A 111,286-nucleotide genomic window follows, 5' to 3' on the forward strand; every position below is an offset into this window, starting at 1 on the left:
CCCCAAACGCTCTCTGACATGAAAATTGGATGACCACGGCGGGGTACGTGGGGTGATCAGTGCTATCCGGCCTGTTGTAGGGGTTGGAGGGTAACTTGGTAGCCGAGTGATTCGAGTTGTCCGATGGCGCGGGCTTTGGCTTTGTCTGGCGCCTGCCGGGTGAAGTAGTCGGCGCCGGGGTCGTTGTAGAGTTCGCCGGTGGTGAGCATGTGCCAGGCTGCGGTAAGCATGGCGTGTTCGACGGCGACGAGGGCTTTCATCGGTCCGCGCCGAGCGGCGAGGCGTCCGTACTTCGCGGAGAAATAGGTGTTCTTTGAGCGTGACGCCGAGAGCGCGGCTATGCCCAGGGCGCCTTTAAGGTACCGGTTGCCGGGCCGTGTTTTGGTGGATTTGATCCGTCCGGCGGATTCGTTGGATCCCGGGGAGGTACCGGCCCAGGATGCCAGGTGCCCCGCGGTGGCGAACATGCTCATGTCGGCGCCGGTTTCAGCGATGAAGACTTCCGCGATGGTGGTGCTGAACCCCGGGATGCTCACGAGGAGCTCCCGGGCGAAACGAAAGGGCTCCATCGCCGCCTCGATCCTGGTGCTGAGGTCGTTGATGTCGGCGGTGTGGGCGTCAATCCGGTGCAGATAGAGTGCGGTCATGTAGCGGTGGTGCTCGGTGAACCGGCCGGTGAGTGCTTGGGTGAGTTCAGGGATTTTGGACCGCAGCCTGCGCTGGGCCATCTCCGCCAGGGCCGCCGGGTCGGTCTGCCCGTCGATGAGTGCTTGGAGGATCAGGCGTCCGGAGACCCCGGTGATGTTCGAAGCTACGGAGGACAGTTTGATGCAGGCGTCCTCGAGGAGTTTCTCCAGGCGCTGGATCTCCCGGGTCCGTTCCTGGGTGATGATGGTCCGGGCCCGGGTCAGATCCCGCAGTTCACGGATCGGTGGCGGGGGCACGAAGGAGGCCCGGACCAGCCCGTGGGCGCCCAGATCGGCCAGCCACGCAGCGTCGGAAACGTCGGTTTTGCGGCCCGGGACGTTCCTGGCGTCATGGGCATTGACCAGGATGATGTTCAGCCCGTCATCTTCAAGCAGGTAGTAAAAGGGGCGCCAGTAATCACCGGTGGCCTCCATGACCACGAGATCCACGTGCTCGTCCAGCAGGTGTTCCTTCAGCCCCAGGATCTGCCCGGTCATCGAACCCCAGGTCGTGACGGTGGATGTGGTGGACCGGCCGCCGCGGCCCTGGATACGGACACAGACCTTCGCGTCCTTCTTTGAAATATCGACACCCGCACAGCGCGGGTGAATGACCTCCATGACAGATCACCCCTTCCCGATCGGTTCCAGAAGATTGCGTCTGTGTCCCGGGGAAGGCGGATAAACAACAAATCTGACATTCGTGCTCAACGGCAACATTCCACGGTCCCGCGGATAAAAAGCTGTGCCCTCCACCACCAAACTCACTTACAGGCTCACCGACACCAAAGAGAGACCGGGGTCGACCGGAACACACTCTCCAGTCTGCTCCGGCAACCCAAACCCCGCAACGATCACCGCTGCACCACATTTTCGGCCCCCACGGCAGAGCGAAGCGCCCCTGAGAAACTCAAATTTCCCCGATGTCTTTCCCGACGGGACGCTGTGGGCACCGCTGCGAGGCAGTTCCGGACAGCGGGTAGCTTCCTGGGACACATTGCACAACGTTAGGCCTGGGGACCTTGTCCTGCACTACTCCCGTCCCGCGATCCGCGGCATCAGCCGGGCGGCCACGCTGCCAGAGCCGGCATTTCCACCGCCCCGCGGATACAAAGAGCCTGCGGACACGGACGGGATACTGGTCCTCACTGACCCTGTATGTGAAGTGCACATCCCGTGGAACGACGTCGTCGACATATTGCCCCGGGGAAAAGGCCCTCTGACCGCAATAGGCACACTGAACAGAGGCTACTTCTATCACTTGGACAGTGAAGGTGCCCTGCAGTTGTTGCGCCGGGCAGGGCTGGAGATCACCGATGCCCCTGATAGGGGCGGGCACGAGGAAGTGTCGGCCGACCAATACTTGGGCGGTCCGACCGACACGTGGGCGTTAGGGGCAGCACGGACAGAACAGCGTTTCCTGCGGAACCAGCAGCTGCAGCTGCGGGGCAGTTTCTGCTCGCTCTGCGGACATTCCTTCCCGGAACAGCTCCTAGTCGCCGCCCACATCAAACCCCGCTCGGCCTGCTCTGAGAAGGAGCGTATGGACACCCGCAACGTGTCTATGCTCGCGTGCCTGTTCGGCTGTGATGCTCTGTTCGAGCTTGGCTACGTCGTCGTCGGTGAGTCCGGCGTCATCGAAGCGGGCAAGCCTGGAGCCGGGCAGGTTAAGGACCGGATCGAGGGCCTCGTGGGCCGAAAATGCCTGGCTCATGACGAGCCGTCCCGCGGGTATTTCGCGTGGCACCGGCAGGCCCATTTTGGCAAGTTGATTAGGCAGTCGCCAACGACGCCTTGATCACGCTGGTGCGGGAGGGCAAGGAGAACTTGAAGCCATTCATCACCGGCAGGATCGCGCCAAAAGGAACCAGGCAGGGCGGGGATTCGACACCTCATCAACCACAGCTACACGGCGTGCTGGTACACCCGTAGGGTGACGAGTGCACCGGCTCAGTTCCGGACGGCGGAACAGCGAAGCCCCCAGCTGATCAGCCGGGGGCTTCGCGAACTTCCTTTGAGTTTTATTTGGCTGCGACGAACACCTTGTCACCAAGCATGCCCGCCCTGACGGCGAGAACGCCTTGAGCCGCGGTGGCCGACGGCACTTCAAAAGCCTTATTGCCTGTTGCTGAGCCGCCCTTAAAGAGCGCGTTCGAGCTGATGGGATCCGGTTCTACGACGGACTTGTCGTAGCTGTTCACAGTCCTCCCGTCCGCTGTCACGTATTCGACTGACACGAACGAAGGCGTCTGTCCGTTAGCGTCATTGCCGATATAGGTGACTGAGTAGTTTACGAGGATATATTCCGAACCCGCGGCAGGCGGGTCGTTGAATTGGTTGGCAGCGATAACAGCGTCTGTGGCGGCGAGGGTGACCGAGTTGACCACAACGCGCCAGTCCTTGGACTCAATGACCGAGCCGATCGGATGTGGGGTCTCCCGGGTCCCGGTTTTGGCGGCGGGAGCCGCTGCCCCGCCGTTAGTGGCCCCTGCATCCCCGGACGGTGCTACGACTTTCGTGTCGCCGCCCCCGAATGCGTTGTCGGCGGCCGACCCGACGACTGCGAAGAATACGACGAAGCCGACAATTGTTCCAACGATTGACAGGATCAAGGCAGTGATGCCCATGCCCTTGGGTTTGTCTTTAAGGAACAGAGAAACGAGAGCCAGGACAAACGCGATCGGCAGCAGAATCCAACCAACGATCAGGGCTCCGGGCATGCAGGCGAAGATGAACCCGAGGGCTGCTGTGATGAGGGCGATGAGCCCCAGTATGTTCAACGGCTTTTTAGCCTTCGCCGGCTGAGGCGGGAGGGTCTGCGTTGACGCCTCGTGATCAGCGGCCTGTGCGAGAGATGGGTGGTTGGGCGAAGTCTGCTGTGAGCCCGCCCCAGGGAACTCTGGTGTTGTCATGGCTCAAATATGGCAGACATAAAAGGTTTTTCGCGCCTTACGACAATACGTAATCCCAAATATGACAAGCCTGAGTGGTGTCCTGTGTGTTATTTACAAAGTCAGTGTATTGTTGAACCTTTAACTAAAGAATCTTTTGGTTGCGTTGAATGCAGGTTCTGGATTTGGGGATGGGTCTGGGGCCGGAACTCGAATCATCGGACACCAGGTTGTTCAGCGCAGGCGTGACCTGCTGCAACCGGCGCTCCCCGCAGCAGCGGGAGGCCGTTGGCACCGTCGTGCAGGTGCCGCGGGCACCGCTGAATCTTAATGGCGGGGTAAAAGAATCTTTAACTACATGACAAGAAAGTGTTGATTAAAATCTGCGAGAGCTCCGGGAGTCGAACTGCTCGTGCTGAAGAAGTCCCGCTGCGCGCGGCAGACCGCGAAAGTTCCCTGTCGTGAGTGAGGATTGAGCCATGGCAAAGCACAAACGCGGCCCGTCCGCGGGGACCTACAAGCAGACCGTATCCGTGCCGGTGATCCAAAGCGCCTCCTGGTGAAGCAGATGAGGCTCCGGTACGCCGGAACGTGCCGGTTGTGTGCCGCCTCGCTGCCGGCCGGAACACAAGCGATCTACGAAAGCGAGACGAAGACCGTCCGCTGCGTGGAATGTGCCACCGAGGCTCCGGAAAACGAGCCTCCCGAACTCGAACCACCTTATGACGAGTCATTGCCCGCTGACTCCGGAGTAGCCGGCTCGTCCGCCCGCCGGGAATATGAGCGCCGAAAGGCGAAGGACGAGGAGAAGCTCCGCGAGAAGTGGGGTCGCTTTGGTGGCCTTGCAGTCGCCCTCTCGGACGAGCGCCAGCCCACCAAATCCTGGGATCAGGGCGCGATCGGTGAGGAACGCCTCGGCACCCGGCTCGATGCCGTGGCCGGCGCCCGTCTGGCTGTCCTCCACGATCGGCGCATCCCGGGCTCGAAGGCCAACATCGACCATATCGCCATCACTCCCGGCGGGATCTGGGTTATTGACGCCAAGCGGTACAAGGGCCGGCCTGAACTGAAGATCGAGGGTGGCATCCTTCGTCCACGCGTCGAGAAGCTCCTCGTTGGCCGGCGTGACTGCACGAAACTGGTGGACGGGGTGCTCAAACAGGTCGACGTCGTGCGCGACCTCGTTGGGGATGATGTTCCGATCACCGGGGCGCTGTGCTTCGTCGAAGCAGACTGGCCCCTGATCGGGGGCGCGTTCTCGACTCGTGGCGTTCACGTCCTCTGGCCGAAACGGTTAGCCAAAGTGCTGACAGAGCAAACAGCCGGCGACGTTGATGTGGCACAGATGCGTGAGGCGGTAGCGTCGCGGTTCAGGTCTGCGTGACGTCAAGTGGGGAAATTCGTTGGTGCAGGGCTAGGAAGGCCGACGGCGGGGGCAAGTCCCGCCGTCGTTCTTCTGACACTGCCCGCTGGCCACTGCCCGGGCAGCCGGGAACAAATCAAGGGACTTTCCCCCTATCCAGCCGGGCCATCTGCGCGGAAGATTAGCCCATGAAAAAGCTTGTGCTGGCGAGTCTCGCCGCCCTTCTCCTGGTTATTGGCACCCTCGTGGGCGGTGTCGTCCCAGGCAATGCCGCGCCGGACCCGGCCATCACGGCAGGGCAGATCCTGGTCAAGTTCCGCGACAACGCCGCAGCTGCGGGCGTACTCCGCCCGCACGGGCTTACCGATGGGCCCGACGTCGGCAGCACCGGCGCGCACCTGATTACCGTGCCGGCAGGCAAGGAGTTGCAGCTCGTCGAAGCCCTGGGCCGGAACCCTAGGGTGGAGTATGCCGAACCGGACTATGTGGTCACTCCGGCCTCAGACGACACCTACTTCCCGCGCCAGTACGTGCTGCAGAACACAGGCCAATCCTTCACGAACACTGAAGGCACGGTGACCGTCGCTGCGGGCACATCTGACGCCGACGTGGACGCCGTCGAAGCCTGGACCGTCACTACAGGTACCGGGGTCAAAGTGGCTGTCCTCGATTCCGGCGTCGCCATGGACAACCCCGACATCACCCCCAAGGTCGTGGAACGGACCAACTTCACCACATCCAGAAGCAACGACGATAACTACGGCCACGGCACACACGTCGCCGGAATCGTCGCGGCCAACGCCAACAACGGCATTGGCGTCGCCGGCGTATGCCCGGGATGCTCCATCCTGGCTGGAAAAATCCTCAGCGACACGGGGATGGGATCCAGCTCAGGCCTGGCGAACGGCATCACCTGGGCCGTCAAGAATGGTGCGCAGGTTATCAACATGAGCCTGGTGGTTGGCGCGTCAACCACCCTGGAAACCGCGGTGAACAACGCCTGGAACGCGGGTGTGGTGCTGGTTGCGGCAGCCGGCAACGGGGGAAACACCAGCATGAATTACCCAGCTGCGTACCCGAATGTCATTTCTGTGGGGGCGACCGATAACAATGACAAGAAGGCGTCGTTCTCCACCTACGGCACGTGGGTGGATGTGGCAGCGCCGGGTGTCAGCGTCTACTCCACCTTCCCCAACCACAGATTCACCCTCGCCAGGGAGTACAACCGTTCCCAGGGGTATGACATCGGCAGCGGCACCTCGATGGCCTCACCGATTGTTGCCGCAGTCGCCGCGCTCGCCCGCAGCGCCAACCCCGGCGGCACCAACTCGGACATCCGCGCCAAGGTGGAATCCACCACCGACGCAGTTGGCGCTATCGGCACTGACTGGGCCCACGGCCGCGTGAATGCCTGCAGGGCGGTCGGGGCAACAGGTTGTTGACCCTTCCGGCGGCCTAGAGCGCCGTTGTAGGGTCAGGGCGTGATCGTCCCCGATATTTCCCAGAACGCCGTGGCGGTGGCGGATCACTACGACGAGCTCGATCCCATCTATCGCCGGGTGTGGGGGGATCATGTCCATCACGGGCTCTGGGTGACGGGCCCAGAGACGCCCGGTGAGGCTGTCGAGGCGCTGGTGGACACCGTCGGCGATCGGTTGGGCCTCAGGCCCGGCCAGGCGTGCATCGACATCGGCTGCGGTTACGGCTCCACCGCACGGCGCCTTGCTGTGACACGCGGGGTCCGCGTCACCGGCTTCACGCTGTCCGCTGAGCAGGCCCGCTACGCCGCCGTGAATCCCGTTCCCGGCGTCGATGTCCAGGTCCGCGACTGGCTCGGCAACGGGCTGTCCGACGCCTCGGCCGATGCGGCCTGGGCGATCGAGTCGAGCGAGCACATGGTGGATAAGCCCAGGTTCTTCGCCGAGGCGCACCGCGTGCTAGCGCCCGGCGGCCGCTTCGTCATCTGCGCGTGGCTCGCCGAGACCGGTGCCAGCGGATGGAAGGTCCGCCACCTGCTTGAGCCGATCTGCCGCGAGGGGCGCCTCCCCTTGATGGGCACGAGAGAGGAATACGAGGCGATGGCCAGGGCAGCGGGCTTTACGGTCACCGGCTATGAGGATGTCAGCCGCTGCGTCGCGCGCACCTGGCCCATCTGCGCTCGCCAGCTCGTGAAGGCCCTGCTCGTCGACCGCGAGACACGCCGTCTGGCCCTCGGCGCGCGCAACCGCAACTCGTTTCTGGGCATTCCCCGCCTGATCCTCGCCTACCGCACCGGTGCAATGCGCTACGGAATCTTCACGCTCACCAAGGTTGAGGAGAACCCCTGAAAGCAGTCCGTGCGAGAATGACGCCATGACCCACGAGCAGCACGCATCCGCCGCGCCGGAACTGGACCGCACCGCCCACCCGGCATTCGAAGCCGCCTATCAGGCCGCCCGGAAGAGCCTGGCTGAGGGCGGCATCCCCATCGGAGCGGCGCTCGCCCGGGACGGCGTGGTCATTGCCAGCGGGCACAACGAACGGGTCCAAAACGCTGATCCGATAGCCCACGGGGAAATGTCGGCGCTCCGCGCCGCCGGCCGGCAGAAGAGCTACCGGGACACCACGCTCTACACCACCCTCGCCCCGTGTGCTATGTGCGCCGGAACCATCGTCCAGTTCAAAATTCCCCGCGTGGTGGTGGGTGAAGCACGCACCTTCGACGGCGAGCTGGAGCTCCTGCGGACACGCGGGGTTGAGGTGGTGGTCCTGGATGATCAGCGTTCCGTCGACATGATGCGCACATTCCAGTCCGACAACCCGGAGCTCTGGGCGGAGGACATCGCCGAGTAGGCCACGCAGTACACTGTCGTTCATGGTCTCCCGTATCAGCGAACTGGTGCTCAACTGCTCCGATCCGGAACTCCTCGCAGGGTTCTGGAGCGGGGTCCTCGGCTATGTCGAGCTGGGCCGGGAGGACGGTGCCATCGAGATCGGCCCGCCGGACGCCGGGTTCGGCGGCCTGCAGCCGACCATCATCCTGAGCCCGAGCAGCAACCCGCAACCCGGACGCCTCCCTCTGCACATCGACGTCAACCCGGTGGATCGGGACCAGGACGCGGAGCTGGAACGCTTGCTTGCCCTTGGGGCCCGCCCGGACGACGTCGGGCAGACAGGAAGGGAGCAGTGGCACGTCCTGGCCGACCCTGAAGGCAACGAGTTCTGCCTCCTGCGCAAGCGGCTTGAGCCCTGACCGGACGCCGGGGCTAACCCAACAAGTCCCTTGCGGTGTCGCTCGTGGCGGCCCGGAACGCCAGATACCGCGCGGCCGAGCCGATGATTTGAGCCCCGCGGCCTGCGCGGCCTTCACGCGTTGCGGACGGCCGTCGCCGATTACCCATGGGCTATGACGCGATGGCGGCGCGCCGAGCAGCAGAAATGCATCCGGGAGCGGTTAGGCTCAGCGGTAAACTAACCGGCAAGCAAGCGCCGCTGAGCCTAACCGCTCCCGGGCTTAAAAGGCGTAACCCCGGCGATGTGTAACCAGTGATCGCTCCGGGGTCTTCATTAGCAACTATAGGTAAGGGCATGGGGAACCGCAACTTTGGCTCGGTTCAGGAGTTCGAGGAACTTCGCGAACTACTCACCGTGGAACGCATGGGCTCATACTTCAGAGCCTCCGCTGGGGATCTTCGTGGAGCGTTCGCTTTGTACGAATGGAATATGACCGCCTCAGCGGCCACCATGCATACGGTGGGCATGGTGGAGGTCCTTGTGAGGAACGCACTTGATCGCCGGCTGTCAGCGTGGTGTGAGCACAAACATCCTGGTCGTGACTGGCTTGATCTCTCCATCCTGGATGAACGTGCGCGAAGAGATATCGCCGAAGCCCGCCGGCGGGCATCCCAACGCAACGGAGCACCGACCCACGGAAAAGTCATCGCCGAGTTGTCCCTTGGATTTTGGCGTTATTTGGTGGCATCGAGGTATCTCACGGCGTTCTGGATACCTGCCGCCCAACACGCCTTTCCTCACGGTCCGGAGGATCCTCGGCGGCGACGTATCCTGACCGAGACATCACTCAAGAACCTGCATTTCGTGCGCAATCGGGCGGCGCATCACGAACCGATCCACAGGCGCGACCTGACGAAAGACTTACAGACAAGTGCGGAGATCGCAGGCTGGATCAGTCCGACAGCACGAGCGTGGGTGTTGGCCCGGTCGACCCTCCCTGAAGTCATGGATGCCAGGCCGGGGCCCGAGGCTCCTTTCGGGAAGTGATAGAGCGGATAACCATATGTTGGATTTTTATTAAGGACCCGCCGGCACTCTAACCGCCCTGCGTGGGCAGACTCAGCCAACCGCAAGCCTCCCATGCGCCCAGTCCCACCGGATCAGTTCCTGCTCCAGCCGGACAGCCCGGCCAAAGGTGTCAGTCCCCAACGCCGTGTACAGCGCCGACTCCTCTTCGGTCAGCCGGGTCAGCGCAGCTCGGGACGAAGCAGGTTCGCTGCCCCACACGTCCCTGTGCTCCAGCAGGGTGGCCTCATCCATCAGGACGCTCACCACGTGAGGATGCACTGCCCTGAGCCCATCAAGGATTCGGAAACCGTGCGTATCCAGATCTCCCCAGTACAGGACGTCGCAGTCACGCAGCCAGGTGGCGTCGCGGAGGGACGAGAATCCGTACCCGCCGCCATAGATGGCCAAGGTGCCTGTTCTCTCCGGTAGGGCCAGGAAGTTCACCAGGTTCTCGGTCACGATCACCGATGCCACAGGAAGCTGCAGTGAACTGAACGCCGCCGCTGTGACGGTAATGTCCCTGGCACCGCCGAGCAGGGGCACGGCGGGGTCCAGCATCCGGAACCGGACAAGCTCGGGCGGATGCACGAATCCGTGCCGCGCCGCGAACCGGGCGGCGGGTGTCCGCGCCGCCGTCTGCCCCAGCAGGGCGTCCGGTTCCACGGGGACGTCCGGCAGGTCCTCGCCAGCGGATGGTATCTCCGGGAGCGCCACCGGACGCAGGGCCTCCGCCAGCTCATCGATCACCCGCCGGTGGTTCTCGATGAACTTGGTGTGCACGCCGGGCAGGCTGAGCTGCCGGACGTAGACGCCCGGCTCAGGGTTCGCCCGCAGCCACAGCGCCACGCGGGACGCCGTCAGGGCATCGGCCCCGAGTTCCAGCAGCTTGAGCGGCCGCCGCAGCACCCACTGACGAAAAGAGGGGTCCAGGGCGGCCATGCCCCCGGCAAGCTCCTTGAACCGGGCAGCGTCCCTGGTCTTCCCGGCAAACCCAATCTCATCGCCTGCCGATGCGAACACGGCAGCGGCGGGCAGCCGGTTGGAACCGATCGTGCTCTGGCCCACCTCCACGGTCTCCAGGCTGAACGGACCGGCGGCGGCAAACAGCTCACCTGCCCACGCACCTGCTGCCGCGTAGTCACGGAGGAGGGCCGCCGCCGTCGGACGCTTCAACGGACGACGCCGGGGGTACAGCCCGGTGGGTTCCAGCAGCTCCCGGAGGAGCGAACCGCTGTTCCACGCCTTCAGCGACAGGGCCCGCAGGTCCGCCAGCGTGGTCCAGGACTCAGCCGCCATACCGGTCCTTCTCCTCGCGGTACTCCTGGATGGTCATGTTGCGCAGCTGCGAATCGTCGCCGTTGGTGTTCGCCACGAACCCCACGTGCGAGACGAACGGCTCGATCACGTGGATCTTCTGCAGGGGAGTGACGATCAGCAGCTGCAGCTTCATCCGCTGGAACAGCTCCAGCCCGTACCGGGCGGACTCATCCGAGCCGCGGCCGAACGCCTCGTCAATCACCACGAACCGGAAGCTCCTGCCGCTGCCGGCATTCCTGCCCGCCCCCTTGCCGGACTCCAGCCCGAACTGGAACGCCAGGGCCGCCGCCAGGATGGTGTACGCCAGCTTCTCCTTCTGCCCGCCGGACTTGCCGCCCGAATCCGTGAAGTGCTCGTACTCCTCGCCGGTCTCCGTCCACTTCTCCGACGCCGAGAACGTGAACCAGTTCCGCACATCGGTCACCTTCGCCGTCCACTTCCGGTCCAGGTCCGTCAGCCCTTCCCGGCCCCGGAACCGGTCAATCAGCCGCTCCACCTGCAGATACTTCTGCTCCGAGTACTGGTCCGTCTCGCCGATCGTCCCCTCCGAACACGCGCGCAGGTCGCTGCCGAACTCGCGCACGTCCTGGTCCGACGTGGCCTGGTGCTCCAGCTGGATATGGCGGCCGGTGTTGTACGGAATACCCGCCAGGGACTCGTTGATCTCCCCGATCCGGTCCATGATGTTCTGCCGCCGGCTGTCCAGGAACGCATTGAACGCCACCACCTCGCGGATGGTGTTCTGGTTCAGCAGATCCTTGAACTGATTCTCGAACCGGGGCAGGTCGTTGCCCACCAGCTGCTCCAGCAGCCGGTTGTAGTCCGCCGCGGCCTCCAGTGCAGCGTCGACGTCCGTGGTTTCGTTCGGGTACTTGTTGCGGAAATCGGCCATCTGCCGGACCGTGCTCTCCGCTGCACGGGCGATCCGCTTGGACAGTGCGTCGATGGTGTCCGTCAGGCCGTTCCGCACGGTGCTTTCCACGGTGGCCGTGTTTTTGTAGGTGAGCGGTTTGTCCCCGAGCGCCGCGTCGGCGAGGCGTCCGACGGCGGCCAGCACCGCGGCGTCGTCCGTCACCGGCGTTTCACCCAGCACAGCCCGGCAGTCGTCGATTGCCTCGGCGATGTCCCGCGCGTCCTTCTCATTGGCGCCCAGCCGCTCCCGGAGCTTGCCCGACTTCTCCTCCAGCCGCTCCAGCTCCGTGGTGACCTGTTGTTGCTTGGCCATCAGCTGCTGCAGGACGTCGCTGGTGGTTTCCAGGGCCCGCTTCTCGGCTTTCAGGTCCTCGATGCTGCGGGCCGTGGCGTGCCAGCTGATCTCGCCGAACTCCGTGACGGAACGGACGGTGCCCAGCTGCTGGTTGTGCCGGCCCAGCGCCCCCAGCTGCTGGTTGACGCGGTCCAGCTGCCCGGCCACCACCTTCAGCGTGCCCTGCACCTCGTCCAGATCCGCGCGGAACCCGGCAATCTTGTCATGGTTGTCCCAGCCCAGCACGTAATTGCGCCGGTCAGCCAGGTCCTTGCGGTCGTCCTTCTCGTGCCGGCCCCGGCCGCCTTTGAGCTGGCCGTTGGCCGTCAGCGCCTTGGGGTAGCGGCGGAAGTCGGCCAGGTTCTCGCAGCAGAAGTAGTCGAACCGGCTGCTGAGCTGGTCCTGCAGGAAATCCCGGAACGAGGTGCCCTGCTTGATGGCGATCTTCGCCGCCAGCGTCCCCGGCTCGGCCGCCCTGGGCGCATAGGAGTCACCGATCCTCAGGTACACCAGCCGGCCGCGCAGGTTGTTCGCGTCCACCCAGCTGCTGACCGCGGCGTAGTGCTCCGCGGGGACCAGGAGCGAGAGGGCGAAGCCGTGGAGGGTCCGTTCCGCGGCGCCCTCCCAGCCGGCCTCGCCGTCGCGGACCTTGAGCAGCTCGCCCACGTACGGCAGGTCGCTGTCCGTGATCCCGGTGCCTTCGCACAACCGGCGGCGGATATCCAGCTGGGGGAGCGGGATCAGGTTGCGCCGTGCCTGCAGGCTGGTGAGCTCGGCCCTGAGCTCGGCGGACCTGGTGTTGAGCCCTGCCTGCTGGATCGACAGCGTGGTGCGCTCTTCATGCAACGCCTCGGAACGCGCCGCCAGGTCCTGTTCCACCCCGGCGAGCCCCGCCCGGTTCGCGTCGAAAAGGACGCGGTCCTCCGGGGCCTGGAGGCCAAGGTCCGCCGCGGCCACCGAGTAGGCCTCGAACCGCTGCTTCTGCTCGGCGGACTTGGCGGCCAAAGTGGCCAGCTCGGCGTCGATCGCGGTGAGCCGTCCGCCGCCGTTGGTGCGGATGTCCTCTTCCACGCCGGCCAGGTCGCGGCGCAGCTGCTTGATCTCCCCGTTCAGCCGTACCGAGTCCTCCTGCAGCCGCATGCCTGTCTGCTCCAGCTCGGCCTGGTGCTCCAGGCTCAGCTGCAGCTTCCGGTCGGTGAACCAGGGGTGCAGCTGGTCGCGCTGTTTGCGGGCCAGTTCGTCGTCGGCGGTCAGCCCGGCATGCAGTGCGGCGCCCTCCTTGATGGGTGTCAGCAGGGCGATCTGGTCCTTGGCCCGGAGGACGGCGTCGTGGGCTTTCTTCAGGTCGTCGAAGTGGTGGATCAGGTTGGTGATCCTGGTGGCGACGTCGTTCTCCTCCAGCATGTTGCCGCGCACGAACGAGGTGATGTTCTCCACCTGCTTCATGGACACCGTGCGGTGGAACAGCTCCATGGCCTGGTTGCCGCTGATCCCGAACTGGCGCTTGAACGCGGCCGAGTACGGCTCGAAGGAGTCATGGACCGATGCCCCGGCGGCGCGCAGCTTCTTCTTCAGCTTCAGCGGGTCCTGGCCGAAGTTGCTGAAGTCCGAGGCGATGCTCTGGTCCGTTTCCGCGAGCGAGTAGAACCGGTTCGGCTGCCCGGCCTCCTGCGTGGCCCACAGCGTGATACCGAGGGCCACCCACTTACCCAGCACGGCGTTGTGGAAGACGCCCAGCACCACGGTCAGCTGGCCGGTGGCGCGCAAAGGTACCGGCTTGGAGTACTCCCCGCCGGCGCTCCGGGCGCTCTTGTGGAATCCCCGGACGTACGACATCAGGGAGCGTTCCTTCTTCTGCGCCCCCGCAGCCTTGTTGTACTCGATTTTGTGCGCCGGAAACAGCAGCGTGGTGATGGCATCCACCACGGTGGACTTGCCGGAGCCAATGTCGCCGGTGAGCAGGCTGTTCGCTCCGTCCAGCCGGAACGTGCGCACCCCCTGGTGGAACGTGCCCCAATTGAGCAGCTCCAGGCGGTGCAGCCGGAAACCCGGGGGAATGCCGCCGTCGGCCGCGGTATCGTCGAGACTGAACAGACTCTCCTGCAGGTCCGAGGTGAGGTCCGCGGTCACTGGTCCTCCCCTTTCCCTGCTGCTGCTCCGGCAGCCCCGGCAGCCCCGGCTGCGGCGGGCGGCTCCCCGGCGAGCGTCGCGCGGTAGTCAGCCAGCCGCGCGTCGAACTCTTCCAGCCACTGCGCATCCACGTACGCCTTCAGGATCCGGGCCACCTCGTAGGTGTCCGCCTGCCCCTTGAGCTTGCGCAGGAAACCGAGCTCCACCACCTTCTTGATGTCCGTGCCCAGCCGGTCCAGGACGCGGGCCTCGTTGCTGGATTCGGGCAGGAACACCGAGACCATGTCCGCGATCTCCTGTTCGGACATGATGAGCCGGACTTCGCTGCTGTTGATGTCGAACTCCATCATGCGCCGGCGGAGCAGCGCCAGCAGCAGGCTGACGTTGAAGGTCAGGGTGCGGCGGGCGATGAGCCGGGGGAGCGTGCCGTCCGGATCATCCTTGGACCGCAGGAACGCGTAGCCCTCGGATTCGTCAAGGACCAGGTCCAGGCCCAGCACCGAGACATAGTCGCGCACGTGCGAGGTCAAGCCGAGCAGGGACTGCCACACCTTCTCATCGTTCTCCGCGTACAGCACGCCCTTGAAGAGCCGGGTGACGACGGCGGGAAGCTCCTCCGGCGTGCGGGTTTCAGTGTCAGCTGTGGCTGGGGTGGCGGGGTTCATGCCGGCCTTCCGAAGATGATCTGTTCGATGGTGGCTTCGCGGATGCTGCCGTCCGGCAGCTGCCAGGACAGGTGCTGTGACTGCTCCGGGTTGATGGTGGCCCAGTCCGATTCGGTGGCCAGCTGGTAGTACGCCACCACCTCCGCCAGGCCCTGGGAGAGGGGGTATGCTTCGGTGACTTCGGCGAGGGTGGCCTGCTCCGCGTCGGCAAGGACGGCGTCAATGTTGGCCCGCAGGCGTTCCTTGTCTACGAAGAACTGACCGAACAGGGCCGAGGCGTCCACGTCGGCGTCGTCGGCCGTTTCCACGGCGTCGTCCACCAGCACTTTGCGGCTCGGCTCATAAAGCGGCCGTTCAAAGGGCAGCACCACGTCCACGGATGGTGCGTCGATCTCCATGAAAGCGCCCGACGGCGGTGCCTCCCGGGTGCCCAGCGCACCGGATTCGATGCTGCGGATCAGCTGCATGATGCGCTTGTTCTCCAGGAACACCTTGTCGTCCAGGAGCCGGCGCATCTGCTGGGAAAGCTGGCGGACCGTGGCCTGGGTCTGTTCGACGGCGGGCAGCCAGTCCTGGTGGAGGTTCGCCACCGCGCTGAGGCTGTCCGTTTTGGCCAGGGCTTCGATTTGGGTTGCTCTTTGCAGGAGGTCCTGCAGCTCGGTGCGGAGCTGCGGCGACATCAGGTAGTCCCAGAACCCCTGGAAGGTGCGGCCTTGGAGGGAGCTGCTGATGTCCTGCTGGTTGTCGAAGATCGATTCCAGCAGTTCGCCCTGGGTGCCGTCCCACGTGGCGATCTGCTCGCGTACCTGCCGGTCCAGTTTGCGGAAGTTCTGCTCCACCTCACGGAAATCGGAGAGCAGGTCCTTGGCCAGGGCGGTGAGCTGCTGGAGGTGGTCCAGGGCTTCCGGGCCGGTCATGACGCGGATGTGACCGTCGCGGATCCGCTGCATCTCGGCGTCGATCCCGTCCCGCTGGCGCTGCAGCTCGGTGAGCCGCACCTCCGGGTCCGTCTCGGACTGCTGTACCAGCTGCTTCAGCACCGCGAAGATGCTGGTGAGGCGTGACTGGGTTGCGACGAAATCCCGCCCCCGCAGATTCTCCACCCAGCGGACCACGTCCTCCGCAGCCGCCGTGAGGTCGTAATGGGGCTCGTCCTCGCCGGGGACGTAGTACTTCCTGAGCCATTGGCGTTCGTCGGCGGCCCAGTCATCCAGGTACTCACCGGCGGGGCGTGGAAACCGGTCCTCGCCTTCGCTGTCCCGGAGGCCGAACAGCACATCATCCAGGACGTCGATCAGCTCCTGCCGGCCCAGGTTGCGCTGGTTGGGTCCCGTGAACGCGGCCATGAAAAACGTCAATGCCAGGGGCGCGTTCTGGGCACGGAGCAGTGACCAGCCTGCATGGTTTTCCCGCAGGGAATTGATGGCGTAGAAGTCCATTGGGGTCCCGTGTTTGGTGCGTCACGTCGTCGGGTTTCACTCTAGCCGTCCTCCTCGGACGCTCTATCACTTAATGCGGGTTCCCTTCGAACGCTCTCTCATTTAACGCAGGTTTCGATGAACGCTCTCTCAGGCTTTGCTAGTCTCAGGCCCCATGACCGAACTCCGCCCCGACGGTTCCAATACAGTCGGATTCCTCCACACGGCGCAGGTCCACGTAAGTACTTTCGAGTCCCTGGCCCGGGAGCTCCTGCCCTCCGCACGCACGGTCCACCGCGTGGATCCCGAAGCTCTGGAGCTTGCCAGACAGGACGGACCAAGGCAGCGCGTGCGCGCGGTGGTAGCTGGCTACCTTTCGGAACTCCGGGAGGCAGGATGCGAGGTCATCCTCTGCACGTGCTCAACGCTCGGTGAGGTCGCGGAAGGACTGTTAGGAGACGGCCTCGAAGTGATCCGGATCGACCGGCCGATGCTTCGCCGGGCCGTCACCCTTGGCCCGCGGATCGGTGTAATCGCGGCGCTCGGCAGCACCGTCGAGCCGACCACACGCGTCCTTGCCGAGGAGGCTGCGGACGGGGGAGCTGATATCTCCGTTGAGGTCAGCGTCGTGGAAGGGGTATGGGATGCCTTCCTCAGCGGAGATGCTGAGGGCTACCGCTCCCTTGTTGCACACGCGGCGCGTGCGCTCTCAGGCCGTTGCGACGTCGTCGTCCTCGCCCAGGCGAGCATGGAGCCTGCCGCCGCCCTACTCAGCGGGCTCGCGATCCCCGTCCTGACGAGCCCTCGCTCCGCCGTCGAAGCGGTGGCCGCGGTCATCCCGTCCCGCGAGCGGATTGGCTCCGAATAGCAGTTGGAGGTGGGAAATGAACGGATCATCCGCTCACAGTGGACCGCATTGGCGCCGCGTGATGGCCGCGCTCGCCAACCGGGATGCCCGGACTGCCTACGCGCAGATCGTGCTCGGTGAGGATGTCCTCGACGACGTGAAGGAGCAGCGCCGTTCCCGGGCCATTGCCGTTCTGGTGGAGGCCGGTCTGGTGGACCGGACGGCCAGCAATGGCTATCAAGCCTCGGAGACGATCTTCCGCGAACTCCTGTCCCAGCAGCCCAAGCGCCAGCCGAAGACCGGGGTGGACCGTTTCCTGCGCCTGGGCCGGATCGACAGGTACCCGGCCACTGCGGCGGACCGTCGCGAACTCCTTGCCTGGATCGTCGGCGAAGCTATCCAGCCGGGGGAGGACCTCACCGAGAGGCAGGTCAATGAGCGGCTGCTGAGCTACACGGGGGACGTGGTGCTGCTGCGCCGCTACCTTGTCGACTTCGGGCTGCTGGAGCGGACCGCGTCGGGGTCCTCCTATTCCCGGCCCGAATGAGACACGGACGCGTGGCGCGGGGATGCGGGAAGCTGGACCGGGAGAGCGGCTGCCGTCCCCCACGCTGACGGAACCGTCGAGTGTGACGTAGGTCCGCCGTCGTGGTTCCATCGGTTCCTGTTGGCATATGAAGTCCTAATGGCTGGGCGTCCCTGCGACGAATCGAGCGCCACCGCTACTGATCTTCGCGCAGACCGATGAGTCCTTCCTGGGCTTAGGCAGTGCTGCGGGAAGTGGCGCTGGCGGTACTGTTGCGCACGATGAGGGCCGGCGCTATAGGTGTGCGGTCCACTTCGCGGCCTTCCATGGCGCCGATCAGCACTTCAGTGCTCATGAGTGCCAAGGCGGTGAAGTCCTGGCGCACTGTGGTTAACGGAGGTAGAAAAAAGTCTGACCCTTCTATGTCGTCGAAACCGACCACGCTCACGTCGTCCGGGACCCGGATCCCATTTTCAGCGAAGGCACGTATCAGCCCGAGAGCCGTGTGGTCGCTGGCAGCGAAGATAGACTGGGGAACCTTTTGTTCCCGCACGAGCTGGAGGGCGGTCTCATAGGCCCACCGAGGGCTCCAATCGCCTTCTAGGCACAGCCCTGGTGTAAGCCCGGCGTCGCGAAGCGCCGCCTCCCACCCGCGTTTGCGTACCCGACCGTCGAACCAGTCCATGGAGCCCGCGAAGTGGGCGATGTCGGTGTGGCCTAGGTCTATCAGGTGCTGGGTGGCCAGCCGTGCGCCCAGTTCCTGGTTTTCCGAATATGTGAAGACGTTTGGAGTCGATGATGCTCCCGCCGCAATCATCTCCACGGGTACGCGGCACGAGGCATTCCATACCGCTGCTGCCATGTCCACCACAGGGGCAATGACGATGATTCCCCCCACGCCGGTATCGTCCAAGGCGTCGAGGGCGGCCTGAACCGACTCTTCGTAGGGCTGTTCGACGCTAACGACAGTTGTGGCGTACCCCTTCTTGCGCGCGATGTTCTCGAGGGCCATGAGCGTGCCCACCGGGCCGAATCGCGGGGAGCCGTCGGAAAGTATGCCTATGGAGGTGGACCGGCTGGTGACAAGCGCCGTGGCTGCCCGGTTCCTGCGGTACCCGATGTCCTTGATCACCTGCAGAACCCGTTGCCGCGTTGCCGCGCTCACGTCCGGTGCGTCATTGAGTACCCGCGAGACTGTGCCGAAGGAGACTCCGGCGATGCCCGCCACATCGTTGATGGTGGGCTTCCGGCGCAGTGGGGCATTCGATAGCCTCTCGTTCGCCTCACGGGGAACAGCTATGCCTGGCACGCTCACTCCTGTCTTGCACGTCACGGATGGAACCTCTCGGTTCTGTGCCTTTCGATCTTACGTCCGCCTGGATTCCTCCGCCCCCCAGACAGCTCCCATTGTGATCCTTGACACGTATCTCCGTAAACGTTTACGATGGTGTCCGTAAACGTTCACGAAAGGGTCGTAAGCGTGTACGGAGCCAACCATTTCAAAGAGGAAAGGGAGCGGGATGCCCGACCAGATCGTCTACGCGCTCGCACTCGATCCGAACGCCGGACTTCGGGATGTCGACCAGACCCAGTGGGCAAATCTCGAAGTGCTCCTGAAGGATACGGAGCCCGGCGATCTCGCAGCCGCGGTCCGCACCTTTGTCTCTGCCGGGTCTTCGGCGGTCATCGGAATATTCGATGAAGATCGTCTTTGGGCAAGCCTGGTCGTCTCCGTCGACAACTCGGGCAAACCCACGTCAGTGTCCACCATTCGCGGCCCGGCCCGGGAAACAGGTGGTGACATGGCGCAGGCGGCCAACGAGGCCGTGAAGTGGGTTCAAGCCCACTACGGGCCGTGTTCCTTGGGCTTCTTCGTCGACAAAGTACATGCAGAGGCGCTCCTGAGAGCTTCAGACAAGGCCACTGCCATCCGCACCGCCTCGGCCTCCGGCGGGCTCGTCCTGTCCCCGGTTCCGCCGGCCCTGGCTGTTGCCCTCGCCTGAGCCATCCCAGGCGTCCACCCCCATCCACCCACAGCACTGGAGAACAATGATGATCCGCAGGCTTCCCCTTCTGGCCCTTGCCGCAGCCCTGTCACTTTCCGTCGCATCCTGCAGCAGTTCGACAACGGGCACGTCGAATGCTCCCGACGCCGGTGTGTCCAATAAGGCACAGCAGGCCCTTGATCAGATCAAGGGACAGGTCCTGAGCAAGGGGCCCAACGGCGAGACGCCCTCCCCGGCGTCCGCAGCAGAACTGACCCCTGATGAGATTGCAAAGGTCAAGGCACTCAGCGCCAAGGCGGCCATCGTGATGCACTATGGCGGCAACGACTGGGCCACTGCCCAGATCAACGGACTCAAGACCGAGTTTGAAAAGCTCGGTGTCAAGGTGATCGCCACGACTGACGCGAACTTCAAGCCGGACAAGCAGGTTTCGGACATCGAGACCGTAATGTCACAGGCCCCGAACATTATCGTCTCCATCCCCACGGATCCCGTGGCTACGGCCTCCGCCTACAAGAAAGCCGCGGCTGCCGGCACCAAGCTCGTCTTCATGGACAACGTCCCCCAGGGACTGACTGCCGGCCAGGACTATGTCTCTGTTGTTTCTGCTGACAACTACGGCAACGGCGTCGTCTCCGCCCACCAAATGGCTAAAGCGCTCGGTGGCAAGGGGAAGATCGGGGTTGTCTTCCACCAGGCCGATTTCTTCGTGACCAAGCAGCGCTACCAGGGATTCAAGGAAACGATTACCAAGGAATACCCGGATATCCAGATTGTCGAGGAAAAGGGAATTGCCGGTCCGGACTTTGCTGGAGATGCCCAGGCTGCTGCGAACGCAATGCTGAGCAAGTACGCCGACCTGTCCGGAATCTGGGCGGTCTGGGATGTTCCTGCAGAAGGTGTCATGGCCGCAGCGCGGGCCGCCGGCCGGCCGGATCTGAAGATCGCTACGGAGGACCTCGGCAAGAATGTCGCGATTGCCCTTGCCAAGGACGAACTTGTCGTCGGACTTGGAGCGCAGGTTCCGTTCGACCAGGGTGTCACAGAAGCGCGGCTGGCCGCAGGGGCGCTCATCGGCAAGAAAGCACCCGCTTATGTGGCGCTGAGTGCCCTCCCGGTTGACCACTCCAACGTCCTGGATGCCTGGAAGCAGGTCTACCACGAGGACGCCCCGAAGGACATCCAGGACTCCTACAAGAAGTAGCCAAAAAGCCGGCGGTGCGGGGGCCCGGCCCCCGCGCCGCGCCGAAAGGGCAACGATGAATACCGCAGACAATGTCGTCGAGATGCGCTCGATTTCCAAGAGCTTCAACGGCGTTCCCGTACTCAAGGACGTCAGTTTCGACGTCCGCAAGGGTGAGGTGCACGCGCTGGCGGGCGGCAACGGCGCTGGGAAGTCCACGCTCATGAAGATCCTTCAGGGCGTCTACCAGGCAGACGCCGGCACAATCCTGATTGGAGGCAAGCCGGCCGCCATCAATTCGATCCAGGACGCGAAGGCCGCCGGGATCGGAATGGTCTTCCAGGAGTTCAGCCTCGTACCGAGCCTGACCGTTGCACAGAACATCTTCCTTGCCGCCGAACCGCTCGGCAGGGGCGGGCTCATCGACGACCGTGCCGCGGTGAAACGGGCCAGGGAGGTCTTCTCTGAGATGGAGGTCGACGTCGACCCCCGCGCGGAGGTCTCCCGGCTGGGGACTGCATACTGGCAGCTGACCGAGATCGCCAAGGCCCTCGCCCAGAACGCCCAGGTGCTGATCATGGACGAACCCACCGCCAGCCTGGCCCGGCACGAGTCCGAAGCGCTCTTCGAACTGATTGACCGCCTCAAGCAGCGCGGCATCTCAATCATCTACATCTCGCACCGCATGGACGAGGTGTACAGGCTCGCGGACCGGATCACCATCCTCCGCGACGGCCGCCACCTCCTCACCGCGCCACTGTCTGACGTCACTCCCGAGCAGATCGTGGAAGGCATCGTCGGGAAGAAGATCGAGGGCCAGCTTTCCTACCGTGCGCGGGACCATATGGCCCACGACGGCGCGCCGCTTCTCGAAGTCCGCGGGCTTCATGCCGGGAACCGGGTACGGGACGTCTCCTTCACGCTCCGGCCCGGCGAAATCCTCGGACTGGCAGGGCTCATGGGAAGCGGACGCACCGAGCTGGCACGTGCCCTCTTTGGCATCGACAAGGTGGACAGCGGTGAAGTCCTCCTTCGGGGCAAAAAAGTCAACCTTGCCTCGCCCCAGCAGGCCATCAACGCCGGCGTCGCCCTCATCCCGGAGGACCGCAGGGCCCAAGGCCTCGTCCTGGAGCACTCCGTCCAGGACAACCTGCTGCTTCCCCTCCTCGGCCAGATCCAGCGGGGACCACTCCTGGACGGCGCCAAGGGCAAGGAATTGTCGTCGTCCCTGATCAAGAGGTTCGCAGTCAAGGTGGCCCACCCCCACCGCCCGGTGCGGCTTCTCTCCGGCGGCAACCAGCAGAAGGTGGTCATCGCCAAGTGGCTGGGCACCGATCCGGACATCCTGATCCTGGACGAGCCCACGGCCGGCGTGGACATCGGCACCAAAAGCGAAATTTTGGACATGATCCGGGAGCTTGCAAATGCCGGCAAAGCCGTCATCGTCATCTCCTCCGAGTACCCCGAACTACTCGCGGTCAGCGACCGCGTCCTCGTCCTCAAGGACGGCTCCATCATCCGCGACATTCCCCGCAGCGAGATCGCTGACGAGGAATATCTCCAACTTGCAGTCCAGGGAGTCTGAACAGTGAGCAAGGCAAACACCATCGCGCCGCGGGACACCGCGGCCCGCAATTTCGGCACCGTCCTGAAAGAACTCGACTGGCGGCGCTACGTCATCTACATCGGCTTCGTCGTCGTCTTCATCTTCTTCGCCATTCTGCTGCGCGACCAAGGCTTCCTGTCGCCGAATAACCTCCTGAACATCTTCCGGCAGACAGCCACCATCACCGTCATCGCCGTCGGCATGACCTACGTGATCGCATGCGCGGAGATCGACCTGAGCGTCGGATCCGTGGCTGGCCTCTCCAGCGTCTGCGCCGCGATGGCCCTGTCCCAGTGGGGACTGATTCCGGGCATCCTGGCGGGCCTCGCCGTCGGGCTCGTCGTCGGATCGATCAACGGTGCGCTTGTCAGCCTCCTCGGCATCCCGTCCTTCCTGGTGACACTCGGCATGCTGGGGATAGCCGTCGGCGTCGCCCAATGGATCACCGCCTCGGCGCCCCAGCCGATCCTGAACGACACATTCAACATGCTGTTCGGATCCGGCAATTTCGGCCCAGTTCCGGGGCTGGTGGTCTGGAGCGCCATCTTCGTGGCCATCGGCGCCGTCGTGCTGAACCGCACCAGGTTCGGCCGCCAGGTCCTGGCCACGGGAGGCAACCGCAACGCCGCAGAGTTCACCGGCATCAACACCAAGCGCATCAAATTCCAGGTGCTCCTCATCTCTGCCATGGCGGCAAGCGTCGCCGGCATGCTCTACGCCGGCCGCCTCCAGTCCGGACGGTTCCAGTGGGGATCGGGGGACGAACTCTCCGCCATCGCTGCCGTCATCCTGGGTGGAACCAGCCTCTTCGGCGGGTTCGGCTCCATCATCGGCACCCTCTTCGGCGCCCTGCTGATCGGCCTGATCAACAACGGACTGATCCTCGCAGGGCTCGACAGCAGCCAGCAGCAGGTGGTCCGCGGCGCAATCATCATCCTGGCCGTCGCTATGGCCCGGAAGAAGTAGCACCGGTGACTTTCCAATTACGGGCCGGAATTATCGGAACAGGATTCATGGGTTCTGTCCACGCCCATGCGCCGCCTCTGGTTCTCCTTTGACGGAACCGAAGCGTCATTCAGCTTCAACCAGGAACGGCCGGACACCCTGCATGTGGGCCGCATTGATTCAAGTTCCGAAATCCCGGTCGGCCCGCAAACACTCACAACACCGGGCGGCCGGCGGTACGCCAAACTTCCCCCCCCGGCCACCCCCAGGGATACCAGGACAGCTTCAAGGCCTTCGTCGGGGACATACATGCGGCCGTCCACGGTCAAGAACCCGACGGCTTGCCCACATTCCGGGACGGACTACGGGCAGCCCTCATTACCGATGCAGTCGTACCTCGGCTGCGCAGCAGACGTGGGTCGAAGTTCCCCAAACAGAAAACCTCACCGGATCACTCAAGTCTTCCTCAGCAGCTGAAAGGCAGAAGCAATGAAACTCGGTTACTGTTCCATCACCTGGGGCGGCGTCGTCGGCCACCCGCAAGGTGTGACCAGCGTGAAGGACCTTTTCTACATGACCCACGGGTCCATGCGGCAAGCAGTCCAGGACATCGCATCAGTCGGCTACCAAGGTGTTGAAATGTTTGACGGCAACCTCGCGGAATACGCAGAGAAGCCAGAAGAACTCAAGGAAATCCTGGATACCGCCGGAGTCGAACTAACAAGCGTATATACCGGCGCGAACTTCATCTACGCCGACATACTTCCCGACGAGCTGCACCGGATCCACCGTGCCGCCGAATTGGCTGACAACTTTGGAGCAGAACGGCTCGTAGTAGGAGGTGGGGCACGCCGGGCCGCCGGAACCACTGACGAGGACTACCAACGCCTCGGTGAGGCTCTGGACAGCGTAACGGACATCGCAGAAAGCTTCGGCCTGTCGGCAAGCTACCATCCGCATCTGAGCACCATTGTTGAAAGCCCGGAGGAACTGGACAAACTGATGCCGCTCACCCGGATCGGCTTCTGCCCGGACACCGCCCACCTTGCAGCCGGCGGCGCAGACCCGGCTGCAGTTATCCGGAAGTACTCCGACAGGATCCAGCACGTCCACCTCAAGGACTTCCAGCAGGACCCCTTTAATTTCCTGCCCCTGGGACAGGGTGAACTTGACTTCCCGGACATCATCGCCGCGATCCGCGAAAGCGGATACGACAGCTGGCTCATGGTCGAACTCGACAACTACGACGGTGATCCCCGAGAAGCCGCAGCCCTCAGCAAGAAGTACCTGGAAAAGCTCCTCTCTCACTAATTTTCAACGCAGGGACTGCCACAGACGGCAAACTGCCCGCCTTCCGGAAGGAACAAGATCCACATGCAAAACCTCAACGTTGGCCTCATCGGAGGCGGCTTCATGGGCAAGGCCCACTCCCTGGCCTATGCCGCCATGCCTATGTTCTTTTGGCCTGCACCGGCACTCCCGGTCCGCAAAGTCATCGCTGAAGCCAACCCGGATCTCGCCGCGGAAGCGGCCCGCCGCTTCGGGTTCGAGAACTCCACCGCAGACTGGCGCAGCATCATTGACGATCCAGACATCCACGTCGTAGACATCGCCACGCCCAACCATCTCCACGCCGAAATTGCCATCGCCGCCGCCGAAGCAGGCAAGCACATCATCTGCGAAAAGCCCTTGGCACGTACGGGCGAAGAATCCAAAGCGATGTACGACGCTGTCAAAGACAAGAACATCGTCCACATGGTCGCCTTCAACTACCGGCGCACCCCCGCAGTTGCCCTGGCAAAGAAATACATCGAGGAAGGGTCAATCGGACAAATCCTCAACTTCCGTGGCACCTACCTGCAGGACTGGAGCGCCGACCCCAACTCCCCGCTGTCCTGGCGCTTCCAGAAATCCATCGCAGGTTCCGGCGCCCTTGGCGACATCGCCACGCATGTCATTGACATGGCAAGGTACCTGGTCGGCGAGTTCAGCGCCGTCAATGCCGTCCTGTCGACCTGGATCCCGGAACGCCCCCTCCAGACCAGCGGGGCGGATGCGCTCGGCACCGTACGGGGCGGGGAAGGCCCGCGGGGCAAGGTTGACGTCGATGATGAAGTCATGACCATGATCCGCTTCGCAAACGGAGCCGTCGGATCCGTGGAGGCTACACGCAACGCCCATGGAAGGAACAACTACATCACCTTCGAAATCCATGGAACCGAAGGCAGCATCGTCTTCAACTACGAACGACGCGACGAACTGCAGGTCTGCTTCGCGTCCGACCAGGCTGATCGCCGCGGATTCCGCACCGTCTACACCGGCCCCGCACATCCCTACGGCGAAAATCTCTGGCCCATTCCTGCTCTCGGCATTGGCTACGGCGAAACGAAGATCATCGAGGCCTACGACTTCTTCAAAGCCATCGCAGAAGGCGGCAGCGTAAGCCCCAACTTTGCCGACGGTTACCAGGTCGCCCTCATCGACGACGCGATCGTCGAATCCGCTGCAAAAGAATCCTGGGTCGAGGTCCCGCAAATCAACGCTTGATCTGAGCACTCCGGGAGGGGCGGCGCCGAGCCGTCCCTCCCGCGGATTCAAACAAACACCCCAAGGACGGACAAATGCCAAACACCCTTCCAGCCCCGCAGGAGACGGATGAAGTTTGGCTTATGCCAGTCTTCATCGCCAAAGCAGGGCACGAAACCCACCTTCAAGAAGCACTCAGTGCCCTGCAGGCAGTAAGCCGAAAAGACCCTGGCTGCTTGGAGTACACAGTCTTTTCCGATGATCAGAGACCCGGTACGTTCGTCCTCATCGAGGGATGGGCTCGTCGAGAAGACCTCGCGGCTCATAACGAAGAGACCCATGTCAAGGACTTCGTGAAGGGATCGGAACTGCTGCTGGTCGGGCCGTTCTCCGTAACTCCCCTCACCCGTCTCAGCTGACCATTCACATTCACGCGGAAGGACGCCGAATGCCCCGCCCGTACACCCAGCTACGGCGTGCTCTGCTGGGCCAGGATGTCCGAGCGCTGCGTGGAGTTCTTGGCGCAGCAATCATTTAGCGGAGCGGCTGCCGTTCGCCGACGCTGACGGCACCGTGGGGCGTGACGTAGCTCCGCCGTCGTCGTTCTAACCGCGCCTGCTGACCCGGTGAAGGAAGCCGGGCTCCCTTAGCCCGATTGCACCGGGCACACGCGGCGACAAAATTCTGCAGGCTGGTGGATCCGCCCTTGGACCAGGGATAAAAGTGGTCGCCGTGCTCCGCGGGGCGGGAACACCGCCGCCGGAAGCCTGCTTCCATTTCACACTGCGCGCCGGCCCGGGCCATGCCCTCGCGGCGTTGCTGGCGGCTGAACCGCCTCACCGGGTCCCGGCGCCGGACATCCCGGGTGCGGAGAACCACCGCAATGATGACCAGGACCATAAGGAATGCTCCGGGCAGGGCAGCGGCAGCCAGTGCAGCGTCCATCATCCCCCGGAAAATGTCACCCACACCTGAGACTCCCGGGTGAGCTATGACCTTCGCCTTCGGAATGAAAGCCAGGGCGACAGAGACGCCCAACCACAACATGACAGCCGAGTATGCCAGACGCAGAGCCTGGCGGGTCCAGTAGATGCGCTTCAGTTCAAGCATTGCCCTACCCGATCAGTGCAAGGTACCCAGAACCGAATGGGCGATCAGCATGTCCAGGCGCCGAATGTCCGTCTTCTTGCCCACCTTGATCTTGATGTGGCCGGCCCGTGTCCACAGCTCCAATTCAGCGTCCAGGTCGAACGTCCCGGCATTCTCGGAGGACCACATGTTGCCATATCCGACCAGATGGGCACCACTAGGGCGCTGGATGGCACGCAGCGAGACAGTTGGGACGCTTTCAGTGTCTCTTGGAATTACCACCCGGATAGTGGGCTCAACGTAAATATCAGGGAAGCCGCGAGCTAACAGCGCGACGCTGGGGAAGCCCGCTACGCGCTAGCCTCTACTCCAATCGGCGGGAGCTTCCCGTCGCGGTAGGCAACGGTGCTGCGCTTGAAGATCCCGGCGAAGAGCGAGACGTCCACGCCCGTCACGCCGGGACGCGCCGCGATTCCTTCCATCACCCCGCGCAGCTCGGCGAGGCTCCGGGTGGCGGTCTGGACGAGGATGCGGCCCGAGACGTTGGCGGCCCACCGCGTCGCTGGCAGATCCGCGATGTACCGTCCAGCGGAGTCCAGCGCGGGGGCCCCGGCCCGTACGGTCAGCAGGCCTTCGACGGGATATCCGATCGACGCCGGGTCGAGGACCGCGCGCAGGTACACGGCACCGTCGGCGATGAGTGCCTCGAGCCGCCGGCTCGCGGTCGCCTTGGACACGCCCAGGCCGGCGGCCAGCTCCTCGATGGTGATCCGGCCATTGGCGCGCAGCAGCTCGGCGAAGTCCCGGTTCGGCTCGTCGAGGCGCGACTTGCCCAATTCCGCATACCGCGTGGCGAAATGCGGGAGTTCGGAGGGGCTGAGTGCCTCGTACTGCTCCGCGGTAAGGACATCCGGCCGCCAGCCCGAAACCGTGCGGTAGTACTCAAAGATCGGCTCGAGCGAGAGGTCCCTCACGCCGTCGAGCGCGGCGAGCTCGTCGTAAAGGAACGGACCTACAGCGTCCTGCTCAAGAAAGAGCTCCACGATGCACTCGCTTGCACCGGACAGCGCGCTGATCCAGTGCGTCTCGGGCCGCTCGGCGAGCCACGACCCCACCAACGAAACGGCGGATGGGGCGGCGGCGACGCGGAGCATGTAGAGGTCCACCGGCGCCAGCGCCGCGGGGCTCGGGAACGACTGCACGCGCACCTCCCCGGACGCGAGGAGCCTGTTGCCGCGGCGGGCCACGGTGCGCTCCTGCTGCCCAAGCACCTCGGCAATGAGCCGCCACGGCGCCCGGCCATTGCGGATGAGGGCTGCCACAATCTGGCGGTCAAGGTCGTCGAGCATGCGCTTCATCCTTCCATGTCCGGGGCCCTCGCCCCGGCAGGCTCCCGCTCATAGGGCGGAAGCACGACGGCGGGTGGGAACCCGCCGTCGTCCCTCACCTACTTGGCCAGGTACTCCAGCAGCACCGCCAACGCGGCGCCGGTGCCATTGACCACGGCGAGCTCGGCGTCAGGCGCGAACTGTGGCGAGTGGTTGCCGGCCGGGGCCTTGCCGTCGGTGAACGCCGCGGCGGGGAACGCGCCGAAGGCCCAGAAAACCACGGGGACGCCGATCGCGTCGCCGAGCCAGCCGGCGTCCTCCGAGCCCATGCCCAGCGGCGACTCAATGACGGCGTCCGGGCCGAAGCCGGCGGTCAGCGCGGCCGCGGCCCGCGCGGTGTGCCCGGCGTCGTTGAAGAGGCGCGGGAACCGGTTGATCTCCACAATCGCCGGCTCGTCGATGCCGGAGGCGGCGGCCTCGGCGGCGACGATGCGGCGGATCGAGCCCAGGACGTGGGCGCGGACGTCCTCGTCGGGTGTGCGGACATTGACGGAGAACTCGGCGGTCTCCGGGATGATGTTCTCCTTCAGGCCCGCGTGGAACGTGCCGACAGTCACCACGGCCGGCGTGATCGGGGCGAGTTCGCGCGAGACGATCGTCTGCAGGCGCAGGACCATCGAGGCCGCGGCCACGATCGGGTCAAGTGACTTCTCGGGCTGCGATCCGTGGGCCTGGCGGCCACGGACGGTGATCCGCCACGAATCCGCGAGGCTCGCCATGTTCCCGGCGCGCAGCCAGAACTTTCCCGCCTCCACGGGCATGACGTGCTGGGCGAGCACCACGTCGGGGCGCGGCGCGCGGTCCCAGAGGCCGTCGTCGACCATTGCCTTAGCACCCCAGGCTGTTTCCTCGCCGGGCTGGAAGAGGAGCACCACGGTCCCGTGCCACGCGTCGCGGTTCGCCGTGAGGTACTGCGCGGCGGCGAGGGCGGCGGTGATGTGGGTGTCGTGGCCGCAGCCGTGCATGGTGGGCGCTTCCTTGCCGTCGGGCAGGGTGCCGACGTCGGTGCTCGCGTAGTCCAGGCCGGTGTCCTCCGCGATGGGCAGGCCGTCCGTGTCCGCGCGGAAACCGACCACTGGCCCTTCGCCGTTGGTCAGGAGACCGACGACGCCGGTGCCGCCTGAGCGGAAGTGCTCGATTCCCAGCTCGGTCAGCCGGGCCTCGATCATTTCGGCGGTCCGGTGCTCCTCCGAGGACAGCTCCGGTGCCCGGTGGTAGCCCTTGTACATCTCGACGTGCTCGGCGACGAAGCCCGCGGGGACCTCGATGCCTGTGGCGAGGGCTACGGTGGCGGCGGTGTCAGTCATGATGGCCTTTCGTGTCAGTCAGGTTCGGTTGCGTTCGGCTCGCGGGGATCAGTGTCCGATGGACGACGGCGCTCCGGTGGCCGTGTCCACCTCGGTGCGCTTCCGCGCAAACCAGGCAACGATGATCACGGCGACGACGGAAACCGCGGTTGCGTAGTTGGTCAGCGCGGGCGCGAGCCGGATCACGCCGTAGACAACGATGGCCGAAACCACGGCGGCGATGATGGTGGTCCGCGCGTTCTTCATCGACACCACGGCCTGGACCGTGACGGCGCCGAAGACCGCGGCGAGGATGTAGAGGCGGGCCACTGCGATGAGCCCCGGCGGCAGAATACCCAGGAGCCATGTGCCGAGGAATCCCACGAAGACGATGAGCGAGAGGATGTGGACGGCCGCCGCGCCGATGATCGCGGCGCCGGCGATGAGCTCGGCCCGGCGCGTGCCCGGCTTCTCGCCGAGGTCCGTCTGGGCAATCAGCGCGGACGGGAGCAGCTTGTTGGCGATGTTGCCGATCATGAACGCCTGGTACATGGCGGAGCGCCCGAGGATGGGGTAGTAGGAGATCGGCTCCACCACGGCGATGATGCCGAACGTCGCGAAGACGATGCCGAACGCGGTCCACACCTCCTGGCCGGTGATGCCGAGGCCGGTGCCGAACGCGGCGAAGAGCGCGGCGGCGAGGGAGACGAGGAAGCCAAGGCCCAGGGTGATGGGGCCCCAGATTGATGTGGTGCGCTCGAACTGGGCAAGCCCGGTGAGGGATGCGGTCTTAGAGGACATGATCAGTACTCCTGGGCTACTTGGCGGTCACGAGGAAGGCGGCGGCGAGGGCCACGAAGATGGCGATGCCCAGGCCCCACTCGCGCAGCCATGGCTTGTCGAAATACTTGGCACCGGCGATGCACAGGCCCATCACCACCGCAGAGACAAGCAGCACGAGGACGTGGACCCCCGACTTGGTGGTCTCGGTGAACGCGAGCGTCATGAACGCGGCGAGGATCGCTGCCGTGGGGACCACGGTCATCACGGCCGGGTTGACCTTGCGCAGGGTCTTGTCGCCCTTGGCCAGGATGGGGGTGAGGATGAGCGCAGTGAGCATCCACACGAGTCCGCCGAGGGTCATCGCGGCGAAGCCGATCGCGAAGACCTTCTGGGTGTAGGTGGGGCCGCCCAGCTGCGCGCCCTGCGACTGGGCCGCCAGGCCTGCGGCGGCGACGTCGAACGCCGCGGAGCCGACGAGGCCGATGCGGGTCAGCACGGCCGGTGTGCTGAAGAGCGGCAAGAGTGAGACCGCGACGAGGGCGACGGCGAGCGAGGGGCCGATCGCGGCGATGCCGCCGCGGCGGACCGAGCCGATGACCTGCTCGTCTGTGAGGTTAACCGATCCGGCGGCCTTGCGGATGGCCCGGAGGTAGATGACGGACTGGAGCACGATGACCGCGAACACGGCTGCCGCGCAGATCCAGAGGACGGGGTGGAAAGACACGGGGCTGATGTCGGTCGAACCCGGGTCTACTGCGAAGCGGTGCATCCGCACTCCTAGAGGTTTCAGTGATGGGTCAGGTGTGATGTCGATCTAACATGTCTGTGATCTGCATCATTACCTATTTCAACCATGAAACGGCTTTGGATGTCCGAAAGTCAACCTTTTTTTTATATTCATGTCGATAAAGACGGGTGCTGGCCGGTCGGGCCGGTCCGTTCAGGAGTGTCCGGTCCGGGCAGATGTTGGATCCCGTCCCTCCAACGCTCTCCCACTTAATGCGGGTTTTTTTGCTGACGCTCTCTCACTATTGGATGCGCGCGGCGAAGCCCCCGGCCGGGCGGACATGGACGGGGGCTTCGACGGGCTCAATTCAGGAGGGCCGCCAGGAGCTAGCCCTTGGCCGCCAGCCCCGGCACCCCGTCCCGGATCTCAAACGAGGCCTTCGTGGAAACGGGTGCGCCCGGCGTCGTGACGTAGTCCAGGGTCCGGAAGTCTGCGGTCATCGCGTCCTTGGTGATCCTGGTGTTCACGTAGCCGCGGTTGTCGTTGTAGAACTTCAGGTGCGGGTTCCATGCCATCACAGGATCGGCCGTTGAGCCGTTGCCGTTGCCGGTGGAGGTGATGGAGGTGCACACGAGTTCGGAGCCGACCACTGGGGAGGCGGGGTTCTTGTAGTCCACCTTGACGTCGTTGGCCCAGTTGCGGTGCACATCACCGGTGAGGACCACGGCGTTACGGACGTTGGCGTCCACCCAGCCCTGGGTGATGCGGCGGCGGGAGGCGGCATAGCCGTCCCACCCGTCCATGGAGACGTCGTCGATCTCGGGCGCCTTGTTCCGGTCCCGCTCGGTGAAGAAGACCTGTTGGCCCAGGATGTCCCAGCGCTGGGTGGAGTTCTTGAACCCGTCCAGCAGCCATTTCTCCTGCTCGGCGCCGGTGATGGTGCGGTCCTCGGCCAGGCGCTCTGCCACGTTCTTCTTCCAGCCGTCACCGGCGAGCTGGTCGTCCCGGTATTGCCGGGTGTCCATCATGTGGAAGTTGGCCAGCTGGCCCCACTGCAGGTTGCGGTAGATCTTCATGTCGGCGCCTGCGGGCACGGTGGAGGCGCGCAGCGGCATGTTCTCGTAGTACGACTGGAACGCGGCGGCGCGGCGCTGCCGGAAGTGCTCGGTGGTGTCGTTGAGCTGGCCGGCGTCCTTGTTTTCCGGGACCTCGTCCGCCCAGTTGTTGTCCACCTCGTGGTCATCCCACACCACCAGCCACGGCGCGACCGCGTGCGCTGCCTGCAGATCGGCGTCGGCCTTGTACTGCGCGTGCCGCTGCCGGTACCCGGCCAGGCTGACGGTCTCCGGACCTGCGTGGTCGCGCGGGTTGCCGCCGCCGATCACGTAGCTGTCCTTCTTGTACTCGTACAGGTAGTCGCCCAGGTGCAGCACCAGGTCCGGGTGGTCCTGCGCCAGCCGCTGGTAGGCGGTGAAGTAGCCGTGCTCGTACTGCGCGCAGCTGGCGAACGCCATGGCCAGCGCCGCCGGCGTCTCGTGCGGCGCCGGGCTGGTCAGGGTGCGCCCCACCGGGCTGATGTGCTTGCCGGTGCGGAACCGGTAGAAGTACTCGCGCCCCGGGCGCAGTCCCTTCAGCTCCACGTGGACGGAGTGCGCGGTTTCGATCCGGGCATGTTCGACGCCGCGGGCTACTACGGTGCGCATGCTCGCGTCCTCTGCGACTTCCCACTGCACAGCGACGTTGCGGGAGGGCATGCCGCCCAGGCCGTCCTCGGCCACCGGGTCCACCGCCAGCCGGGTCCAGATGACGAAGCCGTCCGGCCACGGCTCGCCGGAGGCGATGCCCAGCATGAACGGATCGGTGCGGAGGCCGGCGTCGTCCGCTGTTGACGTAGCGAACGCGGCAACCGGGAGGGCGGCGACGAGACCGGCGCCAAGGCCGGCGGAAAGGAGGGATCTGCGTGAAATGTTGTCCATGGGTTCGACCATAGGGAGGCCGGTTGGACGGGTCTTGATGGCGATGTGAATACGCGGTTAACTGCGTGACAAGGATTGTTGAGTCCGGTCTATGTTCGGCGGGAACTTTAGAACTTTCCATACCGGGCGCGGGCCATCGAGTAGGCGCCGTAGCAGATCAGCCCGGCCGCGATGGCGGCGAGCAGGAACCCTCCGTACGGCTGGGAGCCCAGGGTTTTCAGCCCGCCGTCCAGGCCCGAGGATTTAGACGGATCGGCGGTGGCTGCGGCAATGATGATCAAAACCCCGACGACGGCGAGGACCACTCCCTTGGCGGCGTAGCCGATGGTTCCGATCCACTCGACGGCCGTCCGGGCGTTGCCTGGGTCCTGCAGGTCTTCCATGAACTTCCGGCTGATGCCGCGGTAGGCATAGAAGACGCCAACTGCGACGATTGCGAGGCCAACTGCCACCAGCAGCACTACTCCGGCAGGCGCTGCCATTAATTTGGCCGTGAAGTCAGTGGCCGACTGGCTGGAGTTCTTGCTGCCGCCCGAGGCGAAGACCGCGAAGATAAAGGCCAGGAAGCCGAAGACTACGGCCTTCCCTGCCGCCGCGCCTGCCTTTTGCATCTTCTTCTTCGAATCCGCTTCAATGCGGGCCTCTAAGAAGGCCTCGCTGACCATCCACAGCGCCAGGGCCCCGCACGCCCCGGACCCGGCCCAGAGCAGTAGCGGGCCGCCCGGTTTCGAGGCGATCGAACCGATGGCGCCGGACTGGTCGGCCTGGCCGCCCTGCCCCCTGTCGATCCGTAGGGCGATGACGCCAATCAAGATGTGGACGAGACCGATGAAGACGTATCCGGCGCGGGCCAAGGCCTGTAAGGCTGGGCTTCGGCTTGCTGAGGCCGCTTCGGATGCTGCCCGGTTAGCTTTGTCTGAGGCACTACCCATGGCCGGCCCTTCCCAACGTCCACATGCTCTTAAGTTGCCCGTTCAGCAGCGCCAGCCCGGCAGCATCGCGGAATGCTTCAGTCTAGATCCGGGCGCGCCGTCAAAACAGATGCGGAGGTGTTTTTGAATCATGAGGCCGGGCAGGAAGTCTCCGTCCTTGCGGGCCGGCGAGCCAAAGGAGCGTTGTTCCATCCACCGAAAGGGTATCTTTGGGCTGGGGGGCCGTACCGGTCAAGTCCTACACCGGTGTCCGGGTTTGCCCGCGGCCAGGCCGAGCAGCAGCACGTCTCCGGTGTCAGCGTCCGACGGCAGTGACGCCGTCATCATGACTGAGGAGAGTGACTGGTGAGCAACGCCGGTGAATGGACTGCCACGCTCAAGGCATTCCACGAGAAGCAACTGGACCGTCCCCGCCGTGTGTACCGGCTCGGCAAGACAAAGGTCATCTTTTCGGGTGGCCATGCCGCATGCACTGTGGGCGCAGCAGTCTTGGCGTCATGGCTGGATTTCCCTACCTTGGCGTTTTGGATTGCCATCGCCATCGGGTTTGTGGCCGGAAAGTACCTCTTCCCGGTACCAAGGAGCAGCGTGGCGAGCCGATATGGGTCCAGGGAGCTGGCCCGGAAATCTCCCGGCGATCTGGACTCCATGACACCGACGGAGATCAAGGCCTACCAGTACAACGCCCAGTTCATCCAAAAGGGCGTTACCCCTTTGGAACTGGGGACCGAAGAGGCACTTGGCCGCCAATCTGAGGAAGTCAGGACGGTGTCCCTCGCGGCGGGCGTCGACGCCGGGTTGTTGGCGCACCTGTCCCTCGCCGATGTCAGGGAATACGGGCGGACTGCCGACCGTCACGATCTGCTGAAGCGGCGGTGGCTCAGCTACGAGGTGGACCCGCAGTTGCAGTTCGATTACCCCGCCATGTCCGATATGGCACTCCCGACGACAGCGGCCATGATCCGGGCCATGCACGCCGCCGACCAGCAGCGAACCACAGGTAGCCCGGCCGGCTACAAGCAGGCTGTGGACAGGTTTTCCCAGTCCTTGGCGGAGGCGGAACGGGCGGCCGGGGTTCCCTAAAGTAGTCGCCGCGCCAGCTGCCGGGGTGCTCGTGCTCCAGGGCTGGCCGGACTTAGGTTGCTACCGTCCGATCAGATCAGCCAGGACCTGGGCCTCGCTGATGCCGGCGGCTTTGGTGGCCGTCAACAACGTCAGCCTTTGGGCCTTGGCAAGCTCGCGCAGATGGTCAAGCGCCTGCCTCCGGGCCGGAGCTTCAAGCTCGCCCTTGTAGCGCTGGGCAAATTCGTGGAACTTGGCAGGGTCGTGGCCGTACCATTTGCGCAGCTCCGTTGACGGGGAGACGTCCTTGCACCACTCGTCGAGTGCCGCCTTGGCCTTGGTCATCCCGCGGGGCCAGATGCGGTCCACCAGAACCCTCGTGCCGTCGTCGTCCCTGGCCGCGTCATAGACCCTGCGCGCCTGAACATCCGTTGTGGTCGACACTTCCATCCTCCTCTCCGACATGCTTTAGGTCAGGGTGATGACGCAGAGATCAGGTTCAACAAAGGGGAGCAGCCGTACCTCCGGCGGACCGCCGCCGTCGTGGTCACCGTCGAGCAGTTGTTGCACGAGTCCGAGGTGGACCGAACATACAACCTGCGGGTGCCGCCTTGCGGCGTCGCGGAAGGGGCACGCCCGCAACCGGACGGCGTCACCTTCCTGCGCAGGGTCGAAGCCGAGCCGGTCAAGGACTTCAAGGAGCCCGCTGCGCCGATCGACGGAGCCGGAGCGTTCGGCCAGGAGCCCGCGCGCCCAGCCGCGGCCGGCTGTGATGGCGCTGCTGCGGCCCTGGTCCGCGTCCGTGCCTGCGAGGGCTCCGGCGAGCACTTCGATCAGCTGCTCCCGTGAACCCTCTGCGCCCTCGGCTTCGTGGACGGCCGTGTACAGCACGCGCGGGCGGCCGCGGCGCCTGTCACCGCCGGGTTCGCGCCGGACAAGGCGCGCCTCTTCCAGCTGGTCGAGGTGGAACCGGACGGTGGAAACATGCAGTTCCAGCACGCTGGCGATGCCCTGCGCATCCAGGGACTCGGCGGAGCCGGCCAGGATGTCGAGGACGCGACGCCGCGTGGGCGATGCCAGAGCGGCGTGGTAGGTCCCGTTTGTCACGGTGCCGCCCGGAGCTGAACGCCCGGCATGTGGCGCCGCTTTAGATCCCGCGGGCATCCGCCGGTTCCTCCTCGCGGGTCCGGCGCGGCCTCAGGGTCTCGAAATCGCTGCCGGAACGGCCTTGAAGCCGCCGGTGGATGGACCCGGCGATGCGCATGGCCTGGACCTTGGCAAGCTCGGCTTTCTCGCCCGCGAAGTGCGCGTCAACGTTCTCAATCCACAAGCTCAGCCACCGCTCGAAGTGTTCCTGATGCAACGGAAAACGGGCGTTCAGGTCCAGATGCACCTGCAGGGCGTTGCGCCGGTAGAGGCCGGAACGGAAGAGCACGGTCTCCCAGAAGTCGCACATGATCGGTAGGTGCCGGGCGAGATCCATCTTGGCGATCCGGGTGAAGATGGGTCCGATCAGCGGGTCGGCGAAGGCGCGCCGGTAGAACTCCTCAACCAGCTTGGCAACATCCGACCGGTCCTTCAGGTCTCCGTTCATGGTCCAAGTGTAAGCGAATAAAAATGTTGGTGTTAGTTTTAAAGCACATTCGAGAGCATGGAGGATGAATGATGGCTGCAGTCCCCGACCGCGACCCTGGCATGAACAGGGTCCCGGAACGGGCCGGTTACGCGGCCGGCGTCGGCTTTATTGTGCTCGGCGGCCTGGTCGCCGCCGTCACCGGCCCCCTGCACTTCGACCGCGGCAGCTGGCTTGCCGCCTACCTGGTGCTCGTCTGCGGCGTGGCCCAATGTGCCATCGGCAGGCAGCGCCTCGTGCTCGGAGCCGCACAGCTCCCAGTGGCACGGCAGTGGGTGCTGTTCTACTGCTGGAACGTCGGCAACGCCCTGGTGGTCACCGGTGCGCTGGTTTCCATTCCGGTCATCACCGATGCGGGCGGCTTGCTGCTGGCGGCCGGGCTGGTGCTCGCTGTCGCCGGAACCCGGCAGCCGCGGCGGCCCGCCGCGGCCGTGCTCGTTCGGGCTTTCTACCTCGTACTTCTTGTCAGCATCCCTGTCGGACTGGTCCTGGCCCATCTGCGCGCCGGATCCAGCTGAGGACGTCTCCTCTGGAAGGCAGGCAGGCCATTCCACCCGGACCGAAGGTCCCTACCGCACTTCACCATCCGGTGCGAGGATGTCCCAGTGCTTCCGGGTGCCCATAAGCCCGGGCCCCTGCGAGGACACCCACGTTCACCGAATGGAAGGATCCACCATGAAGGCAGCTCGTTTCCACGCCCGCAAGGACATCCGCATCGAGGACATCCCGGAGCCGGAGATCCGGCCCGGGGCAGTGAAGATCGACGTCGCGTGGTGCGGCATCTGCGGCACGGACCTGCACGAATACCTGGAGGGCCCCATCTTCGTCCCCGCGCCCGGGCATCGGCACCCGCTCTCCCACGAGGAAGCCCCGGTGACCCTCGGGCACGAATTTTCCGGGACTCTGTCTGAAGTCGGAGAAGGGGTGGAGGGGCTCGCGGTGGGGGACAACGTCGTCGTCGAACCGTACTTCGTGGACGGCGACTGCGACATGTGCCAGGCGGGCAGCTACCACCTGTGCCGGCAGATGGGCTTCATCGGGCTCGACGGCGGCGGGGGAGGGCTGAGCGAGAAGATTGTGGTGGACCAGCGGTGGGTGCATCCCATCGGCGATATTCCCCTGGACGAGGCCGCGCTGATCGAACCGCTGTCCGTGGCACACCATGCCGTGGCCCGCAGCGGCGCGAAGGCCGGCGACGTCGCCGTGGTGGGCGGATCGGGGCCCATCGGGCTGCTCACGGCGGCCGTCCTCAAAGGCATGGGCGTCACCACCATCATCAGCGAACTCACTCAGGCCCGGAAGGAGAAGGCCACCTCCAGCGGAGTTGCGGACCACGTGCTGGACCCGAGCCAGGAGGACGTTCCGGCGCGGGTGCGCGAACTCACCGGCGGAACGGGTGCCGACGTCGCGTTCGAGTGCGCCGGCGTAAACGCCGTGCTGGACACCATGCTCGACGCCGTCCGGCCGGGTGCCGTGGTGGTCAACGTCTCAATCTGGGGTGCTCCGGCCACGGTGGACATGCAGAAGCTGGTGCTGAAGGAGATCGACCTCCGCGGCACCATCGCCTACGTCCGCGACCATCCGGCCGTCATCAAGATGGTGCAGGAGGGCAAGGTGGACCTGAAGCCCTTTATCACCGGCCGGATCGCGCTGGATGACCTGGTGGAGCAGGGCTTCGACACCCTCATCAATCACAAGGACACGGCGGTCAAGGTGCTGGTGCATCCGTAAGGGACAGCCGTTTCAACCGTCCCATCGGCGAGGTAGCCCGGCCTTAAGGAGTGCCTCAATAAGAGCGGGTTTGGGGCCTTGCGTTCGGCAGGAGTCGGGTCCTAACTGGTGAAAGGTACTCCAGTCCTGCCGCCCGGCAGGAGAGGGTTCCTGCCGGACTGACGGGTACCGGTGACCCGGGCCTGCCTGGCGGCTCCATCCAGCCAAGACGGAGGAAAAGTTCGATGTTCGCCAGAATCAGCACCTACAAGACCAGCCCCGATACGCTCAGGAACGCACCAGCGGACGACATCATCACCAAGGTGCTCCAGCTTCCGGGGTGCAGGGGAATCTATTATCTGAACGGCAAGGAGACCGACAAGGCCCTCTCCATTACGCTGTGGGACACCGAGGAAGCGATGGTTGCCACCCGGCAGGACGCAACCAAGATCCGCCAGGAGACCAGCGAGGCGGACAACACGCAAATCGTCTCCGTGGAGGAATTCGAAGTGACCGCCAACAGCCTCAACAACTGAAGGCCGAAGAAGCGCTCTGATGGGCAGCGGCCCTTCCAAAAAGTTGTTGCGGGGGCCCATGAGCAGGCGGAGAATTGCCTCACTGGCGGGGTTCCATCTCCTTCCCCGCCGTGGGCATCGAGGCCCCGCCGGCGTTGTTCAGCGGCACCCGCCACGCAAAGCACCACCGTCCCATAGGAGATGAAATGCCAAATCTAGTTCGCATGAGCCTGGATTCGCCCGAGGAGACCCGCCCCTTCGAAGGTGATAAAGGCCAGCTTCAACTCGTCAACATGGAAAAGGGCGCCGTTGGCCGCGCCACGTTCCTGCCCGGATGGCGCTGGTCCGAGCACGTCAAGCCGATCGCCAAAACGGAGAGCTGCCAAGCATCCCATATGGGGTACTTCGTTTCCGGCCGGATGAAAGTGGTCATGGACGACGGCGAAGAGATGGAATACGGGCCCGGCGACTTCGGCATCATGGCCCCAGGGCATGACGCCTGGATACTGGGAGACGAGCCCTGCGTGGTCATCGACTGGCAGGGATTCGCCGACTACGCCAAACGCTGAAGCACCAAGGTTCCTCTTGGCGTCACCTCGGCATTGTGTTCATAACCTCAAACTGAAGCCGCTCCCTCAAAGGGGCGGCTTCTGTCAGCCCGCGCCAGGGCTGCGGGCCCCTTCTTCTTTCTCTTCGCCTTACCGGCGACCATGGGGCGCAATCTTTCCGGGACTTACCTGGGCGCGGAAAGAAAAGGCAAGCTCCAGCTGCGTGGCGGACCTTTTGGATATCGGTGCGTAATGACTTTGGCAACAGCACCTAGGAGATGCCACCCGCCACCGGACTTAAGGCCCTGTTTCGGGAGGCAGGTCCGGCGTAAGTTGCAGGTGGGCCCACAAAACCGGGCCCGCACTCAGAGGGGGCATCATGACCAGGCCCAGGCTGTCGGCGTTCAGCGTTCTTGGGGTCTGCGCCCTGTTCGCGCTCGCAGGGTGTTTCGGCCCGCCGACCCCGGCGCCCACGAGTAGCTCCGGCGCCCCCACCTCGTTAGCCACCTCGTCCGCCGCGCCGAGCGCGACCGAAAGCAACAGCGCGACGGCGGGCCCGACTGCGTCGACCAGCGCACCGGTGACCGCACCCCCGACGGCGACCGCCCCGCCGTCGTCCGCTACCGCGAGCCCGGAACCGACGCCGGAGCCTACGTTTACGGGGTTCCCGGAGCAGGTCGCCCCGCTGGCGGTCTACTACGTGGCCATCGGCGACAACGGGATCTCGGGGCCCAGGATCGGCTGCGGTGACAGCCTCGTCGTTACGTCCACTGCCCCGGTCCGCTTCACGGATCAGGTTGGCCCCAGCATCGGGGTGTTGCTCGCAAACAAGAGCCGCGACGTCGGCATGTCGGGGCTCGTGAACGTGCTGTACCAGTCGAGCCTCACGTACCTCGGCGGCGAGCTGGACGGCAGCACCATCACCATCTACCTCTCCGGGCAGTTCATGCTCGGAGGCGTGTGTGACATCCCGCGCGCGAAGGCGCAGCTGGAGTACACCGCCATGGCTGCGTCCGCGGCCACGAGCGCACGGGTGTTCGTCAACGGCCGGCCGATCGATGAGGTGCTCAGCCTCAAGTAGGACAGGTCAACATTCAGCAGGGCTGCCGCAGGCCAGCCGTCATTGCTGCTAAGTCCGTCATGACTTGGACGGCGTCTGCATTTGAAAGCCCGTTGTCATGGCAGAGGGACCGCCAGGTCCAGAAGGAAACCGAATGGGCGACGACCGCGGGCAACCGGCCGCCGTCTGTTTCCGGAAACGGCTCCAGGAGCCGTCCGCAGAAAAGGGTGTTGCGCTTTTCGAGCTCTGCGCGGTGCCTTTCCGGAAGGGCGGCCCAATCGGCATAGATGCGTCTGAGCATCGGCTCGCCGTCACGATAAAACCGGTAGAGGTCCGTCAGGCCTGCGTGCAGGCGCTTTAGCGGGTCCGCGAGCTCGGACCAAGCAGCCGGGTCCGGCAGTTGCTGCTGTGATAGCCAATGTGCCGAACAGGCAGAGAACAACGCGTCGTCATCGGCAAAATGCCGGTAGACCGTCAGGCGAGTCACCCCGGCCTGCTCGGCCACGCCCGCAATGGTGGTCCGGGCTGGGCCGACCGATCCATGGAGGGCGACCGCCGCATCCACGATCCGCTGACGCGTCGTTTCCACTTGCTCGGCACGCTTGTCCATCTGGTAGCGACGGGATTTCGTTGAACTACCCTGTTCACTCAAACTGTTGACACCGGTCCTCGGTCGGCTGGATAATTTCGCTATACACCATTGTATATCGAAATAGGAAGGGTGGAATGTCATGGACGCTGAGGAGGCTCCGCGGCTTACTGTCGTGCAGCCAGGAGGAGGACGGCAGGGCAGTCTCGGAACAATCGGGGTTGTCTTCAAGTTGTTCGGCGAACATACCAACCAGCAGATCTCCATCGTGGAGCACCCGTTCCCGGTGGGGGCTTTGGTTCCGCCGCATCTGCACACGCGTGAGGATGAGTATTCGATCGTCCTCGAAGGCGAGATTGGATTCCGCTCCGGTGAGCGGGAGGCAGTGCTGGGGGCCGGTGGCTACATCACCAAGCCACGGGGCGAGCTGCACACCATGTGGAACGCGGGCAAAGTCCCGGCGCGGATGATCGAAGTGATCAGTCCTGCCGGGTTCGAGCATTTCTTCTGGGGGCTGGCCGATCAGCTTGAATCCGGGAACCCGCCGGACCCGGAAGCCATCGGTAAACTGGCAGCCGAATACGGTCTCCAGTTCGGCGAGGCGCCGTGGCTGCCCGGCATCATCGCCCGTTACGGCCTGAACCCCCCGATGGGCTAGGGGAAGGGCCCCGGGCGTCCTACGGGTGCGACCTCGGCGATTGCGTGATCGTTGCTCTAGGGCATATAACCGTAAAGGCTGCTCCGCTCGTCCCCGGCTGTTCCAGGCCCTGAGGGATCTGACGTACGGCTTCTGCGGCCCCGAACCTTTTCATGAAGGAGAAGTTATGCATCTTTTGCCCCGGGAGCAGGAAAAACTCATGATCGTTGTTGCCGCCGACCTCGCGCGTCGCCGGCAGGCCCGGGGCCTGAAACTGAACTTCCCCGAGGCCGTGGCCCTCATCAGTTACGAACTGATTGAAGGTGCGCGTGACGGCCGGACCGTGGCGGACCTGATGAGCTACGGAACCACGCTGCTCACCCGCGATGACGTCATGGAGGGGGTGCCCGAGATGATCCATGACGTCCAGATCGAGGCCACGTTCCCGGACGGCACCAAGCTCGTCACCGTTCACGATCCCATCCGATAGGAGCACGCCCATGATTCCCGGAGAATACGTCCTCAGGTCCGAACCCGTGACACTGAATTCGGGGCGCGAGGCGATCGACGTCGTGGTCACCAACACCGGTGACCGGCCCGTCCAGGTGGGCTCGCACTTTCACTTTGCAGAGGCGAACTCGGCACTGGACTTCGACAGGACCGCCGCATACGGCCGCCGGCTGGACATCCCTGCAGGCACCGCCGCCCGCTTCGAGCCCGGCGACAGCAGGTCTGTCCGGCTGATCGAACTCGCCGGCAACCGCGAGGTCTACGGGCTGAGTAACGCCGTCAACGGGCCACTCGGCAAGACCGAAGGAGCAAACAAATGAGCCTCCAAATTCCCCGCAAGCAGTACGCGGACCTCTACGGCCCGACGACGGGTGATGCCATCCGCCTGGCTGACACGGACCTGTTCCTTGAGATCGAGAAGGACCTCACCGTCTATGGCGAGGAAGTAGTGTTCGGCGGCGGCAAGGTGATCCGTGACGGCATGGGCCAGAACGGCCAGGTGACGCGGGACGGGAACGTCCAGGGCGCAGGCGTTCCGGACACTGTCATCACCAACGCCGTCATCCTGGACTACACGGGCATCTACAAGGCCGACGTCGCCCTCAAGGACGGCCACATCTTTAAGATCGGCAAGGCCGGCAACCCACAGATCAGCGACGGTGTGGACATCGTGATCGGAGCCAGCACCGAAATCATCTCCGGTGAGCGGAAGATCCTCACCGCCGGCGGCATCGATACGCACATCCACTTCATCTCCCCGGACCAGGTCCCCACCGCACTCTGCAGCGGGATCACCACCATGGTGGGCGGCGGCACCGGCCCGGCCGAAGGCACCAAAGCCACCACCATTACGCCGGGCAAATGGCACATCCAGCGCATGTTGCAGGCGGTGGAGGGGCTTCCCATCAACATCGGGCTGTTCGGCAAGGGCCACGCGTCCGCCGTCGAGCCTTTGGCTGAGCAGATCCGGGCAGGCGCCGTGGGGCTGAAGGTCCACGAGGACTGGGGCGCCACCACCTCCTCCATCGACACCTCGCTGAAGGTGGCCGACGAGTACGACGTCCAGGTGGCCATCCACACCGACACCCTTAACGAGTGCGGCTTTGTGGAGGACACCATCCGCGCCATCGACGGCCGGGTCATCCACACCTTCCACACCGAGGGTGCCGGCGGGGGCCACGCGCCGGACATCATCAAGATCGCCGGCCTGCCCAACGTCCTGCCGGCCTCCACCAACCCGACGCTTCCGTACACGCGCAACACCATCGAAGAGCACCTGGACATGCTCATGGTGTGCCACCACCTCAGCCCGGCCATCCCCGAGGACGTGGCGTTCGCAGACTCCCGCATCCGCGCCGAGACCATCGCCGCCGAGGACGTCCTCCAGGACCTGGGCATCTTCGCCATCACCTCCTCCGACTCGCAGGCCATGGGCCGCGTGGGCGAGGTGGTGACACGGACCTGGCAGGTGGCGGACAAGATGAAGAGGCAGCGCGGCGTGCTCAAGGATCCCGACGGCGGTACCCACGGTGCTGCGAACGGTGCAGGGGCGGAGAGCGACAACTTCCGCCTCAAGCGCTACGTCGCCAAATACACCATCAACCCAGCGATTGCCCAGGGCATGGCGGACTCCATCGGCTCGGTTGAAGTGGGGAAGTTCGCGGACCTGGTGCTCTGGGACCCCGCGTTCTTCGGCGTCAAACCCGAAGTGGTGCTCAAGGGCGGCCAGATCGCCTACGCCCTGATGGGTGACTCCAACGGCTCCATCCCCACCCCGCAGCCCCGCACCATGCGGCCGATGTTCGCCACCTTGGGGAAGGCGCTGCAACAGTCATCCATTACGTTCCTGTCCAAGGCAGCGATCGAGGCCGGCGTACCGGGGGAATTGGGCCTGGAGAAGGTCATCCGGCCGGTCTCCGGCATCCGCTCCCTCACCAAGGCGGACCTCAAGTACAACGATGCGACGCCGGACATCCAGGTGGACCCGGAAACCTACAAAGTGACTGTCGACGGCGAGGACGTCACCTGCGAACCGTCCGACGTCCTGCCAATGGCCCAGCGCTACTTCCTCTTCTAGGAGCGAATTTGTGATTATCGAAAAGGTCCTGGGCAACCTGCACGAGCTGCCGCCGAATTCGGGGGAGTATGCGGGCCTGCACCGCGAGAAGGTGGTCCTGCCCAGCGCCGAGCTGGTCAAGCGGATCCAGCGCGTCACCACCGACCATGGCAAGGAGATCGGCATCCGCCTGCCCGCAGGTTCTGCTGACCTGCGGGACGGTGACATCCTGCATGTGGCCGACAAGAACATGATTGTGGTGTCCGTGCTGCCCACTGACGTCCTGGTGATCGCACCGAGGTCCATCCATGAGATGGGAATCGTGGCGCACTCCCTGGGCAACCGGCACCTGCAGGCCCAGTTCTTCGACGCCGGGTCCGAGTACGGGGCCGAGGTCATGGTCTGCGCCTACGACCACACCGTGGAGGATTACCTCAAACACGTCGGAGTTCCCTACGACCGGCAGGAACGCGTCATGCCTGTTCCTTTCCGCCATGCCGAACACTCGCACTAGCTACCGGCTTGCGCTCCAGCAGCTGACGGACTCCGCGCTTCCGACGGGGGCGTTTGCGCACTCGCTGGGGTTCGAGACGTACATCGAGCGCGGGCTGATCCACGACGCCGACTCGTTTGGGCACTGGCTCACCGCCTTTATCGGCCAGCAGCTCACCTACTCCGACGGGATGGCCATCCGCCTGCTCTACGAGGGAACTCCTGCCGCGGAGCTGGATGCCGTACTCACGGCGCAGCTCCTTCCCCGGCAGGTGCGCGAGGCCAGCATCACCATGGGCGGCAGGTTGCTGGAGATCGGCTCCCAGGTCTTCCCTTCGCCTGAGCTGGCGGAGTACAGCGACCTGGTGACCACAGGCCGCGCCGCAGGCCACCAGCCGTTGGCGTTCGCCGTCGTCGCCCGTTCCCTCGGCGTGCCGCCGGCGGAGGCGCTCGCCGCGTACCTGTTCGCCGCCGTCACGTCGCTGACTCAGAACGCGGTTCGGGCCATTCCGCTCGGCCAGAACGCCGGGCAGCGGCTGCTCGGGAGAGCGGCCGACGACGTCGCTGCCGCCGTCGAGCGGATCGGGCACCTGACGCCGGACGACTTCGGGGCCATGACCCCCGGATTGGAAATTTCGCAGATGCGGCACGAGCGGCAACGTGCCCGCATGTTCATGAGCTAACAGGAGGACACCATGACTGAACCCATCATTATCGGTATCGGCGGTCCGGTGGGCGCCGGTAAAACCCAGCTGGTGGAGCGGCTGACCCGCCACATGAGCGGTGAGATCTCCATGGCCGCCATCACCAACGACATCTACACCATCGAAGACGCCAAAATCCTGGCGGCGAACGGGATCCTCCCGGAGGACAGAATCATCGGCGTCGAAACCGGCGGCTGCCCGCACACCGCCATCCGCGAAGACACCTCCATGAACACGGCGGCCATCAAGGAACTCAAGGCCCGACACCCAGACCTCCAGGTCATCTTCGTCGAATCCGGCGGCGACAACCTCTCCGCCACCTTCAGCCCCGAACTCGTCGACTTCTCCATCTACATCATCGACGTGGCCCAGGGCGAAAAGATCCCCCGGAAGGCGGGCCAGGGCATGATCAAGTCCGACCTCTTCATCATCAACAAAACCGACCTCGCCCCCCACGTCGGCGCCGACCTGTCCGTCATGGAACGGGACTCCAAGGAATTCCGCGGTGACAAGCCGTTCTGCTTCACCAACCTGAAGACGGACGAAGGGCTGGATGCCGTGGTCAACTGGGTCCGGCGCGACGTCCTGATGCTCGACCTGGCAACATGAGCACGACGGCGGCCGTAATCCCTCCGGCGGCTTCACCGGATATTGGGGGCCGTGCCCGCTTCGCGGTGCCCACCACGCCGCGGCCCCCAATATCCGGCTCCGCCGCCTCTGCGCTTGACTCACCTCGCGGGGTGCTTGAGCTCGTCATCACCCAACGCCGCGGAAGATCCATTGCTTCCCGGCAATTTCATCAGGGCGCTTTGCGAGTCCTTCGGCCGCACTATCTCGATGAGTCCGGGCAGGTTTGTTATGTCATGGTCAACCCTGGCGGAGCGTACTTGGGGGCGGACCTTTTCCTTATTGACGTGGAAGTCCAGGAGGGGGCTTCTTTGTTGTTGACTACACAGTCGGCGACCAAGGTTTATCGGACTCCGGGGTCTTTTGCTGAGCAGCGGATGACCCTTCGGCTGGGGGACGGCGCGCAGTTGGAGCTGGCGCCGGATCAGCTCATTGCCTATCGCGAGGCGCGCTATCGGCAACATACGCACGTAACTTTGCGCCCGACGTCGAGCCTGATCATGGCTGAAGTGGTGACTCCCGGCTGGTCCCCGGATGGTTCCTCGTTCAAGTACGAGGAACTGCGGCTCAGGAATGAGATCCACGTCGCCGGCCCCAACGGCACGCACTTGCTGGCGCTGGACAACCTGCTCATCCGGCCCCCGCTGGGCGATGTCACCGGGATGGGCTTCATGGAGGGCTTCAGCCACCTGGGCTCGCTGATCGTAGTAGACCGACGGGTGGACCAGGCCCTCGCGGATGAACTCCACACGCTGACCGCAGGATACGACGCCCACACCGGCGTGTCCTTGACGGCCAAGGCTGCCGGGACGGCGGGGCTCGTTCTGCGGTCCCTGTCCAATAGCACCGGGGAACTCAACCGCCTCCTGCAAGCCTGCACCGGGTTGCTGCGCGAACGCTGGTACGGGCAGTCGCCCCTGAACCTCCGGAAGTACTGATGGCCACGCTTGGCGATTTCGCTGTCATGTACCGGCAACGCGAGCAGCTGCCGGCGAAGACCCGCGTGCTCGTCGTTGCCGGTGCCGTCATCCTGCTCCACTGCACCGCCGTCGTGCTGCTGGTGATCGGCAGTGCCGCAGCTCAGCCGCTTGCGCTGGGGCTGGTCCTCACCGCCTACTTAGCCGGAGTTAAGCACAGCTACGACTGGGACCATGTGTCCGCCATCGATAACTCCACCCGCAGATTCGTGGCGCAGCACAAAGACCCTGTCAGCGTGGGATTTGCCTTCAGCCTGGGCCACAGCTCTGTGGTGGTGTTGGCTGGCCTGCTGGTGGTGTCCGGCGTCGCACTGGCGGGGCAGCTGATGGAAACGGGCACCACCGGCAACCTGGTGCTGGCGCTCATCGGCAGCGCAGTATCCGGACTCTTCCTGCTGTTCATGGGCATCTTCAACGGCTCGGCCTTCCTCAAAGCAGCCCAGGCGTACCGGAAGGCTGCCAGAGGAGGGGATGTCCACGAGGAGGATTTGGAGTCCCATGGGTTCATGGCCCGGCTTTTAGCCAAACCCCTGGCCAAGGTGGAGCGCCCCCGGAACATCTACCTGATTGGCTTCCTGTTCGGTTTAGGCTTCGACACAGCAACCACCATCGGCCTGCTGGTCATGACCACCGCCGCCACGCTCGCCGGAGTCTCGCCACTCGCCCTGATGACCATTCCGCTGGCGTTCGCGGCAGCCATGACCCTGTGCGACTCCCTGAACGGGATCGCCATGATGCGCTTGTACAAGTCAGCCATGGAAAACCCCCAACGCCGGCTTGGGTTCAACGCCGTGATCACCGGATTATCCTCGCTGTCCGCACTGCTCGTTGCAGTCATCACGCTGGGCGGGCTGGTCAACGCTTTGGGGCTGGACCAGCCCGCCATCACGTGGCTTGCCGGAATCGACCTTGGGGATGCCGGGCTGGCTCTGGTTGCTGTGTTTGCCGCTGTGTGGGTTGGTGCCGTTCTGCTGAGGCGGCGACATGCCACATGAGGGCCAAGCGATCCTGAACAACATTTCCCCCTGACTCCTCGGCTACTCCGGAGTCCTGACGACGGCCATTGCCCTGGCTGCGGTGTTTGTGCGCGGCACCTGGCAACCCTGGGTTGCCGCCGTCGTTGGCGTCGTTGTTTCTTCGGTGCTTGCCTGGCTGATGGGCCTGACGGCGCTTCCCGTTTAACGTGGCCGTTCATCCTCGCCACGTGGCTCATGTTGGTGGTGCTCCACCACGTTCCGGGCTTCAGTCCACGGCCGTAAACGCGTTCCGCGGGCTCGGCCACTGGATGTGACGCACTCAACCGCCGGATCTCCAGCTTCCCGTCGTACTCTTAGCCGTAAACCGGCCTTCCCACGAACGACGTGTCCGAACGGATTTGCATGTCAGAGCTGAATGTCAAGGAGCGCACCTCGCTCCAGCTGCCCATCACCGACGCCGCGTCCCTGTCCGCGGAGCAGGTCCTGGCGCAGTTGGGCTCCAGCGCCGCCGGCCTGTCCGACGAGGAAGCCGCGGCCCGGCTCGCCGACCTCGGCCCCAATGCCGTCCGCACCCACCGCGCCAACGGCTGGGCGGTGCTGGGCCGGCAGTTCGCCAGCCCCATCCTGATCCTGCTGCTGATCACGGCCGGGCTGTCCCTCTTCCTGGGCGACGCCACCAACTCGATCGTTATCGGTGTGATCCTGCTGGTCAGCGTAGGCCTGGGCTTCACCAACGAGTTCCGCGCCGAGCGCGCCTCCGAAGCCCTGCACTCCCGCGTAACCCACCGGGCCGTGGTGCTCCGCGGCGGACCCGCCGACGGGGCTGCCGGAACCGCCCGGGAAGTGGACGTCACCGCCCTGGTGCCCGGCGACGTCGTCCATCTCTCCCTTGGCGCCATCATCCCCGCGGACCTGCGGCTCCTCAGCACCAAGAACCTCCTCTGCGACGAAAGCATCCTGACGGGGGAGTCCCTGCCGGCTGCCAAGGACCCCGCACCCGTAGCCGCCGGTTCTTCCCTGGGCGACCTAGCCTCCTGCGCGTTTATGGGCACCATTATCCAGTCCGGCGGCTGCACCGGCGTGGTGGTGGCCACCGGCGGCCGGGCCGAATTCGGCCGGATCGCGCTGGGCCTGGGTGAACGGCAGCCGCAGACCGAATTCCAGCTCGGGCTCAAACGGTTCTCCTTCCTGCTGCTGCAGGTGGCAGTCGGACTCACTTCGCTGATTTTCATCGCCAACCTGCTGCTGCAGCGCCCGCTGATCGAATCGCTGCTCTTCTCACTGGCCATCGCCGTGGGCATCACGCCGCAGCTGCTCCCCGCCGTCGTCAGCACGTCCCTAGCCACCGGCACCCGGCAGCTGGCCAAGCGGAAGGTGCTGGTCAAACGGCTGGTCTGCATTGAGGACCTGGGGGACATGGACATCCTTGTCACGGACAAGACCGGCACCCTGACGGAGGGGAAGATCAGCTTTACCGGCGCGCTTCCGGTCGCCCCGGAGATCTCCGACGCCGGCCTGCTCACCTTCGGGCTGCTGGCCACCGAAACCGACTACAGCGAGGCCAAACTCTCCTCCGCCGGTCAGAACCCGCTGGACGCCGCACTCTGGGACAGCCCCGGGGCCGCCGCCTTTGACCCCGCCAGCTTCGAGCGGCTTGACCTGATCGACTTCGACCACCAGCGCCGCCGCACCACTGTGCTGGTCCGGGAGGCGGGCGGCCCCGCGCGCCTGGTCACCAAGGGTGCCCCGGAAGACGTCCTGGCACTGTGCGGGCCCACTCCGCCGGCCGTGCAGGCCATGCTGGATGAACAGTTCGACGCCGGCTCGCGGGTGGTGGCGGTGGCCGCCCGTTCTGCGGCGGGGCTCAGCGCGCTGACCGCGGCCGACGAGCGCGACCTCTCCCTGGCCGGATTCCTGATCTTCCTCGACCGGCCCAAAGCCAACGCCATGGCATCCCTGGACGAACTGGAGGCCCTGGGGATCACTGTCAAGATCGCCACGGGGGACAACGCCAAGGTGGCCGAAAAGGTCTGTGCCGATCTCGGTGTGGTCTCCGGCGGCACGCTCACCGGCGCGGACATCGAGAAGCTGTCTGACGCCGAGCTCGCGGTTTCCGCCCGGAACGCCACCATCTTCGCCCGCGTCTCGCCCGAGCAAAAGGCGCGCATCATCACGCTGCTGCGCCAAAGCGGTGGCGCCGTCGGTTTCATGGGGGACGGCGTGAACGATGCCCTGGCACTGCATAAAGCGGACATCGGCATCTCCGTGGACAGTGCCACCGACGTCGCCAAGGATGCCGCCGACGTCGTCCTCATGGACAAGGACTTGGGTGTCCTGGCCGAAGGGGTGCGGGAGGGCCGGCGGATCTTCGCGAACACCATCAAGTACGTGCTGATGGGAACGTCGAGCAACTTCGGCAACATGTTCAGCGCGGCCACGGCGTCGGTGGTGCTGAGCTTCCTGCCCATGCTGCCGGGCCAGATCCTGCTCAACAACCTGCTGTACGACACCGGGCAGCTGGCCATCCCGGGCGACCGAGTGGACAAGGAGCAGCTGCGGGCGCCGTCGCACTGGAACATCGCGTTCATCCGCCGGTTCATGTTCCTGTTCGGGCCGATCAGCTCGCTGTTCGACTTCGCCACGTTCGCGCTGATGCTGTTCGTGTTCGATGCCGTGCCGGGGGAGTTCCGGGCGGGCTGGTTCATCGAATCCATCGCCACCCAGACGCTCATCATCTTCGCCATTAGGACCCGGCGGGTGCCATTCCTGCGCAGCCGGGCATCCATCGGGCTGATCGTGGCGTCACTCGGTGTGGTGGCGGTCGGGATCTACCTGCCGCTCTCACCGCTGCAGGGCGTGCTGGGCTTCGACCCGCTGCCGGTGCCCTTCTTCCTGGCCCTGCTGGGCATGATCGTGGTCTACCTGGTTCTGGTGGAGTTCGCCAAGGGCTGGTTCTTCGCCCGGGATGCGCAGCAACTCCCAGCCGGGCCGGTGACCGTCCGCCGTCGGCCCGAAAGCCATCACATCGCCCGCCGCGCCTTCCGCTTCAGCGCCGCGGTTCCGGTGACCGCGCCGCGGCACCTGCGCCTCCTGCGTCGGTGACTAACTGACGCTTGAGGTTCCATGCAACGCGGGGTCACTGACGGCCCAATAACTCCCCGTTTTTCGGGCGTTATCTGACCTCGCGTTGCTCTTGAAAAGCCGTTTCCGCCTGCTCCCAGTGCCGCCGAAGCAATCCAGCCAGGCGCTCGGGTTCGATCCGGTGCGGCGGGTCGAAGTGGTGCCGCTTCGGAAACATCTCCAGGTGGAAGTCCGGGAAGAACACCCTCGACAGCCGGTTGGCAATTTCGCCAAAGTCGTCCGGGTTGCTGAGGCCGCCGAGGGCGAGGAAGACGGGTTGGCGAAAGGCCGCCAGGCGTGCCCTGTCCAGGTCATAGGTTTTGAAGGTCCGCAGGAACGCCCTGATGCCCGCCGGCCGCTTGGCCATCCACGGCGGCGGGGGACCCGACGGTGGCGGGACGACGACGTCGGGCTTTACCGCCAGCCTCATGAAGGCGGGCATGAACTGCTCCGGCGGGAGGGTTTCCAGTTGCTCGTACTGCCTCCAGAGCTCCGTGTGGGCAGGGCTCCAGTCCCAGTCTCCGGCCCACGCCGGTTCCAGCAGCGCCAGGCTCAGCAGCCGGTCTGGGTATTTGGCCGCGAACGCCAACGCCGCCGCGCCGCCACCTGAATAGCCCACCAGATGGAAGGTCTTCCAGCCACGGGCATCGGCCTCGCGGAGGACGCCATCCACCTCGGTGTCCAGGCTCCAGTCCGTCGGGGGAGCGTCGCCGGCATACAGCTCCAGGTCTTTGGCGACCGCTTGGACGTCCGGTCCGAGCGCCTGAATCAGCGCACCATAGGCGGGTTCGGCGGGGAGCACGCTCCCGGGAAGAAGGATGGCCCGTATTGGTCCCATGGCAGGATGCTACGCCGCCCGGGGCGCTTTGGGGAGCATACTGCGCTGCGGCTTCGGCAGCACAGGCGGCTTCAGCCGGAGGTTCAGGCAGGACGCTCAGGCAGGAGGTTGGCTGCGAGCGTCCTGGCCACGAACCGGCCGTAGCGTTCTGCGCTCCATCCCCGCTTGAGGACAAGAACCTCGTAGAGTTCCGCCGAGGTGCTCGTGAACATGACGTCGGCCACTTCCTCTGCTGTCAGGTCCGCCCGCAGGAAGCCCCTGCCGAGCACCTGCCGCGCGTTGTGCAGCATCCGGCGGAATCGTTCGTCGTCCACATCGTTGAGGAGCGCGGCCATGTCCGGATCCCCGCTCGCGGCGGCATCCCTGATGAGAAGGTAGACAGGCGATCCGATCGGACTGACCTCGGAGATGAACTGCCCGAACTGCTCCATGAGTTCCTGCGGGTCCGTGACGGTGACCTGGGCGCGGTCCGACCTTTCCTCGGCCGAAGGGCCGCCGGCGCCGAGCAGGCTCTGCTCGTAGATCGCCCGCACCAGCCCCGGCTTCCCGCCGAAACTCTTGTAAACGGACTCCTTCGAGACTGCGGCCGCGCGGGCGATCGCGGCAATGGTGGTCCGGCCGTACCCGCCGGCCAGGAACAGCTCGCGCGACTGCGCCAGCACCCGCACTCTCGCCTCTGCGGCCGCCTCCTGACGGCGCCGGGCATCGTAGGCGCGCGGCCGGGAAGCCTCCCGGTTCGATGCGTTGACCACCGGTCCCACGGGGCATAGACTCCTTGTATTAGTTGATTACAGCTGACTGTATCAAATTTAGCGTACCAGCCTCTCCGCCTCCCGCGACGGACAAACCCAAGGAGCAGATCATGGACGCGTCAGGAATGGACCATCTTCCCGAAGGCCCGGTGCAGCGTATGGTGGCCGCGGCAAACCGCCACGATCTCGACGCGATGGTGCAGGAGTTCGCCGAGGACTACGAGAACACCACCCCCGCCCACCCCGCGCGAAGCTTCCAGGGCTCAGCCCAGGTGCGGAAGAACTGGTCCGCGCTCTTTGCCGGAATGCCGGACCTGAGCCTCACCGTGCACGACGTCGCGACCGGCCCGGACGGCAAGGTTTGGATGGAATGGAGCAACCGGGGCACCCGCGCGGACGGATCGGTGTCGAGCGCCGCCGGCATTTCCATACTCACCGTCCGCGGCGACAAGATTGCCGCCGCGCATTTCTACCTTGAACCGGTGGAGCACGAGTCCGGGGATGCGGACGCCGCGGTCAGCATGGCCGTCCGAGGGGCGGCCGGAAGCGGTGAACCGTCATGATCCTGGTAGCCGGCGGCACGGGCCGTCTCGGCCGCACCCTGGTGCCCATGCTGGTGGACGCCGGCCACCGGGTCCGGGTCATGGCACGCGGCGATTCCCAACCCTTCCCCGGTACGGCCGCCGACGGCGTCGAGCTCCTGCGCGGGGACCTCGCCTCCGAGGAGGACTGCCGGAAGGCGGTGGCAGGCTGCACGGCGGCTGTGTTCGCGGCCTCGGGATTCGGCATCAAGGACTCCGATCCAAGAACCGTTGACCGTGACGGCGCCGTCCGGCTGGTGCACGCGGCGGCCGACGCCGGCGTGGAACATGTGGTGATGATGTCCATGCACGGCGCCGCTGCTGAAGGGCCCATTGAGTTCCTGCGTTGCAAGGCGGCGGCCGAGGGTGCGGTCCGGTCGTCCGGCATGGCCTGGACGATTATCCGGATCGGTGTTCTCCTTGAGCAGCGGCTCGAGATTATGACCGCCCCGCTTGAGTCCAAGGGCAAAGTGATGGTGTTCGGCTCCGGGCGTGCCCCTGTGACGTACACGTCCGTAAGGGACGCGGCAGCGCTCATTGTCCGCGTGGTTTCGGACCCTGCGTTGAGGAACCGCGTCATCGAATGGGGCTCCGTGACGGCCTCGGCTAACGAGGTGGCCGAGGCTGTGCTTGCCCGGGCGGCCCACGGCTCGGTCCAGCGGATCCCGGCAGCGGCTGAGCGCGTCCTGTCCGTTGTGGCCAGGCCGTTCTCCCCGTTCCTTGCCCGGATAGCAGGGGCGGGGATCTGGGAGGAATCCGGAGGCACGGCCTTTCAGTGGGCGCCGGGCCGGGCGGAGTTTCCGGACATCCCCGTCACCGGACTGCAGGAGGTCCTAACAACCTGACCCCGCGCCGGTTCCGTCAGCCCCGGAAGGTGCTATAGCTAGGGCGGGAGTGGGGACTCTTCAGCGTTGCCGTGACCGCGCCAACGTGGTCCAGAGGTGCCAGAGCATCCCGGCGAAGGTGGCCAGGAACGCGGTCACCGCCAGCCATAATTCGGCCTGTCCTATCGCGGCCACGATGGGCAGATCGGCAGCACGGCCCAGGTAGATGCCGGCAACGGCGTACATACCGAGCGGGAAAATGACGCTCCAGAGGCCCGGCTCGAAGGACAGCGGCACGCGGTGGATCACATGCCGCCACCAGCCGGCGGCCAGAAGCACGGGGAAGAGCCACGACGCGAAGGACCAGAACACCACGGAGGAGCCGGCCACGAGCCCGCGCGTCGCGTCCACCATGGGTGCGCCGGCCATCTCCACGATGCGTGCGCCGGCGAGGACGCTGATGGCCATCGCGCCCATGGCCACGAAGTACTGCGGCTTGAGGTCCTCGGGCTGGATGGGGTACGTCATAAGCCGCAGGGAGACGAAGATGCCCACGGCTGCGTACAGGATGAGCCCCACCGACCAGGCCACCACCGCCACGAGCGCCAAAGCGGGGCGCCAATCCGGCCCGGCCAGGGGTTCGATGGACGCCGCCCCCACCGACACGGACTGGCTCGCCACGCACCAGATGAACCACGTGCCGTTGGCGTCCTTGACCACCGGCCGCTCATCCCGGCCAAGCACAGCCGTCCATGGCACGACGTAGCCGAGCACCACCCAGGCGAGCACCGCCACGGAGAGGAGTGCCGCCGTCGTACCCGGCCACCCCGCCATGCCCAGCCGCACGCCAAGGACATTCGTGCCGGCGATGAAGGTGAAGAAGCCGAAGGCGCGTGCAGGGTCCATGAAGTCTTGGCGCATGTCCGCGGGGAACCGGGCCAGGCGCACGAGGCTGAGAATGAGGATCAAAGCGTAGGAGACCGCGCAGACCACGAGAAGCGCTGCGGAAAATGCGGGGAAGCCTTCCAGCTCAAGCCCCACCGAAATGATCCCGGAAGCCATGGGGAGGGCGAAATACCCCGGCGTGAGGGTCTGCACCGACTCCGCGACGCGGGAGCCAAACGAATCCGGGACGGAGCCAGCCGTGGTCATGTCCCCAAGTTTAGGCTGCGTACACCAGGTCCGAGCGGGCAAGGTCCACCAGGTTGATGGCCACCAGTACCGTGCTAACGAGCTCGGCAACTGCGGGGTTCTAGTCGCTATTTGTTGCTCTTGGTAAATAACGCCCGAAATCTCCTGTACTGTTGATCCTGTTGTTGTGTTTATGCAGTTGGTAGTTCAGGCAGTACGCGCGGTCGAAAGTCCGCGTTCTTCTGAAGTAGCGGTTTTGAACACCCCACACCGGAGGACCCGAAAGTCGGGACTTTTCCTCCACCTTCACGAAGGACAAAAATAATGGCTACTGGTACCGTCAAATGGTTTAACGCTGAAAAGGGCTTCGGCTTCATTTCCCCCGATGACTCCTCACAGGACGTTTTCGCACACTACTCTGCGATCGCTTCCTCCGGCTTCCGCTCACTCGAAGAGAACCAGAAGGTCTCCTTCGAAACCGAGCAGGGCCCCAAGGGTCCCCAGGCCGTAAACATCCAGTCCCTCTAATTCCTTAGAGATTCTGGGGCCTTAGGGTTTCATATTTCAAAGCAGGGCCGGTCATTTTGACCGGCCCTGCTTTTTGTTAAGGTATGCGTGCCGGGCGGCCGAGTGGCCGTGCGACAGTTACTCGTCAGGGTCCGGGTTCCTTACGTCGCGGTCGCCGATATCGGCGGCACCCAAGGCCGCGGCCGCGGGACTGCGCGCGGTGTCGTGTTCACGGACGCGGAGCTCCGGGTGGTGCAGGTCAAGGGCCGGGCGCTCTGAACGGATGCGGGGCAGTGACGTGAAGTTGTGGCGCGGCGGCGGGCACGAGGTGGCCCACTCCAGGGAGGCGCCAAAGCCCCACGGGTCATCCACTTCCACCTTCTCGGATTTGCGCGCTGTGATGTAGACGTTCCAGAAGAACGGAATCAGCGAGGCGCCCAGCAGCATGGAGGAAATCGTGGAGAACTGGTTCATCCAGGTGAAGTTGTCCTCCACCAGATAGTCCGCATAGCGGCGGGGCATGCCCATCACGCCGAGCCAGTGCTGGATGAGGAACGTTCCGTGGAAGCCCACGAACAGCATCCAGAAGTGGATCTTGCCCAAGCGTTCATTGAGCATGGAACCCGTGAACTTGGGCCACCAGAAATAGAACCCCGCGAACATCGCGAAGACCACGGTGCCGAACACCACGTAGTGGAAGTGAGCCACCACGAAATAGGTGTCCGAGACGTGGAAGTCCAGCGGCGGCGAGGCAAGGATGATGCCGGTCAGCCCGCCGAAGAGGAACGTGACCAGGAAGCCGATGCTCCACAGCATGGGCGTTTCGAAGGTCAGCGACCCTCGCCACATGGTGCCGATCCAGTTGAAGAATTTGACCCCGGTGGGCACGGCAATCAGCATGGTCATGAACGCGAAGAACGGCAGCAGCACTGAACCGGTGACGTACATGTGGTGCGCCCACACCGTCATGGACAACGCGGCAATGGAGATGGTGGCATACACCAGGCCCTTGTACCCGAAGATCGGTTTGCGGCTGAAGACCGGGAAGATCTCCGAAACGATGCCGAAGAACGGCAATGCAATGATGTAGACCTCGGGGTGGCCGAAGAACCAGAACAGATGCTGGTACAGAACGGGACCGCCATTTTCGGGATCGTAAATATGTGCGCCGAACCGTCGGTCCGCTCCCACGGCGAACAGCGCCGCAGCCAGCGGCGGGAAGGCCATGATCACCAGGATGGAGGTGATCAGCGTGTTCCAGGTGAAGATGGGCATCCGCCACATGGTCAGGCCGGGGGCCCGCATGCAGATGATGGTGGTGATGAAATTGACGGCACCAAGAATGGTGCCGAAACCGGACAGAATCAGGCCGAAGATCCACAAGTCACCGCCGACGCCCGGGCTGAACGTGGTGTTGTTCAGCGGCGCGTAGGCGAACCAGCCGAATGACGCCGCTCCCTGGGGCGTGATGAAGCCGGACATTGCAATGGTGGAACCGAAAAGGAAGAACCAGAAGGCCAGTGCGTTGAGCCTCGGGAAAGCGACGTCGGGGGCGCCGATCTGTAGCGGCATGACGAAATTCGCAAAGCCGGCAAACAACGGGGTCGCGAACATCAGCAGCATGGCGATGCCGTGCATGGTGAACAGCTGGTTGTACTGCTCTTTGGTCTGCAGGATCTGCATGCCCGGCTCGAAAAGCTCCGCGCGGATCAGGAGCGCCATGACGCCGGCCAGGCAGAAGAACAAAAACGCTGTGATCAGGTACATGTACCCGATGGTCTTGTGGTCGGTGGTGGTGAGCCACTTGACCACAATGCTGCCTTTGCGCCGCGGTACTACCTCAGGGGCCTCGGTCCCTATTCGTGATTGTCCGGTGATGGCCATCTTTCACCTTCCAGATACTTCTGCCCGGCACTAGCGGGCCCCTTGCATAAGCCCTTTACTGCAGGCTACTCAGGAAACAGGGGTGCGGGAAGAGGCTGGAGGCCAGCTCAGCTGCCGGTGCGGTTCAGTGCAGGCCCATTGCTGTCCGAACCTCCTCCAAAATATGGTGCATGGCTGATTCGGCGCGGGCAGTTTCGCCGCCGGCAACGGCCGCGGCCACGTCCTCGTGTGCCTTCAAAACGTCGTCCCCCGGCTTGAACGGCATAAGACCCTGCCGGGTGCGGCTGGTCAGGACCTCGGCCACCATTCCTTCCAGTGCCATAAACATCTCGTTGCCGCAGCTGCGCAGAAGCAGGCAGTGGAACTCGATGTCGGCGGCCAGGAATGCGTCGAGTTCGCCGGCCTCGCCGACGTGCCTCAGCTCTGCAGCCAGCTCCACCAGCCGGGCGCGCTCAGCGGCACTGGCCCGGCGGGCGGCTCCCGCGGCGGCAATGGGCTCGACGGCGATGCGCAGCTCCGTGAGGCTGCCGTACTGGACCTCGCGTCTGCCGGAAGCGAGACGCCACCGGACAAGCTTCGGGTCAAAGACGTTCCACAGCCTGCGTTCCTGCACCACGATGCCTACGCGGCGCCGCGAATAGACCATGTTCATGGACTCAAGCACTTTCATGGTGTCGCGGGCAACCGTCCGGGACACTCCATGTTCCTGCTGCATCCCCTCCAAGGTGAGCCGGCTTCCCGGCGGAAGGCTTCCGGAGGCGATGGCAACCCCGACCGCCTCCAAAACGCGGCCAGTTTGCGCGACGTTAGTGCCGCCGTCGCCCGCGCCCTCCAAGATTTGATCACCCGCGTTGTGCATTCTGTTCCTGTCGTGGTCTGGGAGATAGGAAGACCGCCCCGCAATCACATCAGCTCGATAAGGTAGTATCTTACCAATCCAATGGTGATACCTTACAGCCCTAATTCGGAGGCCCGCATGCAAAATCGCCCCACGCACCTGGTGGTCATGGGAGTTTCCGGAACCGGCAAGTCAACCATCGCCGCCGCTCTGTCCGAGCAGCTCGGCTGGGCCTGCGCGGAGGCAGACGAGTTTCATCCGCAGGCCAACATCGACAAGATGAGCCAGGGAATCCCGCTACAGGACGATGACCGGTGGCCCTGGCTCCAGGAAATCCAGAACTGGATGAGCGCCCAGGCCGCCGCCGGAAAGAGCACCGTCCTTACCTGCTCCGCCCTTAAACAGAGCTACCGCCACCTGCTGTCCGCCGCCCAGGGCCGGGTGCTTTATGTGCACCTCGACGGCGACGCCCACCTGATCGGCGAACGCATGGAGGGCAGGGAAGGGCACTTCATGCCGCCCACGCTCCTGCCCAGCCAGCTGGCAACCCTTGAACCGCTGAGCGCGGAGGAACTGGCGGGCGGAAGCATCCGCTTGGATATTTCGCGGACACCTGCGGAGCTGGTCCACGCCGTGCTTGCTGTTCTCGACGCTCCGACGCTGCCTTAAGCCCGGCCGCCGGCGATGTCCTCCGCAATGAACTCGGCGTCCGGGCCCACTCCGGGCAGGGTGGCCGAAACATGCCGGGTGAGCCAGGGCAGCCCCACGGCGTACAGCCCGGGAACCTCGGTGACGCCGCGGGTGTGGCGCGGATAGTTCCACCCATCCAGTACAGGCATGTCCAGGATGCTGTTATTCAGCCCGTACCCGGTGGCCCAGATGATGGACGTAACGTCCGCTTCGGCCAGGGTGAGGCGGGAGCCTGCCGCCTCGGGGAGCCAGCCGTCCGGCGGCGGAGCCTCGGGCTCCGGCGCGTTGATGCCGGCCGCGGCGATATAGGCGTCCGCCAACAACTTGAGCCGTTGCCCGAACCCGGCCTCCACCATCGCCAGGCGCGCGGGGAGGTCATCGGTGAAGTGGAGGTCGCCGTCGGCGGCCGTCTCCAGGTGCCCGTGCAACTGCACGCCCCGGCGTCCCAGATCCCTCAGATGGATGCTGTGCCCGCCGTCGTTCCCGGAGAGCAGCGGGTTGCAGGCGAAGCGCGCGGCGGGCGAAGGGAGGTGGTCCGCCATAAGTCCGTTGATGCCATGCTCCGGGCCGTGCAGGTTGACCTGCAGGATCCAATGGAACACATCCTGGCCACGGTACCGGCGGGGCGCTTCCGGGCACATCCCCACGGACAAATGCACCTCGCGGCCGGCGGCCAGCAGGTCCTCGGTGATCTGCCCGCCCGACTGGCCCGTCCCCACCACCAGAACCGCGCCGGCGGGCAGTTGCTGCGGATTGCGGTAGTCGTGGCTGTGCACCTGCAGGACATGCTGAGGGATCTTGTGGGCAACCGCAGGGACGCGCGGCTCTTGGAAGGCACCGTTAGCCAGCACCACGTTCCGGGCAGACCATACTCCGTGAGTGGTCTCCACCGTGAAGCGCTCCCCGTCCCGGGCGACCCGCGTGACCTCTGTTTCCAGCTGGACGGGCGCGGCAATCCGTGCCGCATAGTCCCGGAAGAATTCGACGGCGGCGTCCCGGGGAATGAAACCGTCCGGGTCCTGCCCGTCGTAGGGCAAGCCGGGGAGGCTGAGCGCGAAGTTGGGCGTGTTCAGGTAAAACGAATCCCACCGGTCCAGCCACGCACCGCCCAGCGTGCCGCGCCGTTCCAGAAGGACATGCTCCACGCCGTGGTGGGTGAGCCAGTAACTCATGGCAAGGCCGGCCTGACCCGCCCCGATCACCAGCGTGTCCACTTCGCGGGGTGTTCCTGGGCTGGGGGACATGGCTACTTCTTGACGGCCTTTGGCGCTGCGGCCTTGGACGCTGCGGCTTTGGGTGCTTTCGGCGGAAGCGCCGACACATGGGCGTATGCCTTCTCCGCCCACGCCCGGGCCCGCGCGTCGTCGCCGTCACCCTCTGCGTTCCACACTTCCGGCAGCCCGGTGTAGCCGCCCATCGGCCGCTCCGGCGGTCCGAACGGAACGGTCCGCTCGGTGCCTTCAAGCTCCTGCTTGTCTGCTTCCGCAAGCTTGACGCCGATGGTGGGGCCGAACAGCCCGGCGAACATGTTCCCGTTGACGAAGGCGCCAAGGTTGCCGAACATCGGCTTGATGGTCACGTCCGGGTGCACCGGCACGACGGCGCGGAACCGCTCCTTGTCCTCGTTCGTGGCCTTGGGCATGTCCATGGTTGTCTCTTCCGGTTGCAGAATTTACGGCGGATCTGACTGCAGGATATGCCCGCAGGAACGGCGGGTACAGGGCCGGACTGTCCGGGTAGCGTGGACCAAGTGGGGCCGCCGGGGAACACTGGACACGCCGCCGTCGTTGTGCCAGAGGCAGCGTGTTCCACCCCAGCGCCGCACCCCGACCAAAGGACACCCCTTGACTCCTCGCACCATCGTGATCACCGGCGCCAGCGACGGCATTGGAGCGGCAGCCGCACGGACACTGGCCGGGGGAGGAGACCGGGTGGTCGTCGTCGGGCGTTCTGAAGCGAAAACGCGCACGCTGGCCAAGGAATTAAACACAGATTACTTCGTGAGTGACTTCGCCGAGCTGGACCAGGTCCGCGAGCTCGCCGCGCAGCTGCGGGACAATTACGAACGGATCGACGTCCTGGCCAATAACGCCGGCGGCATCATGGGTAAGCACCTGCTCACGGTGGACGGCAATGAATCCACGTTCCAGATCAACCACCTGGCGCCGTTCCTGCTCACCACCGAACTCATGGACGTCCTCACCGCCAGCAAGGCAAAGGTCATCAACACTTCAAGCGGCGCAAACAACTTCGGCAAAATCGACCTCTTCGACCTCAACGCCGAGCACAGCTACTCCACCAACCGCGCTTACGGCACAGCGAAACTCGCCAACATCCTCTTCACAAGCGAGTTGCACCGCCGCTTCGGTGAGCAGGGGATTACGACGGCGGCGTTCCACCCGGGCGTGGTCCGCACCAACTTCGCGGCGGACTCAACCAGCCCCATGCGGCATGCCTACAAGACGCTGCTCAACCGATTTATGCTCACCCCGGACCAAGGTGCCGACACCCTTCTCTGGCTCATCAACGGGACCGCAGGCGCCGACTGGGTCTCCGGCGCCTACTACTACAAGCGGGCCCTCGCCAAAGCCAACGCCCAGGCTTACGACGCCGAGCTGGCGCAGGGTCTGTGGGAGGCCAGCGAGGCGCTGGTGGCGGCCCGCTAAGTTCTGGCTCTCCCGGTCCGCCGGCACGTTGCAAGCCCAACTAGGTAGCAGTAGGTGTCGTTATGAGCCCTCAAAACGACACTTACTGCTACCTAGTTGGGATGGCAGTCCCTTGGTGCGCTGCGCGTTCTTCCTGTTATTCGCCGAGCAGGCTATAGGTGCTGACCACGTTGCCCTTGGACGTGCGGTACTGATCCGTCAGGCTGAGCCGGGTGGTGGGGTCGCCAGGTTCGAACAGGTGCCGGCCGCTGCCTGCCACCACCGGGTGCGTCATGAGGGTCAGCTCATCCAGCAGTCCGGCGAACAGCAATTGGCGCACCAGCGAGATGCTGCCCATGACGGCGATCTCGCCGCCGTCGCCCTGTTTGAGACTCGCCACGAAGTCCTCTAGGGGACCCTCGATCAGGTGGGAGTTCTGCCACTCCAGCGGCTCCTTGAGCGTCCGGGAGGCCACGAACTTTTCCACAGTGTTGATGAAGCCGGCGAATTCCTGGTCCGCGGACGCGGTGGGCCAATAGCCCGCCCACTCCTGGTAGCTCACGCGGCCCAACACCACGGTATCCACACGTTCCATTACGCCGGCGAGGCCTTTGCCCAGATCGTCATCGAAGCTGTCGAACTGCCAAAGATTCGGTTCTGACACCACCCCGTCAACGGAGTGGAACAGGCCGGACGTGACTTTGCGCATGAGGACCTCCAGTGTTCTAGGTGCAGTGCGGACCGGCGGATGCGCCGGACACGTCCACGGTATTCTGCAGTTCGCCGATGGGGAAGGGAGCCGACGGACGGCCGGTTGAGTTATGTTCATCACCACTGCCTGCGTGTTGCACGAATCCACAGCCCGGCAGGCTCATACTTGTCTCTATGCGGCCTTGCGCTGCGCCCCGGCCAGGCAGGAGGAAGTGCGTGGAATCCCTGAAAAAAATCGTGAGCAACCAGTATTTCCCGGCGGCGGCAGTGCTGACGGCCGTGGTGCTGTTCTGGACCATCGCCATGTTCGGCGGCCTCTCCCTCCTGCACAACAATCAGCCGCCCATGGCCACCCTGACCTGGATGCTGTTTGTCTACGCTGCGGCAGTCCTGACACCACTCGCAGGCATCATCGCCGCGGCGGACCTGATCCGACGCTGGCGCCGCAACCGCCAGTACGCGCAGCTCGAAATGGCGGAGTACGAATCGGCGGAGTACGAATCCGCTGAGTACGTCGCTGAGTTTGAAGTGGCGCAGGAACAGGCAACTGAAACCGAACCGGCAGCAGACCCGCAGGCCACCCCCGAAGCATCCGAGCAGGCTGAACCTAAGACCTCCGAACAGCCCGCACCTGCGCAGCCGGCCCCGGGCCAGCAGCGACCGGCCACGCCTCAGGCCGCCACGAAGCAGCGACCGGCCCAGCCTAAGCAGCGCAAGACAGCCGCTTAGCCGAGGCCGGAACGGCTCGACAACGTGTCCAGGGCGTGGCCTGAATTCTTGAGCGCCTGCTCGAGCCGGGCGGCCGGCTCCGGGTGCGAGAACAGATAGCCCTGCAACGAATCGCATTCCAGCGCCATGAGGTAGTGCGCCTGCTCCTCGGTTTCGATGCCCTCTGCCGTGACCGTCAGCCCGAGGCTGTGGGCCATGTTAATCATGGAGCTAAGAATGGGCAGGCGTTCGTTGCCGGTGCGCACCATGGAGACAAACGTCCTGTCAATCTTGATGATGTCCACCGGCAGCTCCTGCAACCGTCCCAAGGACGAGTAGCCCGTACCAAAATCGTCCAACGCCACCCGGGCTCCGGCGGCCCGGAGTCGGCTGAGCTGCTTGATCACGTTGCAGTCGGCGTCGAAAAATACACTCTCGGTGACCTCAAGAACCAGCTGGTAGGCCCCCACGCCATGTTCTTCCGCAAGGTGCAGGACACTGTCGGCGAAGTCTATTTCCTGCAGCTGGACCCCGGAAACGTTCATGGACAACGACCGCGACGGGTCCTCGCGCAGCCACGTTGCCACATGCTTGAGGCTTTGCGCCATTACTTCGGCGCCGAGTTCCTTGATGAGTCCGCTGCGTTCGGCCAGGGGAATGAAAAGTCCGGGCGGGACGCGCTGGTTCCCGCGGTCCCAACGTGCCAATGCCTCAAACTTGACCACGCGGCCCATCCGCGGCGACACGATGGGCTGGAACTCCACGGAAATCTCACCCCGGGCCACGGAGAGCTGGAGGCCGGCTTCCAAGTCGGTCCGCTTGACCAGAGCGGTCATCATGTCCGGGTGGAACCGGAGGAATCGGTTCTTGCCCGCGGCCTTGGCCGCGTACATGGCGATATCGGCCTCGCGCAGCAGTTCCGAGGCGCCCAGGGCAGCTCTGCCTACTGAGGCCAGTCCCAGGCTCAGGCTGGGCCGCAGCACGGTGCCCTCGATGGAGAAGGGCACGTGCAGGCACCGGACAATGCACTCGGCGATGGCTTCCGCATTGGGGCAGGCGGTCAGGAGGACCACAAACTCGTCGCCGCCCAACCTCGCCACCACATCCGCGGTGGGAACGCAGCCCCGCAGCCGGCGGGCAACTTCCACCAGCATGACGTCGCCTGCGTGGTGGCCAAGAATGTCGTTGACCTCCTTAAAATCATCAAGGTCAATCAGGAAAACATCCACGGACTTGAGCCGCGGCTCCTTCAGGGCGGACAGGAGCTCCTTGTTGAAAACCGCCCTGTTCGCCAACCCGGTCAGTGGGTCAGTGAACGCCATGGCACGCAGTTGCTCGGCCTGGGACGCAAGATCCCGGAGGGCCTGCTGCGCCTGCTCCTGGGCTTTCCGCGCCAGCTCCTGCGCCTGCCGGCGCGGTGTTACGTCCCGGAAGCTCCAGACCCGGCCTACCACCTTGTTGCCCACGCGCTGCGGCCGCGAATACCGTTCAAAGGTCCTGCCGTCCAGGAAATCCACCACATCGTGGCTCTCGGCCGTAGGGTCCTGCGTCAGTTCGGACACCCGGGCCAGGAAGGCCTCCGGCTCCTTCACCTGGGCCAGGATCACCTGCATGGCCGGCTCGTCAGAATCGGCCTCCATGTATTCGGGCGGTATGCCCCACATCTTGAGGAACTGCTCGTTGAGCCCGGCGATCTTTCCCTCGGCGCTGATGACAAGGATCCCGTCAGCGGTGGACTCCAGCGTCGCCGTCAGCAGGGACATCGCTTCCCGCAACTCCGCATCCGCGGGCTTCCGGTGGGAGGTGCTGCGGAAAGACAAGAGCAGCAGTCGCGGGCCGACGTCGTCAATCAGGGAGCCGGCCATTTCTGCGGCGAAGTCCGTGCCGTCACGGTGGATCATGCGCACCTCGCGCGGCGGCGTCTGGTGGCTGGGCTCTGCCTTCAGATCATCCAGCAGCTGGCGGGCTTCCGTTCGGAACGGCTCGGCAAGAAGCAGTGAGTGGTCGCTGCCGAGCAAGTCATCGCGCGCATATCCGAACAGCCTGGTGGAGGCTGTGTTCGCGAGGCGGATGATGCCTTCCTTGTCCAGTGCCAGGAGTGCGTCCGGACTGGCATCAACGAGCGCGCCAAAAATGCGTGCCGCCAAAACCTTGTTTCGCCGCCTGGTTCCCCCCCATGCGCAACCACCCCCACGCACCTCATAAAGTGCGCGCGCGGATCGCGGGACGAAATGCGTCACTTTTGCGAGCCCTTGGAAGAATCCGGCCCGGAAATCCGCGCATTAACCGCCAGGTGGCGCCGGAACGGGCTTATGACTTACGCATTCCGGCCAAGCCGGTCGGCCGCAGTCCTCCGGCCACCAAGGCCGTGCCCGGCGGCCCCGGCGCCTTGCCCGGCCGCTTCCAGTACACCGCCGGAGTTGGTGCCCAGCCCACGGACCACCCACCCCTCGGCCCGCCAGTCAGCAGCATCCAGGACGTTCCGCCCGTCCAGTACCACCCGACGTCGGACGAGTCCGCCCGCAACGGCCGGGGACAGGTGACGGTACTCGTCCCACTCGGTGAGCAGCAGCACCAGCTCGGCACCTTCCAACGCCCGCGCAGTGGAGGCCTCGAACCGCAGTTGCGGGTAGCGCAGCCACGCGTTGTTGACGGCTTTCGGGTCCGTCACGGTCACGTGCGCGCCGGCTGCTGCCAGCCGGGCGGCGACGTCCAGCGCCGGGGAGTCGCGGATGTCATCGGTCTCCGGCTTGAACGCGGCGCCGAGGACAGTGATTGCCCGCCCGGAGAGGGTTCCGCCGCACAGTTCCGCGGCAAGGTCCACGGTCCGGGCCCGCTGGCGGACGTTGATGGCATCCACCACTGCCATCCACTCGTTGACCGGGTCCACGCCCAGCGAGGCGGCCTGGCTGCTGAGGCTGCGGATGTCCTTGGGCAGGCACCCGCCGCCGAAGCCCAGCCCGGCATGCAGGTAGCGGCTGCCGATCCGGGGGTCCATGCCCATGGCCTCGCTGAGTTCGGCCACGTCCGCCCCGGACGCGTCGCACAGTTCGGCGATGGCATTGATGAAGCTGACCTTGGTGGCCAGGTACGCGTTGGCGGCCGACTTGATCAGCTCGGCCGTGGCGAAGTTGCACACCAGGCGCGGGATGCCGGCGTTCAGCAGGGGCTCGTAGACGGCATCCAGGGCTGCTGTCACCCCGAGCGGCGCACCGGTCCCGGGCTTGAAAGCCGCGGCGCGGCCGCCGTCCACACCGTACACCAGCCGGTCCGGCACCAGCGTGTCCTTCACCGCCGTGCCCTGGCGCAGGAACTCCGGGTTCCAACCCAGGTGCACGTCCGGCCGCCTGGCCAATACTTCACTGAGCATGTCCACCGTGCCCACGGGCACCGTTGACTTACCGACGACGACGGCGCCCCTCGCCAGGTGCGGGAGCAGCGCCTCCGTGGCGGCCACCAGGAAGGTGAGGTCGGCGCCGTCGGACGTTTTGGACTGCGGCGTCCCGACACACAGGAAGTGGACCTGGGCGCCCGCGGCGGCGGCGAAGTCCGTGGAGAATGTCAGGCGGCCGGTGGCCTTTCCATCGCGGAGCAGCTCATCCAGGCCAGGCTCGAAGAAAGGTGCCAGGCCACGGCCCAGCTGGTCCACTTTGGCGGCGTCCACATCGATGCCCACCACGGTGTGGCCCATGGATGCGAGCGTGGCGGCGTGGACTGCGCCAAGGTAGCCGCAGCCGATCACGGAAATTTTCACAGGGACACTCCTGGTTTGCTCTCGGCCGGCCTGATGACCGGATGGCTTGCAATAACGTCGACGTACTGCTCCTCAAGCAGGGCGCACAGTGCAGGCCACGTCCGGTCCTGGACCGAGGCGTGCGCTGCCGTGGCGAACGCGCGGCGCTTGGCGTCGTCGCCCATCAGGTCCAGCACGTGGGTGCGAAAACCGGCCAGGTCCCCGGGCTGGTACAGCCAGCCGGTGCGGGAGTTCTCCACCAGGTCCAGGGGCCCGCCGCGGCCGGTGGCAACGACGGGAACGCCCGAGGCCATGGCCTCCTGGATGGTCTGGCAGAACGTCTCGAACTCGCCGGGATGGACAAAGAGATCGAAGGACGCCACCGCCTTCGCAAGCTCCTCGCCGCCGAGGAAGCCGGTGAACACCGCGTCCGGCAACGCTTCCTGCAAGGCCGCCCGCTGGGGTCCGTCACCCACAATCACCAGTTTGGAGTTGGGGATGTCGGCGAGCGCGGCGAGGTCCTCCACCTGCTTTTCGATGGCCAGCCGGCCGACGTAGCCGATGATCCGCTCACCGCCGGGCGCCACGGCAGCCCGCCACCCGGCGTCGCGCTTTTCCGGCGAAAACCGGGCGGTATCCACCCCCCGCCGCCACATGCCCACCCGCGGGATCCCGCGGCCGCGCAACTGGTTCAGCGCGAACGTGGACGGCACCAGGGTCCGGGTGGCCAGCAGATGGATGTTCTCCACGCGGTTCCAGGCCCAGTTCTCCAGGAACGGCACGCCATACCGGGCCGCATAGCTGGGCACCTCGGTCTGGTAAATGGCTACGGTGGGGATCCGCAACTGATGCGCGGCCTGCACTGCCCGCCAGCCGAGGATGAAGGGCGAGGCGAGGTGGATGAGGTCCGGTGCGTAGTCGGCAAGGATTCGCTTGACCCGATACACACCGCCCATCGCCACTCTGACGTTCGTATAGCCCGCCAACGGAACCGCGGGAACCCGGTGCACCTTCGCGCCGTGAACCACCTCGGCCGGCCCCACAAACTCGGCCATGGCATCGGCCACCGCATGGGTTGACGGGGCGATGACCAGGACGTCGTGACCCTGACCCTCCAGGTGCTCCAGCACCCGCAGGATGGAGTGGGTCACCCCGTTCATCAGTGGCAGGAATGATTCGGCAACAATTGCGATCCTCACCCCTCCACAATCGGCGCGCGGGCTGACGCTGCGGGGGAGGAGGCGTAACGCGGAGGGAAAGCTTAGGTGAACTCGGGAAAGGAAATTTAGAAAATTTGCTAAGTACCCTTTGCTTTTATTGCTAAGCCTGCTTAGGGTTGTAGGGCAGCTGTAGCTGAGCCTCAAGCAAATGGGGTGGATGCCAAGCGATTCGGAGGCGCGAGCCCCGGGTACCGTGGGCCCATGCAAGCCCAATCCCCAACACATGTAGGAGACCTCATGCATAACAGGGAAAACATTGAAAATCTGCTCAACAAGAGCGGAAACGTCGTTGGCTCGGACGGCAGCAAGATCGGTTCGATCGGCCAGCTCTACGCTGACGATGAGACCGGTGAGCCCACGTGGGTAACGGTTAAGACCGGACTCTTCGGGACGTCGCAGTCCTTCGTCCCCGTTGACGGGGCGCGGGTGGATGGCGACGATTTGGTGGTGCCTTACACCAAGGACCATGTCAAGGATGCTCCGCGAGTGGATACGGACGGACACCTCGAACCCGAGGAGGAGGACCGCCTGTACACCCACTACGAAAAGGGCGCCCGGACCTACTCCGAAGCCCGTGGCGACGCCGAGCTTCGGGACAGCGACTACCGTGGCGACGCCGACCTCAATGCTGGCGCGGCGGCCGGCAGAGGAACCACAGCGGGAGCAGTGGGTCACGACACCTCAGGGCCCACAACGGATGACGCCATGACGCGCTCCGAGGAACGCCTTAATGTTGGTACCGAGAAGCAGGCCACTGGGCGGGTCCGGCTGCGGAAATACGTCACCACCGAAAACGTCACCAAGACGGTTCCGGTGCAGCGCGAGGAAGTGCGGCTGGAGCGTGAGCCGATCACGGAGCAGAACCGTGGCGCGGCGATGAGCGGTCCTGACCTCAGCGATGAAGAACACGAAGTGGTCCTTCATGAGGAGCGCCCGGTGGTGGAGAAGGAAACCGTTCCCGTTGAGCGAGTCCGCCTGAACAAGGACACCGTAACGGAGGACGCCACCGTGAACGAGGAAGTCCGCAAGGAACACGTCGAAACGGACGGCATCGACGACAGCCGCCGCTAGACACAAGATCGAACGGGGCGGCCCCCTTAAATTGAGGTCCTCTCCACGAAATGACGCCGGAAGCCAACTTGGGGGCTTCCGGCGTCATTCGTTTATGACCTTGCCGGCGGGCCAGCTGTATTCACGGCCCGGAGTCCGGTGCCGGACCCCTAACTCGGGGGCCCAGGATTTCCCGGGCGATCCGCTGGGCTTCGAGCTCTTCGGGGGAGACCGTGCTTCCGCGAAGATGACCGGAGTTTGCGATGGCCCGGCGGAGTTCCACCTCCGTCCTGGCGGTGTTCACTCCGTAGTGGGCCATGGCGTGGCAATTGGCGCAGAGCGGGACCAGATCAGTGAGCGGGTCCAGCTGGTAGTTGGTGCCGAGCTGCGAGGCGGGCACCGTGTGGTGGACGTCGATGAATTCAGCACCGATCTCCCCGTACATCACCTCGAAGGAGAATCCGCAGACCGCGCAGTTGTTCCCGCGGTGCGCTATGCAGGCCCGCCGCGCCTCGGGGTCGCGTTCGTACCGGTTCACTGCAACGCGGACGACGGCGCTCCCGGGGTAAGTGCCGGGTGCTGGCTGGGTGGGGTCTGGTCCTTGGCCCGGTCCGAAGCGGGCCCAGAGATCCCGGATGTTGAGCTCATCGCCTGGCCCGGGCTCGGCGTATTCGGCCCCGGTGTTGTGCCACGCGAAGCCAGGCACCGCCTCGGTGAGAACCTCGGCGGGCACCTGGTCGCCCAACGGCAGGAGCGCATCGAATGCCACGAGCTGCTGCTCAGCGTCGCTGCGGGCAACCACGCCGTGGCCGGCAAGTCCCCGGATGTTGGATCCTTCCAGGACGAGCCAGACGTCGGTACCTACATCAGCGCCACCGGGGACGGTCCAAGGGTGCACGGACAAGCCTCTGGAGGCCACTTCTTCGACCGCCGCCGCGTAGCTGCGGCCCTGCCACGGGTCGCGGGCCGGCCAGGGTTCGCGGAGTGCGGGGCCGGCGTTCGGGCGGTCCTGCTCAGTGCGGTCCGGGTTCCAGCCGAGAATGATGGCGGTCATGGGCCAATTGTTGCATTGCGGGTTGGCGGTTTAGTCCGCAGCCTCTGCGTGCGGCTGACGGCACAAAGAAGCCGGTGCAGCCGTTCGCGGGGACCGCGGCAACTGCACCGGCGAGTAGGACGAATATTCAGAATTTACGGATCATTCCTCATGCGCGGCTCCTATGTCCCGGTTTGTCTTTCCGGGCTACGCCCTGTCCCCGGTCCTGATGCGGGCCAGAAGCCAGCCGCAGGCGATCATCGCTACGCCCAGCACCAGGTGGGTCCAGTTGTCCGTCATGTTCAGCGACAGGAAATTGGCCGCCGACCCAACACCGACAATGAGCCCGAAAATGCTGAGGATGATGTACAGCGCACCGGCGCCCATAAGGAAATTACGCGCACCGTGTTCGGTCCGGGACATCGCCCAGCCCGTGGCGCCGATGGCCAGCTGCACAATATTGAGCAGCATGGACACCTGGAACACACCAAGGAACATAGCGTGGGAATCAGGCCCAAGGAACATCAATTCGCCGTACCGGGTGGTGATGCCGGGGATAAAGCCCAGGACACCCACCGCCAACATGAGAATACCTACACCCATGCCGACATTCTGGACGTCTGCGCGCCCGAAATGAACGCCGTGTGCATGTGGGGATGCGGTAGTCATTTTTCTGCCTCCAACCACTGATTGCGGACATACCAATTTTACGGCGCGCCTGTGGAAAAAGAGCCGGCCCGCACAAGGCCCCCGGGACTCAGTGAACGCCCGGCGGCGGCGCCCGCACCGGCGGCGCCGGCCCCGCCGTCGTCGGCTGCTCAGGGTTCTGCTGCCGCTGCCGCTCCGGCCGGCCCTGCAGCTGGCACTGCCGGCGGCCATGGTGTGCGCCCAAGTGCGTGCCGGGCACGGATTCATGATCAGCGCCACGGGGCTACGAACTCTGGTGAGGTGCGTCTCCTCGCCGAATGAGCCTGTCGCAGACCGGCTGGCGGGCCCGGCCGTGACACCATGGGACACGATGAAACTGCGCGCTGATCAGACCGGAGACCGTGGCCTTCCCATGCCCTTATGGCTGCAGGGCGCCCTCGAGACGGCGCAGGCGGCCATCATTTCTGCGCTTCTGGTGCTCGTTCCCATCGTCGCTGTCTGGGCGACGGGCGGCTTCCGGAACACCGCATTCGACGCACTGGCCCGGCTCGCCGGCCAGGCGTGGCTGCTGGTTCACGGCGTCCCGCTGGGACTGGCCGACGTCGGAACCGGGGCCGCCGGCAGGGCGAGCTCGGGCCTGCTGACCCTGATTCCGCTGGGGCTCACTCTGATCCCGTTCCTGCTCGCCTGGCGGGCCGGGCGGCGGCTGGCCCGCGCCTCTTACACGGACCAGCTTTGGCAGGCGTTGCTCGGTTCCTGGCTGGTCTACTCGGCCTTCGGAGCGGCCACCGGTTTTGTGTGCCGCACGCCGGACGTCGTCATCAACATCTGGGACGCCATGGTGATCCCGCTGATCCCGTTCGCCCTGGGAATGGCCATCGGGGCGCGGCGCGAGGCCGGTTCGTGGAGCCGGCTGATCGGCGTCGACGCCGTGGACTGGATCTCGCGCACCAGCCAGCATTCGCGCTGGGCAGGGTCCTACCTCGGGTCCGCCGCCAGGGCCGGTTTCCTGGCGCTGGTGTCCGCGCTGACGCTCGCCTGCGTGCTCCTGGCCGTTGACGTTTTCATCCACTGGAACCTGGTGCTGGCGGTGTATGAAGCGGTCGACGCCGGCGCGGTAGGAGGTGCGGCGCTCACCATCGCGCAGCTCGGCTACCTGCCGAACCTGGCGGTCTTTGCGCTGGCCTGGATCTCAGGATCCGGTTTCGCCATGGGCGTCGGCTCCCAGGTGGGGCCGCTGGGCACCGCAACCGGGCCGCTGCCCGCCATCCCGGTCTTTGCGGCGATCCCGTCCGGTCCGCTGGACTACGGGTTCGTGGCGCTGGTGGTTCCGGTCCTGGCCGGTGTGCTGGCCGGCTGGTGGTTCCTGCGCGAAGGCGAAAACCACTTCGATGAATGGCTGGCCATCAAAGTGCACGCCCGCTGGTTCACGGCCACCGCATCCACCCTGGCGCTCGGGGTCCTGATCGGCGCCGTGGCGGGCCTGCTGGCGGCGGGGCTGGCCTGGCTGGCCCGCGGCTCTGCGGGACCGGGACGCCTCACCGACGTCGGACCCGACCCCTTGTGGCTGGGACTCTGGCTGGCCGCGGAAGTGGGGATCGGCGTCGTCATCGGTTACGCGGCCGGGCCATGGCTGGAACGCCAGCAGCAGGTGGAAGCGGACGCAGAACTGGTTTCCTAGCTCGCAAATCAGTCCGGGGCCATCCGGTTTCGCAGCCTGTTTTGGGGCTAGTGTTGCAGGGTCGGCAACTGCCGCGAATACCCTCAGGGAGGGTGCATGAACTCCAGCCAATCCAGCTCCGAGCAGTTCGGCCAGCATTTAATCAGCGTCGGAGGTTCAGAGGCTGACGTCAGTGGATCCGCCTACGCAGTCACCGACGACGACACTGTGGAGAGTGTGGCGTCCGGTCTGCGGATTAAACAGCAGCAGCAGGGTACGCCCGCCAGTACACCGTCCATTCTGCATGCCTCTGCGCAGGTCCTGATCAGCAGGCGCGACGAACAGGACCCGCAAACTCACGCCGGAACATCCCAGCCGGGGGAGTACCAGCTGGACATCCACCTCAGCGCGGGCCACAGCATCCGGGAATCCATCCCGGAAAAGGATCTTGAGCAGGCTCAGATCTGGGCGAAAGGGCGCATTGAGGCTGAGGGGGCCGACTTCGGTGCCATCTACTTCCCTGCCGGCGGCAGCGACGAACCCGGCACTGGAGCGCTTGAGTGCCGTTACGACCGCGCGGTGGGCTGGTACCGGTAGCCCCGGGGCCCGTGCGTTGGAGCCCCTAGCGGAGCCCGGGCAGTGACTGTTCCAGCTGGACGCGGCAGTTGGACTGGGCCTGATCCGTCAGGGCTTGCCGCTGGCAGGCCTGGAATTCCTGGATCTGGCTGAAGAACACCGCCGAAGCCAGGATAACCAGCAGCATGATCAGGGAAACCCCCAAGCCCGCGATGGTGCCCAAAAGCATCAGCTTGGACTCTTTCAGCTTCGCTGCACGGACCAGCAACATGATGCCCAGGACAAAGCTTGCCGCGGTCAGGATGCCGGTGAGCCAGAGATAACTGACGTCCAGCTGGTAGACGAAAAAGGCGCCGAGCACCGTGAGAATGAAGATCCGGAACAGGTTGCGGGTCTTGCTGAGCGAGGTCTTGGCGGCCTCGCTGAGCTGCGGTTTAGTCCGCTGCTGGCCAGCTGGTTCCGGGGGAGTAGTCATGGATTCCAGCCTACGCGAGCCTGCCCATAAGCTAGACCCATGCGCATCGTAGTCCTCGTTTCCGGTACCGGCTCCAACCTCCAGGCGGTCATCGACGCCGTGAAGTCAGGGGAGCTGGCCGTGGAGATCGCGGCGGTGGGTGCCGACCGCGAGGGAACCTACGGCGTCGAGCGTTCCTCCGAAGCCGGGCTGGAGACGTTCGTGGTCAACTTCAACTCCTTCCCCACGCGCGATGAATGGGACGCCGCGCTGACCGCGAAAGTAGCCTCCTACGCCCCGGATGTGGTGGTCTCCTCCGGGTTCATGCGCATAGTGAGCGCGGACTTCATCGATGCCTTCAACGGCAAGTACCTCAACACCCACCCTGCCCTGCTCCCGGCTTTCCCCGGCGCTCACGGCGTCCGAGACGCCATGGCCTACGGCGTGAAGGTCACAGGCTGCACGGTGCACTGGGCCGACGCCGGTGTGGACACGGGCCCCATCATCGCGCAGGAAGCCGTCACCATTGAGCCGGGGGACAGCGAGGACTCCCTGCACGAGCGCATCAAGGTGGTGGAGCGCCGGCTCTTGGTCCAGACCCTGGCATCCCTCGCCGCCGCCTGTTCCCTCTTTCCCAACTAAGTAGCAGCAGATGTCGGTTTGAGGCCCCAAACCGACATCTGCTGCTACTTAGTTGGGCCTGCATCAGCATCCCTGTGGATAACTTCCGCGGCGCTGCGCAAATTTTGTCACGATGGCCTCATGAAGACTCCGCAGCCAATACCGGAACCGCTTGGCTCTGGGGCGTTCACCTTTCAGGAAGCGGCCGACGCCGGCGTAACAGTTGGGCGGTTGCGGCACCGTTCGCTGGTCTCACCGAGTCGAGGAATGAGGCAGCCCCTGGACCGGACGCCGCCCAAGCTGTCCTCGGTGGTCCGGCCGCTGACCTTGATAACGGAATTCTCGGCGGCTTCCCACGCGACGGCCTTCACGTTGTGGTCCTTTCCGGGGTTTCTCCCCGGCTCGGACGATCCCATCACGCATATTTCCAGGCCGGATACCACGGCCATTCCTCGTCGCGCCGGAGTTAGGGGTCATCGCGGGCAGTTCTTCGACGACGAAATCACCACCTTGTGCGGCCTCTTCATCACAACCCGGACGCGCACATGGCTGGACTGCGCCAGGAAGATGAGCGTTGACGAACTGACTGTGGTTGCGGATCACCTCTTAAGAATTCCGAGGCCTGAGTTCGAGGGTCGGGCGGAACCTTACGCAACCCCGGACGATCTGGCCGACATGCTGGACCGGCACAAAGGAACTCCAGGAATCCGGAAGGCCCGCGTTGCGCTGGAGCAGGCGCGTGTCGGGTCCGATTCCGCTCCAGAAACCAAACTGAGGCTGGCACTCGAGTACGCCGGACTGCCCGAACCGGAACTGAACGTCCCCACGGAACTGGGCGCCGGCGTCGTTCGTCAACCGGATCTTGCCTACCCGGAGCAACGCGTGGCGGTTGAGTACGAGGGCGAAGGCCATTCGGAGGTTGCGCAGATCGTCAAGGACATTGCCCGCGAGGAGGATTTCGCGCGGGCGGGCTGGTTGCTGGTCAGAATTTCCAAGCGTCATATGCAGAACGACGCGCGGCGCGCCGTTGCCAAGGTCCGCACGGCGCTGCTAAACCGCGGCTGGTCGCCCAACTAAGTAGCAGCAGATGTCGGTTTGAAGCCTCAGAACGACATCTGCTGCTACTTAGTTGGGGGGGAGGCGGAGGGAGGGGGAGTGGGGAGGAGACGGGGAGGCACTTACTCGAGGCGGCGCAGCCTGGTTTCGGGGGAGAAGAACGCCATCCACAGCACCGCCAGCATGACCAGGCCGCCGGCCAGGGCGAAAGACGTGGCCAGGCCGAGCTCCGGCCAGAAGTAGTTGGCGAAAATGAGCGGCCCGAAGCCTGCGCCCAGCCGGGAGAAGGTGGATGCCCAGCCAAAGCCCGTGCCGCGCAGCTCGGTGGGGTACAGCTCGGACACATAGGCGTAGAGCACCGGTATGGCCACCTGGACCATAAAGCCGAACACCAGCAGCCAGAAGATGGCGGCGGAAGGTATGTCCACCACGAACGCCACGATCACCAGGGTCAGCGCGGAGAGCGGGCCCGTGATGGCCAGAATCCATTTGCGGCCCACGCGTTCCACCAGCAGGGCAGCCACCACCACGCCCAGCAGGCCCACAGCCGACATGGACGCCGTGGTCACAAAGGCCTTGTACTCGGCGAAACCGGCACCGATCAGGATCCTCGGCATCCACGTCAGGGACAGGTAATAGACCAGCAGGATGCTAAAGAACAAGGCCCACGCGGTCGTCGTAATCTTCCAGTTGAACTGCCACACCAGGCGCAGCTGATGCCACGCGCTGCCGGCGGACAGCCTCGGAACGTCCTGCGCGTCGGGCAGGCTGTAGGCGCGGGGTTCGGCACCGGTGGCTGCCACGAGATCGTCAATGACCTGGGCGGCTTCCTCCCGGCGGCCCTTCCGGATCAGGAACAGCGGAGACTCCGGCACGCTGCGCCGGATCCAGAACACCAGGAGCGCCGGCAGCACCATCACCAGCATGGTGAGCCGCCAGTCCCCGAAGATGCCCACCACCGCAGCGGAGACAAACCCGGCCAGGGCAGCCCCCACGGGCCACCAGCCGTCCATCGCGGTGAGCACCTTGCCACGTTGCTTCCGGGGCGTGAACTCCCCAACCAGCGCGTAGTCCACCGGAATGCAGCCGCCCAAACCGAAGCCGGCCATAAAGCGGAACACACAGAACCAGATGAAGTCAGGGGAGAAGGCACCGAGCACGGTGAACAGCGAGAAGATCAGCAGCGTTGCCGTGAACGCCTTCTTCCGCCCGATGGTGTCCGCGATGGTTCCCCACACAAAGGCGCCCAGCGCCATGCCGATCAGGTTGGCCGTACCCACCCAGGCGACTTCACCGGCTGCCAGGGCCCAATGGGTGGAGAGCAGCGGGATGAGGATGCCGTTCAGCGTCACATCCCAGGCATCGAACATAAAGCCGAGGCCGCCGATCACGAAGATCCGGCCCTGGACCTTCCAGCGCCACGGCAGTTCCTGGACCACCTGTTCGCCGCTGGGCACAGTGGTGTAAATATTCATCGCAGCCTCCTGCCTAAAGCTTAGAGGCACGCGAAGTCGAGGGGGCCGCTCTCCGTCCGTTCGCGCGCGTCCGGGGCCCGCGCAGGGCCGCACCGCAAACGGAGCCAAGGAACAACGCGATAAACTGACCCTATCCCCACCACCCGCGGCACACCCGCGGCACTGGTCCGCGACATAAGACGGAGACTTTTGTGAGCTTCACGCAGCCTGAACGTGTATCCATCGACCGGGTTCCCATCCGCCGGGCCCTGATCTCGGTCTACGACAAGACCGGTCTGGAGGAGCTCGCCAAAGGGCTGCACGCAGCAGGGGTGAAGATTGTCTCCACCGGCTCAACCGCCAAGAAGATCGCAGCGGCCGGCATCCCGGTCCAGGAAGTCGAGGAAGTCACCGGCTCCCCGGAAATGCTGGACGGCCGCGTCAAGACCCTGCACCCCCGGGTCCACGGCGGCATCCTGGCAGACCGCCGCGTCCCGGCGCACATGGAAACCCTGACCAAAATGGAGATCGAGACCTTCGACCTCGTGGTGGTCAACCTTTACCCGTTCGTGGAGACGGTCAAGTCCGGCGCCGCGCAGGATGACGTGGTGGAGCAGATCGACATCGGCGGTCCCGCCATGGTGCGTTCGGCAGCGAAGAACCACGCCGCCGTCGCCATTGTGGTTGACCCCGGCTTCTACGGCCAGGTGGTCACCGCAGCGGCTGAGGGCGGCTTTGATTTGAAAACGCGACGCCGGCTGGCCGCCAAGGCGTTCGCCCACACCGCCGCGTACGACAACGCAGTTGCCACCTGGACGGCCAGCCAGTTCAAGGATGAGGACGGCGACGGCATCATCGACTGGCCCGCCTATGCCGGGCTGTCCCTGGAACGCTCCGAGGTCCTCCGTTACGGCGAAAACCCGCACCAGCAGGCCGCGCTGTACGCGGACAAGGCCGCTCCCGCCGGCATCGCCCAGGCCGACCAGCTGCACGGCAAGGCCATGAGCTACAACAACTTCGTCGACGCCGACGCCGCCCTGCGCGCCGCGTTCGACTTCACCGAGCCCGCCGTCGCCATCATCAAGCACGCCAACCCGTGCGGTGTGGCCGTCGGCTCGGCCGATGCCGAAGACCCGATCGCCGACGCCCACGCTAAGGCACACGCATGCGATCCGGTCTCCGCGTTCGGTGGCGTCATCGCCGCCAACAGCACCGTGACCGCCGGCATGGCCCGCACCGTCGCCGGCATCTTCACGGAGGTGGTCATCGCCCCGGCCTTCGAACCCGAAGCCGTGGAAATCCTCTCCAAGAAGAAAAACATCCGCCTGCTGGCCCTGCCCGAGGGCTACGGCCGGTATCCCACAGAGTTCCGCCAGGTCTCCGGCGGCATGCTGGTCCAGGCCACGGACAAGGTGGACGCCGACGGCGACAACCCCGCCAATTGGACCCTCGCCGCCGGTGACGCTGCGGACGACAAGACCCTCGCGGACCTGGCCTTCGCATGGACCGCCTGCCGCGCCGCCAAGTCCAACGCCATCCTGCTCGCGGACAACGGCGCTGCCGTTGGCATCGGCATGGGCCAGGTCAACCGGCTGGACTCCTGCCGCCTTGCAGTGGAGCGGGCCAACACGCTGGGCGTTTCGGTGGAGTCCGACGTCGATGGTGCCGGCGGTGCCACCAACGCCGACGCGAGCGGCGCACCCCGGCGGGCGCGCGGCGCGGTGGCTGCGTCGGACGCGTTCTTCCCGTTCGCCGACGGCCTGCAGATCCTGATCGACGCCGGCGTCCGCGCCGTTGTTCAGCCGGGCGGATCCGTCCGGGACGAGGAAGTCGTCGCGGCGGCCAACGCGGCCGGCATCACCATGTACTTCACGGGTGCCCGCCACTTCTTCCACTAATCCCCACCGGTTCCCTCACCTCGCAAGCTCGGTCAGGGAACCCTGCCGGCGTGGGCCCAGGGTTTGAACGAACGACGGCGCCTGTCCCCTTGTGGGGAGAGGCGCCGTCGGGCGTTAACGCGGGTTCAGGAAGGATCCGGTGCTGGGCTTTCGTCGTCGTCCAGGGGACTTGGAGCGGGTTCCGGGATCCGAAGCTCCCGGGGCTTTGCCTCGGCCATCCGCTCCGGAGTCCAGTACGCGAGGATTTCCTCGTGCGTCTGGACCGATTCGCTGTGGCTGACGGAACCTTCGCCCCACCCCTGGCGAGGTCGGGGCTCCGGGGAAGGCGACTTTTTAGGCTGCCTGGGCAATGTCGTATGTCGCCTTGATGACTTCGCCCCAGTAGGGTGCGTACATCACGTTGCCGTCATTGTAGCCGTAGCTATTGATGGAGTTCTGCAATCCGCTGCTGAGGAACCAAGGGCCGCCGGAGGAACCGCCGGTCATGGTGCACGGGATGCCCTGGGTATTGAACTCAGGGTGTTTGGTGTCGTTCGAACCCGTGCCTTGGCAGCTCCAGAGCTGTTCGCCGTTGTACGGCGCGGAGGCCGGGTAGCCATAAGCGGTGTACTGCAGGCCGCGTTCCACACCAAATGCAACGCCGGAGCCCCCCACAACGTCGGTGAGGAGATCGCCGTCCGCGTTAGGGTCCATCACCGCAAAGCCGGTGTCAAAGGCGATGTCCCCCTTCTGCTGCCATTGTGGTGTGGTGTACAGGGCCTTGGCCGTCCACTTGCCGTAGGGCTCTTTGCCGTTGTCGTATGCCGGAACAAAGGCGAAGTTCGTAACGAACGCGCCAGGGCCTTCGCTGACGCAATGGCCGGCCGTGGCCACAGTGCTTCTGTTCGCAGACGCGACGGCGTTGCCCGAACACACATAGTTGAAACCGCCCATGGTGAAAAAGACCTTGCCGATGTGGTCCACCGGTGGGGCCTCCCGAGCGAACTTGGGGCTGCTGCTGTTGGTTTTGCTTGCCGTGCTGGGCTTGACCTTGGTGTTCGTGCCCTTAGCTACGGCCTCAGTTGGGGTGGCAAGGCGTTTGGAGGCAGCGCCCGCCAGGGCATCACCGGGAATCGCGGCGCGCATTCGGTCCGCCGTCCAGTATTCGGCTGCACCGGTGCTGTCCACCCTGGCGCTGGCAACCACGGGGGCTGTTTTATCCTCCGACGGCGCCGGCGCGGCATTCGCGGTGCCTGCGCCGACCAGCGCCAACATGGCAGCTGCCGAAAGGCTGAGGAGGCTGGCCGCCAGGGACCTGGTACGCGTCATGATTGTCCTGTCTGAACGGGGAGAGAGCGGTCTCAAAGAGCCCGCCCGTGACCAGTAGAACCTACCGATGCAACACGACTTTTGTAAATAGTAGTACCGTCTCGAGTGGTGCGTCACTCTGGTAAAAGCTCAGGTCAAAGGGTACTTTTCTCTTATCAATGACTTGTCCGATCTGGGCTCCGGGCACCGAGCGAAGTTGGGGCCCCATCGTGACTGCATTCTGGAAATCCGCTAAAAGATCCGCAGCAAACGGCCGTCACATGGCCGCCGACGGAGCAGAGGTCGCAGTCCCCGATATGGAGGCCTTCACGGCGGCTCTCCAGTTGCGGGACGTCGACCCTGTCCACACATTCACCGCGACGGAAGAGCTGCGCCGCCAGGACCCCAAGTACGTGCAGCTCTGGCCAAGTGATCTTCCCCACAAACGGCGCTGACTGACGCCTCACCTTCGCCGGCTCCTGCCGGTGGCAATTCACGACGGCGACCCTCCCCGCGCGGGGTTCCGGCCGCCGTCGTGCGCTGCATAGTGCCTCAATCAAGCGGTAATACGCGGGCTCCCGGCCGTCCCTGGTAGGGCTCAAAGCCGTGTCCTCGGGTAAGTTAGGCGTGGTGAAATAGACCAAATTTCCAAACAGCCGACCTCTAGGGAGACGCCCGCGCATGTCCAAGATTATCTATACCCACACCGACGAAGCGCCGATGCTGGCTACTTATTCGTTCTTGCCGATCATCGAGGCATTTGCTTCGACTGCAGGTGTGGAGGTGGAGACCCGTGACATTTCGCTCGCAGGCCGCATCATCTCCGTGTTCGGTGACTACCTCACCCCGGAGCAGCAGACCGGTGACGCCCTTGCTGAACTCGGTGAACTGGCGAAGACGCCGGAAGCCAACATCATCAAGCTCCCCAACATCAGTGCATCCATCCCGCAGCTCAAGGCCGCGATCGCCGAGCTCCAGGGCCAGGGCTACAACCTGCCGGACTACCCGGACAACCCGTCCTCCGACGAGGAGACGGCCATCCGCTCGCGCTACGACAAGATCAAGGGCTCCGCCGTGAACCCGGTCCTGCGTGAAGGCAACTCGGACCGCCGTGCGCCGCTGTCCGTGAAGAACTACGCCCGGCAGAACCCGCACTCCATGGGTGCCTGGTCCGCTGACTCCAAAACCAACGTGGCCACCATGAGCAAGGACGACTTCCGCTCCAACGAGAAGTCCGTGGTCATCGAAGCTGACGGCACCATCGCCATCCAGCTGGTCCGCGAAGACGGCTCGGTCAAGGTCCTGAAGAAGGCTTTCCCGGTCCTGGCCGGCGAAGTCATCGATGGCACCGTGATGCGCGCAGCCGAGCTCGACGAGTTCCTGGCAGCCCAGGTTGCCCGCGCCAAGCAAGAAGGCGTCCTGTTCTCCGCCCACTTGAAGGCCACCATGATGAAGGTCTCGGACCCCATCATCTTCGGGCACGTGGTGAAGGCGTACTTCTCCGAACTCTTTGAGACCTACGGCAAGCAGCTCGCCGCCGCGGGTATTAGTGCCAACAACGGCCTCGCTGCGATCCTGAGCAGCCTTGAGGACCTGCCGGAGAACGTGCGCGAAGGCGTCCAGGCACTTATCAAGAAGGGTCTCGACGAAGGCCCTGCCCTGGCCATGGTGGACTCGGACAAGGGCATCACCAGCCTGAACGTGCCCTCCGACATCATTGTGGACGCGTCCATGCCGGCCATGATCCGCTCCTCCGGCCACATGTGGGGCCCGGACGGCAAGGAAGCCGACACGCTGGCAGTCCTCCCGGACAGCTCCTACGCCGGTATTTACCAGGTTGTGGTGGATGACTGCCGTGCCAACGGCGCGTTCGATCCCACCACCATGGGCACCGTCCCGAACGTCGGCCTCATGGCCCAGGCGGCCGAGGAATACGGCAGCCACGACAAGACGTTCGAAATCCAGGAAGCCGGCAAGGTTCAGATCGTTGACGGCTCCGGCAACGTGCTGATCGAACACGATGTTGCCCCCGGTGACATCTGGCGCGCCTGCCAGACCAAGGACGCCCCCATCCGCGACTGGGTCAAGCTTGCCGTGACCCGTGCGCGTGCGTCCAAGACACCCGCAGTGTTCTGGCTTGATGAGACCCGCGCTCACGATGCCAACCTCATTGCCAAGGTCAACGAATACCTTAAGGACCACGACACTGACGGCCTGCAGATCGAGATCATGTCCCCGGAGAAGGCCACCGCCTTCACGCTGGAGCGCATCCGCAAGGGTGAGGACACCATCTCCGTCTCCGGCAACGTGCTTCGTGACTACCTGACGGACCTCTTCCCCATCCTGGAACTCGGAACCAGCGCCAAGATGCTCTCCGTGGTTCCGCTGATGAATGGCGGCGGACTCTTCGAGACCGGCGCCGGCGGATCCGCCCCGAAGCACGTCCAGCAGCTGCTCAAGGAAAACCACCTCCGCTGGGACAGCCTGGGCGAGTTCCTGGCCCTGGCAGTGAGCTTCGAGCACCTGGCCACCACCACGGACAACGCCCGCGCGCAGGTCCTGGCCGACACCCTGGACAAGGCAACCGGCACTTTCCTGCTGGAAAACAAGTCCCCGAGCCGCCGCGCAGGCGAGCTGGACAACCGCGGCAGCCACTACTTCCTGGCACGCTACTGGGCCGAGGAACTGGCCAAGCAGACCGAGGATGCCGAGCTCGCGGCCTCGTTCTCGGCTGTTGCCGGCGAACTGGCATCCAACGAGGAGACGATCGTGGGCGAACTCGCCGCGGTGCAGGGCTCATCGGTGGACATCGGCGGCTACTACCGTCCGGACGAGGCCAAGGCCTCGGCTGTGATGCGCCCCTCCGTCACGCTGAACAAGGTCATCGCGACCCTGAACTAAGAGACATCGCCCCTCAGAGGCGTGGAACACAGACGCGGCGCCCCGGGAAACCAGGGCGCCGCGTTTCTTGTTTGTTGGCGTGTGCAGGACCAGGACGGCTGAGTTAGCCGTCCTTGCCCTTACCCTTGCCGTTGTTTCCGCTGTTGCTGTTTTTCGGCGCGGGCACAGGCGCGGGTGCGGGCACAACAGGGGCCGGGGTGGGGGCGTTGCTGGCCTCCTTGGCGGCGGCATCCGCTTCGGCCTGCCGCTGTGCCGCGGCGGCATCCTCAGCAGCCTTGGCGGCGGCTGCGGCCGCTGCCAGTTCTTCGTTGAGGTCGGCGCGTACCGCGGCAGCCGCCGTCGTAATCGAGCGCCGGCGGTCGTCGGACACGGTTCCTTTGCTGGTGGCCGCAGCGAGGTCCGTCTCGAGGGCTTCCAAGGCGTTTAGAGCACCGGTTGGATCATTGCCCGCGGCCGCCTGGCTGACGTTGAGGACGCGTTGCTGGAGTTGCGCCGCGGTGTCCTTCTTCAGGCCCGAGTCCGCAGGACCGCATGCGGCCAAGGACCCTGACAACACAAGGGCTGCAGAGGCTACTGAGACGCAGCGGAAAGCGTTGCGGCCCCAGCCGCCGTTCTGCTCCGTAATCATGGTTCCACGCTTTTCTGAAGTTCCTGGAGATGGTCACCCAAGCTGCCGGTGACGGTGGGGTAGGGGACGACATCGGGCGTTTGCTGTGAGGCGAGGCTGACCGTCAGTGCCGTTGCGGCAGCCACAATGGCGAGAAGCCCCAGGACTATGGCAAGCCAGAATCGCCTTCCCCGGCGGCGCGGGCGAGGGAGCTCAGATTCGGCGGTGACAGCGATGGAGGGCGGCCTGAAAGGCATGGCCGGGAGCACCCGGGTGGTCTCAGGCGCGAGTTCACCAGGAGTGGATGCCGGCGAGACCAACGCCTTACGGAGCACGGTTTCGACGTCGGCAGCTGCGGGACGTTCCAAGGGTTCGATAGCCGTCATGGAGCGGATCAGATCGGCCCACTCGGAAGGGACATCGTCCGGAATGTCGGGCGAGCGGTGCAGCCGTGCCACGGCCGACTCGACAGCGTTACCCGGATACTCCATTGTTTGCTTGATGCACTCCAGCAGGACGAGTCCGAAGGAGTAAATGTCCGTGGCGGGAGACAACGGCGAACCCAATGCCTGCTCCGGGCTCAGGTACGCCGCGGTGCCCACCATGGTTCCGGTGGCGGTGAGCCGTGTTGAGTCCACGATCCTGGCTATGCCGAAGTCCGTCAGCTTGGGCCGCAGGGGCTCGCCCGGACGGATCTGCACCAGGAGAATATTGCCGGGCTTGATGTCGCGGTGGATGACGCCCAGGCTGTGTACGTAGGCCAGGGCATCGGCGATGCCCGCCCCGATCACGGCCAGCTCATCCAAGGGAACAGGGCTGTGCCTGATGCGGCTACGAAGGTCCTGCCCTTCCACCAGTTCCATGGTCAGGAACGGCCTAGGCTCGTCCGGTAGCCGCGTATCAATGCCGGCATCGAACAGGGTGACCAGGCTGGGGTGATTAAGTGTTGCCAGAAGCTGGATTTCGGCTTCCTGGCGTTTAAGTTCGTCTGCGTCCGGTGCCTGTGGAGCGAAGAGTTTCATGGCTACGTCCCGGCCAAGATTGGCGTCATGGGCACAGTAAACGGTGGACATGCCGCCGCGGCCAACCACCTCACCCAAACGGTACCGTCCGCCGACCACTTCATCCCTGATGGAGCTAGGCGATTCCGCCACCATGACCCGTTCCTCCCGGTGCGCTGCGGCACTGTTGTACGCCAAATTATACCGGCCAAACCCAGAAGCTAAGGCTACTGCCCTTTGGCCGTGGCGCACACCGACGGCCCGGTTGGGAAGTTGTAGGGACTTCCCAGCCGGACCCTCGGTAACAAGGATGAGTGCTGGTGATGGGGTTCTGCTGTGGCCCACCTCCTTTCTGACCGCTCGCCTGTAGCGCGAACGGTTGGACGGCGGATGGATCGGTTCGTGTGCTCCAGATTCCTCCGGAGAACTGACCTTAGGAGGTCCGGCGCCGCCTGAGCAGCAGCACGCCGGCTACCAGGAGTATCAGCGCGAGCGGGATCAGCGAGGCGTCCACGCCGGTCTTGGCCAGCGATTTACTGCCGTCCTTGACGGGTGCGGTTGCTGCTGCGGAACCTTCTCCGGTGGTTAGGGCACCGGTGATGGTCCCGGCAGGTAATACGGTGAAGCCTGTAGCGGCAGACCGGGTTGTGGCAGTTGTGTTGGTTGCGGTACCCGGGGTTTCCGCTCCGTCAGCCGGAGTGTCACTGCCGCCCGTCATACCGGTACCCGGATCCGTCGTAGCCGGATCCGTCGTGCCCGGAGTCTCGGCGCTATCCGTGGATCCGCCGATGATCACGGATCCACCGACGCCCACGGCAGCATCATTCAAAAGCCCGGAAGTGTCGAGGCCCAGACCGAGATTAGCTGCGGCATCCAGGCCGCTATCGGCATTGCCGGGCAGGCCGTTGGTCCCGCCGAGGTTGACGTTGACGGCGGCCGCCACGTCGGCGGTGGTGCCGGCGTCGTTCGTGCCGTTGGTGCCGCCCAGGAGGCCGTTGGTTCCGCCGAGGTTGACGTCGGCTGCGGCAGCCACGTCGGCGGTGGTGCCGGCGTTAGTGGTGCTGTTGGTGCTGCCGAGGAGGCCGTTGGYTSCGCCGAGGTTGACGTCGGCTGCGGCAGCCACGTCGGCGGTGGTGCCGGCGTTAGTGGTGCTGTTGGTGCTGCCGAGGAGGCCGTTGGTTCCGCCGAGGTTGACGTCGGCTGCGGCAGCCACGTCGGCGGTAGTGCCAGCGTCAGTGGCGCCGCCCCCGCCGCCGAGGACGCCGTTCCCAAGGCCCAGGTTGACGTCGGCTGCCGCAGCCACGTCGGCGGTGGTGCCGGCGTCGGTCGTGCCGTTGGTGCCGCCCAGGAGGCCGTTGGTTCCGCCGAGGTTGACGTCGGCTGCGGCAGCCACGTCGGCGGTTGTGCCAGCGTCAGTGGCGCCCCCACCGCCGCCAAGGACGCCGTTCCCAAGGCCCAGGTTGACGTCTAGCGCAGCGGCGACATCCGTGGTGTCCGACTGCGTTGAGCCACCCAGCAGGCCCAACGTCGTCGTGTTTGCGGATGTCGCCGCTGAGACCAGTGCGGAGGCCGTAAGGTCCGGTCCGCTCGTTGTGTCCGCGGCGTTGGCCGCGGTGGCGCCGAAGGCCAGGAGCCCGCCGGCAAAGAGGGTGCCAAGCAGCCCTCTGCGTAGATTTGAATGCATGATGGTTGTCTCCTGAGAAGTTGATGTGGGGCGCCGCGTGCAGCGACCCGGTGGCCGTTTTCTGCCATCAAAAGGCAGAAGGGGGCTCAACTAGTCAGGAGAGGAACCGGGGTCGAATGACACCGGCGAGGGTGCATCCTCGGATGCGCCACTGATGGGGCAGTTACCCGCCAATGGAAGGTCCAGATCGAAGTCAGCGAGCCACGCGGCAGCGCCTGATGGGCCCGACGGCGATGCGCCGCCGCCTGCGCCCGAACCAGGAACTGCCGGTGCCGGAACCGGCGTGGGCAACGGGTCTACAGTCAACGGTGCGCCCGTGGCAGCCTGCTGAAGTGATGCGCCGGGTGTTGCTGCGGCGTCGGAACCGGGACGGGCCAGCGATGGTTCTGCAGTATCCGCAGCCTCATCCACGGCAGGTTCCGCCTGCTCAGGGACAGCCGGTGCCGCTTCGCCGGAGTCTGTCTGCGGCGCCGCTGCGTCCGGCACCAATGTCTCCGGCAGGTCGCCCGGAGTATCCAGAACGCTGGGCAGAACAGCAGGCAAAGGAGCCGCGCCCGTTACGAGGCCGGCAGCAGGCTCCACGACTGGTTCCAGAATGGGAGCCGCCTTGACGAGCGCAGGAACAGCAACATCGACAACTCCGGCGGCAACGTCATCGGCCACGGCGGCAACAGGAACGGCCACCGTGGAAACTGCTCCTGAAGGAACGATGCTTTTCACAACCGGGACGGCCGCCACCAACTGATCTGCGGTGCCTGTCAGGCCGCCAACCAAGGGCTGCAGGAGACCTGTGGGAGTGGCCGCCGGCACGGCGGGACTTTCCGCGGCAGCAGGAGCCGCGGGGGAAGCCGAACCAGTCAGCGGAGCCGCCAGCGCCGAAACGGAGGAGGTGACCCCGCCGAGCAGGGAGCCGGAGTCCGTGGAAGTGTCGGCCGTTGCCGCGGATGATGAAAGGGTCAGCCAGGTGGCGGTTACCGCTCCTGCGAGGAAGAGCGGGCGGAGCAGGCGCCATGGCGAACCAACCTTTGCCACGCGTACCACCCCCAGTACGTACCGTTGAGACCGACGATGGCTACAGCCTAAGACCGCTCCCGGCAGCGAGTCTAGGAAAAACGGAAAATAAATCAAGCAAACTTACTATCTGCACGATGCCGCCACTAGTGGGCGTCGTTCGGGTAGCTGACTCCCAGCTGTCCGCGGACACCGTCGAAGAGGCGCATGGTGTTGAGGGAATCTTCCAACGGCATGACCGGACTTTCCGTGACACCCTGCTGGATGCAGCGCGTCACCTCGCGGAGCTCGTACGTGTAGCCGAGGCCGACGACGTCGCACGGCTCGCTGCGCACCTCGCCAAGGCCGATGCCAATCGCCAGTTCCCGCGGGTTGTTGATGGAACCGACGCTCTGCAGGTAGCCCAAACTTCCCGCGACGGTGGCGGTCCGGGGGCCGAACGCCAGGAGCGACGACGTCAGCTGGGCCTGGGCGCCGTGGTTGTAGCCGAGCGTCAACGCATTCTGGGCGTCCACGCCGTCGTCGTTAATGAAACCGGCGGCACTGACGGTCTGGGGGAACCCTAACGTCCCCAAGGCCCACAGCAACGGGTAGACGGAGATGTCCAGGAGCGCACCGCCGCCGTCCTGCCTCGCCCAGAGCCTTGAGGTCCGGGAGTACGGGGCGGGGAAGCCCAAGTCGGCGGTCACCCAGTGCACATCACCCAGTTCTCCGGACGCGGCGATCTCGAAAACCCGCTGCATCCCCGGCAGGAACCGGCTCCAGATGGCCTCCATCAGGAAGAGCTTCCGTTCGCGCGCCACGGCCACAAGCTCGCTGGCTTCGCGTGCATTGATGGTAAAGGCCTTCTCGCACAGGACGTGCTTGCCGGCATTCAGCGCCGCCAGGACGATCTGGTGGTGCTGTGCGTGTGGTGTGGCGACGTAGACAACGTCCACCGCGTCGTCGGCAAGCAAGTGCTGGTAGCCGGAGACGCCGTCGTTGTCCCAGTAGCTCCGGCTGAAACCGTAGGCGGTAGCGAAGCTCTCCGCCGTGTCGCGGCCGCGGGAACTGACCGCGTAAAGCTCGGCATCGGCCAGCAGCGCCAGGTCCCGCGACACGGAACGGGCAATTCCGCCGGTGGCGATGACGCCCCAGCGCAACGGCTTTCCGGTGGCGGACCGCGGGTCCTGATCTGGCTGGCTGGACAACCACGGCGTGGCAATTAGCGCGCTCATGGTGCCCATCCTCTCACCTCAAACAGCCAATGCGTCAGACCGTGGCCCGGACTGATTCTTCGGTCAGCCTGCCCTGCTGGAGCCGAAGCGGGGGTCCGTCATGTTGGCCAGCGCCCTGTCGTACGTGACCACCAGGATGGTGGTGTTGTGGTTACGGCTGAGTGCGTTGAGGAGCTCGATGATGTGGTCACCGGTCTGCTCATCGAGGTTGCCGGTGGGCTCGTCCGCGAGGATCAGCTGGGTTCGTTGGCGAGCGCGCGGGCAATGGCCACCCGCTGCTGCTCGCCGCCGGACAGCCGGTTGATGCGCCGCACCTGCTTCTCCGGGTCCAGCTGTACCTGCTCCAGCAGGTCCTTCGCCCGCTGCATACGCTCGGCCGATGTCCCTACGCCGGTACTCGGTCAGCTTGCCGTCCGGCATTCCGAAGAGGCTCACGCCGTTCACGACGACGTCTCCGCTGGTGGGTTTGTCCAGCGCACCGAGGAGGGACAACAGGGTGCTCTTGCCGCTGCCGCTCTTGCCCACGATGGACGCCAGGGTGCCCTGTTCGAGGACGAAACTCACGTCGTGACAGGTTTGATGGTGCGGTCGCCGGAGTTGAACGCGCGGAGCAGGTTCTTGACTTCGATCATGGTTATTCTCCTCGCAGGACTTCCATGGGACGGATGCGCCCCGTGAGCAGCGCCGGGATCAGCGCGCCGATGATGGCCACGCCGCGCCCTGTGGAGGCCGCCGTCGTCGTTGTTGAACTGGAACTGATCAGCGCGGAAGCGATGCCCCCGCTGGCGAAGGACACGACGGCGGCACCCACCACGCTGCCTATGGCCACCACTACCAGCTGTGAATGCACGAGTGCGAGAGGGGTGGCGGAAAACCCGCGTTAAGTGAGAGAGGGTTGGCCCAAAACCCGCGTTAAGTGCGAGAGGGTTGGGGCCCGGGGGTAAGCAAAAGGCCCCGGTCCGCCGGTGCCGGCGGGCCGGGGCCCGGTGGTGCAGGTTACTAGGTAACAGCCTTACTTGGTGATCGGGCCGAGAACCGGATCGTCCACGTAGGCCGTCTTCACGTTCTCCTTGGTCACGATAACCGGCGGAAGCAGGTAGGCCGGAACCACCTTCACCGTGTTGTTGTACGACTTGTCATCGTTGACCTCAGGCTTCTTGCCTGCCTGGAGGTCCTTGACCATGACGATCGCGTGCTCAACGAGTTTGCGGGTGTCCTTGTTGATGGTGGAGTACTGCTCGCCATTCATGATCGACTTCACGGACTCAACTTCGGAGTCCTGGCCTGTGACCACAGGAATCGGCTTGCCGGCCGCCTTGACTGAGGTGATGACAGCCCTGGCGAGAGTGTCGTTCGGTGAGAGGACGCCATCCAGCGAGGCCGAACCGTATGAACCGGTCAACAGGGTATCCATCCGCCGCTGGGCGTTCTCAGCCTTCCAGTCCTGCGTGACCGCTTTTTCAAAGGTGGTCTGGCCGGAGAGTACGTTCAGCGTCTTGTCGTCGATCTTCGGCTTGAGGACCGACATGGCGCCGTCAAAGAAGACCTTCGCATTGGCGTCGTCGGGCGAACCCGCCAGAAGCTCAATGTTGTACGGACCCGCGGGCTTCTTGGCCTTCATGCCGTCCAACAGGGCCTGCCCCTGGAGCACGCCCACCTTGAAGTTGTCGTAAGCCACGTAGTAGTCCACATTGGCGGTGTTCAGCAGGAGGCGGTCGTAGGCGATGATGGTGGCCCCGGCATCCTTGGCCTGCTGGAGCTGGGTACCCAGCTGGGAGCCGTCAAGGGCGCCCACAATAATCACCTTGGCGCCCTTGGCGATCATGGCGCTGATCTGGTTTTGCTGCTCTGCCACACCGTTGTTGGCGAACTGGACGGTCGGCTTGAAGCCGGCGCTGCTGAGTCCGTCGTTGAACAGCTTTTCCGCCAGAACCCAGTTCTCGCTGGTCTTCTTGGGAAGTGCAACGCCGATCGCGGAGTCCTGGGCGAAGCCGCCTGTTCCCCCGCTGGCACCGCCGCCCGAGGTGCTTGGTTCGGAACGTCCGCAGCCTGTCAGCGCCAACGCTGCGATCGCAGCTACCGCTGCTGCCTTTCCTGCTTTGCCAAACATTCGCATTTCTGTGTCCACTTTCTTTTGGGGTGTTGGGTCAGGAAGCTAACGTGCTCAGGCTTCCTTGGAAATGGTTTCTCTGGTGGAGGTGACCTCGTCAGGCTGCAGCGGTGTGCCCGGGCCGCCCGACGAGCGGTTGAAGTTCCTCATCATCAGCCCGATGATGGACGCCCGGCCCTGCGACTTGTTATAGACGTCGATGGCCACGGCCACCAGCAGCACCAGGCCTTTGATCATGGACTGCCAGTCGGCGCCTACGCTGAGTAGCTGCAGGCCATTGTTCAGGACGGCCATGACCAGGCCTCCGACGATGGATCCGATCACGGTACCCACGCCGCCGGTGACTGCCGCGCCGCCGATAAAGACAGCGGCGATGGCGTCAAGTTCCCAGCCGGTGCCGTCCGACGGGCCTGCAGAAGTGGAGCGGGCCACGAAGATCATTCCGGCCAGTCCGGCGATGATGGACATGTTCATCATGACCAGGAAGTTGATCTTCTTGGACTTCACACCTGAGAGTTCCGCCGCGTGGCGGTTGCCGCCGACGGCGTAGACGTGGCGGCCAACCACGGTCTTGGAAGAGATAAAGCCGTAGACCAAAACCATGACGGCGAGGATGAGGCCCGGAATCGGGAAAGACGTGCCGGGACGGCCGGTGGCGAACAAGTACGTTGCGTAGAGGATGGCTCCACAGATCAGGACGAGCCGAAGGATGCTCACCCAGGTCTCCGAAACCTCCGCGCCGAGCGCCTTGGCGGTGCGCCGCCGTCGGACTTCTCCGAAGATCACGAACGCGACGCCTGCAAGCCCCAGAAGCACGGTGAGGTTGTTGAAGCCAGTGTCCGGCCCTACTTCAGGGAGGTAGCCGGCGCCGATGTACTGGAACTCCCTCGGGACGGGAATCGAGTTGGACTGGCCAACGAACTGCTGTGCACCGCGGAAGATCAGCATGCCTGCCAGGGTCACAATGAACGCTGGTATGCCCACATACGCTGTCCACATGCCTTGCCACGCGCCGATCAGGGCGCCGAGGCCCAGCCCCAGCAGGATCGCAACGAACCAGGGGAGGTGCCAGTCCCGCATGCAGATGGCCACCACCATGCCCACGAACGCCGCCACCGAGCCCACCGATAGGTCGATGTGCCCGGCGATGATGACCAGCACCATGCCGATGGCCAGGATAAGGATGTAGGAGTTTCCGTTGAAGAGGTTGATAACGTTGCCCGGGGTGAGGGTGATGCCGCCTGTAAGCCACTGGAAGAGAACTATCAGAGCCACTAGGGCAAAGATCATCCCGAACTGGCGGGTGTCGCCACCGAAGAGTTTCTTGAGCGCGTTCATTGTTTTCGGTCCTCGTATCTGGAATATTCTGGAAGGCTCCAGAGGATTAGGCGGCTTTTCGGGCGGAGGTCATGAGCTTCATCAGGCTTTCCTGGCTCGCTTCCTCTTTGTCGAGTACGCCCGTGATGGCGCCCTCGAAAATGGTGTAAATGCGGTCCGAGAGTCCCAGCAGTTCAGGCAGTTCGGAGGAAATCACAATCACGCCTTTCCCCTGGTTGGCCAGTTGCTGGATGATGCCGTAGATCTCGTATTTGGCTCCGACATCGATCCCGCGGGTGGGTTCATCAAGTATCAGCAGTTCCGGGTCCGTGAACATCCACTTGGCCAGAACCACCTTCTGTTGGTTCCCGCCCGACAGCTTGGCCACGCCTTCCTGCACCGAGGGGGCCTTTGTCCGCAGGGACTTCCGGTACTCCTCGGCAACCGCAAACTCCTTGTTGGTGTCCACCACGCTGCGTTTGCTGATCTTCTCCAGGTTGGCTGACACCGTGGTTGTTTTGATGTCATCGAGCAGGTTCAGGCCGAGCGACTTCCGGTCTTCGGTGACGTAGCCAAGGCCGGCGTCGATGGCCTGGTGAACGCTCTTGAGTGTTAATTCCTTGCCATGCATGTAGATCTGTCCGGAGACGAAATGGCCGTAGGACCGGCCGAAGACGGAACGGGCCAGTTCGGTGCGCCCGGCGCCCATGAGCCCCGCAAATCCGACGATCTCGCCGCGGCGCACAAAGAAGTTCGAGTTCTTGCAAACCATACGGTCTTGGATCTGCGGATGTGCCACGTTCCAGTTCTTGACCTCGAACAGCACCTCGCCGATCTTGGGCGTGTGGTCCGGGAAGCGCGATTCAAGGGCACGGCCCACCATGCCCTTGATGATGCGGTCCTCGTCCACGCCGTCGGCCTTGACGTCGAGGGTCTCGATCGATTTGCCGTCGCGGATGATGGTGATGGAATCGGCGATCTGCTCGATCTCGTTGAGCTTGTGCGAAATGATGATCGATGTGATGCCCCTGCCCTTCAGGCCCAGCATCAGGTCGAGCAGGTGTTGGGAGTCCGATTCGTTCAAAGCCGCCGTGGGTTCGTCCAGGATGAGGATTTTCACGGACTTGTTCAGGGCCTTGGCGATCTCCACCAACTGCTGCTTGCCGACGCCGATCTCCTTGATAGGGGTGTCCGGGTCATCCCGGAGGCCGACGCGCGCCAGCAGATCCAGGGACCGCAACCTGGCCTCGGCCCAGTTGATCACGCCCCGCTTGGTGGGTTCGTTGCCCAGGAAGATGTTCTCCATGATGGACAGCTCGGGGATCAGTGCCAGTTCCTGGTGGATGATCACGATGCCGGCCTGCTCGCTGGCCCGGATGTCCCGGAACTGCTGGACCTCGTTCTGGTACACGATGTCGCCGTCGTAGCTGCCGTACGGGTAGACACCCGAGAGCACTTTCATCAGGGTGGATTTGCCGGCGCCGTTTTCGCCGCAGATGGCGTGGATCTCGCCTGCCTTTACGCTGAGGCTTACTTCCGACAATGCCTTGACGCCGGGAAATTCCTTGGTGATGGAGCGCATCTCCAGGATTACGGGGTCTGTATGCGTGGGATGGGACGTCATATGCCCTTACGCCTCCAATAGTGACTTCGTTGTCCGCCCCGCAAAACGCAGGGCCGTCTGATGAAAAAGTAAACTGGATCACACCGGTTGTCGTCAAGTCTTTAACGCAATTGGCGGATAACAAAATGGTCTAGGTGCTGCGGATCCCGGCGTGCTGGAAGACCAGGGCCGCCGCCCCCAAGGCTTCTGCGCGGTCCCCGAGGGAAGACATCGTCAGGGTGGTGGTCTCGCCCACCACCGGTACGGCGTGGCGGATCAAGCCCCGGCGGATGGGGTCGAGCAGCAAGTCGCCCAGCCCCGCAAGGGGGCCACCCACCACAATCACTTCGGGGTTGATCAGGTTGGCCACATTGCCCAGTGCGCGCCCGACAGCCAAACCGGCGTCGTCCACCACGCGCAAGGTGGCAGGGTCGCGGGCCAACGCTTTCCGCACGATGTCCGCCGGGCTGGCAGGCGGGTCCTCGCCCCGGCTGAGCAGCTCGATCATGGTGGTGGTGGAGGCGATGGTTTCCAGGCAGCCGCGGTTGCCGCAACGGCACACCAGTCCGTGTTCGTGGATGGTGGCGTGACCGATTTCGCCGGTGATGCCCACGGTGCCGTAGTAGGGCGCGCCGTTGAGGATCAGGCCGGCGCCGATGCCTGATCCGATCTTGAGGAACATCAGGTTGCTGACCCCTGTGTGGGGCCCCCATGTGACCTCAGACCATGCGCCCAGGTTGGCGTCGTTATCAACGAACACGGGCATTTTGAGGGTTTCTTCAAGGTGTTGCAGGATGTTGATTCCCACCCACTCCGGAAGGATGGCACCCTGAGCCACGGTGCCGGTCCGCCGGTCAATAGGTCCCGGGATTCCGACGCCGGCACCCACCACGGCGGCACGGTCCACTCCGCTTTCCAGTAGCAGCTTGTCAAGGAGCAGGACGGCGGCGTCGATGCCTTCCTCCGACTGGTGGCCCAGCGGAAGGAGCACTGATTCCTCAGCGATGACGTGGTAGCTCAGCGAAGCCAGGACGACGCGCAGGTGCCGCCTGCCGAAGTCGATGCCGACTGCCACTGCGCCGTTGCTGTTGAGCCGGACATTGAGCGCCCGGCGGCCGGAACTGGTGATCGGCTCGGTGGACGCCAGCCCCGCGTCCTGCATGATTCTGACGATGTTGGAGACCGTGGCGGTGGACAGCCCGGTCTGCCGGGCAAGCTCGGCCTGGGTGGAGGGGCCACTCATCAGGGTCTCGATGATCCGCTGCTTGTTCAGCTGCCTGAGGGCGGACTGGGACCCCGGATTATGTGGCCTGCTCTTCGTCGAGCGCGGTGTGGGGGACATAGAAAGAAGATTGCCCTACTCTGGCTACTGCGGTCAAGAAGTTAACGCAACTATCTGGAACCTACCCGTGAAGGTCGCGGTGGGCGCGGGCAAGTTCAACATAGCGCTCGGCGTTCCGTTTGACGCCGTCGAACTCCTCGTCCGTGAGCTCCCGCCGGACCTTGGCAGGGACGCCTGCCACCAGCGAGCGGGGCGGCACAACCGTCCCCTCCAGGACCACGGCGCCGGCCGCCACCAGTGAGCCGGCGCCGATGACCGCGCCGTTCAGTATTGTGGCGCCCATGCCGATCAGGCAGTCGTCCTCCACTGTGCAACCGTGCACCACGGCCGCGTGCCCCACGCTGACCCCTGCGCCGACAGTGCAGGGAAAGCCGGGGTCGGCATGCAGCACAACGTTGTCCTGCAGGTTGCTGCCGGGGCCCACCATGATGGCCGCGGTGTCGGCCCTGACGGACACGCCGTAAAAGGCGCTCGAATCCTGGGCGAGGGAGGCGTTGCCAATGATGGACGCGGTGGGTGCGATGAACGCGGTTTCGTGGACGGCCGGCGCGTGGCCGGCAAAAGTGTGAAGAGGAGCCATACGGCCAAGCCTAGGACATCCGCCCGTTGGAGGCGGGGGTGCGGAGGAGCAGAAACTGGTGGTGGTGCGTCCGGGCCTGCTCCTCCTCCTCCCCTGAAGAAAGCACGACGGCGATGGGCGCCCCGGGTGCCGTCACCCGCACCAGTTCTCGCAGGACGGCGTCGATATCAGTAGCGGCGCCGATATCGGTTGTAGCTGCGCCGTGCAGCAGCGTACTCGTGGTCCAGGCGGCCGAGAAGGTTCCGTCCGCAAAGGGCAGGTGCCGGGCATCTGCCACGGAGACATCCAGGCCCTTGGCGCGGGCCCAATGGACGTTCTCCTCCGAGGGGTCCACTCCCGTGTAATGGATGCCCGCGCGGACAAACTGCACACCATCAAGGCCCTGGCCGGCGTCGACCTCCAGGACGTCGTGCCTGCCCTCTGCCTTAAGGAGGCTAATGAACCGCCCGCGCTCGGCGTCCCGGCTGGTTGCTGCTGAGTGCTCCATGTCCGTGCGCCGCGACCAGTCAGACGGGGGCGGCTAGTTGAAGACCACGGTCCGGTTGCCGTCCAGCAGCACCCTGTGCTCCGCGTGCCACTGGACCGCCTGGGTCAGTGTGCGGCCCTCGACGTCCCGGCCCATTTGCACAAACTGTTCCGGGGTCCGGGCGTGGTCTACCCGGATGACTTCCTGCTCAATGATGGGGCCTTCGTCCAAGGCAGCGGTGACGTAATGGGCGGTGGCGCCGATCAGCTTCACCCCGCGCGCATGGGCCTGGTGGTACGGCTTGGCACCCTTGAAGGAGGGCAGGAACGAATGGTGGATGTTGATGGCCTTGCCGGTCAGCTCCGCACAGAGGTCATCGGAAATGATCTGCATGTAGCGGGCCAGCACCGTGAGCTCGATATCGTGTTCGGCCATCAGGGCACGAAGTTTGTCCTCGGCTTCCGCTTTGGTCTGCGGCGTGACGGGGATGTAGTGGAACGGGATGCCGTAGAACTCGGCCAGGCCGGCGAGGTCCCGGTGATTCGAGACGACGGCGGGAATCTCGATGGGAAGGGTGCCGGAACGCTGCTGGAAAAGAATGTCGTTGAGGCAGTGCGCTGACGTGCTGGCCATCAGCAGGGTCCGCACCTTCTGGCCGACGGCGTTGAGGCTCCACTGCATCCCGAAGGCCGCGGCCACCGGCTCAAGGGCGGCCTGTAGCTCGGCCCGGGAGGCCGTCGTCGTGGCTTCCACGCGCATAAAGAAGTTCGCGGTTGCGGGGCTGCCATATTGCTGCGAGTCCAAAATATTACAGCCAGCCACCAGCAGGGCGCCGGCCACGGCGTGGACGATTCCGGGGCGGTCCGGGCAGGACAGTGTTAATACATACGCTTTGTTCAGCTGCTCATCACTCACGACAATTAGCCTACCCGCGTGGCACGGGCGTTTTTGGTAGTCTGAGGAGGTCGCAACTGGCGTTGGGTGGCTTAACCACCAGGGAGCGGCAATCACGAAGACCACGGATCGTACGCCTGGGCCGAGGGTCATGTTTTGCCGGAGAAGAGCTGCGACCCGCGGGGAACAGCATCATCCTGTGCGCTTTTCCGCCCTGTCATCAAGGGGCGGTGCCGAACGCCAGCCGGTAGCCTGACCTTAGCAGTGCCCGTATCCCTAGCCAGGAGTTTTTCGTGACTACTACCGCCACCACAACAGCCGAAGTCAGCAACCAGTCGCTGGCCGAGCTTGATCCCGAAATCGCTGCAGTCCTCGAGCAGGAACTTGGCCGCCAGCGCGGCACCCTTGAAATGATCGCTTCCGAAAACTTCGCCCCGCGTGCCGTGATGGAAGCCCAGGGCTCCGTCCTCACGAACAAGTACGCCGAGGGTTACCCGGGCCGCCGCTACTACGGCGGCTGCGAGTATGTTGACGTCGCCGAGCAGCTGGCCATCGATCGGGTCAAGGCACTCTTCGGCGCAGAGTTCGCCAACGTCCAGCCGCACTCCGGTGCGCAGGCCAACGCCGCGGCACTGTCCGCCATGATCACTCCCGGTGACAAGATCCTGGGCCTGTCGCTGGCCCACGGCGGCCACCTGACCCACGGCATGAAGCTGAACTTCTCCGGCAAGCTGTACAACGTGGCTGCCTACCAGGTGGAGGAGGACAACTTCCGCGTGGACATGGACAAGCTCCGCGAGCAGGCCATCGCCGAAAAGCCGCAGGTCATCATCGCCGGCTGGTCCGCTTATCCGCGCCACCTGGACTTCGCAGCCTTCCGCTCCATCGCCGATGAGGTGGGCGCGCTGCTCTGGACCGACATGGCGCACTTCGCAGGCCTGGTTGCAGCTGGCCTGCACCCGAGTCCGGTCCCGCACTCCGACGTCGTCACCTCCACGGTGCACAAGACCCTCGCCGGTCCGCGCTCCGGCGTGATCCTGGCGAAGCAGGAGTGGGCCAAGAAGATCAACTCCAACGTCTTCCCGGGCCAGCAGGGCGGCCCGCTGATGCACGTCATCGCCGCCAAGGCCGTTGCGTTCAAGATCGCCGGCACGGAGGAGTTCAAGGAACGCCAGGAGCGCGTCCTTGAAGGCGCCAAGATCATCGCCGACCGCCTCAACCAGGCCGACGTCGCCGAAGCCGGCGTCTCGGTCCTCACCGGCGGAACCGACGTCCACCTGGTCCTGGTGGACCTGCGCAACTCGCAGCTGGACGGCCAGCAGGCGGAAGACCTCCTGCACTCCGTGGGCATCACGGTGAACCGCAACGCCGTTCCGTTCGACCCGCGCCCGCCGATGGTCACCTCCGGCCTGCGTATCGGCACCCCCGCCCTGGCCACCCGCGGCTTCGGCGCAGCGGAATTCACCGAGGTCGCCGAGATCATCGCCACCGCCCTGAAGGCCGGCTCCGCCACCGACGTTGAGGCCCTGCAGTCCCGCGTGGACAAGCTCGCCGCCGACTTCCCGCTGTACCCGCAGCACGAGCAGTGGTGATCCATGACTGAAACCCAAACTGCCAAGATTCTTGATGGCAAGGCGGCCGCCGCCGCCATCAAGTCTGAGCTGGCCGATCGTGTCGCCGCACTGAAGTCCAGTGGCGTCACCCCCGGCATTGCCACCGTGCTGGTGGGCGCAGACCCGGCCTCACAGCTGTACGTGTCCATGAAGCACAAGCAGTCCGTGCAGATCGGGATGAACTCGATCCAGCGTGAGCTGCCGGCCGATGCCACCCAGGCGCAGGTAGAGGCACTCATTGACGAACTCAATGCGGACCCCGCCTGCCACGGATACATTGTGCAGCTGCCGCTGCCCAAGCATTTGGATACCGACGCCGTCCTGGAGCGGATTGACCCCGCCAAGGATGCCGACGGCCTGCATCCGACCAACCTTGGCCGGCTGGTGCTCAACGTGAGTGGCGAGATCACCTCGCCGCTGCCGTGCACGCCCCGCGGCGTCATCGAGCTTCTGGAGCGGAACGGCTACAGCCTCGCCGGCAAGCATGTTGTGGTGGTCGGGCGCGGTGTCACGGTGGGACGTACCATCGGCCTGCTGCTCACCCGCCGGTCCGTGAACGCCACGGTAACGCTGACGCACACGGGCACCGAGAACCTTTCGGAGCTGCTGCGCCAAGCGGACGTCATTGTCGGCGCGGCGGGCGTCAAGCACATCGTCAAGGCAGCAGACGTCAAGCCGGGGGCTGCCCTGCTCGACGTTGGTGTCACGCGGGAAACCGATCCTGAGACGGGCAAGAGCAAGGTCCACGGCGATATCGATCCCGCCGCTGCGGACGTGGCAGGCTGGATTTCGCCGAACCCTGGCGGCGTCGGTCCGATGACGGTGGCACTGCTCATGACCAACGTGGTCGAAGCGGCAGAACGTCAGTTGGCACAGAAAAGCGGTTCCGCAATCGCTTAGTTCCACACCACACACGTAACGCCCGACGGCGGTCCGCACCTTTTCGCTAAGGTGCGGGCCGCCGTCGGCCGTTAAATCCCAACTAGGTAGCAGCAGATGTCGTAATGAGGGCTCAAAACGACATCTACTGCTACTTAGTTGGGGAGGGGAGGGGGGAGTGTTCGCCGGGGGTGGAAGGTGCAAAAGGCCCCCGCAGGGTTTGAGACAATGGACCCATGCAATCTCTGGGTAACCCACAGTCTCCGTCCGGCCGGTCCAAGGGCGGCTTCTCCATGCTCCGGATCAGCGGCCCGGGGATGATGGTCTTTATCATCGCCTTCCTGGTTGCCGTAATCTTCGCCGCGAACCAGAACGACGTCGTGGGGTGGGTTGTGGCGGTCATCGCGGCCTTCTGGCTCGCGCTCGCCTGCTTCGTGGTGTTCAGCATCCAGAAGGCAGCCAAGAAAGCCGGCGCCAAGCTGACGGAAGCCCAGAATGCCTTCAACAGCGCCGCTGGCCGTGCGCCGTCGTCGGCCTCCGCTGACCACGGCGGCACCCGGGTGGTGTCCGAGCGGTCCGAGGCGGACGAGGTCCGGGACCTCAAGCTGGATCACTCCTTCAAGATCGTGCAGGTGCAGATCCGGGTGGTGGAGCAGGAACGGGCCAAGGGCGAAGGCGCGGACCAGGACACCATCCGCCGCGCGCTGGAAACCATCGAGATCACCGCAACGAACGCCCGTGACATGATCCGCTCCGCCGGCAGCGCCGGCGACCCGGTCAGCGGAACCATCATCGACTAGAGTAGTGCGGGTGAGTTCGGCATTGAAGAAGGATCACCTTCGCATCGCGTCAGTCAACGTCAACGGCCTCCGGGCTGCCTATAAGAACGGCATGGCGGCCTGGCTGGAGCCCCGCGAAGTGGATATCCTCTGCCTCCAGGAGGTCCGGGCACCCGACGCGATCGTCCGCCAGCTGCTCGGCGACGGCTGGCACATCCTGCACGCCGAGGCGGAAGCCAAGGGCCGCGCCGGGGTCGCCATCGCGTCCCGCGAAGAACCCCTGTACACCCGCAACGGCATTGGCGATGACTACTTCGCCACCGCCGGCCGCTGGGTGGAAGCCGACTTCAGGCTGACGGACGCCAGCGGCGAACCTGTCCAGCTGACCGTTGCCAGCGCCTACGTGCACTCCGGCGAAGTCGGAACCCCCAAGCAGGTGGACAAGTACCGGTTCCTGGACGCCATGAGCACCCGCCTGCCCGAGCTCACCAAGCACAGCGACCACGCACTGGTGGTGGGTGACCTCAACGTTGGCCACACCGAACGGGACATCCGGAACTGGAAGGGCAACGTCAAGAAGGCCGGCTTCCTGCCCGAAGAACGTGCCTACTTTGACCGCTTCTTCGGCGAGGACGTCGGCTGGAAAGACGTTCACCGCGGCCTGGCAGGCGACGTCGATGGCCCCTACACCTGGTGGTCACAGCGTGGCCAGGCGTTCGATAACGACACCGGTTGGCGCATCGACTACCACCTGGCCACACCGGACCTCGCAGCTGCCGCCTTCTCGGCAGTCGTGGACCGGGCGCCCTCGTGGGACACACGCTTCTCTGACCATGCCCCGCTGGTAGTGGACTACCGGCTCTAAATCCTAAGGTTCCAACGAATGACCAGCTCACCTTCACAGGGCCGCAAACGGATCCTTTCCGGCGCCAAGCCCACTGCCGATTCCCTGCACCTGGGCAACTACATCGGTGCGGTCCGCAACTGGGTGGACATGCAGTCCGCCTACGACGCCGTGTTCTTCATCCCCGATCTGCACGCCATCACTGTGGACTTCGACCCGGCGGAACTCAGCAACCGCACCCGCGTGGTGGCGGCACAGTACATCGCCGCCGGCATCGACCCGGACAAGAGCATTTTCTTCGTCCAGTCCCACGTCCCGGAACATGCGCAGCTGGCGTGGGCGCTGAACTGCATCACCGGATTTGGCGAAGCCTCCCGCATGACCCAGTTCAAGGACAAAACCCAGAAGGCCGGCGCCGATGCCGCCACGCTGGGACTGTTCGCATACCCCACCCTGATGGCCGCCGATATCCTGCTGTACCAGACCGACCTGGTGCCGGTGGGTGAGGACCAGCGCCAGCACCTGGAGCTGACCCGGAACCTGGCCCAGCGGTTCAACACCCGCTTCGGCGAGACCTTCACCGTGCCCGAGGCCACCATCCTCAAGGAAAGCGCGAAGATCTACGACCTGCAGAACCCCACCGCCAAAATGTCGAAGACGGGGGAGTCGCCCAACGGCTCCATCCAGCTCCTGGAAGACCCCAAGGTCGCCGCCAAGCGCATCAAATCGGCCGTGACGGACACCGGCACCGAGATCCGCTTTGACCTCGAAGAAAAGCCGGGCGTCTCCAACCTGCTGACCATATATTCCTCGCTCACCGGCAAATCGGTGGCGGAGCTCGAAGCCGAATACCAAGGCAAGATGTACGGCCACCTGAAGGTGGACCTGGCCGAGGTGATGGTGGACTTCATCACGCCGTTGCGGAACCGCACCAACGAGCTGATGGCGGATCCGGCCGAGCTGGACAGGCTGCTTGCCCAAGGCGCAGAACGTGCCCGTGAGATCGCCTCCGTGACGCTCAGCCAGGTCTACGAGCGGATGGGTTTCCTGCCCTCCCTGCGCCTGGCCGGAGTCCGCTAGAGCAATGCCGGCCGCCAGGACTGTCAGCGAAGGAATGAGCGTCGGTGTCATTCTGGGGTTCCCGCCTGCCATCGCGGCGGAACTGCAGCGGTGGCGGGCTTCGTTCGGTGATCCGATGGCCGGGGTGGTCCCGGCCCACATCACGCTGGTCACCACCACCCCCACCCACGACTGGGAAGCCACCCGCGCCCACGTCCACGAGGTGGCGCGCAACCAGGCCCCGTTCATGGTGACCATCTCCGGCACGGGGACCTTCCGGCCGGTCTCCCCGGTGGTCTACCTCAACGTGGAAGAAGGCTTCGACGCCTGCGTGGACCTGCACGAGAAACTTCAACGCGGTCCACTCCAGCGGGACCTGCCCTTTTCGTACCATCCCCATGTCACCATCGCCCACGATGTTGCCCCGGAGAGCCTCGATGAGGCCGAAACGGTGCTCGAAAGCTACAAGGCCACCTTCCCTGTGGTTAGCATGGGACTCTACGAGCACGATGCTGACGGCATCTGGCAGCTACGGGAAGAGTTGGACTTTGGGACCGAAACTAACGACGACGGCGGGACCGGTGGCTCCAAAACGGACGCCGACGCAAACGGAGCCCCCGCTTCCCACTGAACAGGCCCGCCTGAAGCTGGCCGTCATCCAAAAAAGGATGGATTGGGGCAAGGCCAGGAGGTCCGACGGCGGCCCGCTGGCCAGCCTCATGGCACTGGTCCAATGGCTGCTCGCCCGGCTTAATGCCTTCCGGCCCATGCGCGCGTTTCAGCACTACAACCTTCAGCACGGACCACTGATGAGCGCCGGCATCGGCTTCAACATGTTCTTCTCCATCACCGGCCTCCTGGCCACGGGCTTCTCCATTGCGGGCCTGGTGTTGAGCGGCCAACCAGCCCTCCTGGACACCATCATCGCCAGCGTGGCAAAGAGTGCGCCCGGGCTCCTGAAGGTCGACGGCGGCGCCGGACTGGTCGATCCGAAAGACCTGCTGAACCCCAACGGCCTGGGGTGGACAGCAATTATTGCCGCGGTGGTCACGGTTATTACGTCCCTGGGGTGGATCGCCGGGCTCCGGGACGGCCTTCGCGGCGTGCTGCAGCTGCCGCCGCTGAAGCTCAACATCATCCTGCTGAAGCTGCGCGATGCCGGTACCCTGCTCCTTCTGGGCGTTGCCCTGGTCATCAGTGCGGGAGCTTCCCTGGTGTTCGGCACGGCGGCCGGCTGGGTCAGCGATTTCCTGCGGCTGGACCCTGCCATCGCCGGGCCGCTGACGACGCTGATCAAAATCGGTGTGCCGCTCGTCCTGAGCTGGGTGACCGCCGTCGTGATGTTCCGCCTGACGGGCGGCCTTAAACTGTCCCGGCGGGCCCTGCTGGAGGGGACCATCCTCGCCGCCGTCGGCACCACCATCCTGCAGGTCTTCAGTACCGAACTGCTCGCCGGCGCAGGCCGAAACCCCATCCTCGCGCCATTCGCCATCATCATCGGCCTGCTGATCTGGTTCAACCTGGTGAGCCAGGTCTACCTCGTTTCCGCCGGCTGGTCAGCCATCCGCGAAGGGGATCTCAGGAGCGCCTCTGCCGGCCACGATAAGACGCTCTGGGGCTCCCGCCACATCCAGCCCGGCAAGACTCCCGTGGAGCACGACGGCGGTTCAGGTCCTACTGCCTCTACTGCCCGGCGTCGAGGTATTGGTCGGCCCAGGCAGAAATGATGCGGGCGGCGCGGGCAGCCTGACCCTTGCCGGTCAGGAGGTGGTCGCTTCCCTCGAGCGCGATGAAATTCCGCGGATGGCGCGCGGTCTGGAAGATGGTGCTGGCGTTTTCGATGCCCACTGTGTTGTCCGTGGGGGAGTGCAGCACCATCAGCGGCTTGTGCAGCTGCCGGATGCAGTCCGTGAGGTCGGCGTTCTCCAGGTCCTCCACAAAGTGCTTCCGGATCTCCACGCGCTTCCCGCCCAGGTCCACTTCGGCGCTGCCCTCGCTGAGGATCTTGTCCAGCGCGGCGTCGAACACGTGCGCCACGTGCTTGGGTGAGAACGGGGCACCAACGGTAGCGACGGCGTCGAGCTCGGGAATCTGCCGTGCCGCGGACAGCACGGCCGCGCCGCCGAAGGAGTGGCCCACCAGCAGGGAAATGGCCTTGTCCTGGGCGCGCATGAACTCGGCTGCCTTCACGGTGTCCGCCACCTTGTGGCTGAAAGAGCCCTCCGACCAGTGGCCGGCGGATTCGCCCAGACCCAGGTTATCGAACCGCAGCATGCCGATCCCGGTGTCGGCCAGGGCCTTGCACATCCGTGAGGCCGAAGGGCTGTCCTTGCCCAGGGTGAAGCCGTGCGAGAAAACACCCCAGCCGCGGACTGGTCCCTCCGGCACGTCGATAATGCCGGACAGGATTTCGCCGGTGGAGCCTTCGAAGCTGACTTTTTCGGAACGGGACATGTGTGCTGCTTTCGTGGGTGCTGACAGGTGTTAAAGCACGACGGCGCCGCATCCCCTTGGGTGGGGAAGGGCGCCGTCGTCCGGTTGATCCGGAAATTAGATCTTGCGGGAGAGGATTGCCTGCTTGACCTCGGCGATGGCCTGGGTCACCTGGATGCCGCGGGGGCATGCTTCGGTGCAGTTGAAGGTGGTGCGGCAGCGCCACACGCCTTCCTTGTCGTTGAGGATCTCCAGGCGCATGTCGCCGGCGTCATCACGGGAATCGAAGATGAAGCGGTGTGCGTTGACGATCGCGGCCGGGCCGAAGTACTGTCCGTCGGTCCAGAACACGGGGCACGAGGACGTGCACGCGGCGCACAGGATGCACTTGGTGGTGTCGTCGAAACGCTCACGGTCCTCGGCGGACTGCAGGCGTTCCTTGGTGGGCTCGTGGCCCTTGTTGATCAGGAAGGGCATGACTTCGCGGAACGACTGGAAGAACGGCTCCATGTCCACGATCAGGTCCTTCTCCACCGGCAGGCCCTTGATGGGCTCAACCGTGATGGGCTTGGACGTGTCCAGGTCCTTCAGGAGGGTCTTGCAGGCCAGGCGGTTACGGCCGTTGATGCGCATGGCATCGGACCCGCAGACACCGTGGGCGCAGGAACGGCGGAACGAGACGCTGCCGTCGATTTCCCATTTAACCTTGTGCAGGGCATCCAGCACGCGGTCGGTGCCGTACATGGTCACCTTGAAGTCATCCCAGGTGGACTCGTCGGAGACCTCCGGGTTGTAGCGGCGCACGCGCAGCGTGACGTCGAAGGAAGGGATGTCCCCGCCCCCGCCGACCCCGGCGGGCAGTTCGATCTTTGAGGCTGGCTCAGCGAGTTCAGCGGTCATCTTAGTACTTCCTCACCATCGGCTCGTAGCGCGTAAAGACCACCGGTTTGGTGGCAAGTCGGATGCCCGCGATCGACTCAGCGGAACCGTCCGCCGGTGCGTGCTCGTCCTTGTACGCCATGGAGTGCTTCATGAATTTTTCGTCGTCCCGCTCCGGGAAGTCCTCGCGGAAGTGTCCGCCGCGGGATTCCTCACGGTGCAGTGCCGCTACGGTCATGACCTTGGCCAGCTCCAGGAGGAACCCGAGTTCAACGGCCTCGAGCAGGTCCAGGTTGAAGCGCTTGCCCTTGTCCTGGACGCTGATGTTCTTGTAGCGGGCCTCGAAGGACGCGATGTCACGCAGAACCTGGTTCAGCGTGTCTGCCGTGCGGAACACCTGCATGTTGGCGTCCATGGTGTCCTGCAGGTCCTTGCGGATCTGGGCCACCTTTTCGTCACCGCTGCCGTTGCGGGCAACGTTCAGCAGATCGATGGTGTAGGCCTCCGGGTCTTCGGGGAGTTCCACGAAGTCGGCGGTCTTGGAGTACTCAGCCGCTGCAATCCCGGCGCGCTTGCCGAACACGTTGATGTCCAGCAGGGAGTTGGTGCCCAGACGGTTGGAACCGTGGACGGACACGCAGGCCACTTCACCGGCCGCGTAAAGGCCAGGAATCACGGTGTCGTTGTCCTGCAGGACCTCGGCGCTGATGTTCGTGGGAATGCCGCCCATGGCGTAGTGCGCGGTCGGGAACACCGGAACCGGCTCCGTGTAGGGCTCCACACCAAGGTAGGTGCGGGCAAACTCGGTGATGTCCGGCAGCTTGGCGTCGATGTGCGCCGGCTCCAGGTGGGTCAGGTCCAGGAGGACGTAGTCCTTGTTCGGGCCACAGCCGCGGCCTTCGCGGACTTCGTTGGCCATGGAGCGGGCCACGATGTCACGCGGTGCGAGGTCCTTGATGGTGGGGGCGTAGCGCTCCATGAAGCGCTCACCTTCGGAGTTACGCAGGATGGCACCCTCACCACGGGCTGCTTCGGACAGCAGGATGCCCAGGCCGGCAAGGCCTGTCGGGTGGAACTGGAAGAACTCCATGTCTTCCAGCGGGATGCCACGGCGGAAGGCGATTCCCATGCCGTCACCGGTGAGGGTGTGGGCGTTGGAGGTGGTCTTGAAGACCTTGCCCGCGCCGCCGGAGGCGAACACCACGGACTTGGCCTGGAAGACGTGCAGTTCACCGGAGGCGAGGTCGTAGGACACGACGCCGGCGACGCGCTTCTGCTTGTACGGGGTGCCGTCTTCGCGGACGGCGTCTTCCTCGACCGTCAGCAGGTCCAGGACGTAGTACTCGTTGTAGAACTCCACATTGTGCTTGACGCAGTTTTGGTACAGCGTCTGCAGGATCATGTGGCCGGTACGGTCGGCGGCGTAGCAGGCGCGGCGGACCGGAGCCTTGCCGTGATCGCGGGTGTGGCCACCGAAGCGGCGCTGGTCGATGCGGCCCTCAGGCGTGCGGTTGAACGGCAGGCCCATCTTCTCAAGGTCCAGCACGGCGTCGATGGCTTCCTTCGCCATGACCTCCGCAGCGTCCTGGTCAACCAGGTAGTCGCCGCCCTTGACGGTGTCGAAGGTGTGCCATTCCCAGTTGTCTTCCTCGACGTTGGCAAGGGCCGCACACATACCACCCTGCGCCGCACCGGTGTGCGAGCGGGTGGGGTAGAGCTTGGTCAGTACTGCTGTGCGCGCGCGCTGACCGGACTCGATCGCGGCGCGCATGCCAGCGCCACCGGCACCGACGATGACGACGTCGTACTTATGGACCTGCATACTTAGGCGCTCTTTCTCTCAAAATTCGCAATAAAACAACGGGCAGGCGTTACCTGCGCCGCAAAACGCAGGCCGTGGCCCGTGGGGCGACGGCCAGGATGGGCTACGCGGGGCAGAAGCCGCCGGGCAGCGGCACACCGTCAACGACGGGGCACGGGTTGAAGGTGAAGATCACCAGGGTGCCCAGGACGATGATCACGGTAGTGGCCGCATACAGGACGATCTTGAGCAAGAGGCGGGTGGAATCCTTCTCGGCGTAATCGTTGATGATAGTGCGGACGCCGTTGGTGCCGTGCAGCATGGCCAGCCACAGCATGGCGAGGTCCCAGATCTGCCAGAACGGGTCAGCCCACTTGCCGGCGACAAAGCCGAAGTCGATGGCGTGAATGCCTTCGCCAACCATGAGGTTCACAAAGAGGTGGCCAAAGATCAGCACCACCAGCACAACGCCGGAGAGGCGCATGAACAGCCAGGCCAGCATTTCGAAGTTGCCCTTGGAGCCACCCGTACGGCGGTACTGCGGGGAGATTTTCCCGCTGCGGGGGCTGTCGATAGTTGCAGTCATGGCTTAGTGACCTCCAAGAGCGAGGGAAAGATGGCGAATGGAGAAGCCGACCATCACAACTACCCACAGGGCCAGGACGGTCCACAGCATCTGGCGCTGGTACTTGGCGCCCTTCTTCCAGAAGTCGACCGCGATGATCCGGAGCCCGTTGAAGGCGTGGAAGACAATCGCGGCAACCAGGCCCGTTTCACCCAGGGCCATGAGGGGGTTCTTGTAAGCACCGATAACTGCGGTGTAAGCCTCAGGGGACACACGCACCAATGAGGTGTCCAGCACATGGACCAACAAGAAGAAAAAGATCACTACACCGGTAATTCGGTGTCCTACCCAGGACCACATGCCTTCACGGCCGCGGTACAAGGTGCCAGCTGGTTTCGTCGGCACTGATAAACCTCCCTGCAACACAGCGGCGCTGGCATGAGATCCACGCGGGGGGAACGCCTGCTGCGAGAGCACTCGTAGCTCAGAGCCTAAATGTAGGCTTCGCTAACAGCTTATTCAATTTAGGAACCACTTGGTGACCCCACAATGCCGGGGTTTTGCTTTTAATTGAGACGAAGGCCACACCATACCGCCCGGGGAGGGCCCCTTGGCAGCACCACAGCGGGGACCAGGAGGCCGGTCGGCTAAAGTAGGCCTTGATGAGTACAGACCAAGTGACAAGCCCGGCATCACCCCTTGACCGTTTTATCGCGGTGATTCCGGCAGGCGGAGTGGGGACCCGCCTCTGGCCCCTGTCACGTGCAGCAGCTCCCAAGTTCCTTCACGATCTCACCGGTTCCGGCAGTACTTTGCTGCGCGCAACGTACGACCGGCTGCAGCCCCTCGCGGGCCGGCGGGTTCTGGTGGTCACCGGCACGGCCCACCGGGCCGCCGTGTGCCGCCAGTTGCCTGAAGTGCAAGACGCCGACCTTGTCCTCGAAAGCGAGCCGAAGGATTCCGGCGCCGCGATCGGACTGGCCGCGGCCATCCTGCACGAGCGCGATCCGGACACCATCATGGGCTCGTTCGCTGCGGACCAGGTGATCAGCCCGGACCACCTCTTCCAGGCAGCGGTCCGCGAAGCCATTTACACGGCAGCCGCCGGCAAGATCGTGACCATTGGCATCAAGCCCACCCACCCGTCCACCGGTTTCGGTTACATCCGTGCCGGACAGGCGCTCCACATCGACGGTGCGCCCAGCGCCCAGGCCGTGGTGGAGTTTGTGGAGAAGCCGGACGAGGAAGTCGCCCAGCAGTACGTGGACAGTGGCGAGTACGTCTGGAACGCCGGCATGTTCGTGGCTCCGGTGGCCCTGATGCTCAAGCACCTTGAAGCCAACCAGCCTGAACTGTTCAAGGGCCTGCTGGAGATCGCCCAGGCCTGGGACACTCCCGAACGTGATGCCGTGACCGCGCGGGTTTGGCCCACGCTGCCCAAGATTGCCATCGACTACGCAGTGGCTGAACCGGCCGCGGCCGCCGGCGACGTCGCCGTGGTGCCGGGCACTTTCGGCTGGGACGACGTCGGAGATTTCGCTTCGGTGGGCCGGCTCAACAGTGCACGGGAAGTGGACGACGTCACGGTCCTCGGTGAAGGTGCGCGCGTCTTCACTGAGAACGCCAGCGGCGTGGTGGTGTCTGACACGAAGCGTGTTATCGCACTGATCGGCATTAAGGACGTTGTCATTGTGGACACGGGAGATGCGCTCCTGGTGACCACCAAAGAACACGCCCAGCGGGTCAAGGGAGCCGTGGATGCACTCAAAGCCAGTGGCGACACCGACGTTCTGTAACTCTGCAACCGTGATGACGCTATTCCGCGGACGCTCGCTAGAGTAAATGAGTGCGTAATTACACTACTGAAGCCGAGCCCACCACGTTAGTTCGGCCGTGGCTGGAGCCGCTCCTGCCGGAACTGATCGATTTCCGCAGGGATCTCCATGCGCACCCGGAGCTTTCCTTCAAGGAATTCCGCACCACAGACAAACTGGTGGAGCGCCTCGAAGCGGCCGGCCTCGCGCCGCGGCGGCTGGAGAGCACCGGCCTCACCGTGGACATTGGCGAAGGACCGATCGCCACGGCCCTGCGCGGCGACATTGATGCCCTGCCGATCATCGAGGAAACGGGGTTGCCGTTCGCCTCAAGGAACCACGGCGTTACGCACGCCTGTGGCCACGACGTCCACACCGCCACGATGCTCGGCGTCGCCCTGGTGCTGCAGAAGATGCATGAAGAGTCGCCGCTTGGCGGCACGGTCCGCATCATCTTCCAGCCGGCCGAGGAGACCATGCCCGGTGGCGCGCTGTCCTGCATCGAGCAGGGCGTCCTGGAAGGTGTGCCGCGCATTTTTGCGCTGCACTGCGACCCGAGGATCGACGTCGGACGCATCGGCACGCGCATCGGTGCCATAACCTCCGCGTCAGACACCATCAAGATCGAACTGAGCGGCCGCGGCGGCCACACTTCCCGGCCGCACCTCACCGAGGATCTGGTGTTCGCCCTGGCCCAGATCGCTGTCAACGTTCCCGCCGTGCTGTCCCGTCGGGTGGATGTCCGCAGCGGGGTATCGGTGGTGTGGGGCCAGATCAATGCCGGATCCGCGCCCAATGCCATTCCCGGAACGGGGTACATGGCCGGCACCATGCGCTGCCTCGACCGCGATGCTTGGCACGGTGCCGGCGAGCTCCTGGACGAAGTGGTTCAGCAGGTGGCCGCTCCCTATGGCGTGGATGTGCACCTGGAACACACCAGGGGGGTGCCGCCGGTGGTGAACTCCGAGCACGAAACAGCCCTGATTGAGGCGGCGGCCCGCGCCGAACTCGGGGAGAGCGCAGTGACGCTGACACCGCAGTCCATGGGCGGCGAGGATTTCGCCTGGTTCCTTGCAGAATTGCCTGGCGCCATGATGCGCCTGGGCACGAAGACTCCTGGCGGTGAGGAATACGACCTGCACCGGGGTGACTACATCCTGGACGAACGCGCCCTGGGCCTGGGCATCCAGGTCCTCACGGCCGCAGCCCTCCGGACCATCCGCGACCTCTAGTACTCAGCCGCGAACGGACATTTGAAGCTCCCACGGGGGCGTCAAATGTCCGTTTCGCTTTAAGCGCTGCCATTAAGTTGTGCACAATTGAATTGTGCCCTACTATTGTTGGTGTGAACGATGCCCCCCGCCTTGACCGCCAGGTCTGCTTCGCCCTCTACTCCGCCTCCCGTGCGGCCACGGCGGTCTACCGGCCCGTGCTCGAGGACCTTGGCCTGACCTATCCGCAGTATCTGGTCATGCTGGTCCTGTGGGAATCAGAGCCCACAGGAGTCAAGGAGCTCGGCGCGGAACTGGGCCTCGATTCCGGCACGTTGTCGCCGCTGCTCAAACGCCTCGAAGGGATGGGGCTCGTCGAGCGGCGCCGATCCGGGGAGGATGAGCGCCGCGTGGCGGTCCACCTGACGCCGGCGGGCCGCGCACTCAGCAGCAAGGCCAGCGCGATTCCCCAGCGGCTGGCTGAGGCCGCCGGGTTGTCTGACGTGGAGCTGGAACAGCTCCGGGGCACTCTCGAACGGCTCACCGCAGCACTTCACAGCTCCCGCTGAGCACCAATCGCACTCAGCGCCCACAGATTTCCGTTACCCACTTCAACCGAACGGACCACATGAAAACCCTCTATACTGCCGAGGCCCTGGCCTCCGGCGAAGGCCGAGACGGCAACGCGCGCACTAACGACGGAAAGCTGGACGTCAGCCTGGCCAGCCCGTTGGAACTGGGCGGTGACGGTAACGGCACCAACCCGGAGCAGCTCTTCGCCGCAGGCTATGCGGCGTGCTTCCACTCGGCACTCCGCCTCGTGGGGCGCAAGGAACGTGCCGA

At 64.7% G+C, this 111,286-nt stretch carries 110 protein-coding genes, 2 pseudogenes and 1 riboswitch (1 of these 113 cut by a window edge); of the genes and pseudogenes, 57 read left to right on the plus strand and 55 right to left on the minus strand.

The annotated features are described in order from the left end of the window. Positions 1–62 precede the first annotated feature (62 nt). Positions 63–1,307, minus strand: coding sequence for an IS110 family transposase (locus tag AB4Y73_RS09550; RefSeq protein WP_441871193.1), 1,245 nt, complete (start codon positions 1,305–1,307; stop codon positions 63–65). Between the two features lie 640 nt (positions 1,308–1,947). Between AB4Y73_RS09550 and AB4Y73_RS09555 the strand changes: the two genes are divergently transcribed. Then, positions 1,948–2,484, plus strand: a complete 537-nt coding sequence (locus tag AB4Y73_RS09555; protein ID WP_441871194.1) for an HNH endonuclease — start codon at positions 1,948–1,950, stop codon at positions 2,482–2,484. Between the two features lie 223 nt (positions 2,485–2,707). On the opposite strand, the gene AB4Y73_RS09560 is transcribed toward AB4Y73_RS09555, so the two are convergent. Continuing rightward, the gene (locus tag AB4Y73_RS09560; protein ID WP_441871195.1) at positions 2,708–3,598 is read right to left on the minus strand and encodes a hypothetical protein; all 891 of its coding nucleotides are present in this window, start codon (positions 3,596–3,598) and stop codon (positions 2,708–2,710) included. A gap of 547 nt (positions 3,599–4,145) precedes the next feature. On the opposite strand from AB4Y73_RS09560, the gene AB4Y73_RS09565 reads away from it, so the two are divergent. The 6 genes from AB4Y73_RS09565 to AB4Y73_RS09590 all read left to right on the plus strand — a co-directional run bounded on the left by AB4Y73_RS09565 (position 4,146) and on the right by AB4Y73_RS09590 (position 9,200). Beyond that, positions 4,146–4,961 carry a nuclease-related domain-containing protein gene (locus AB4Y73_RS09565; RefSeq protein WP_441871416.1) on the plus strand — a complete coding sequence of 272 codons (816 nt, stop codon included), beginning with the start codon at positions 4,146–4,148 and terminating at the stop codon, positions 4,959–4,961. A 167-nt stretch (positions 4,962–5,128) separates the two neighbouring features. Continuing rightward, positions 5,129–6,382: a S8 family serine peptidase gene (locus AB4Y73_RS09570; RefSeq protein ID WP_441871196.1), complete on the plus strand. Its 1,254-nt coding sequence runs from the start codon at positions 5,129–5,131 to the stop codon at positions 6,380–6,382. Positions 6,383–6,421: 39 nt separating this feature from the next. Continuing rightward, a complete protein-coding gene (locus AB4Y73_RS09575) occupies positions 6,422–7,267 on the plus strand; it encodes a class I SAM-dependent methyltransferase (RefSeq protein ID WP_441871197.1) in 846 nt (281 codons plus the stop codon). Positions 7,268–7,292: 25 nt separating this feature from the next. Further along, positions 7,293–7,772: a nucleoside deaminase gene (locus AB4Y73_RS09580; RefSeq protein WP_441871198.1), complete on the plus strand. Its 480-nt coding sequence runs from the start codon at positions 7,293–7,295 to the stop codon at positions 7,770–7,772. 22 nt (positions 7,773–7,794) lie between these two features. Next, entirely contained in the window at positions 7,795–8,172 is a 378-nt protein-coding gene (locus tag AB4Y73_RS09585) for a VOC family protein (RefSeq protein ID WP_441871199.1), read from the plus strand. Positions 8,173–8,507: 335 nt separating this feature from the next. Next, complete coding sequence (locus tag AB4Y73_RS09590) at positions 8,508–9,200, plus strand: hypothetical protein (protein WP_441871200.1); 693 nt, start codon at positions 8,508–8,510, stop codon at positions 9,198–9,200. Between the two features lie 72 nt (positions 9,201–9,272). Here AB4Y73_RS09590 and AB4Y73_RS09595 read toward each other — a convergent pair whose 3' ends face one another. Genes AB4Y73_RS09595 through AB4Y73_RS09610 form a run of 4 tightly spaced genes read right to left on the minus strand, consistent with a single transcriptional unit; the run spans position 9,273 to position 16,018 of the window. Further along, positions 9,273–10,517, minus strand: a complete 1,245-nt coding sequence (locus AB4Y73_RS09595; protein WP_441871201.1) for a Wadjet anti-phage system protein JetD domain-containing protein — start codon at positions 10,515–10,517, stop codon at positions 9,273–9,275. Beyond that, positions 10,507–13,914, minus strand: coding sequence for an ATP-binding protein (locus AB4Y73_RS09600; protein ID WP_441871202.1), 3,408 nt, complete (start codon positions 13,912–13,914; stop codon positions 10,507–10,509). The genes AB4Y73_RS09595 and AB4Y73_RS09600 overlap by 11 nt, the downstream gene beginning before the upstream one ends. After that, positions 13,911–14,579, minus strand: coding sequence for a DUF4194 domain-containing protein (locus tag AB4Y73_RS09605; RefSeq protein ID WP_441871203.1), 669 nt, complete (start codon positions 14,577–14,579; stop codon positions 13,911–13,913). Before AB4Y73_RS09605 ends, AB4Y73_RS09600 begins: the two co-directional genes overlap by 4 nt. After that, positions 14,576–16,018, minus strand: a complete 1,443-nt coding sequence (locus AB4Y73_RS09610) for a DUF3375 domain-containing protein (RefSeq protein ID WP_441871204.1) — start codon at positions 16,016–16,018, stop codon at positions 14,576–14,578. Before AB4Y73_RS09610 ends, AB4Y73_RS09605 begins: the two co-directional genes overlap by 4 nt. Before the next feature lie 154 nt (positions 16,019–16,172). On the opposite strand from AB4Y73_RS09610, the gene AB4Y73_RS09615 reads away from it, so the two are divergent. After that, entirely contained in the window at positions 16,173–16,865 is a 693-nt protein-coding gene (locus tag AB4Y73_RS09615; protein WP_441871205.1) for an aspartate/glutamate racemase family protein, read from the plus strand. A 16-nt stretch (positions 16,866–16,881) separates the two neighbouring features. Further along, positions 16,882–17,391, plus strand: a complete 510-nt coding sequence (locus AB4Y73_RS09620; RefSeq protein ID WP_441871206.1) for a DUF2087 domain-containing protein — start codon at positions 16,882–16,884, stop codon at positions 17,389–17,391. A 214-nt stretch (positions 17,392–17,605) separates the two neighbouring features. Here AB4Y73_RS09620 and AB4Y73_RS09625 read toward each other — a convergent pair whose 3' ends face one another. Next, positions 17,606–18,679 (minus strand): LacI family DNA-binding transcriptional regulator, encoded by a 1,074-nt coding sequence (locus tag AB4Y73_RS09625; protein WP_441871207.1) that lies wholly within the window; start codon positions 18,677–18,679, stop codon positions 17,606–17,608. A gap of 211 nt (positions 18,680–18,890) precedes the next feature. On the opposite strand from AB4Y73_RS09625, the gene AB4Y73_RS09630 reads away from it, so the two are divergent. From AB4Y73_RS09630 to AB4Y73_RS09660, 7 genes are all read left to right on the plus strand, one after another. Then, complete coding sequence (locus AB4Y73_RS09630; protein ID WP_441871208.1) at positions 18,891–19,373, plus strand: hypothetical protein; 483 nt, start codon at positions 18,891–18,893, stop codon at positions 19,371–19,373. Positions 19,374–19,419: 46 nt separating this feature from the next. Then, positions 19,420–20,580 carry a substrate-binding domain-containing protein gene (locus AB4Y73_RS09635; RefSeq protein WP_441871209.1) on the plus strand — a complete coding sequence of 387 codons (1,161 nt, stop codon included), beginning with the start codon at positions 19,420–19,422 and terminating at the stop codon, positions 20,578–20,580. 55 nt (positions 20,581–20,635) lie between these two features. Next, complete coding sequence (locus AB4Y73_RS09640; protein ID WP_441871210.1) at positions 20,636–22,144, plus strand: sugar ABC transporter ATP-binding protein; 1,509 nt, start codon at positions 20,636–20,638, stop codon at positions 22,142–22,144. Positions 22,145–22,147: 3 nt separating this feature from the next. Continuing rightward, a complete protein-coding gene (locus AB4Y73_RS09645; RefSeq protein ID WP_441871211.1) occupies positions 22,148–23,131 on the plus strand; it encodes an ABC transporter permease in 984 nt (327 codons plus the stop codon). A gap of 468 nt (positions 23,132–23,599) precedes the next feature. Then, positions 23,600–24,421: a sugar phosphate isomerase/epimerase family protein gene (locus tag AB4Y73_RS09650; RefSeq protein WP_441871212.1), complete on the plus strand. Its 822-nt coding sequence runs from the start codon at positions 23,600–23,602 to the stop codon at positions 24,419–24,421. A gap of 63 nt (positions 24,422–24,484) precedes the next feature. After that, a complete protein-coding gene (locus AB4Y73_RS09655) occupies positions 24,485–25,657 on the plus strand; it encodes a Gfo/Idh/MocA family protein (RefSeq protein ID WP_441871213.1) in 1,173 nt (390 codons plus the stop codon). Positions 25,658–25,731: 74 nt separating this feature from the next. After that, complete coding sequence (locus AB4Y73_RS09660) at positions 25,732–26,055, plus strand: putative quinol monooxygenase (RefSeq protein ID WP_441871214.1); 324 nt, start codon at positions 25,732–25,734, stop codon at positions 26,053–26,055. Positions 26,056–26,170: 115 nt separating this feature from the next. On the opposite strand, the gene AB4Y73_RS09665 is transcribed toward AB4Y73_RS09660, so the two are convergent. The 9 genes and pseudogenes from AB4Y73_RS09665 to AB4Y73_RS09705 form a co-directional block, all read right to left on the minus strand. Next, positions 26,171–26,746 carry an HNH endonuclease gene (locus AB4Y73_RS09665; RefSeq protein ID WP_441871215.1) on the minus strand — a complete coding sequence of 192 codons (576 nt, stop codon included), beginning with the start codon at positions 26,744–26,746 and terminating at the stop codon, positions 26,171–26,173. Between the two features lie 12 nt (positions 26,747–26,758). Continuing rightward, positions 26,759–26,917, minus strand: a pseudogene (locus AB4Y73_RS09670) (PH domain-containing protein); the annotation flags it as partial. A gap of 158 nt (positions 26,918–27,075) precedes the next feature. Continuing rightward, positions 27,076–28,074, minus strand: coding sequence for an Lrp/AsnC family transcriptional regulator (locus AB4Y73_RS09675; RefSeq protein ID WP_441871216.1), 999 nt, complete (start codon positions 28,072–28,074; stop codon positions 27,076–27,078). A 98-nt stretch (positions 28,075–28,172) separates the two neighbouring features. Beyond that, the gene (locus tag AB4Y73_RS09680) at positions 28,173–29,420 is read right to left on the minus strand and encodes an amidohydrolase (RefSeq protein ID WP_441871217.1); all 1,248 of its coding nucleotides are present in this window, start codon (positions 29,418–29,420) and stop codon (positions 28,173–28,175) included. A gap of 48 nt (positions 29,421–29,468) precedes the next feature. Beyond that, positions 29,469–30,200 (minus strand): hypothetical protein, encoded by a 732-nt coding sequence (locus tag AB4Y73_RS09685; RefSeq protein ID WP_441871218.1) that lies wholly within the window; start codon positions 30,198–30,200, stop codon positions 29,469–29,471. A gap of 16 nt (positions 30,201–30,216) precedes the next feature. Then, on the minus strand, positions 30,217–30,951 hold the full coding sequence (locus AB4Y73_RS09690; RefSeq protein ID WP_441871219.1) for a DUF5058 family protein: 735 nt from the start codon (positions 30,949–30,951) through the stop codon (positions 30,217–30,219). Between the two features lie 344 nt (positions 30,952–31,295). Beyond that, positions 31,296–32,885 carry an alkaline phosphatase D family protein gene (locus AB4Y73_RS09695; protein ID WP_441871220.1) on the minus strand — a complete coding sequence of 530 codons (1,590 nt, stop codon included), beginning with the start codon at positions 32,883–32,885 and terminating at the stop codon, positions 31,296–31,298. Positions 32,886–32,992: 107 nt separating this feature from the next. Further along, complete coding sequence (locus tag AB4Y73_RS09700; RefSeq protein ID WP_441871221.1) at positions 32,993–33,739, minus strand: DUF1206 domain-containing protein; 747 nt, start codon at positions 33,737–33,739, stop codon at positions 32,993–32,995. 120 nt (positions 33,740–33,859) lie between these two features. Continuing rightward, a complete protein-coding gene (locus AB4Y73_RS09705; protein WP_441871222.1) occupies positions 33,860–34,009 on the minus strand; it encodes a hypothetical protein in 150 nt (49 codons plus the stop codon). A 153-nt stretch (positions 34,010–34,162) separates the two neighbouring features. Here AB4Y73_RS09705 and AB4Y73_RS09710 point away from each other — a divergent pair, with 153 nt between their 5' ends. Then, positions 34,163–34,900, plus strand: coding sequence for a hypothetical protein (locus AB4Y73_RS09710; RefSeq protein WP_441871223.1), 738 nt, complete (start codon positions 34,163–34,165; stop codon positions 34,898–34,900). A gap of 60 nt (positions 34,901–34,960) precedes the next feature. Here AB4Y73_RS09710 and AB4Y73_RS09715 read toward each other — a convergent pair whose 3' ends face one another. From AB4Y73_RS09715 to AB4Y73_RS09725, 3 genes are read right to left on the minus strand one after another with little or no spacing between them, the layout of a single operon-like run. Then, the gene (locus AB4Y73_RS09715; RefSeq protein WP_441871224.1) at positions 34,961–35,323 is read right to left on the minus strand and encodes a DUF488 domain-containing protein; all 363 of its coding nucleotides are present in this window, start codon (positions 35,321–35,323) and stop codon (positions 34,961–34,963) included. A gap of 24 nt (positions 35,324–35,347) precedes the next feature. Beyond that, on the minus strand, positions 35,348–35,986 hold the full coding sequence (locus tag AB4Y73_RS09720) for a helix-turn-helix transcriptional regulator (RefSeq protein WP_441871225.1): 639 nt from the start codon (positions 35,984–35,986) through the stop codon (positions 35,348–35,350). 40 nt (positions 35,987–36,026) lie between these two features. After that, positions 36,027–36,473 carry a group III truncated hemoglobin gene (locus AB4Y73_RS09725; RefSeq protein WP_441871226.1) on the minus strand — a complete coding sequence of 149 codons (447 nt, stop codon included), beginning with the start codon at positions 36,471–36,473 and terminating at the stop codon, positions 36,027–36,029. A gap of 68 nt (positions 36,474–36,541) precedes the next feature. On the opposite strand from AB4Y73_RS09725, the gene AB4Y73_RS09730 reads away from it, so the two are divergent. The 5 genes from AB4Y73_RS09730 to AB4Y73_RS09750 all read left to right on the plus strand — a co-directional run bounded on the left by AB4Y73_RS09730 (position 36,542) and on the right by AB4Y73_RS09750 (position 40,366). Next, positions 36,542–37,030: a hypothetical protein gene (locus AB4Y73_RS09730; protein WP_441871227.1), complete on the plus strand. Its 489-nt coding sequence runs from the start codon at positions 36,542–36,544 to the stop codon at positions 37,028–37,030. Positions 37,031–37,187: 157 nt separating this feature from the next. Then, on the plus strand, positions 37,188–38,243 hold the full coding sequence (locus AB4Y73_RS09735) for a 2,3-butanediol dehydrogenase (protein WP_441871228.1): 1,056 nt from the start codon (positions 37,188–37,190) through the stop codon (positions 38,241–38,243). A 224-nt stretch (positions 38,244–38,467) separates the two neighbouring features. Further along, on the plus strand, positions 38,468–38,758 hold the full coding sequence (locus AB4Y73_RS09740; protein ID WP_441871229.1) for a hypothetical protein: 291 nt from the start codon (positions 38,468–38,470) through the stop codon (positions 38,756–38,758). Between the two features lie 185 nt (positions 38,759–38,943). Continuing rightward, on the plus strand, positions 38,944–39,306 hold the full coding sequence (locus tag AB4Y73_RS09745; protein WP_441871230.1) for a cupin domain-containing protein: 363 nt from the start codon (positions 38,944–38,946) through the stop codon (positions 39,304–39,306). 358 nt (positions 39,307–39,664) lie between these two features. After that, positions 39,665–40,366, plus strand: coding sequence for a hypothetical protein (locus AB4Y73_RS09750; RefSeq protein WP_441871231.1), 702 nt, complete (start codon positions 39,665–39,667; stop codon positions 40,364–40,366). 13 nt (positions 40,367–40,379) lie between these two features. Here the strand turns inward: AB4Y73_RS09750 and AB4Y73_RS09755 are convergent, their stop codons facing one another. Further along, positions 40,380–40,997 (minus strand): TetR/AcrR family transcriptional regulator, encoded by a 618-nt coding sequence (locus AB4Y73_RS09755; RefSeq protein WP_441871232.1) that lies wholly within the window; start codon positions 40,995–40,997, stop codon positions 40,380–40,382. A gap of 79 nt (positions 40,998–41,076) precedes the next feature. Here AB4Y73_RS09755 and AB4Y73_RS09760 point away from each other — a divergent pair, with 79 nt between their 5' ends. The 10 genes from AB4Y73_RS09760 (at position 41,077) to mgtA (ending at position 51,016) form a co-directional block, all read left to right on the plus strand. After that, positions 41,077–41,592, plus strand: a complete 516-nt coding sequence (locus AB4Y73_RS09760; protein ID WP_441871233.1) for a cupin domain-containing protein — start codon at positions 41,077–41,079, stop codon at positions 41,590–41,592. A 166-nt stretch (positions 41,593–41,758) separates the two neighbouring features. Then, the gene (locus AB4Y73_RS09765) at positions 41,759–42,061 is read left to right on the plus strand and encodes an urease subunit gamma (RefSeq protein ID WP_441871234.1); all 303 of its coding nucleotides are present in this window, start codon (positions 41,759–41,761) and stop codon (positions 42,059–42,061) included. A gap of 10 nt (positions 42,062–42,071) precedes the next feature. After that, complete coding sequence (locus AB4Y73_RS09770) at positions 42,072–42,401, plus strand: urease subunit beta (RefSeq protein ID WP_441871235.1); 330 nt, start codon at positions 42,072–42,074, stop codon at positions 42,399–42,401. Continuing rightward, positions 42,398–44,158, plus strand: a complete 1,761-nt coding sequence (gene ureC / locus AB4Y73_RS09775; RefSeq protein WP_441871236.1) for an urease subunit alpha — start codon at positions 42,398–42,400, stop codon at positions 44,156–44,158. Before AB4Y73_RS09770 ends, ureC begins: the two co-directional genes overlap by 4 nt. Before the next feature lie 10 nt (positions 44,159–44,168). Continuing rightward, positions 44,169–44,651: an urease accessory protein UreE gene (gene ureE, locus AB4Y73_RS09780; RefSeq protein WP_441871237.1), complete on the plus strand. Its 483-nt coding sequence runs from the start codon at positions 44,169–44,171 to the stop codon at positions 44,649–44,651. Beyond that, positions 44,632–45,312: an urease accessory protein UreF gene (locus tag AB4Y73_RS09785; protein WP_441871238.1), complete on the plus strand. Its 681-nt coding sequence runs from the start codon at positions 44,632–44,634 to the stop codon at positions 45,310–45,312. The genes ureE and AB4Y73_RS09785 overlap by 20 nt, the downstream gene beginning before the upstream one ends. 12 nt (positions 45,313–45,324) lie before the next feature. Continuing rightward, a complete protein-coding gene (ureG, locus tag AB4Y73_RS09790) occupies positions 45,325–45,942 on the plus strand; it encodes an urease accessory protein UreG (RefSeq protein ID WP_441871239.1) in 618 nt (205 codons plus the stop codon). Further along, positions 45,939–46,898 carry an urease accessory protein UreD gene (locus AB4Y73_RS09795; protein ID WP_441871240.1) on the plus strand — a complete coding sequence of 320 codons (960 nt, stop codon included), beginning with the start codon at positions 45,939–45,941 and terminating at the stop codon, positions 46,896–46,898. The genes ureG and AB4Y73_RS09795 overlap by 4 nt, the downstream gene beginning before the upstream one ends. Beyond that, entirely contained in the window at positions 46,898–47,932 is a 1,035-nt protein-coding gene (locus tag AB4Y73_RS09800; protein WP_441871241.1) for a HoxN/HupN/NixA family nickel/cobalt transporter, read from the plus strand. The genes AB4Y73_RS09795 and AB4Y73_RS09800 overlap by 1 nt, the downstream gene beginning before the upstream one ends. Positions 47,933–48,316: 384 nt before the next feature. Next, on the plus strand, positions 48,317–51,016 hold the full coding sequence (gene mgtA, locus AB4Y73_RS09805; RefSeq protein WP_441871242.1) for a magnesium-translocating P-type ATPase: 2,700 nt from the start codon (positions 48,317–48,319) through the stop codon (positions 51,014–51,016). Positions 51,017–51,086: 70 nt separating this feature from the next. Here the strand turns inward: mgtA and AB4Y73_RS09810 are convergent, their stop codons facing one another. Beyond that, complete coding sequence (locus AB4Y73_RS09810; RefSeq protein ID WP_441871243.1) at positions 51,087–51,872, minus strand: alpha/beta fold hydrolase; 786 nt, start codon at positions 51,870–51,872, stop codon at positions 51,087–51,089. An 83-nt stretch (positions 51,873–51,955) separates the two neighbouring features. Next, positions 51,956–52,633: a TetR family transcriptional regulator gene (locus AB4Y73_RS09815; protein WP_441871244.1), complete on the minus strand. Its 678-nt coding sequence runs from the start codon at positions 52,631–52,633 to the stop codon at positions 51,956–51,958. 101 nt (positions 52,634–52,734) lie between these two features. On the opposite strand from AB4Y73_RS09815, the gene AB4Y73_RS09820 reads away from it, so the two are divergent. Together AB4Y73_RS09820 and AB4Y73_RS09825 are read left to right on the plus strand one after the other, a co-directional pair. After that, the gene (locus AB4Y73_RS09820; protein ID WP_441871245.1) at positions 52,735–53,187 is read left to right on the plus strand and encodes a nuclear transport factor 2 family protein; all 453 of its coding nucleotides are present in this window, start codon (positions 52,735–52,737) and stop codon (positions 53,185–53,187) included. Next, entirely contained in the window at positions 53,184–54,050 is an 867-nt protein-coding gene (locus tag AB4Y73_RS09825; RefSeq protein WP_441871246.1) for an SDR family oxidoreductase, read from the plus strand. Before AB4Y73_RS09820 ends, AB4Y73_RS09825 begins: the two co-directional genes overlap by 4 nt. 60 nt (positions 54,051–54,110) lie before the next feature. Here AB4Y73_RS09825 and AB4Y73_RS09830 read toward each other — a convergent pair whose 3' ends face one another. Continuing rightward, entirely contained in the window at positions 54,111–55,181 is a 1,071-nt protein-coding gene (locus tag AB4Y73_RS09830) for a tellurite resistance/C4-dicarboxylate transporter family protein (RefSeq protein WP_441871247.1), read from the minus strand. A 303-nt stretch (positions 55,182–55,484) separates the two neighbouring features. Between AB4Y73_RS09830 and AB4Y73_RS09835 the strand changes: the two genes are divergently transcribed. Continuing rightward, a complete protein-coding gene (locus AB4Y73_RS09835) occupies positions 55,485–55,688 on the plus strand; it encodes a cold-shock protein (protein ID WP_066274236.1) in 204 nt (67 codons plus the stop codon). A 117-nt stretch (positions 55,689–55,805) separates the two neighbouring features. Here AB4Y73_RS09835 and ctaD read toward each other — a convergent pair whose 3' ends face one another. Together ctaD and AB4Y73_RS09845 are read right to left on the minus strand one after the other, a co-directional pair. Beyond that, entirely contained in the window at positions 55,806–57,551 is a 1,746-nt protein-coding gene (ctaD, locus tag AB4Y73_RS09840; protein ID WP_441871248.1) for an aa3-type cytochrome oxidase subunit I, read from the minus strand. A 124-nt stretch (positions 57,552–57,675) separates the two neighbouring features. Then, a complete protein-coding gene (locus AB4Y73_RS09845; protein WP_441871249.1) occupies positions 57,676–58,410 on the minus strand; it encodes a FadR/GntR family transcriptional regulator in 735 nt (244 codons plus the stop codon). A 117-nt stretch (positions 58,411–58,527) separates the two neighbouring features. Between AB4Y73_RS09845 and AB4Y73_RS09850 the strand changes: the two genes are divergently transcribed. Next, positions 58,528–59,058 (plus strand): gluconokinase, encoded by a 531-nt coding sequence (locus AB4Y73_RS09850; protein ID WP_441871250.1) that lies wholly within the window; start codon positions 58,528–58,530, stop codon positions 59,056–59,058. Here AB4Y73_RS09850 and AB4Y73_RS09855 read toward each other — a convergent pair. Both AB4Y73_RS09855 and AB4Y73_RS09860 read right to left on the minus strand, forming a co-directional pair. Further along, positions 59,055–60,323, minus strand: a complete 1,269-nt coding sequence (locus AB4Y73_RS09855) for a flavin-containing monooxygenase (RefSeq protein ID WP_441871251.1) — start codon at positions 60,321–60,323, stop codon at positions 59,055–59,057. The two genes, AB4Y73_RS09850 and AB4Y73_RS09855, sit on opposite strands and share 4 nt — an antisense overlap. Before the next feature lie 2 nt (positions 60,324–60,325). Next, positions 60,326–60,727, minus strand: coding sequence for a TfoX/Sxy family protein (locus AB4Y73_RS09860; RefSeq protein WP_441871252.1), 402 nt, complete (start codon positions 60,725–60,727; stop codon positions 60,326–60,328). Positions 60,728–60,923: 196 nt separating this feature from the next. Between AB4Y73_RS09860 and AB4Y73_RS09865 the strand changes: the two genes are divergently transcribed. Beyond that, positions 60,924–61,745, plus strand: coding sequence for an SDR family NAD(P)-dependent oxidoreductase (locus AB4Y73_RS09865; RefSeq protein ID WP_441871253.1), 822 nt, complete (start codon positions 60,924–60,926; stop codon positions 61,743–61,745). Positions 61,746–61,881: 136 nt separating this feature from the next. Here AB4Y73_RS09865 and AB4Y73_RS09870 read toward each other — a convergent pair whose 3' ends face one another. Beyond that, positions 61,882–62,433: a dihydrofolate reductase family protein gene (locus AB4Y73_RS09870; protein WP_441871254.1), complete on the minus strand. Its 552-nt coding sequence runs from the start codon at positions 62,431–62,433 to the stop codon at positions 61,882–61,884. A gap of 218 nt (positions 62,434–62,651) precedes the next feature. Between AB4Y73_RS09870 and AB4Y73_RS09875 the strand changes: the two genes are divergently transcribed. Beyond that, entirely contained in the window at positions 62,652–63,164 is a 513-nt protein-coding gene (locus tag AB4Y73_RS09875; protein ID WP_441871255.1) for a hypothetical protein, read from the plus strand. Here the strand turns inward: AB4Y73_RS09875 and AB4Y73_RS09880 are convergent. From AB4Y73_RS09880 to AB4Y73_RS09890, 3 genes are all read right to left on the minus strand, one after another. Beyond that, positions 63,161–65,290, minus strand: a complete 2,130-nt coding sequence (locus AB4Y73_RS09880; protein ID WP_441871256.1) for a putative bifunctional diguanylate cyclase/phosphodiesterase — start codon at positions 65,288–65,290, stop codon at positions 63,161–63,163. The genes AB4Y73_RS09875 and AB4Y73_RS09880 overlap by 4 nt on opposite strands. A gap of 170 nt (positions 65,291–65,460) precedes the next feature. Further along, positions 65,461–66,897, minus strand: coding sequence for a UDP-glucose dehydrogenase family protein (locus AB4Y73_RS09885; RefSeq protein ID WP_441871257.1), 1,437 nt, complete (start codon positions 66,895–66,897; stop codon positions 65,461–65,463). Beyond that, the gene (locus tag AB4Y73_RS09890) at positions 66,894–68,075 is read right to left on the minus strand and encodes a glycosyltransferase family 4 protein (protein WP_441871258.1); all 1,182 of its coding nucleotides are present in this window, start codon (positions 68,073–68,075) and stop codon (positions 66,894–66,896) included. The genes AB4Y73_RS09885 and AB4Y73_RS09890 overlap by 4 nt, the downstream gene beginning before the upstream one ends. A 258-nt stretch (positions 68,076–68,333) precedes the next feature. Here AB4Y73_RS09890 and AB4Y73_RS09895 point away from each other — a divergent pair, with 258 nt between their 5' ends. After that, positions 68,334–69,167, plus strand: coding sequence for a DUF2382 domain-containing protein (locus tag AB4Y73_RS09895; protein ID WP_441871259.1), 834 nt, complete (start codon positions 68,334–68,336; stop codon positions 69,165–69,167). Between the two features lie 121 nt (positions 69,168–69,288). Here AB4Y73_RS09895 and AB4Y73_RS09900 read toward each other — a convergent pair whose 3' ends face one another. Together AB4Y73_RS09900 and AB4Y73_RS09905 are read right to left on the minus strand one after the other, a co-directional pair. Beyond that, the gene (locus AB4Y73_RS09900; RefSeq protein ID WP_441871260.1) at positions 69,289–70,200 is read right to left on the minus strand and encodes an HNH endonuclease; all 912 of its coding nucleotides are present in this window, start codon (positions 70,198–70,200) and stop codon (positions 69,289–69,291) included. A 186-nt stretch (positions 70,201–70,386) separates the two neighbouring features. Next, on the minus strand, positions 70,387–70,848 hold the full coding sequence (locus AB4Y73_RS09905; RefSeq protein ID WP_441871261.1) for a DUF4383 domain-containing protein: 462 nt from the start codon (positions 70,846–70,848) through the stop codon (positions 70,387–70,389). A 349-nt stretch (positions 70,849–71,197) separates the two neighbouring features. Between AB4Y73_RS09905 and AB4Y73_RS09910 the strand changes: the two genes are divergently transcribed. Together AB4Y73_RS09910 and AB4Y73_RS09915 are read left to right on the plus strand one after the other, a co-directional pair. Further along, entirely contained in the window at positions 71,198–72,508 is a 1,311-nt protein-coding gene (locus AB4Y73_RS09910; protein ID WP_441871417.1) for a cell division protein PerM, read from the plus strand. 96 nt (positions 72,509–72,604) lie between these two features. Beyond that, positions 72,605–73,084, plus strand: a complete 480-nt coding sequence (locus tag AB4Y73_RS09915; protein ID WP_441871262.1) for a hypothetical protein — start codon at positions 72,605–72,607, stop codon at positions 73,082–73,084. 25 nt (positions 73,085–73,109) lie between these two features. Here the strand turns inward: AB4Y73_RS09915 and AB4Y73_RS09920 are convergent, their stop codons facing one another. Next, on the minus strand, positions 73,110–73,538 hold the full coding sequence (locus AB4Y73_RS09920; protein WP_441871263.1) for a hypothetical protein: 429 nt from the start codon (positions 73,536–73,538) through the stop codon (positions 73,110–73,112). Positions 73,539–73,577: 39 nt separating this feature from the next. Here AB4Y73_RS09920 and purN point away from each other — a divergent pair, with 39 nt between their 5' ends. Beyond that, positions 73,578–74,159 (plus strand): phosphoribosylglycinamide formyltransferase, encoded by a 582-nt coding sequence (purN, locus tag AB4Y73_RS09925; protein ID WP_441871264.1) that lies wholly within the window; start codon positions 73,578–73,580, stop codon positions 74,157–74,159. Positions 74,160–74,405: 246 nt separating this feature from the next. After that, entirely contained in the window at positions 74,406–75,215 is an 810-nt protein-coding gene (locus AB4Y73_RS09930) for an endonuclease domain-containing protein (protein ID WP_441871265.1), read from the plus strand. 101 nt (positions 75,216–75,316) lie between these two features. On the opposite strand, the gene AB4Y73_RS09935 is transcribed toward AB4Y73_RS09930, so the two are convergent. Next, positions 75,317–76,669 (minus strand): MFS transporter, encoded by a 1,353-nt coding sequence (locus tag AB4Y73_RS09935; RefSeq protein ID WP_441871266.1) that lies wholly within the window; start codon positions 76,667–76,669, stop codon positions 75,317–75,319. Between the two features lie 191 nt (positions 76,670–76,860). Between AB4Y73_RS09935 and purH the strand changes: the two genes are divergently transcribed. After that, on the plus strand, positions 76,861–78,546 hold the full coding sequence (purH, locus tag AB4Y73_RS09940) for a bifunctional phosphoribosylaminoimidazolecarboxamide formyltransferase/IMP cyclohydrolase (RefSeq protein ID WP_441871267.1): 1,686 nt from the start codon (positions 76,861–76,863) through the stop codon (positions 78,544–78,546). Between the two features lie 333 nt (positions 78,547–78,879). Here purH and AB4Y73_RS09945 read toward each other — a convergent pair whose 3' ends face one another. After that, positions 78,880–79,854, minus strand: a complete 975-nt coding sequence (locus tag AB4Y73_RS09945) for a trypsin-like serine peptidase (RefSeq protein ID WP_441871268.1) — start codon at positions 79,852–79,854, stop codon at positions 78,880–78,882. Between the two features lie 260 nt (positions 79,855–80,114). Here AB4Y73_RS09945 and AB4Y73_RS09950 point away from each other — a divergent pair, with 260 nt between their 5' ends. After that, positions 80,115–80,288, plus strand: coding sequence for a hypothetical protein (locus tag AB4Y73_RS09950; protein ID WP_441871269.1), 174 nt, complete (start codon positions 80,115–80,117; stop codon positions 80,286–80,288). A 226-nt stretch (positions 80,289–80,514) separates the two neighbouring features. Then, positions 80,515–82,734, plus strand: a complete 2,220-nt coding sequence (locus AB4Y73_RS09955; RefSeq protein ID WP_441871270.1) for an NADP-dependent isocitrate dehydrogenase — start codon at positions 80,515–80,517, stop codon at positions 82,732–82,734. A 103-nt stretch (positions 82,735–82,837) separates the two neighbouring features. Here AB4Y73_RS09955 and AB4Y73_RS09960 read toward each other — a convergent pair whose 3' ends face one another. The 14 genes and pseudogenes from AB4Y73_RS09960 to purU all read right to left on the minus strand — a co-directional run bounded on the left by AB4Y73_RS09960 (position 82,838) and on the right by purU (position 96,587). Beyond that, complete coding sequence (locus AB4Y73_RS09960) at positions 82,838–83,362, minus strand: hypothetical protein (protein ID WP_441871271.1); 525 nt, start codon at positions 83,360–83,362, stop codon at positions 82,838–82,840. After that, positions 83,359–84,498 (minus strand): serine/threonine-protein kinase, encoded by a 1,140-nt coding sequence (locus AB4Y73_RS09965; RefSeq protein WP_441871272.1) that lies wholly within the window; start codon positions 84,496–84,498, stop codon positions 83,359–83,361. The genes AB4Y73_RS09960 and AB4Y73_RS09965 overlap by 4 nt, the downstream gene beginning before the upstream one ends. Positions 84,499–84,775: 277 nt before the next feature. Then, complete coding sequence (locus tag AB4Y73_RS09970) at positions 84,776–86,026, minus strand: hypothetical protein (protein ID WP_441871273.1); 1,251 nt, start codon at positions 86,024–86,026, stop codon at positions 84,776–84,778. A gap of 90 nt (positions 86,027–86,116) precedes the next feature. Further along, the gene (locus AB4Y73_RS09975) at positions 86,117–87,058 is read right to left on the minus strand and encodes a hypothetical protein (RefSeq protein ID WP_441871274.1); all 942 of its coding nucleotides are present in this window, start codon (positions 87,056–87,058) and stop codon (positions 86,117–86,119) included. 125 nt (positions 87,059–87,183) lie between these two features. Next, on the minus strand, positions 87,184–88,254 hold the full coding sequence (locus AB4Y73_RS09980) for a Gfo/Idh/MocA family protein (protein WP_441871275.1): 1,071 nt from the start codon (positions 88,252–88,254) through the stop codon (positions 87,184–87,186). A 34-nt stretch (positions 88,255–88,288) separates the two neighbouring features. Next, positions 88,289–88,886 (minus strand): annotated as a pseudogene (locus AB4Y73_RS09985) (ABC transporter ATP-binding protein). Between the two features lie 2 nt (positions 88,887–88,888). Then, entirely contained in the window at positions 88,889–89,104 is a 216-nt protein-coding gene (locus AB4Y73_RS09990; RefSeq protein WP_441871276.1) for a hypothetical protein, read from the minus strand. A gap of 162 nt (positions 89,105–89,266) precedes the next feature. After that, complete coding sequence (locus tag AB4Y73_RS09995; protein ID WP_441871277.1) at positions 89,267–90,370, minus strand: substrate-binding domain-containing protein; 1,104 nt, start codon at positions 90,368–90,370, stop codon at positions 89,267–89,269. 48 nt (positions 90,371–90,418) lie between these two features. Continuing rightward, positions 90,419–91,702, minus strand: coding sequence for a multiple monosaccharide ABC transporter permease (gene mmsB / locus AB4Y73_RS10000; protein ID WP_441871278.1), 1,284 nt, complete (start codon positions 91,700–91,702; stop codon positions 90,419–90,421). A 46-nt stretch (positions 91,703–91,748) separates the two neighbouring features. After that, positions 91,749–93,305: a multiple monosaccharide ABC transporter ATP-binding protein gene (gene mmsA, locus AB4Y73_RS10005; RefSeq protein WP_441871279.1), complete on the minus strand. Its 1,557-nt coding sequence runs from the start codon at positions 93,303–93,305 to the stop codon at positions 91,749–91,751. A 130-nt stretch (positions 93,306–93,435) separates the two neighbouring features. Further along, positions 93,436–94,626: an ROK family transcriptional regulator gene (locus AB4Y73_RS10010; protein ID WP_441871280.1), complete on the minus strand. Its 1,191-nt coding sequence runs from the start codon at positions 94,624–94,626 to the stop codon at positions 93,436–93,438. Between the two features lie 61 nt (positions 94,627–94,687). Continuing rightward, positions 94,688–95,206, minus strand: coding sequence for a gamma carbonic anhydrase family protein (locus AB4Y73_RS10015; protein WP_441871281.1), 519 nt, complete (start codon positions 95,204–95,206; stop codon positions 94,688–94,690). Between the two features lie 10 nt (positions 95,207–95,216). Beyond that, a complete protein-coding gene (locus AB4Y73_RS10020) occupies positions 95,217–95,693 on the minus strand; it encodes a class I SAM-dependent methyltransferase (RefSeq protein ID WP_441871282.1) in 477 nt (158 codons plus the stop codon). Positions 95,694–95,726: 33 nt separating this feature from the next. After that, complete coding sequence (gene purU, locus AB4Y73_RS10025; protein ID WP_441871283.1) at positions 95,727–96,587, minus strand: formyltetrahydrofolate deformylase; 861 nt, start codon at positions 96,585–96,587, stop codon at positions 95,727–95,729. A 42-nt stretch (positions 96,588–96,629) separates the two neighbouring features. Beyond that, a riboswitch (ZMP/ZTP riboswitch) is annotated at positions 96,630–96,716 on the plus strand. Between the two features lie 143 nt (positions 96,717–96,859). On the opposite strand from purU, the gene glyA reads away from it, so the two are divergent. From glyA to AB4Y73_RS10060, 7 genes are all read left to right on the plus strand, one after another. Next, positions 96,860–98,158 (plus strand): serine hydroxymethyltransferase, encoded by a 1,299-nt coding sequence (gene glyA, locus AB4Y73_RS10030; protein WP_441871284.1) that lies wholly within the window; start codon positions 96,860–96,862, stop codon positions 98,156–98,158. Positions 98,159–98,161: 3 nt separating this feature from the next. Then, positions 98,162–99,079, plus strand: a complete 918-nt coding sequence (locus AB4Y73_RS10035; RefSeq protein WP_441871285.1) for a bifunctional methylenetetrahydrofolate dehydrogenase/methenyltetrahydrofolate cyclohydrolase — start codon at positions 98,162–98,164, stop codon at positions 99,077–99,079. Positions 99,080–99,294: 215 nt separating this feature from the next. Further along, a complete protein-coding gene (locus tag AB4Y73_RS10040) occupies positions 99,295–99,858 on the plus strand; it encodes a hypothetical protein (RefSeq protein WP_441871286.1) in 564 nt (187 codons plus the stop codon). A 10-nt stretch (positions 99,859–99,868) separates the two neighbouring features. Then, a complete protein-coding gene (locus tag AB4Y73_RS10045; RefSeq protein WP_441871287.1) occupies positions 99,869–100,702 on the plus strand; it encodes an exodeoxyribonuclease III in 834 nt (277 codons plus the stop codon). A gap of 18 nt (positions 100,703–100,720) precedes the next feature. Then, on the plus strand, positions 100,721–101,761 hold the full coding sequence (gene trpS / locus AB4Y73_RS10050) for a tryptophan--tRNA ligase (protein WP_441871288.1): 1,041 nt from the start codon (positions 100,721–100,723) through the stop codon (positions 101,759–101,761). A gap of 4 nt (positions 101,762–101,765) precedes the next feature. Beyond that, positions 101,766–102,371: a 2'-5' RNA ligase family protein gene (locus AB4Y73_RS10055; protein ID WP_441871289.1), complete on the plus strand. Its 606-nt coding sequence runs from the start codon at positions 101,766–101,768 to the stop codon at positions 102,369–102,371. 37 nt (positions 102,372–102,408) lie between these two features. Continuing rightward, the gene (locus AB4Y73_RS10060) at positions 102,409–103,467 is read left to right on the plus strand and encodes a YihY/virulence factor BrkB family protein (protein WP_441871290.1); all 1,059 of its coding nucleotides are present in this window, start codon (positions 102,409–102,411) and stop codon (positions 103,465–103,467) included. Here the strand turns inward: AB4Y73_RS10060 and AB4Y73_RS10065 are convergent. From AB4Y73_RS10065 to sdhC, 5 genes are all read right to left on the minus strand, one after another. After that, entirely contained in the window at positions 103,424–104,194 is a 771-nt protein-coding gene (locus tag AB4Y73_RS10065; protein WP_441871291.1) for an alpha/beta hydrolase family protein, read from the minus strand. The genes AB4Y73_RS10060 and AB4Y73_RS10065 overlap by 44 nt on opposite strands. Positions 104,195–104,290: 96 nt before the next feature. Next, a complete protein-coding gene (locus AB4Y73_RS10070) occupies positions 104,291–105,073 on the minus strand; it encodes a succinate dehydrogenase iron-sulfur subunit (protein ID WP_441871292.1) in 783 nt (260 codons plus the stop codon). Position 105,074: 1 nt separating this feature from the next. Next, positions 105,075–106,874, minus strand: coding sequence for a succinate dehydrogenase flavoprotein subunit (gene sdhA, locus AB4Y73_RS10075; protein ID WP_441871293.1), 1,800 nt, complete (start codon positions 106,872–106,874; stop codon positions 105,075–105,077). Positions 106,875–106,977: 103 nt separating this feature from the next. Then, positions 106,978–107,439, minus strand: a complete 462-nt coding sequence (locus tag AB4Y73_RS10080; RefSeq protein ID WP_441871294.1) for a succinate dehydrogenase hydrophobic membrane anchor subunit — start codon at positions 107,437–107,439, stop codon at positions 106,978–106,980. A 3-nt stretch (positions 107,440–107,442) separates the two neighbouring features. Further along, positions 107,443–107,823, minus strand: coding sequence for a succinate dehydrogenase, cytochrome b556 subunit (sdhC, locus tag AB4Y73_RS10085; protein ID WP_082576094.1), 381 nt, complete (start codon positions 107,821–107,823; stop codon positions 107,443–107,445). A 257-nt stretch (positions 107,824–108,080) separates the two neighbouring features. Here sdhC and AB4Y73_RS10090 point away from each other — a divergent pair, with 257 nt between their 5' ends. The 4 genes from AB4Y73_RS10090 to AB4Y73_RS10105 all read left to right on the plus strand — a co-directional run. Then, positions 108,081–109,214 (plus strand): mannose-1-phosphate guanylyltransferase, encoded by a 1,134-nt coding sequence (locus AB4Y73_RS10090; RefSeq protein ID WP_441871295.1) that lies wholly within the window; start codon positions 108,081–108,083, stop codon positions 109,212–109,214. A gap of 50 nt (positions 109,215–109,264) precedes the next feature. Beyond that, positions 109,265–110,464, plus strand: coding sequence for an amidohydrolase (locus AB4Y73_RS10095; protein ID WP_441871296.1), 1,200 nt, complete (start codon positions 109,265–109,267; stop codon positions 110,462–110,464). Between the two features lie 113 nt (positions 110,465–110,577). Next, positions 110,578–111,012: a MarR family winged helix-turn-helix transcriptional regulator gene (locus AB4Y73_RS10100; protein ID WP_441871297.1), complete on the plus strand. Its 435-nt coding sequence runs from the start codon at positions 110,578–110,580 to the stop codon at positions 111,010–111,012. A gap of 59 nt (positions 111,013–111,071) precedes the next feature. After that, on the plus strand, positions 111,072–111,286 hold the start of the coding sequence (locus tag AB4Y73_RS10105) for an organic hydroperoxide resistance protein (RefSeq protein WP_441871298.1). Its footprint extends 217 nt past the window's final position; 215 of the gene's 432 nt are visible here — the first part of the coding sequence; the start codon lies at positions 111,072–111,074; its stop codon lies beyond the right edge, outside the window.

It is taken from the genome of Pseudarthrobacter sp. TAF60_1, from assembly GCF_052113505.1.
GTDB lineage: Bacteria > Actinomycetota > Actinomycetes > Actinomycetales > Micrococcaceae > Arthrobacter.

What these genes read in the sequence shown, in the direction of transcription:
- AB4Y73_RS09965 (WP_441871272.1), bottom strand. Translation starts at nt 84,498, where the DNA reads ATGGTGGCGGAATCGCCTAGCTCCATCAGGGATGAAGTGGTCGGCGGA.
- AB4Y73_RS09550 (WP_441871193.1), bottom strand. Translation starts at nt 1,307, where the DNA reads ATGGAGGTCATTCACCCGCGCTGTGCGGGTGTCGATATTTCAAAGAAG.
- AB4Y73_RS09825 (WP_441871246.1), top strand. Translation starts at nt 53,184, where the DNA reads ATGATCCTGGTAGCCGGCGGCACGGGCCGTCTCGGCCGCACCCTGGTG.
- AB4Y73_RS09585 (WP_441871199.1), top strand. Translation starts at nt 7,795, where the DNA reads ATGGTCTCCCGTATCAGCGAACTGGTGCTCAACTGCTCCGATCCGGAA.
- sdhA (WP_441871293.1), bottom strand. Translation starts at nt 106,874, where the DNA reads ATGCAGGTCCATAAGTACGACGTCGTCATCGTCGGTGCCGGTGGCGCT.
- AB4Y73_RS09910 (WP_441871417.1), top strand. Translation starts at nt 71,198, where the DNA reads ATGAAACTGCGCGCTGATCAGACCGGAGACCGTGGCCTTCCCATGCCC.
- AB4Y73_RS10055 (WP_441871289.1), top strand. Translation starts at nt 101,766, where the DNA reads ATGCCGGCCGCCAGGACTGTCAGCGAAGGAATGAGCGTCGGTGTCATT.
- AB4Y73_RS09595 (WP_441871201.1), bottom strand. Translation starts at nt 10,517, where the DNA reads ATGGCGGCTGAGTCCTGGACCACGCTGGCGGACCTGCGGGCCCTGTCG.
- AB4Y73_RS09905 (WP_441871261.1), bottom strand. Translation starts at nt 70,848, where the DNA reads ATGACTACCGCATCCCCACATGCACACGGCGTTCATTTCGGGCGCGCA.
- AB4Y73_RS09705 (WP_441871222.1), bottom strand. Translation starts at nt 34,009, where the DNA reads ATGGAACAACGCTCCTTTGGCTCGCCGGCCCGCAAGGACGGAGACTTC.
- AB4Y73_RS09955 (WP_441871270.1), top strand. Translation starts at nt 80,515, where the DNA reads ATGTCCAAGATTATCTATACCCACACCGACGAAGCGCCGATGCTGGCT.
- AB4Y73_RS09935 (WP_441871266.1), bottom strand. Translation starts at nt 76,669, where the DNA reads ATGAATATTTACACCACTGTGCCCAGCGGCGAACAGGTGGTCCAGGAA.
- AB4Y73_RS10015 (WP_441871281.1), bottom strand. Translation starts at nt 95,206, where the DNA reads ATGGCTCCTCTTCACACTTTTGCCGGCCACGCGCCGGCCGTCCACGAA.
- AB4Y73_RS09920 (WP_441871263.1), bottom strand. Translation starts at nt 73,538, where the DNA reads ATGACTACTCCCCCGGAACCAGCTGGCCAGCAGCGGACTAAACCGCAG.
- AB4Y73_RS10070 (WP_441871292.1), bottom strand. Translation starts at nt 105,073, where the DNA reads ATGACCGCTGAACTCGCTGAGCCAGCCTCAAAGATCGAACTGCCCGCC.
- AB4Y73_RS09630 (WP_441871208.1), top strand. Translation starts at nt 18,891, where the DNA reads ATGCCCGACCAGATCGTCTACGCGCTCGCACTCGATCCGAACGCCGGA.
- AB4Y73_RS10090 (WP_441871295.1), top strand. Translation starts at nt 108,081, where the DNA reads ATGAGTACAGACCAAGTGACAAGCCCGGCATCACCCCTTGACCGTTTT.
- AB4Y73_RS09770 (WP_441871235.1), top strand. Translation starts at nt 42,072, where the DNA reads ATGATTCCCGGAGAATACGTCCTCAGGTCCGAACCCGTGACACTGAAT.
- AB4Y73_RS10040 (WP_441871286.1), top strand. Translation starts at nt 99,295, where the DNA reads ATGCAATCTCTGGGTAACCCACAGTCTCCGTCCGGCCGGTCCAAGGGC.
- mmsA (WP_441871279.1), bottom strand. Translation starts at nt 93,305, where the DNA reads ATGACGTCCCATCCCACGCATACAGACCCCGTAATCCTGGAGATGCGC.
- AB4Y73_RS09635 (WP_441871209.1), top strand. Translation starts at nt 19,420, where the DNA reads ATGATGATCCGCAGGCTTCCCCTTCTGGCCCTTGCCGCAGCCCTGTCA.
- AB4Y73_RS09650 (WP_441871212.1), top strand. Translation starts at nt 23,600, where the DNA reads ATGAAACTCGGTTACTGTTCCATCACCTGGGGCGGCGTCGTCGGCCAC.
- AB4Y73_RS09950 (WP_441871269.1), top strand. Translation starts at nt 80,115, where the DNA reads ATGGCCGCCGACGGAGCAGAGGTCGCAGTCCCCGATATGGAGGCCTTC.
- AB4Y73_RS09810 (WP_441871243.1), bottom strand. Translation starts at nt 51,872, where the DNA reads ATGGGACCAATACGGGCCATCCTTCTTCCCGGGAGCGTGCTCCCCGCC.
- AB4Y73_RS09835 (WP_066274236.1), top strand. Translation starts at nt 55,485, where the DNA reads ATGGCTACTGGTACCGTCAAATGGTTTAACGCTGAAAAGGGCTTCGGC.
- ctaD (WP_441871248.1), bottom strand. Translation starts at nt 57,551, where the DNA reads ATGGCCATCACCGGACAATCACGAATAGGGACCGAGGCCCCTGAGGTA.
- AB4Y73_RS09915 (WP_441871262.1), top strand. Translation starts at nt 72,605, where the DNA reads ATGAACTCCAGCCAATCCAGCTCCGAGCAGTTCGGCCAGCATTTAATC.
- AB4Y73_RS09900 (WP_441871260.1), bottom strand. Translation starts at nt 70,200, where the DNA reads ATGACCGCCATCATTCTCGGCTGGAACCCGGACCGCACTGAGCAGGAC.
- purN (WP_441871264.1), top strand. Translation starts at nt 73,578, where the DNA reads ATGCGCATCGTAGTCCTCGTTTCCGGTACCGGCTCCAACCTCCAGGCG.
- AB4Y73_RS09785 (WP_441871238.1), top strand. Translation starts at nt 44,632, where the DNA reads ATGCCGAACACTCGCACTAGCTACCGGCTTGCGCTCCAGCAGCTGACG.
- AB4Y73_RS09690 (WP_441871219.1), bottom strand. Translation starts at nt 30,951, where the DNA reads ATGCACCGCTTCGCAGTAGACCCGGGTTCGACCGACATCAGCCCCGTG.
- AB4Y73_RS09605 (WP_441871203.1), bottom strand. Translation starts at nt 14,579, where the DNA reads ATGAACCCCGCCACCCCAGCCACAGCTGACACTGAAACCCGCACGCCG.
- AB4Y73_RS09570 (WP_441871196.1), top strand. Translation starts at nt 5,129, where the DNA reads ATGAAAAAGCTTGTGCTGGCGAGTCTCGCCGCCCTTCTCCTGGTTATT.
- AB4Y73_RS09745 (WP_441871230.1), top strand. Translation starts at nt 38,944, where the DNA reads ATGCCAAATCTAGTTCGCATGAGCCTGGATTCGCCCGAGGAGACCCGC.
- AB4Y73_RS09675 (WP_441871216.1), bottom strand. Translation starts at nt 28,074, where the DNA reads ATGCTCGACGACCTTGACCGCCAGATTGTGGCAGCCCTCATCCGCAAT.
- AB4Y73_RS10020 (WP_441871282.1), bottom strand. Translation starts at nt 95,693, where the DNA reads ATGGAGCACTCAGCAGCAACCAGCCGGGACGCCGAGCGCGGGCGGTTC.
- AB4Y73_RS09660 (WP_441871214.1), top strand. Translation starts at nt 25,732, where the DNA reads ATGCCAAACACCCTTCCAGCCCCGCAGGAGACGGATGAAGTTTGGCTT.
- AB4Y73_RS10060 (WP_441871290.1), top strand. Translation starts at nt 102,409, where the DNA reads ATGGATTGGGGCAAGGCCAGGAGGTCCGACGGCGGCCCGCTGGCCAGC.
- AB4Y73_RS09640 (WP_441871210.1), top strand. Translation starts at nt 20,636, where the DNA reads ATGAATACCGCAGACAATGTCGTCGAGATGCGCTCGATTTCCAAGAGC.
- AB4Y73_RS09830 (WP_441871247.1), bottom strand. Translation starts at nt 55,181, where the DNA reads ATGACCACGGCTGGCTCCGTCCCGGATTCGTTTGGCTCCCGCGTCGCG.
- AB4Y73_RS09860 (WP_441871252.1), bottom strand. Translation starts at nt 60,727, where the DNA reads ATGGACATGCCCAAGGCCACGAACGAGGACAAGGAGCGGTTCCGCGCC.
- AB4Y73_RS09850 (WP_441871250.1), top strand. Translation starts at nt 58,528, where the DNA reads ATGCAAAATCGCCCCACGCACCTGGTGGTCATGGGAGTTTCCGGAACC.
- AB4Y73_RS09730 (WP_441871227.1), top strand. Translation starts at nt 36,542, where the DNA reads ATGATGGCTGCAGTCCCCGACCGCGACCCTGGCATGAACAGGGTCCCG.
- AB4Y73_RS09930 (WP_441871265.1), top strand. Translation starts at nt 74,406, where the DNA reads ATGAGGCAGCCCCTGGACCGGACGCCGCCCAAGCTGTCCTCGGTGGTC.
- AB4Y73_RS09565 (WP_441871416.1), top strand. Translation starts at nt 4,146, where the DNA reads ATGAGGCTCCGGTACGCCGGAACGTGCCGGTTGTGTGCCGCCTCGCTG.
- AB4Y73_RS09845 (WP_441871249.1), bottom strand. Translation starts at nt 58,410, where the DNA reads ATGCACAACGCGGGTGATCAAATCTTGGAGGGCGCGGGCGACGGCGGC.
- AB4Y73_RS09610 (WP_441871204.1), bottom strand. Translation starts at nt 16,018, where the DNA reads ATGGACTTCTACGCCATCAATTCCCTGCGGGAAAACCATGCAGGCTGG.
- AB4Y73_RS09800 (WP_441871241.1), top strand. Translation starts at nt 46,898, where the DNA reads ATGGCCACGCTTGGCGATTTCGCTGTCATGTACCGGCAACGCGAGCAG.
- AB4Y73_RS09750 (WP_441871231.1), top strand. Translation starts at nt 39,665, where the DNA reads ATGACCAGGCCCAGGCTGTCGGCGTTCAGCGTTCTTGGGGTCTGCGCC.
- AB4Y73_RS09870 (WP_441871254.1), bottom strand. Translation starts at nt 62,433, where the DNA reads ATGCGCAAAGTCACGTCCGGCCTGTTCCACTCCGTTGACGGGGTGGTG.
- ureC (WP_441871236.1), top strand. Translation starts at nt 42,398, where the DNA reads ATGAGCCTCCAAATTCCCCGCAAGCAGTACGCGGACCTCTACGGCCCG.
- AB4Y73_RS10065 (WP_441871291.1), bottom strand. Translation starts at nt 104,194, where the DNA reads ATGTCCCGTTCCGAAAAAGTCAGCTTCGAAGGCTCCACCGGCGAAATC.
- AB4Y73_RS09895 (WP_441871259.1), top strand. Translation starts at nt 68,334, where the DNA reads ATGCATAACAGGGAAAACATTGAAAATCTGCTCAACAAGAGCGGAAAC.
- AB4Y73_RS09820 (WP_441871245.1), top strand. Translation starts at nt 52,735, where the DNA reads ATGGACGCGTCAGGAATGGACCATCTTCCCGAAGGCCCGGTGCAGCGT.
- trpS (WP_441871288.1), top strand. Translation starts at nt 100,721, where the DNA reads ATGACCAGCTCACCTTCACAGGGCCGCAAACGGATCCTTTCCGGCGCC.
- AB4Y73_RS10010 (WP_441871280.1), bottom strand. Translation starts at nt 94,626, where the DNA reads ATGTCCCCCACACCGCGCTCGACGAAGAGCAGGCCACATAATCCGGGG.
- AB4Y73_RS10035 (WP_441871285.1), top strand. Translation starts at nt 98,162, where the DNA reads ATGACTGAAACCCAAACTGCCAAGATTCTTGATGGCAAGGCGGCCGCC.
- AB4Y73_RS09765 (WP_441871234.1), top strand. Translation starts at nt 41,759, where the DNA reads ATGCATCTTTTGCCCCGGGAGCAGGAAAAACTCATGATCGTTGTTGCC.
- AB4Y73_RS09855 (WP_441871251.1), bottom strand. Translation starts at nt 60,323, where the DNA reads ATGTCCCCCAGCCCAGGAACACCCCGCGAAGTGGACACGCTGGTGATC.
- AB4Y73_RS09735 (WP_441871228.1), top strand. Translation starts at nt 37,188, where the DNA reads ATGAAGGCAGCTCGTTTCCACGCCCGCAAGGACATCCGCATCGAGGAC.
- AB4Y73_RS09795 (WP_441871240.1), top strand. Translation starts at nt 45,939, where the DNA reads ATGAGCACGACGGCGGCCGTAATCCCTCCGGCGGCTTCACCGGATATT.
- ureG (WP_441871239.1), top strand. Translation starts at nt 45,325, where the DNA reads ATGACTGAACCCATCATTATCGGTATCGGCGGTCCGGTGGGCGCCGGT.
- AB4Y73_RS09725 (WP_441871226.1), bottom strand. Translation starts at nt 36,473, where the DNA reads ATGAACGGAGACCTGAAGGACCGGTCGGATGTTGCCAAGCTGGTTGAG.
- AB4Y73_RS09590 (WP_441871200.1), top strand. Translation starts at nt 8,508, where the DNA reads ATGGGGAACCGCAACTTTGGCTCGGTTCAGGAGTTCGAGGAACTTCGC.
- AB4Y73_RS09740 (WP_441871229.1), top strand. Translation starts at nt 38,468, where the DNA reads ATGTTCGCCAGAATCAGCACCTACAAGACCAGCCCCGATACGCTCAGG.
- AB4Y73_RS10080 (WP_441871294.1), bottom strand. Translation starts at nt 107,439, where the DNA reads ATGACTGCAACTATCGACAGCCCCCGCAGCGGGAAAATCTCCCCGCAG.
- AB4Y73_RS09665 (WP_441871215.1), bottom strand. Translation starts at nt 26,746, where the DNA reads ATGCTTGAACTGAAGCGCATCTACTGGACCCGCCAGGCTCTGCGTCTG.
- AB4Y73_RS09655 (WP_441871213.1), top strand. Translation starts at nt 24,485, where the DNA reads ATGCAAAACCTCAACGTTGGCCTCATCGGAGGCGGCTTCATGGGCAAG.
- AB4Y73_RS09620 (WP_441871206.1), top strand. Translation starts at nt 16,882, where the DNA reads ATGAACGGATCATCCGCTCACAGTGGACCGCATTGGCGCCGCGTGATG.
- AB4Y73_RS09560 (WP_441871195.1), bottom strand. Translation starts at nt 3,598, where the DNA reads ATGACAACACCAGAGTTCCCTGGGGCGGGCTCACAGCAGACTTCGCCC.
- AB4Y73_RS09760 (WP_441871233.1), top strand. Translation starts at nt 41,077, where the DNA reads ATGGACGCTGAGGAGGCTCCGCGGCTTACTGTCGTGCAGCCAGGAGGA.
- AB4Y73_RS09615 (WP_441871205.1), top strand. Translation starts at nt 16,173, where the DNA reads ATGACCGAACTCCGCCCCGACGGTTCCAATACAGTCGGATTCCTCCAC.
- AB4Y73_RS09695 (WP_441871220.1), bottom strand. Translation starts at nt 32,885, where the DNA reads ATGGACAACATTTCACGCAGATCCCTCCTTTCCGCCGGCCTTGGCGCC.
- AB4Y73_RS09980 (WP_441871275.1), bottom strand. Translation starts at nt 88,254, where the DNA reads ATGAGCGCGCTAATTGCCACGCCGTGGTTGTCCAGCCAGCCAGATCAG.
- mmsB (WP_441871278.1), bottom strand. Translation starts at nt 91,702, where the DNA reads ATGAACGCGCTCAAGAAACTCTTCGGTGGCGACACCCGCCAGTTCGGG.
- AB4Y73_RS09685 (WP_441871218.1), bottom strand. Translation starts at nt 30,200, where the DNA reads ATGTCCTCTAAGACCGCATCCCTCACCGGGCTTGCCCAGTTCGAGCGC.
- AB4Y73_RS09995 (WP_441871277.1), bottom strand. Translation starts at nt 90,370, where the DNA reads ATGCGAATGTTTGGCAAAGCAGGAAAGGCAGCAGCGGTAGCTGCGATC.
- AB4Y73_RS09580 (WP_441871198.1), top strand. Translation starts at nt 7,293, where the DNA reads ATGACCCACGAGCAGCACGCATCCGCCGCGCCGGAACTGGACCGCACC.
- mgtA (WP_441871242.1), top strand. Translation starts at nt 48,317, where the DNA reads ATGTCAGAGCTGAATGTCAAGGAGCGCACCTCGCTCCAGCTGCCCATC.
- AB4Y73_RS09960 (WP_441871271.1), bottom strand. Translation starts at nt 83,362, where the DNA reads ATGATTACGGAGCAGAACGGCGGCTGGGGCCGCAACGCTTTCCGCTGC.
- AB4Y73_RS09945 (WP_441871268.1), bottom strand. Translation starts at nt 79,854, where the DNA reads ATGACGCGTACCAGGTCCCTGGCGGCCAGCCTCCTCAGCCTTTCGGCA.
- AB4Y73_RS09680 (WP_441871217.1), bottom strand. Translation starts at nt 29,420, where the DNA reads ATGACTGACACCGCCGCCACCGTAGCCCTCGCCACAGGCATCGAGGTC.